The organism is Streptomyces sp. NPDC006430, from assembly GCF_040612395.1.
In the GTDB taxonomy this organism is placed as follows: domain Bacteria; phylum Actinomycetota; class Actinomycetes; order Streptomycetales; family Streptomycetaceae; genus Streptomyces.
In genome coordinates, this window is the sequence record NZ_JBEXQA010000003.1 from 401,025 (window position 1) to 482,155 (window position 81,131).

The 81,131-nt window shown below is 72.4% G+C and carries 66 protein-coding genes, 3 pseudogenes and 1 riboswitch (1 of these 70 only partly in view); of the genes and pseudogenes, 37 read left to right on the forward strand and 32 right to left on the reverse strand.

The window, feature by feature from the left end:
• Positions 1-156: the beginning of a hypothetical protein gene (locus tag ABZZ20_RS07695; RefSeq protein ID WP_356867838.1), read on the reverse strand. It extends 570 nt beyond the left edge of the window; the window shows 156 of its 726 coding nt (coding positions 1-156); its start codon is at positions 154-156; its stop codon lies beyond the left edge, outside the window.
• 127 nt (positions 157-283) lie between these two features.
• On the opposite strand from ABZZ20_RS07695, the gene ggt reads away from it, so the two are divergent.
• Entirely contained in the window at positions 284-2,083 is a 1,800-nt protein-coding gene (gene ggt / locus ABZZ20_RS07700) for a gamma-glutamyltransferase (protein ID WP_356867840.1), read from the forward strand.
• A gap of 73 nt (positions 2,084-2,156) precedes the next feature.
• Here ggt and map read toward each other — a convergent pair whose 3' ends face one another.
• Positions 2,157-2,924 carry a type I methionyl aminopeptidase gene (gene map, locus ABZZ20_RS07705; RefSeq protein ID WP_356867842.1) on the reverse strand — a complete coding sequence of 256 codons (768 nt, stop codon included), beginning with the start codon at positions 2,922-2,924 and terminating at the stop codon, positions 2,157-2,159.
• 65 nt (positions 2,925-2,989) lie between these two features.
• Here map and ABZZ20_RS07710 point away from each other — a divergent pair, with 65 nt between their 5' ends.
• The 15 genes from ABZZ20_RS07710 (at position 2,990) to ABZZ20_RS07780 (ending at position 22,422) form a co-directional block, all read left to right on the forward strand.
• Complete coding sequence (locus ABZZ20_RS07710) at positions 2,990-3,241, forward strand: helix-turn-helix transcriptional regulator (protein ID WP_356867844.1); 252 nt, start codon at positions 2,990-2,992, stop codon at positions 3,239-3,241.
• Between the two features lie 105 nt (positions 3,242-3,346).
• Positions 3,347-3,535 (forward strand): hypothetical protein, encoded by a 189-nt coding sequence (locus ABZZ20_RS07715; protein ID WP_356867845.1) that lies wholly within the window; start codon positions 3,347-3,349, stop codon positions 3,533-3,535.
• A 115-nt stretch (positions 3,536-3,650) separates the two neighbouring features.
• Positions 3,651-4,031, forward strand: a complete 381-nt coding sequence (locus ABZZ20_RS07720) for a PPOX class F420-dependent oxidoreductase (protein WP_356867847.1) — start codon at positions 3,651-3,653, stop codon at positions 4,029-4,031.
• A gap of 45 nt (positions 4,032-4,076) precedes the next feature.
• Positions 4,077-5,648, forward strand: a complete 1,572-nt coding sequence (locus tag ABZZ20_RS07725; protein WP_356867849.1) for a hypothetical protein — start codon at positions 4,077-4,079, stop codon at positions 5,646-5,648.
• A 151-nt stretch (positions 5,649-5,799) separates the two neighbouring features.
• Positions 5,800-6,642 (forward strand): nitrilase-related carbon-nitrogen hydrolase, encoded by an 843-nt coding sequence (locus ABZZ20_RS07730; protein ID WP_356867851.1) that lies wholly within the window; start codon positions 5,800-5,802, stop codon positions 6,640-6,642.
• A gap of 38 nt (positions 6,643-6,680) precedes the next feature.
• Positions 6,681-7,934: an aspartate aminotransferase family protein gene (locus ABZZ20_RS07735; RefSeq protein WP_356867996.1), complete on the forward strand. Its 1,254-nt coding sequence runs from the start codon at positions 6,681-6,683 to the stop codon at positions 7,932-7,934.
• A gap of 16 nt (positions 7,935-7,950) precedes the next feature.
• A complete protein-coding gene (hydA, locus tag ABZZ20_RS07740) occupies positions 7,951-9,351 on the forward strand; it encodes a dihydropyrimidinase (protein WP_356867853.1) in 1,401 nt (466 codons plus the stop codon).
• A gap of 24 nt (positions 9,352-9,375) precedes the next feature.
• Positions 9,376-10,377: a TIGR03842 family LLM class F420-dependent oxidoreductase gene (locus tag ABZZ20_RS07745; RefSeq protein WP_356867855.1), complete on the forward strand. Its 1,002-nt coding sequence runs from the start codon at positions 9,376-9,378 to the stop codon at positions 10,375-10,377.
• A gap of 49 nt (positions 10,378-10,426) precedes the next feature.
• Positions 10,427-11,971: an NCS1 family nucleobase:cation symporter-1 gene (locus tag ABZZ20_RS07750; protein ID WP_356867857.1), complete on the forward strand. Its 1,545-nt coding sequence runs from the start codon at positions 10,427-10,429 to the stop codon at positions 11,969-11,971.
• 38 nt (positions 11,972-12,009) lie between these two features.
• Positions 12,010-12,834, forward strand: coding sequence for an inositol monophosphatase (locus ABZZ20_RS07755; protein WP_356867859.1), 825 nt, complete (start codon positions 12,010-12,012; stop codon positions 12,832-12,834).
• A gap of 78 nt (positions 12,835-12,912) precedes the next feature.
• Positions 12,913-14,331 carry an NAD(P)/FAD-dependent oxidoreductase gene (locus tag ABZZ20_RS07760; RefSeq protein ID WP_356867861.1) on the forward strand — a complete coding sequence of 473 codons (1,419 nt, stop codon included), beginning with the start codon at positions 12,913-12,915 and terminating at the stop codon, positions 14,329-14,331.
• On the forward strand, positions 14,331-14,843 hold the full coding sequence (locus tag ABZZ20_RS07765; RefSeq protein WP_356867998.1) for an O-acetyl-ADP-ribose deacetylase: 513 nt from the start codon (positions 14,331-14,333) through the stop codon (positions 14,841-14,843). Before ABZZ20_RS07760 ends, ABZZ20_RS07765 begins: the two co-directional genes overlap by 1 nt.
• 76 nt (positions 14,844-14,919) lie before the next feature.
• Positions 14,920-16,890: a DNA helicase RecQ gene (gene recQ, locus ABZZ20_RS07770; RefSeq protein ID WP_356867863.1), complete on the forward strand. Its 1,971-nt coding sequence runs from the start codon at positions 14,920-14,922 to the stop codon at positions 16,888-16,890.
• Between the two features lie 204 nt (positions 16,891-17,094).
• Complete coding sequence (locus tag ABZZ20_RS07775; protein ID WP_356867865.1) at positions 17,095-20,277, forward strand: DUF3376 domain-containing protein; 3,183 nt, start codon at positions 17,095-17,097, stop codon at positions 20,275-20,277.
• A 69-nt stretch (positions 20,278-20,346) separates the two neighbouring features.
• Positions 20,347-22,422 (forward strand): SpoIIE family protein phosphatase, encoded by a 2,076-nt coding sequence (locus tag ABZZ20_RS07780; RefSeq protein ID WP_356867867.1) that lies wholly within the window; start codon positions 20,347-20,349, stop codon positions 22,420-22,422.
• A gap of 51 nt (positions 22,423-22,473) precedes the next feature.
• Here ABZZ20_RS07780 and ABZZ20_RS07785 read toward each other — a convergent pair whose 3' ends face one another.
• A complete protein-coding gene (locus ABZZ20_RS07785) occupies positions 22,474-25,281 on the reverse strand; it encodes a SpoIIE family protein phosphatase (RefSeq protein WP_356867869.1) in 2,808 nt (935 codons plus the stop codon).
• A gap of 332 nt (positions 25,282-25,613) precedes the next feature.
• Positions 25,614-26,762 carry a glycerate kinase gene (locus ABZZ20_RS07790; protein WP_356867871.1) on the reverse strand — a complete coding sequence of 383 codons (1,149 nt, stop codon included), beginning with the start codon at positions 26,760-26,762 and terminating at the stop codon, positions 25,614-25,616.
• Between the two features lie 455 nt (positions 26,763-27,217).
• Between ABZZ20_RS07790 and ABZZ20_RS07795 the strand changes: the two genes are divergently transcribed.
• Positions 27,218-27,718: an NUDIX hydrolase gene (locus ABZZ20_RS07795; protein ID WP_356867873.1), complete on the forward strand. Its 501-nt coding sequence runs from the start codon at positions 27,218-27,220 to the stop codon at positions 27,716-27,718.
• A 35-nt stretch (positions 27,719-27,753) separates the two neighbouring features.
• Positions 27,754-28,182, forward strand: a complete 429-nt coding sequence (locus ABZZ20_RS07800; RefSeq protein ID WP_356867875.1) for a hypothetical protein — start codon at positions 27,754-27,756, stop codon at positions 28,180-28,182.
• Positions 28,183-28,242: 60 nt separating this feature from the next.
• Here ABZZ20_RS07800 and ABZZ20_RS07805 read toward each other — a convergent pair whose 3' ends face one another.
• Positions 28,243-29,235, reverse strand: a complete 993-nt coding sequence (locus ABZZ20_RS07805; RefSeq protein ID WP_356867877.1) for a DJ-1/PfpI family protein — start codon at positions 29,233-29,235, stop codon at positions 28,243-28,245.
• A gap of 159 nt (positions 29,236-29,394) precedes the next feature.
• On the opposite strand from ABZZ20_RS07805, the gene ABZZ20_RS07810 reads away from it, so the two are divergent.
• Positions 29,395-30,117 (forward strand): DJ-1/PfpI family protein, encoded by a 723-nt coding sequence (locus ABZZ20_RS07810; RefSeq protein WP_356867879.1) that lies wholly within the window; start codon positions 29,395-29,397, stop codon positions 30,115-30,117.
• Between the two features lie 210 nt (positions 30,118-30,327).
• Here the strand turns inward: ABZZ20_RS07810 and ABZZ20_RS07815 are convergent, their stop codons facing one another.
• The 11 genes from ABZZ20_RS07815 to ABZZ20_RS07865 form a co-directional block, all read right to left on the reverse strand.
• Entirely contained in the window at positions 30,328-30,840 is a 513-nt protein-coding gene (locus ABZZ20_RS07815) for a methylated-DNA--[protein]-cysteine S-methyltransferase (protein ID WP_356867881.1), read from the reverse strand.
• A gap of 15 nt (positions 30,841-30,855) precedes the next feature.
• On the reverse strand, positions 30,856-32,343 hold the full coding sequence (locus ABZZ20_RS07820; RefSeq protein WP_356867883.1) for an AlkA N-terminal domain-containing protein: 1,488 nt from the start codon (positions 32,341-32,343) through the stop codon (positions 30,856-30,858).
• Positions 32,344-32,659: 316 nt separating this feature from the next.
• Positions 32,660-33,481, reverse strand: a complete 822-nt coding sequence (pssA, locus tag ABZZ20_RS07825; RefSeq protein WP_356868000.1) for a CDP-diacylglycerol--serine O-phosphatidyltransferase — start codon at positions 33,479-33,481, stop codon at positions 32,660-32,662.
• 25 nt (positions 33,482-33,506) lie between these two features.
• A complete protein-coding gene (locus tag ABZZ20_RS07830; RefSeq protein WP_356867885.1) occupies positions 33,507-34,163 on the reverse strand; it encodes a phosphatidylserine decarboxylase in 657 nt (218 codons plus the stop codon).
• Positions 34,164-34,349: 186 nt separating this feature from the next.
• Positions 34,350-35,555 (reverse strand): acyl-CoA dehydrogenase family protein, encoded by a 1,206-nt coding sequence (locus ABZZ20_RS07835; RefSeq protein ID WP_356867887.1) that lies wholly within the window; start codon positions 35,553-35,555, stop codon positions 34,350-34,352.
• A gap of 2 nt (positions 35,556-35,557) precedes the next feature.
• Positions 35,558-36,070, reverse strand: a complete 513-nt coding sequence (locus ABZZ20_RS07840) for a MaoC family dehydratase (RefSeq protein ID WP_030155134.1) — start codon at positions 36,068-36,070, stop codon at positions 35,558-35,560.
• Between the two features lie 5 nt (positions 36,071-36,075).
• Positions 36,076-37,041, reverse strand: coding sequence for a CoA ester lyase (locus ABZZ20_RS07845; protein WP_356867889.1), 966 nt, complete (start codon positions 37,039-37,041; stop codon positions 36,076-36,078).
• Complete coding sequence (locus ABZZ20_RS07850; RefSeq protein WP_356867891.1) at positions 37,038-39,089, reverse strand: protein meaA; 2,052 nt, start codon at positions 39,087-39,089, stop codon at positions 37,038-37,040. Before ABZZ20_RS07850 ends, ABZZ20_RS07845 begins: the two co-directional genes overlap by 4 nt.
• A gap of 84 nt (positions 39,090-39,173) precedes the next feature.
• Positions 39,174-40,511: a crotonyl-CoA carboxylase/reductase gene (ccrA, locus tag ABZZ20_RS07855; RefSeq protein ID WP_356867893.1), complete on the reverse strand. Its 1,338-nt coding sequence runs from the start codon at positions 40,509-40,511 to the stop codon at positions 39,174-39,176.
• Positions 40,512-40,930: 419 nt separating this feature from the next.
• Entirely contained in the window at positions 40,931-41,761 is an 831-nt protein-coding gene (locus tag ABZZ20_RS07860) for a TetR family transcriptional regulator (protein WP_356867895.1), read from the reverse strand.
• A gap of 175 nt (positions 41,762-41,936) precedes the next feature.
• Positions 41,937-43,739, reverse strand: coding sequence for a 3-hydroxybutyryl-CoA dehydrogenase (locus ABZZ20_RS07865; RefSeq protein WP_356867897.1), 1,803 nt, complete (start codon positions 43,737-43,739; stop codon positions 41,937-41,939).
• Positions 43,740-44,169: 430 nt separating this feature from the next.
• Between ABZZ20_RS07865 and ABZZ20_RS07870 the strand changes: the two genes are divergently transcribed.
• On the forward strand, positions 44,170-44,721 hold the full coding sequence (locus ABZZ20_RS07870) for an adenylosuccinate lyase (protein ID WP_356867899.1): 552 nt from the start codon (positions 44,170-44,172) through the stop codon (positions 44,719-44,721).
• Between the two features lie 166 nt (positions 44,722-44,887).
• On the opposite strand, the gene ABZZ20_RS07875 is transcribed toward ABZZ20_RS07870, so the two are convergent.
• The 3 genes and pseudogenes from ABZZ20_RS07875 to ABZZ20_RS07885 form a co-directional block, all read right to left on the reverse strand.
• The gene (locus ABZZ20_RS07875) at positions 44,888-45,304 is read right to left on the reverse strand and encodes a RidA family protein (protein WP_356867901.1); all 417 of its coding nucleotides are present in this window, start codon (positions 45,302-45,304) and stop codon (positions 44,888-44,890) included.
• Positions 45,305-45,328: 24 nt separating this feature from the next.
• A complete protein-coding gene (locus ABZZ20_RS07880) occupies positions 45,329-46,918 on the reverse strand; it encodes an alpha/beta hydrolase (protein WP_356867903.1) in 1,590 nt (529 codons plus the stop codon).
• A gap of 113 nt (positions 46,919-47,031) precedes the next feature.
• A pseudogene (locus ABZZ20_RS07885) lies at positions 47,032-47,265 on the reverse strand (radical SAM protein); the annotation flags it as partial.
• A gap of 382 nt (positions 47,266-47,647) precedes the next feature.
• On the opposite strand from ABZZ20_RS07885, the gene ABZZ20_RS07890 reads away from it, so the two are divergent.
• The 4 genes from ABZZ20_RS07890 (at position 47,648) to ABZZ20_RS07905 (ending at position 52,601) form a co-directional block, all read left to right on the forward strand.
• Positions 47,648-48,091: an SRPBCC family protein gene (locus ABZZ20_RS07890; RefSeq protein WP_356867904.1), complete on the forward strand. Its 444-nt coding sequence runs from the start codon at positions 47,648-47,650 to the stop codon at positions 48,089-48,091.
• A 191-nt stretch (positions 48,092-48,282) separates the two neighbouring features.
• Positions 48,283-49,116: a M55 family metallopeptidase gene (locus tag ABZZ20_RS07895; RefSeq protein WP_356867906.1), complete on the forward strand. Its 834-nt coding sequence runs from the start codon at positions 48,283-48,285 to the stop codon at positions 49,114-49,116.
• Between the two features lies 1 nt (position 49,117).
• Entirely contained in the window at positions 49,118-50,563 is a 1,446-nt protein-coding gene (locus ABZZ20_RS07900; RefSeq protein WP_356867908.1) for a M20/M25/M40 family metallo-hydrolase, read from the forward strand.
• 13 nt (positions 50,564-50,576) lie between these two features.
• A complete protein-coding gene (locus tag ABZZ20_RS07905) occupies positions 50,577-52,601 on the forward strand; it encodes a prolyl oligopeptidase family serine peptidase (RefSeq protein ID WP_356867910.1) in 2,025 nt (674 codons plus the stop codon).
• A 25-nt stretch (positions 52,602-52,626) separates the two neighbouring features.
• On the opposite strand, the gene ABZZ20_RS07910 is transcribed toward ABZZ20_RS07905, so the two are convergent.
• Positions 52,627-53,328, reverse strand: a complete 702-nt coding sequence (locus tag ABZZ20_RS07910; protein WP_356868002.1) for a hypothetical protein — start codon at positions 53,326-53,328, stop codon at positions 52,627-52,629.
• Between the two features lie 41 nt (positions 53,329-53,369).
• Between ABZZ20_RS07910 and ABZZ20_RS07915 the strand changes: the two genes are divergently transcribed.
• The 3 genes from ABZZ20_RS07915 (at position 53,370) to ABZZ20_RS07925 (ending at position 56,909) form a co-directional block, all read left to right on the forward strand.
• Entirely contained in the window at positions 53,370-53,948 is a 579-nt protein-coding gene (locus ABZZ20_RS07915; protein WP_356867912.1) for a GNAT family protein, read from the forward strand.
• A 4-nt stretch (positions 53,949-53,952) separates the two neighbouring features.
• Positions 53,953-54,852: an arginase family protein gene (locus ABZZ20_RS07920; RefSeq protein ID WP_356867914.1), complete on the forward strand. Its 900-nt coding sequence runs from the start codon at positions 53,953-53,955 to the stop codon at positions 54,850-54,852.
• Between the two features lie 89 nt (positions 54,853-54,941).
• Positions 54,942-56,909 carry a DUF5107 domain-containing protein gene (locus ABZZ20_RS07925; protein ID WP_356867916.1) on the forward strand — a complete coding sequence of 656 codons (1,968 nt, stop codon included), beginning with the start codon at positions 54,942-54,944 and terminating at the stop codon, positions 56,907-56,909.
• Positions 56,910-56,959: 50 nt separating this feature from the next.
• On the opposite strand, the gene ABZZ20_RS07930 is transcribed toward ABZZ20_RS07925, so the two are convergent.
• On the reverse strand, positions 56,960-57,778 hold the full coding sequence (locus tag ABZZ20_RS07930; RefSeq protein ID WP_356867918.1) for a methyltransferase domain-containing protein: 819 nt from the start codon (positions 57,776-57,778) through the stop codon (positions 56,960-56,962).
• Positions 57,779-58,009: 231 nt separating this feature from the next.
• Between ABZZ20_RS07930 and ABZZ20_RS07935 the strand changes: the two genes are divergently transcribed.
• From ABZZ20_RS07935 to ABZZ20_RS07945, 3 genes are all read left to right on the forward strand, one after another.
• A complete protein-coding gene (locus tag ABZZ20_RS07935) occupies positions 58,010-58,582 on the forward strand; it encodes a TIGR03086 family metal-binding protein (protein WP_356867920.1) in 573 nt (190 codons plus the stop codon).
• A gap of 112 nt (positions 58,583-58,694) precedes the next feature.
• Positions 58,695-59,912 carry an aminotransferase class I/II-fold pyridoxal phosphate-dependent enzyme gene (locus ABZZ20_RS07940; RefSeq protein ID WP_356867922.1) on the forward strand — a complete coding sequence of 406 codons (1,218 nt, stop codon included), beginning with the start codon at positions 58,695-58,697 and terminating at the stop codon, positions 59,910-59,912.
• Between the two features lie 58 nt (positions 59,913-59,970).
• On the forward strand, positions 59,971-61,113 hold the full coding sequence (locus ABZZ20_RS07945) for an MBL fold metallo-hydrolase (protein WP_356867924.1): 1,143 nt from the start codon (positions 59,971-59,973) through the stop codon (positions 61,111-61,113).
• Positions 61,114-61,177: 64 nt separating this feature from the next.
• Here ABZZ20_RS07945 and ABZZ20_RS07950 read toward each other — a convergent pair whose 3' ends face one another.
• Together ABZZ20_RS07950 and ABZZ20_RS07955 are read right to left on the reverse strand one after the other, a co-directional pair.
• Entirely contained in the window at positions 61,178-61,813 is a 636-nt protein-coding gene (locus ABZZ20_RS07950; protein ID WP_356867926.1) for a VTT domain-containing protein, read from the reverse strand.
• Positions 61,810-62,586, reverse strand: coding sequence for an MBL fold metallo-hydrolase (locus ABZZ20_RS07955; RefSeq protein WP_356867928.1), 777 nt, complete (start codon positions 62,584-62,586; stop codon positions 61,810-61,812). Before ABZZ20_RS07955 ends, ABZZ20_RS07950 begins: the two co-directional genes overlap by 4 nt.
• A gap of 127 nt (positions 62,587-62,713) precedes the next feature.
• On the opposite strand from ABZZ20_RS07955, the gene ABZZ20_RS07960 reads away from it, so the two are divergent.
• The 3 genes from ABZZ20_RS07960 (at position 62,714) to ABZZ20_RS07970 (ending at position 66,949) form a co-directional block, all read left to right on the forward strand.
• Positions 62,714-63,118 carry a hypothetical protein gene (locus tag ABZZ20_RS07960; protein ID WP_356867930.1) on the forward strand — a complete coding sequence of 135 codons (405 nt, stop codon included), beginning with the start codon at positions 62,714-62,716 and terminating at the stop codon, positions 63,116-63,118.
• Positions 63,119-63,350: 232 nt separating this feature from the next.
• Positions 63,351-65,486, forward strand: a complete 2,136-nt coding sequence (locus tag ABZZ20_RS07965) for a phage holin family protein (RefSeq protein ID WP_356867932.1) — start codon at positions 63,351-63,353, stop codon at positions 65,484-65,486.
• Positions 65,487-65,572: 86 nt separating this feature from the next.
• Positions 65,573-66,949 (forward strand): amino acid permease, encoded by a 1,377-nt coding sequence (locus tag ABZZ20_RS07970; protein WP_356868003.1) that lies wholly within the window; start codon positions 65,573-65,575, stop codon positions 66,947-66,949.
• Positions 66,950-67,163: 214 nt separating this feature from the next.
• Here the strand turns inward: ABZZ20_RS07970 and ABZZ20_RS07975 are convergent, their stop codons facing one another.
• Positions 67,164-68,750, reverse strand: a complete 1,587-nt coding sequence (locus tag ABZZ20_RS07975) for an RNA polymerase sigma factor (RefSeq protein WP_356867934.1) — start codon at positions 68,748-68,750, stop codon at positions 67,164-67,166.
• A gap of 226 nt (positions 68,751-68,976) precedes the next feature.
• Positions 68,977-69,198, reverse strand: a pseudogene (locus ABZZ20_RS07980) (SAM-dependent methyltransferase); the annotation flags it as partial.
• 94 nt (positions 69,199-69,292) lie between these two features.
• A riboswitch (ZMP/ZTP riboswitch) is annotated at positions 69,293-69,387 on the forward strand.
• A gap of 28 nt (positions 69,388-69,415) precedes the next feature.
• Here ABZZ20_RS07980 and ABZZ20_RS07985 point away from each other — a divergent pair.
• A complete protein-coding gene (locus ABZZ20_RS07985; RefSeq protein WP_356867936.1) occupies positions 69,416-70,306 on the forward strand; it encodes a bifunctional 5,10-methylenetetrahydrofolate dehydrogenase/5,10-methenyltetrahydrofolate cyclohydrolase in 891 nt (296 codons plus the stop codon).
• 265 nt (positions 70,307-70,571) lie between these two features.
• Entirely contained in the window at positions 70,572-71,825 is a 1,254-nt protein-coding gene (locus ABZZ20_RS07990; RefSeq protein WP_356867938.1) for an NADH:flavin oxidoreductase/NADH oxidase family protein, read from the forward strand.
• An 18-nt stretch (positions 71,826-71,843) separates the two neighbouring features.
• Here ABZZ20_RS07990 and ABZZ20_RS07995 read toward each other — a convergent pair whose 3' ends face one another.
• The 6 genes from ABZZ20_RS07995 to ABZZ20_RS08020 form a co-directional block, all read right to left on the reverse strand.
• Positions 71,844-73,037, reverse strand: a complete 1,194-nt coding sequence (locus tag ABZZ20_RS07995; protein WP_356867940.1) for an MAB_1171c family putative transporter — start codon at positions 73,035-73,037, stop codon at positions 71,844-71,846.
• A complete protein-coding gene (locus ABZZ20_RS08000) occupies positions 73,034-74,521 on the reverse strand; it encodes a pyridine nucleotide-disulfide oxidoreductase (protein ID WP_356867942.1) in 1,488 nt (495 codons plus the stop codon). The genes ABZZ20_RS07995 and ABZZ20_RS08000 overlap by 4 nt, the downstream gene beginning before the upstream one ends.
• Before the next feature lie 107 nt (positions 74,522-74,628).
• On the reverse strand, positions 74,629-75,192 hold the full coding sequence (locus ABZZ20_RS08005) for a toxin-antitoxin system, toxin component (RefSeq protein WP_356867944.1): 564 nt from the start codon (positions 75,190-75,192) through the stop codon (positions 74,629-74,631).
• The gene (locus ABZZ20_RS08010) at positions 75,189-76,223 is read right to left on the reverse strand and encodes a hypothetical protein (protein WP_356867946.1); all 1,035 of its coding nucleotides are present in this window, start codon (positions 76,221-76,223) and stop codon (positions 75,189-75,191) included. Before ABZZ20_RS08010 ends, ABZZ20_RS08005 begins: the two co-directional genes overlap by 4 nt.
• Positions 76,224-76,730: 507 nt before the next feature.
• Positions 76,731-77,525, reverse strand: a complete 795-nt coding sequence (locus ABZZ20_RS08015; protein WP_356867948.1) for a helix-turn-helix transcriptional regulator — start codon at positions 77,523-77,525, stop codon at positions 76,731-76,733.
• A gap of 23 nt (positions 77,526-77,548) precedes the next feature.
• The gene (locus ABZZ20_RS08020) at positions 77,549-79,363 is read right to left on the reverse strand and encodes an FAD-dependent oxidoreductase (protein ID WP_356867950.1); all 1,815 of its coding nucleotides are present in this window, start codon (positions 79,361-79,363) and stop codon (positions 77,549-77,551) included.
• 215 nt (positions 79,364-79,578) lie between these two features.
• Here ABZZ20_RS08020 and ABZZ20_RS08025 point away from each other — a divergent pair, with 215 nt between their 5' ends.
• Positions 79,579-79,884, forward strand: a complete 306-nt coding sequence (locus ABZZ20_RS08025) for a 4a-hydroxytetrahydrobiopterin dehydratase (RefSeq protein WP_356867952.1) — start codon at positions 79,579-79,581, stop codon at positions 79,882-79,884.
• Between the two features lie 17 nt (positions 79,885-79,901).
• Positions 79,902-80,294 (forward strand): annotated as a pseudogene (locus tag ABZZ20_RS08030) (methyltransferase domain-containing protein); the annotation flags it as partial.
• 74 nt (positions 80,295-80,368) lie between these two features.
• Here the strand turns inward: ABZZ20_RS08030 and ABZZ20_RS08035 are convergent.
• Positions 80,369-80,992, reverse strand: a complete 624-nt coding sequence (locus ABZZ20_RS08035) for a hypothetical protein (protein WP_356867954.1) — start codon at positions 80,990-80,992, stop codon at positions 80,369-80,371.
• Positions 80,993-81,131 lie beyond the last annotated feature (139 nt).

Genomic DNA, 81,131 nt, shown 5'->3' on the forward strand with positions numbered 1-81,131 from the left:
CACGAACACGCAGTCGGCCCCGGTCGGTAGCCCGAAGAAGGCCTGTTTGCGGCGGAGCGCGCGGCGCCAGAGGTAGGTACGGGAGAACCAGCCGAACCCGCCGCTGACGGCGGTGGCTATCACCCCGAGCACGATGTTGCGGACGTCGTCATTCATGCGCGGGATGCTAAGGCACGCGCTGTCGGGCGGTGCCACGCCGGTGAACTACGCGGTCGTTACCGACGTCCTGACGGGACGCCGGAGCGACGGCTAGGCTCGGCGCACGCTGCCACTGGAGGTCCGGATGCACCGTCCCGTCACCCGCACGTTACCGTTGCTGGCCCTCGTCGCCGCCCTCGTCTCGACGGGCGCCGCCGCCCCGCCGGCGGCCCCGGCCACCCCCGCCAAGGTGCCCGTCGCGGTCGGGTACGGCGGGGCCGTCGCCAGCGTCGACGCCGACGCCTCCGCAGCCGGCATCGCGGTCCTGCGCTCCGGCGGCAACGCCGTGGACGCCGCCGTCGCGACGGCCGCAGCGCTGGGCGTGACCGAGCCGTACTCGGCCGGCATCGGCGGGGGCGGATACCTCGTCTACTACGACGCCGGGTCCCGCCGGGTACGGACCATCGACGGCCGCGAGACCGCGCCCGCGACGGCCACCGCCGGCCTCTTCCAGGAGAACGGCGTGCCCATCCCGTTCGCCGAGGGGCAGACCAGTGGCCGCGGTGTCGGGGTCCCCGGCACCCCCGCCACCTGGAAGAGCGCCCTCGACGCCTGGGGCACCCGCCCGCTCGGCCAACTCCTCAAGCCCGCCGAGAAGCTGGCACGCGACGGCTTCACCGTGGACTCGACCTTCCGGGCCCAGACGGAGCTCAACCAGGACCGCTTCAAGGACTTCCCCGACACCCGCAAGCTGTTCCTGCCCGGCGGCGCCCTGCCGGTCGTCGGCTCCACCTTCAAGAACCCCGACCTGGCGGCCACGTACGCGGAGCTGGCCCGCAAGGGCACCGGCGCGCTCTACCGGGGTCCGATCGCCGAGGACATCGTCCGGGCCGTCCGCAAGCCGCCGGTGGACCCGGCCGCCACCCGGATCGTCCGGCCCGGCGACCTGACCACGGACGACCTGCGCGCGTACGCGACCAAGCGGCAGGAACCCACTCGGGTCGGCTACCGGGGCCTCGACGTGTACAGCATGGCCCCCTCGTCCTCGGGCGGCACCACCGTCGGTGAGGCGCTCAACATCCTGGAGCGCACCGACCTCGGCTCCCTGTCCGAGGCGCAGTACCTGCACCGCTTCATCGAGGCCTCGCGGATCTCCTTCGCCGATCGCGGGCGCTGGGTCGGTGATCCCGCCTTCGAGCAGGTCCCCACGCGGGAGCTGCTCTCGCAGCGGTACGCCGACTCGCGCGGCTGCCTCATCCGGCCGGACCGGGCGCTGACCAGCCCGCTGGCCCCCGGAGACCCGCGCCATCCGGTGCCCTGCGCCACCGGCGGGCAGGCCGCCCCGACCACGTACGAAGGGGAGAACACCACGCACCTGACGGTCGCCGACCGCTGGGGCAACGTGGTCTCGTACACCCTGACCATCGAGTCCACCGGCGGCAGTGCGATCACCGTCCCGGGCCGAGGCTTCCTCCTCAACAACGAGCTCACCGACTTCTCCTTCGCCCCTGCGGCCCCCGGAGTCCCGGACCCGAACCTGCCCGGACCCGGCAAGCGGCCCCGTTCGTCCATGTCCCCGACCATCGTGCTGGAGGACGGGCGTCCGGTGCTCGCGGTCGGCTCCCCGGGTGGCGCCACCATCATCACCACCGTCCTGCAGACCCTGATCGGGCACCTGGACCGGAACCTGCCGCTGGTCGACGCCATCGCGGCGCCGCGGGCCAGCCAGCGCAACCAGAGCACCACCGAGCTGGAGCCGGGTCTGTGGAACAGTCCGGTGCGCACCGCACTGGAGGCACTGGGCCAGGGCTTCCGGCAGAACCCGGAGATCGGCGCCGCCACCGGGGTCCAACGGCTCCCGGACGGGCGCTGGCTGGCCGCCGCCGAGACGACCCGGCGGGGCGGCGGTTCCGCGATGGTGGTCCACCCGCACGGCCGCGCGTAGGCCGCCCGCCCAACAGCCGCACGCAGGGGCGGGCGCCGGGGGGCGCCCGCGCCGGCGGGCGCACCGGCCGGCCCTACGGTGCGGTCAGGATCTGCGGACCGTCGGCGGTGATCGCGACCGTGTGCTCCACGTGCGCGGCACGGCTGCCGTCGACGGTCCGTAGGGTCCAGCCGTCCCCGTCGCACCGGTAGTCGTCCGTACCGCCCGCGACCAGCATCGGTTCGATCGCGAGCACCATGCCGGGGCGCAGCTTCATGCCGCGCCCCGGCCGGCCCTCGTTGGGTACGCCCGGATCCTCGTGCATGTTGCGGCCCACGCCGTGGCCGCCGAAGCCGTCCGGGATGCCGTATCCGGCCGCACGACAGACCGTGCCGACGGCGTGCGCGATGTCGCCGATCCGGTTGCCGGGCAGTGCGGCGGCGATTCCGGCGGCGAGGGCTTCCTCGGCAGTCTCGATCAGGCGCAGGTCGGCGGGGCGTGCCCGACCGACGGTGAAGCTGACCGCCGCGTCCCCGGCCCAGCCGCCGAGCTTCGCCCCGCAGTCGATGCTGACCAGGTCGCCGTCGCGCAACCGGTAGTCGTTGGGGATGCCGTGCACGATCGCGTCGTTGACCGAGGCGCAGATCACCGCCGGGAAGGGCACCGGAGCGAACTCCGGCCGGTAGCCCAGGAAGGGTGATGTCGCCCCCGCCGCGTCCAGGACCTCGCGGGCCACCCCGTCCAGGTCCCGCAAGGACACGCCGACCCGCGCGGCCTGCCGTACGGAGGCCAGGGCGCGGGCGACGACCCGGCCCGGGGCGCGCATTTCAGCGATCGACCGTTCTGTCTTCAGTTCCACCATGCCAATAACTATACCGGTATAACTTTAACGGGATAGTTATTGGGGGGACGGGGTAGGATGACGGCATGGTCCGCACCCCTCTCACCCCCGAAGAGCGCGAGCGCGGCGAGCGTCTGGGCGCCCTGCTGCGCGAGGCCCGCGGCGGCCGCAGCATGGTCGAGGTCGCGGCCAGCGCAGGGCTGTCCTCCGAGACCCTCCGCAAGATCGAGACCGGCCGCGCGCCCACCCCGGCCTTCTTCACCGTGGCCGCCCTGGCCGAGGCGCTCGGGCTGTCCCTCGACGACGTGATGCGCCGCTGCTCCTTCGTGCCCGTCTGAGCCCCCCCCGGGCCGCGGACCTTCGGCTGCCGTTCGGGCGCGCCCGGCGGGCCGAACGGACCAATCGGTGGTGGGAGCTGCCGGGTGCGGGGCAAACGTGAAGGCGTGTCAGCAACGAACGCCTCCGAGCGACTCGGTCTCGGACTCCTCGGCGCCCTCCTCGCGGGAGGTCTGCTCCTCGCGGTCTGCGCCGCCCCCGACGGCCGCGCCCGCGGCGCAGACCCGGGCGACGCGGGCCCGCGCCACCCGGCGCCGGTGTCGGCCGCCCCCGGCCCCCGAGTGCCGAACGGATGACCGCGGCAGTAGGGGGACGGCCCGCACCACCGTGGCGTGCGGCCCGGCACGGACCTTCCGTACGCGCGCACCGGCCGAGAACGTGCGGCCGGAGCCGGGCGTTTAGGCTCCGGGGATGACTCTCGAAGAGCTGAACCGGGGCAAGTACGTCAGCCTCACCACCTTCCGCAAGGACGGCACCCCTGTCGCCACGCCGGTGTGGGCGGTCGCCGACGGCGGCGAGCTGTACCTCTGGACCCACAGCGATTCCTGGAAGGTGAAACGCATCCGCAACAACGGCCGGGTCACGGTCGCACCGTGCGACGTGCGGGGGCGGGTGCCCGAGGGGGCGCCCGTAGTGGAGGGCGAAGCGCGACTGCTGGACGAGGCCGGGCTGAAGCGGGTGCGCCGGCTGCTGTCGCGCAAGTACACCTGGCAGTTCTGGGTACTGGACCTACCCGCGGCGGTGGCCCGGCGCGGCAAGCGGCCGCATACCGCGATCGCAGTCAAGCTTTGAGATTCCCGTAGCCCGCCCGTAACACCGGTGGGGTGCAATGCCGGCATGGAGACCGCGACTTCGCTGGCGATCGGGCAACTCTCGAACTACTTGCGCGGGTTGACACAGAGACTCGATCCCGCGGCAGGTTGGTACGGGGAGTTCCTGCGACGGGATCCGGAGGGCATGCGCGCCTGCCTCGACGGCGCCGCGATGCCGCCCTGGGACGTGGTGGAGTCGTTGCTCAGCGACCTCGCGGAGGCACGGGGTGCGGAGTTCGCGGCGCGGGAGACGCAGTACGCGGCCCGGCTGCGGGCCGCGGCCGTCACGGCGTGGGACCGGCTGCCGGGCGGTGTGGAGGAACTGCGGACGCTGTGGGCGGCGGCCGTCGACCAGCGGGCCGCCTCGGAAGCGGCCGTCCGCAGCCTGACGGCGCAGCTGGCCGCGACGACGGACCGTGCCGCGGTGGACGCCCTGACCCGGGAGCTCGCCTGGACCCGCGACGACGCGGTCAGGGCCGCCGCCCGACACGAGGACCTGACCGCGCGCCTCGCGGCCTCCCCGCCGACGGGAGCCGGGTATCCGCCCGGCCCGCAGGGCTCCGTACCGGCGGACCCTCTCGGTGTGCAGCCCGTGGAACCGCCGGCGGGTGCCGGCGGGCCGTCCGCCCGGAGCGGGACCGAGTGGCCGGTGTCCCTCGAAGGGCCCGCGCCCGCCCCGGACGGGCAGCGGCCCTCCGGGCCGTGGGCCGAAGCCAATGCCGAAGCCGGGGAGTTACTGCCCGGGGTGCCGCGGCAGGGCGATGCGGGGGAGGCGGCGGTGCAGCCTCCCGTCGGGCGCGCCGAGGGGCGGTGGCTGAGGGGCGCCCGGCGGGCGGGAGGGGCCCGGTACGCAGGTTCCGCGGCACCCGAGAGCCCGGTCTTCACCCCGCCGCCCGGGCATCCCGACGAGGTCACCGCCCCGCCCCGCGGCGCGCGCTTCGGGCGGACCGGGCCCGAGCTGCCCGCCCCGCGGGGAGCCCGTTTCGCCCCGCCGCAGCCGGAGGTGCAGCCGATCGACACCGCGCCGATCGACACCGCGCTGGCCGACAGCGCGCCGGCCAACATCGCGCCGGCCGACGGGGTTCCCCGGGCCGTCGCCGAGTTGATCGCGTTGCGGGCCCAGGGGCGCAGCGGGGAAGCGCACGTGCTGCTGTGCGAGGCCGCGGCCCGGCCCGCCGAGTGGCTGCCCTTCTTCGCCGTGGAGCTGACCCGCGCCGGACTCGGCGCGGACTGGGCCGTCCTGCTGTGGGAGGCGGCCTCGCTCCCGCCCGATCGACTCGCCGCGGTCGCCGCCGCCCTCGGCGAGGCCGGCCGGCACGCCGACTGCGAAGCACTGCTGCGCCAGGGCGTGGCCCGTCCACCCGCCGAGATCGCGGAAGCGGCCCTGGCCCTCGCCGCGTGCGGCCGGAGCCACGAGGCCGACGCCCTGTTGAGTGCCTTCGTCCGCGCCCGCACCGCGGAGGAGGCGGCCCGCCTCGCGCGTCGCGACCCGCAGTGGTTCGCCCCCCGGCTGCTCCGGGCCGCCGAGGCGCTCTCCACCACCCACCACCGTGACCTCGTACACGCCCTGCGCGTTGCGAAACCGTCCGTTTCCTGACCGGAATCGACCGATGCACGCCCTCATGTGATCGACTACTCCAACCGTGCAAGGCGGTCTTGCCCCACGGTGTGACGAGGCCTACGTTCTACTCCCTACGCACACCGTCTACGTGCGTAGAAGTCGGCGTTCCCGTCGCGAGGAGCAGCTCATGGCCCAAGTCGTCCGCGCCGCACTCGTCCAGGCCACCTGGACCGGAGACACCGAGTCGATGATCGCCAAGCACGAGGAGCACGCCCGGCGGGCCGCCGCCCAGGGCGCGCAGATCATCGGCTTCCAGGAGGTGTTCAACGCCCCGTACTTCTGCCAGGTCCAGGAACCCGAGCACTACCGCTGGGCCGAGCCGGTCCCCGACGGCCCCACCGTCCAGCGCATGCAGGCACTCGCCCGCGAGACCGGCATGGTCATCGTCGTGCCCGTCTTCGAGCAGGAGAGCGAGGGCTTCTACTACAACACCGCTGCCGTCATCGACGCCGACGGCAGCTACCTGGGCAAGTACCGCAAGCACCACATCCCCCAGGTCAAGGGCTTCTGGGAGAAGTACTACTTCCGGCCGGGCAATCTGGGCTGGCCCGTCTTCGACACCGCCGTCGGCCGCGTCGGCGTCTACATCTGCTACGACCGCCACTTCCCCGAGGGCTGGCGCGCACTGGGCCTGGCCGGAGCCCAGTTGGTCTACAACCCGTCCGCGACCTCCCGCGGCCTGTCCGCGTACCTGTGGCAGCTGGAACAGCCCGCCTCCGCCGTCGCCAACGAGTACTTCATCGCCGCGATCAACCGCGTCGGCCAGGAGGAATACGGCGACGACGACTTCTACGGCACCAGCTACTTCGTGGACCCGCGCGGCCAGTTCGTCGGGGAGGTCGCCAGCGACAAGGAGGAGGAACTCCTCGTCCGCGACCTCGACTTCGGCCTCATCGAAGAGGTCCGCACCCAATGGGCGTTCTACCGCGACCGCCGCCCCGACGCATACGGAGGGCTCGTACAGCCGTGACCAACCCGATCCCCCTGCACAGCCGCCACCGTGCCGTCATGCCCGACTGGCTCGCGCTGTATTACGACCGCCCCGTCGAGCTCACCCACGGCGAGGGCCGCCACGTCTGGGACGCCGACGGCAACCGCTATCTCGACTTCTTCGGCGGCATCCTCACCACGATGACCGCCCACGCCCTGCCCGAGGTGACCAAGGCCGTCTCCGAGCAGGCGGGCCGGCTCATCCACTCCTCCACGCTGTACCTCAACCGCCCGATGATCGAGCTGGCCGAGCGGATCGCCGCGCTGTCCGGCATCCCCGAGGCCCGCGTCTTCTTCACCACGTCCGGCACCGAGGCCAACGACACCGCCCTGCTGCTGGCGACGGCGTACCGCCGCTCCAACCAGATCCTGGCGATGCGCAACAGCTACCACGGCCGGTCCTTCTCCACCGTCTCCATCACCGGCAACCGCGGCTGGTCCCCGACCAGCCTCTCGCCGCTCCAGACGTACTACGTCCACGGTGCCGTGCGCACCCGCGGACCCTTCGCGCACCTGAGCGACGCCGAGTTCACCGCCGCCTGCGTCGCCGACCTCGAAGACGTACTCGGCCAGGCCCGCGGCCAGATGGCCGCCCTCATCGCCGAACCCGTCCAGGGCGTCGGCGGGTTCACCTCTCCGCCCGACGGCCTGTACGGGGCCTTCCGAGAGGTCCTGGACCGGCACGGCATCCTCTGGATCAGCGACGAGGTGCAGACCGGCTGGGGCCGCACGGGAGACAACTTCTGGGGCTGGCAGGCGCACGCCCAGAACGGCCCGCCGGACATCCTCACCTTCGCCAAGGGCATCGGCAATGGCATGTCCGTCGGCGGGGTCGTGGCCCGCGCCGAGGTGATGAACTGCATCGACACCAACTCCATCTCCACCTTCGGCGGCTCCCCGGTCACCATGGCCGCCGGCCTCGCGAACCTCACGTACCTGCTGGAGCACGACCTCCAGGGCAACGCCCGCCGCGTCGGCGGCCTGCTCCTGGAGCGGCTGCGTGCCATCGCCGCCGCCGTGCCCGCCGTACGGGAGGTCCGCGGCCGGGGCCTGATGGCCGGCCTGGAGCTGGCGAAGCCCGGCACCGACCAGGCGGACCCGGACGCGGCCACCGCCGTACTGGAGGCTGCCCGCGAAGGGGGCCTGCTGGTCGGCAAGGGCGGCGGGTACAACACCAGCGTGCTGCGCATCGCGCCGCCGCTCTCCCTCACCGTCGCCGAGGCGGAAGAGGGCGCCGAGATCCTCGAACGGGCCCTGCGCAGCGTCGTGTAGCCGGGAGGCGTCGCACATGTCCATCCGCACCCTGATCCGCGGCGGCCTCGTCATCACGGCCGCCGACGAACTCCACGCCGACGTACTGGTCGAGGACGGCCGGGTGGCCGCCCTCGCGGCCCACGGCTCGGCAGCCGCCGAGGCCTGGACGGCCGACCGTACGATCGAGGCGAGCGGAAAGTACGTCATCCCCGGCGGGGTCGACGCGCACACCCACATGGAGCTCCCGTTCGGTGGGACCGCCGCCTCGGACACCTTCGAGACCGGGACCCGGGCCGCCGCCTGGGGCGGCACCACCACGATCGTCGACTTCGCCGTGCAGAGCGTCGGCCGCGCCCTGCGCGAGGGGCTCGACACCTGGTACGACAAGGCCGACGGCCGGTGTTCCATCGACTACGCCTTCCACATGATCCTCTCGGACGTGAACGAGGGGACCCTGAAGGAGATGGACCACCTGGTCGGGGAGGGGGTCACCTCCTTCAAACTGTTCATGGCCTACCCCGGGGTCTTCTACAGCGACGACGGGCAGATCCTGCGCGCGATGCAGCGGGCGTCCTCGAACGGCGGGCTGATCATGATGCACGCCGAGAACGGCATCGCGATCGACGTGCTCGTCGAACAGGCCCTGGCCCGCGGGGAGACCGATCCCCGCCACCACGGCGAGGTCCGCAAGGTGCTCCTCGAAGCGGAGGCCACGCACCGGGCCGTTCAGCTCGCGCGGGTCGCGGGCGCCCCGCTCTACGTGGTCCACGTCTCGGCCGAGGAGGCGGTCGCGGAGCTGGCCGCCGCCCGGGACAAGGGGCTGCCGGTGTTCGGCGAGACCTGCCCGCAGTACCTCTTCCTGTCCACCGACAACCTCGCGGAGCCCGACTTCCAGGGCGCCAAGTACGTCTGTTCCACACCGCTGAGGCCGCGCGAGCACCAGGCTGCGCTGTGGCGGGGCCTGCGGACCAACGACCTCCAGGTGGTGTCCACCGACCACTGCCCGTTCTGCTTCCGCGGCCAGAAGGAGCTCGGCCGCGGCGACTTCTCGAAGATCCCGAACGGGCTGCCCGGCGTGGAGAACCGCATGGACCTCCTCCACCAGGCCGTCCTGGACGGGCACATCAGTCGCCGCCGCTGGATCGAGATCGCCTGCGCGACCCCGGCCCGGATGTTCGGCCTCTACCCCCAGAAGGGCACCATCGCCCCGGGCTCCGACGCCGACATCGTCCTCTACGACCCGCACGCCGAGCAGGTCATCTCCGCCGAGACGCACCACATGAACGTGGACTACTCGGCGTACGAGGGCAAGCGGATCACCGGACGCGTCGACACCGTCCTCTCGCGCGGCGAACTCGTCATCGACCGGCGCGAGTACACCGGTCGGGCCGGCCACGGGGTGTTCGTCCCCCGCTCCACCTGCCAGTACCTGTAGCAGCAGCACGCAAGGAGCCACCCCATGGATTTCGGCCTCGTCCTACAGACCGACCCGCCCGCCTCCCAGGTCGTCAGCCTCATGCGCCGCGCCGAGCGCAACGGGTTCCGCTACGGCTGGACCTTCGACTCCGCCGTGCTGTGGCAGGAGCCGTTCGTCATCTACAGCCAGATCCTGGCCAACACGCAGAAGCTCCACGTCGGCCCGATGGTCACCAACCCGGGCACCCGCACCTGGGAGGTCACCGCCTCCACCTTCGCCACCCTCAACGACATGTACGGCAACCGCACCGTGTGCGGCATCGGCCGCGGAGACTCCGCCATGCGGGTCGCCGGGCGCAAACCGAACACCCTGGCCCGCCTCGGCGAGGCCATCGAGGTCATCCGGGACCTCGCGGAGGGCCGGGAGGCGGAGGTCGACGGCAACCCCCTGCGGATCCCGTGGGTCCGGGACGGGAAGCTCCCCGTCTGGATGGCCGCGTACGGGCCGAAGGCGCTCGCCCTGGCCGGTGAGAAGGCGGACGGGTTCATCCTCCAACTCGCCGACCCCTACCTCACCGAGTGGATGATCGGATCGGTTCGGGAAGCCGCCGAGCGGGCCGGCCGCGATCCGGACGCCCTCACCATCTGCGTCGCGGCGCCGGCGTACGTGGGCGAGGACCTGGCCCACGCCCGCGAACAGTGCCGCTGGTTCGGAGGGATGGTCGGCAACCACGTCGCGGACCTGGTCAGCCGCTACGGCGAGCACTCCGGCATGGTCCCGGAGGCCCTCACCGAGTACATCAAGTCCCGCCAGGGCTACGACTACAGCCACCACGGCCGGGCCGGGAACCCGTCGACGGACTTCGTCCCGGACGAGATCGTGGACCGGTTCTGCCTGCTGGGCCCGCCCGAGGCCCACATCGAGAAGCTGCGGGCCCTGCGCGACCTGGGCGTCGACCAGTTCGCGGTGTACGACATGCACGACGCGAAGGAGGCCACCATCGACGCGTACGGACAGCACGTCATCCCGGCGTTCAGATCCTGACGCCCGGGCCCGGACCGGGCCCGGACCCCGACCGAAGGGATACGCGCTCATGCGGGAACACACCATCGGCGACACCGGGAGCCGTGTGGAGCTCGCCCCCGGCGAGGTCCCCGAAGACAGCCGCTTCGCCAACGCCGACCTCCTTCCCGTACCGGTCGGGGCCAGGCGCTGGACGACGTACAACTTCACCGCCCTGTGGGTCGGCATGGCGCACAACATCCCCTCCTGGTTGCTCGCCTCGGGGCTGGTGGCGCTGGGCATGGACTGGAAACAGGCCGTCCTCACCATCGCCCTCGCCAACCTCGTGGTGCTCGTGCCGATGCTGCTCACCGGGCACGCCGGCCCCAAGTACGGGATACCCTTCCCGGTCCTGGCCCGAGCCTCCTTCGGGGTGCGCGGGGCCAACCTGGCCGCGCTGGCCCGGGCGGCCGTGGCCTGCGCCTGGTTCGGGATCCAGACCTGGATCGGCGGGTCCGGGATCTTCGTCCTGCTCGGCAAGGCGTTCGGCGGCTGGGCGGACGCGGAGCGGATCGCCGGCCAGCCCTGGACGCTGTGGTTGTGCTTCGCCGCCTTCTGGGCGCTCGAACTCGCCATCATCTACCGGGGGATGGAAACCCTGCGGCGCTTCGAGAACTGGGCCGCGCCCTTCGTCATCGTCGGCGCACTGGCGCTCCTGGTGTGGATCGGGGTGAAGGCGGGCGGCTTCGGCGAACTGCTCGACCAGCCGTCCCGGCTCGGCTGGGGCGAGGACTTCTGGCCGGTGTTCTTCCCCTCGCTGATGGGGATGATCGCGTTCTGGTCCACCCTCGCGCTCAACATCCCGGACTTCACGCGCTTCGGCGCCGGCCAACGCTCCCAGATCCTCGGACAGACGCTCGGACTGCCGACGACCATGACCCTCTTCGCACTCCTGTCGGTGTTCGTCACCTCCGGCTCCGAGGCGGTGTACGGCACCCCGATCTGGGACCCGGTCCTGCTGGTCTCCAAGACCGACAACGTCTTCGGGCTGCTCTTCGCCCTGCTGACGGTGCTCGTCGCGACGATCTCGGTCAACATCGCGGCGAACGTGGTCTCCCCGGCGTACGACCTGGCCAACCTGGCCCCCCGACTGATCGACTTCCGCACCGGTGCGCTGATCACCGGGGTGGTCGGCGTACTGATCATGCCCTGGAAGCTGACCGCGACCCCCGAGCTCTACGTCTTCACCTGGCTCGGCCTGGTCGGCGGCCTGCTCGGCACGGTCGCCGGGGTCCTGATCGCCGACTACTGGATCGTGCGCCGCACACGGCTGTCCCTGCCCGATCTGTACCGGGCGGAAGGGCCCTACTGGTACCGGGGCGGCTGGAACCCGCGAGCGCTGACGGCCTTCCTGGTCGGCGGGGTCCTCGCCATCGGGGGCTCGCACTCGGCGCCCGGCCAGGGCCCATTCCCCGAGGACGGGCTGATCCCCGCCCTGAAGCCGCTCGCGGACTACGGCTGGGCGGTGGGACTGGTCTCGTCCCTGCTGCTGTACGCCGCGCTCATGCACCGGGAACGTCCCCCCTCTCCGCCGGGGCTGGAGTCCACCCGCAGTCCAGCGGCCCGACCGGAATGACGGTGGGGTTCGTCACCCGGGCGTGATGTGATGGAGGCATGATCGAAGAGTTCCTGGCCCATGACCTGTCCGCGGTGGAAGAAGCCGTCCGCAAGGCGGCGGCGGTCGAGATCATGCCGAGATTCCGGCAGCTCGCCGACCACGAAGTGGACCAGAAGACCGGTCCGCACGATCTGGTGACCGTTGCCGACCGCAAGGCCGAAGAGCACCTCACGGCCGCCCTGACGCTGCTCCTGCCCGGCTCCGCCGTGGTCGGCGAGGAGGCCGTGCACGCAGACCCGACCGCGTACGGGGCGCTGCGCGCCGACGCGCCGGTGTGGATCGTCGACCCGGTCGACGGCACCCGGCAGTTCGTGGCCGGCGACCCGGCCTTCTGCACCCTGGTGGCCCTGGCCCACCGCGGGGAGATCCTCGCCTCCTGGACCTTCGCCCCGGCGCTGGACGAGCTGGCGACCGCCGTGCGCGGTCAGGGCGCGTACGTCAACGGCGAGCGGATCGCGTGCGGTTCGCCGGAACCGGGCGCCGAGCTGCGGGTGGCCATGGCCCACCCGCTCTACACCTCCGACGAGCACAAGCGCGTCCTGGCCCGTCTCGACGTGCCCGGTGTCGCGGCCCGACCGTGCGGCTCGGCGGGTCTGGAGTACCTGAAGGTGGCCCGCGGCGAGATGGACGGGCTCGCCTTCACCTGGCCCTCGGCCTGGGACCACGCGGCCGGACTGCTCCTGGTCGCCGAGGCGGGCGGTACGCAGAGCACCGTCGCCGGAGTGCCCTTCCGGGTGGACCGGGACAACGAGCTGCCGTTCGCGGTGGGCCGCGACGAGGCCACCACCGTACGCATCCGTGACCTGCTGCGGGGTGCCTGACCGGCAACAGGCCGGGACCGGTGGGGGCGGGCCGAATATCCTGGGGGCGCAGCCGCCGCCGGACGAAGGAGTCTCAACGTGCCGTCGATTCTCGATGTGGTCGTGGTGGGGGCGGGGCCCAATGGGCTGACGGCCGCCGTCGAGCTGGCCCGGCGCGGCTTCTCGGCCGCCGTGTTCGAAGCCGCGGAGACGGTCGGCGGCGGGGCCCGCACCGAGGAGCTCACCCTCCCGGGCTTCCGGCACGACCCCTGCTCGGCGGTGCATCCGCTCGGCATCGGTTCACCCGTGTTCTCCACCATGCCGCTGCGGCAGTACGGGCTGGAATGGCTGCACGCCCCGCTGCCCATGGCGCACCCCTTCGACGACGGTACGGCCGCCGTGCTCTCCCGCTCCGTCTCCGAGACCGCGGCCTCCCTCGGGCCGCGCGACGCGGGCACGTACCGGCGGCTCGTGCATCCGTTCCTCGGCAGGTGGGACACCCTGGTCAGGGACTTCATGTCCCTGCCGTCGACCGCCCTGCCCCGGGACCCCGCCACCCTGGCCCGGTTCGGACTCACCGGACTGCCGCCCGTCACCTGGCTGTTGCGCCGCTTCCACGAGGAGCCGGCACGGGCGCTGTTCGCGGGGCTCGCCGCGCACGTCAACGCCCCGCTGGACGGGATCGCCACCGGCGCCGTCGGCCTGGTCTTCGCGCTGGCCGCGCACGAGCGCGGCTGGCCGATGGCGCGCGGCGGCTCGCAGTCGATCTCGGACGCCCTCGCCGCCTACCTGCGCGACCTCGGCGGCGTGGTCCACACCGGATTCGAGGTCAAACGCCTCGACGACCTCCCGCCGGCCCGGGCGTACGTCTTCGACACCTCGCCGACCGCGCTGGCCCGGATCGCCCGGCTGGGGCGCGCGTACGACGGCTACCGGTACGGCGCCTCCGTATTCAAGATCGACTACGCGCTGGACGGGCCCGTGCCGTGGACCGCCGAGGCCCCGCGCCGGGCCGGCACCGTCCAGATCGGCCCGCGGACCCGCGACATCGACGCCGCCCTCCAACTGGCCACGAGCGGCCGGGCCCCCCGCAGCCCCTTCCTGATCACCGCCCAGCCCAGCCTGGCCGACCCCGGCCGTGCGCCCGAGGGCAAGCACGTCTTCTGGGCGTACGGGCACGTCCCCGCGGGCTGGGGCGGCAACCTCACCGATGCCGTGGAACGCCAACTGGAGCGCTTCGCACCCGGCTTCCGCGACCTGGTGCTGGCCCGCGCCACGGCCGGACCGCCGGAACTGGCCGCACGCAACCCCAACTACGTCGGCGGCGACATCGCCTGCGGCGCCACCTCGGGGCTCCAGCTGCTGCTGCGCCCCAAGCTCTCGCTGTCCCCGTACACGACCGCCCACCCGGCCGTCTTCCTCTGTTCCTCCGCCACCCCGCCCGGCCCCGGCGTGCACGGCATGTCCGGCCACAACGCCGCCAAGGCCGTGTGGCGACACCTACGAAAGGCTCCGTGATGGTCCGCATCACCCTCGTGCAGGGCGACATCACCGCCGAGCAGGCGGACGTCGTGGTCAACGCGGCGAACTCCTCGCTGCTCGGCGGCGGCGGCGTGGACGGTGCCATCCACCGGCGCGGCGGCCCGGAGATCCTGGAGGCCTGCCGGGCGCTGCGCGCCTCCCACTACGGCAAGGGCCTCCCGACGGGCCGGGCGGTCGCCACGACCGCCGGCCGTCTCCCCGCCCGCTGGGTGGTCCACACGGTCGGCCCGGTCTGGTCACAGGACGAGGACCGCTCGGACCTGCTGGCCTCCTGCTACCGCGAATCACTGCGGGTCGCGGCCGAGCTGGGCGCCCGTACGGTGGCCTTCCCGGCGATCTCCACCGGGATCTACGGCTGGCCGATCGACGACGGAGCCCGCATCGCCGTGGAGACCGCCCGCGCCGCGGCCGGTGCCCCGGTGGAAGAGGTCCGCTTCGTCCTGTTCGACGAGAAGGCCCACACCGCCTTCGAGAGGGCCCTCGGCTGACCCCCGGGGACGGGATGGGGGTCCCGGACCGGCAGATCCGGGCGGACCTGTCCGTGGAGGTCGCTAGGCTTCTCGGATGAGCCTTGTCGACGCGTCCACCGAGATCCCCGATGCCCTGAACGTACTCCACCGCGTCTTCGGGTACGACTCCTTCCGCGGCGAGCAGCAGCAGATCATCGAGCACGTCGTCGGCGGCGGCGACGCGCTGGTGCTGATGCCGACCGGCGGCGGCAAGTCGCTCTGCTACCAGATCCCGGCGCTGGTCAGAGACGGCACGGGAGTGGTGATCTCGCCGCTGATCGCGCTGATGCAGGACCAGGTGGACGCGCTCACCGCCCTCGGGGTGCGGGCCGGCTTCCTCAACTCGACGCAGGACCCGCACGAGCGCCGCAGCGTGGAGCAGGCCTTCCTCGACGACCAGCTCGACCTGCTGTACCTGGCTCCGGAGCGGCTGCGCACCGAGGGCACGCAGCGGCTGCTCGACCAGGGCAAGGTGTCGGTCTTCGCGATCGACGAGGCGCACTGCGTCGCCCAGTGGGGACACGACTTCCGGCCCGACTACCTCGCGCTGTCCATGCTGCACGAGCGCTGGCCCGCGGTGCCCCGGATCGCGCTGACCGCGACCGCCACCGAGGCGACGCACGCCGAGATCGCGGCGCGACTGGGGCTGGGGGAGGCCCGGCACTTCGTGGCCAGCTTCGACCGGCCGAACATCCAGTACCGGATCGTCGCGAAGAACAACCCGACCAAGCAACTGCTGGAGCTGATCCGGACCGAGCACGCCGGGGACGCCGGGGTGGTCTACTGCCTGTCGCGGGCGTCGGTGGAGAAGACGGCGGCCTTCCTAGCGGAGCAGGGCATCGACGCGGTGGCCTACCACGCGGGCATGGATTCCCGCACGCGTGCGGCGAACCAGGCGCGCTTCCTGCGGGAGGACGGGGTCGTGGTGGTGGCCACGATCGCCTTCGGCATGGGCATCGACAAGCCCGACGTGCGGTTCGTCGCCCACTTGGACCTGCCGAAGTCGGTCGAGGGCTACTACCAGGAGACCGGCCGGGCCGGGCGCGACGGAGAGCCGGCCACGGCATGGCTGGCGTACGGCCTCCAGGACGTGGTGCAGCAGCGCAAGATGATCGACGGCTCCGAGGGCGACGAGGCGCACCGCCGGGCACTGGCCGGGCACCTGGAGGCGATGCTCGCACTCTGCGAGACCGTCGACTGCCGTCGGGTGAGGTTGCTGGCGTACTTCGGTCAGTCCGGCGAGCCGTGCGGCAACTGCGACACGTGTCTGACGCCGGCCGAGTCCTGGGACGGTACGGTCGCGGCGCAGAAGCTGCTGTCCACGGTGTGGCGGCTGGCCAAGGAGCGCCGACAGAAGTTCGGCGCCGGCCAGATCATCGACATCCTCCAGGGCAAGAAGACGGCCAAGGTCATCCAGTTCGACCACGACGCCCTCTCGGTCTTCGGGGTCGGGGCGGACCTGGGCACCGCGGAATGGCGGGGGGTCGTACGGCAGCTGCTGGCGTCGGGCCTACTCGCGGTCGAGGGCGACTACGGGACGCTGGTGCTCACGGACGCCAGCGGCGAGGTGCTGGGTGGCCGCCGGAGCGTCCCGATGCGCAAGGAGGCGGCGCCGGCCGCGGCCTCACGTACCGCGTCCGGCTCGCGTTCCGGGAAGGCCGGTCGCGTGCCGGTCGATCTGCCGGAGTCCGCGCTGCCGGTGTTCGAGGCGCTGCGCGCCTGGCGGGCCGCCACCGCGCGCGAGCAGGGCGTGCCGGCGTACGTCGTCTTCCACGACGCGACGCTGCGGGAGATCGCGACCCGGATGCCCGGCACGGTGGAGGAGCTGGGGACGATCGGCGGCGTCGGCGAGGCGAAGCTCGCCAAGTACGCCGACGGCATCCTCGACACCCTGGCCGCGGACCCGGCCGTCGAGCCCCCGCCGCCGGCCCGGGCCGTCCCGCCGCAGTCCTCGGCCCCCCACGACGACGAGGAACCGCCCTACGACCTGGACGACACGGACCCGCCCTGGGACGACTGGCAGTAACCGGACCCGCCCGGGCCGCTGGGGCCGTCGGGCCGGGCACGCCCGCACCCCGCCACGCACCGCGCCCGCCACGCACCGCCGGCGCTGCCGGGCCAGGCCGTGAACTCTGCGGTCCAGCAGGGGACTTCCGCCCCGCCGCAGTCCGTACCCCCCGGTGGCGGCAGCCCGGGTGCGCCCCACCTGGTCCGGGGTCAAGCTGGAGGCATGAGCGACGACCGGCCGGGTCGGCGCAGTACGGAGCTGCGCCTGGCCCTCGCGATGCGCGGCGGGGTCAGTCTCGCCGTATGGATGGGCGGGGCGTGTTGCGAGGCGGCGGCGCTCCGGGCGGCGACGGAGCAGGAGCCCGCCCCGGAAGCGGGCGTCTACGCGGGCCTGCTGAACACGTGCGGTTACGAGGACGTCGACATCGACGTCCTCGTCGGGACCAGCGCCGGGGGGCTCAACGGCGTACTGCTCGCCTGCCACCTCGTGTACGGGATGCCCTTCGACCGGGGCGTACGGGACGTGTGGCTGCGCCTGGGCGACCTCGAAGGGCTGCTGCGGCGCTCGACGCCCTTCCACGTACCGTCCTCACTGATGCGCGGGGACGAGGTCTTCTACAAGGAGTTGCGCGGGTCGCTGGGCCGGCTCATCGACGAGGCTCCGCCGGACCGGCGGCCCTCCCCCTCGCTGCGGCTGATCCTCACGGCCACCCGGCTGCGACCCCGCCGGGACCGGGTGCGCCCCACCCTCGGCCGGCCCCTGCTGGTCGGACGCTCCAACGCCTACTTCCGCTTCCGCCACCGCGGCCCCCTGACGGACTTCCCCGACGACGTGACGGGCGCCGCCCGGGACAGCGCCCTGAACCGGCTGGCCTACGCGGCGCGCACCACCTCCTCCTTCCCCGGAGCCTTCGAACCGGGCCGGGTGTACCTCGCGAACGCCGCGCAGCCCGTCGAGGAACCGGCCGGGGTGGACATGCGGGGCGTCAGCAGCGAGAGCGGCTACCCGGACGAGAACCTGAACGGCTGCGCCGAGCTCATGGACGGCGGGCTGCTCGACAACATTCCCGTCGCCTGGGCCGTACGGGCGATCGCCGCGGCCCCGGCGGCCCGCAAGGCCGACCGCTGGCTGCTGTTCCTCCAGCCCGTGCCCCCCTTCCCGCCGCCTCCCGAGGAGGGGAGCAGCCGGCGCATCACCCGACTGGTGCGGATGGCCGCGAAGTCCCTGGCCGTCAAGACCGGCGCCGAGTCCCTGCGCGACGACGCCCTCGAACTGCGGGCCGCCGAAGCCGCGGCCCATCAGAAGCGCGCGACCACCGGGGTGTTGCCCCTGACGCTCCCCGAGCTCTACGAGGCGGCGATGGCCCGCCTCGACACGTACGCCCGCACGGTCGGCAGGGCGGAGGCGCTGCGGCTCGTCCGTCTGCTGGAGGATCCGGCGGACGTGACCGGCCCGGACTCCCTGCCGCTGCCCGCCGGCCCGGGGCCGCTTGAGGCCCTCGACGAGAGCGCGGCGCAAGGGTCGGTGGCCCTCTTCGCCCGGCTGCGCGAAGCGTCGGGCGGCCTGGCGGTGGCGCCCGGCACGCTGCCGGCGCCCGGATGCTCGCCGCTAGCCCTGGCGCGTACCGTCCGGCTCCTGATGGACTGGCTGCGGGCGTACGAGGCCGGTGCCGGACCGGTGGACACCGCGCTGGTGGAGGAGCACCGGGCGCAGTTGTTCGCGTGCCGTTTCGCGGTCGCCACCCTGATCGCCGCCCGGGACCGGCTGCTGCTCGCCCGCTACCGCTCCGCGCTGTCCCTGGGCCTGATCCCCGTCGATGTGACCGCTCCCTTCGCCGAAGCCACCCGCCTGCTGGGCGCCCTCATGCCGCCGGTGCCCGCGCCGGACGCACCGGCGGCGCAGTGGGAGACCTGGTCGGCGAACCTCGCCGCCGCGGTCACCGCAGCCGCCCTCCCGGAGGGCTTCGCGAGCGGCCCCGTGGCGGAGCCAGAGGGCTTCACGGACCTCTGGGAGCGCCTGGCGGAACTGGGCCGACGCATCGGCGTGGACCTGTCGCCCGACGTCGACGGCTACGAGGCCCTGCACGCGGCCGCACGCGGCGCCGGCCCGCCCGTGGAGGAGGCACTGGCGTACGCAGAGGTGCTGCTCGGCCCGCTACGCCCGGACCCGCTGGCCGAGGCCACGGACATCGACTTCCACACCGTTTCGGCGGCGAACACCAGTTGGGCCACGCGCACGGTGCTGCGGGACGTGGACCAGAACTCCCCGAAGGAGGTGGTCAGGGCCAAGCTCAGCGGCAACCAGCTCAACAACTTCGCCGCGCTCCTCAGCGCCCGCTGGCGCATGAGCGACTGGACCTGGGGCCGGCTGGACGGGGCCGCCTCCCTCGTTTCCGTCGTCGCCACGAACGAGCGCCTCCACGACGCGTTCGGGGAGCCGGGGGACCTGACGGCACTGGGGGAGGAGATCGCCGGGGAGCTGGCACTCGGCCCGCTGTTCACGGAGCTGTGGGCACAGGACATCACGACGCGGCCGGGCGTGGCGCCCTGGGACCGGGTACGGGACGTGCTCACCGCCGTGCGCCAGCACGAGATCCTCCACGAGGAGCTGCCGTTCCTCGCCGAGCTGCACCGCAAGGGCTTCCGGGGCGGCAACAAGACCCCGGACTCCCCGCCGGACCCGCCGCCCCTGAACACACGGGCCGAGTTCGACGCGGCAGTGGCGTCCTTCCGTGAGATCGGTGCCGAGGAGGTCGGCCGGCTGGTCCGGGCACGGGATCCGCGCCGGGCGGTCCTGCGTACCGGGCTACTGGCCTGGCCGGCGCTCCAGCCTTCCGGCAAGGTCAAGGCCCGGCTGGTGCAGGGTCTGCTCGGGGTGCTCAAGCCACTGGTCTACCTCCCGCCCCTGTTCGGGGCGGTCGCACCGCTCCTGGCCCTGTGCGCGTTCGTGCTGATGTGGACGGGCGTCGCCTTCGCCGCAGGATCCTGGTCATCGCTCCTCGGCCACGTCCCGGTCTGCACGTACGCCATGGTCGCCCTGGTGGCGCTCGTCCGGCAGTGGGTGCGCCCCGGATGGCCGCGGCTACTCGCCTACGTGATCGTGGCCGGCCCACCGGTCGCCCTGTGGCGTCTACGCGGCCTGCACACCCCCGACGTCAGCGACTGGCACCGCACCCTCATCGTCGGGGCGTCCTTCGCCCTGGCCGCCGGGCTCATGCTGTACGTCGGCACGGACCGGTGGCTGCTGCTCCCGGCGGCTGCCCTGGGCGCGGGCGTCGTGGCCGGCCTCGTCCAGTTCGGCCGGGGTGACCTGGGCGGGTGGTGGGCGGCCCTCGCCTTGTACGCCGTCTTGTTCTGGGTCACTTTCGTGCTTCCCTGGCTGTATCCGAAGCCGCGGCCGACGTAGCGCCCCGCGCCGACGGCTCGGCTAGGGTGAATCGGTAGGAATCGGACCCTCCGGGGTGAGGTCGGTGCGGTGGACACTTACCAGTCGATGAGCGAGGTCCCGGAGCCGCCGGCCGCGGGCGTCGGTTACGCGGGTGTGCTCCGTGAGCTGCTGCCGATCGCCCTGTGGCGGGAGGACGCCGACGGACGGATCGTCGAGTGGTCCCTGGCCGCCCAGGACCTGCTCGGCCATCGCCCCGAGGACATCCTCGGCCGCCCCGGGACCTCCGTGCTCGTCCCCGAGGCCAACCGGGCGCTCGCCGACGACCTGACCCGACGCGTCCAAGCGGGTGAGACGGTGGTCGGGACCCTGCCCGTCCGCCACCGCGACGGGCACCGCGTCCCCATGGAGATGTGGATCGTCCCCGCCGCCGACGCACAGGGCCGCACGGGAGCCCTGCTGATCGCCGTGGAGACCTCCGAGGTCCTGCGCATGAGGGACTCGCTGGCCGCCCTCCAGAGCCTCTTCACCCAGTCGCCCATCGGACTCGCCACCCTCGGTCCCGACCTGCGCTTCCTGAGGGTCAACGACGCACTGGCCAAGATGAACGGCGTCTCAGCCGCCGCGCACATGGGCAAACGGCCCACCGAAGTCGTGCCCGGCGTCAACGCCGCCGCGCTGGAGGCGACGATGCAGCAGGTCCTGGACCGGGGCACCGCCGTCGTCGACGTCCGCCGCACCGGCCGGACCCCGGACGACCCCGACCACGACCGGACCTGGTCCTGCTCTTACGCCCCGCTCCTCGACGGCTCCGGCCGGTCGCTCGGACTGATCGCCTCCCTCATCGACATCACCGAGAGCGAACGGGCCCGGAGCGAGGCCGAGCGGGCGCGCCGCCGCCTCGCCGCCCTTGCCGAGGCCGGCACCCGCATCGGCACCACGCTCGACCTCAAACAGACCGCCGACGAGATCGTGCAGGTCCTCGTGCCACAGCTGGCCGACTCGGCCGACGTACAGCTGCTGGAGACCGTCCTCGAACCCGACGACGCGGCGGCCACCCACCAGGGCGTGCTCCGCCGACTGTCGGCCGCCTTCCCCGACCCGACCGCCCCCACGGCGAAGCTGACGCCGGGCCAGACCTACCGCATCCCGACCGACAGCGTGTACGAACGGGTCATCGCCGACGGGCGGCCCATGAACCTGCACGTCTCCGACATCTCCGCGCTGATCACCGACCCGCGTGCCGAGGCGCTGCGCGACTACCTCGCCGGCCTCGGATCCGCCCGGCTGATCCCGATGGTCGCCCGCGGTACGGTCCTCGGCGCGGTCGCTGTGACGCGACTGCGCGACCGCGAGCCCTTCGACGAGCAGGACTACGTGCTCCTCGACGAGATGGTCGCCCGCGGGGCGCTCAACATCGACAACGCCCGGATGTACACCAACCAGCGGCGGGCCGCCCTGACCCTCCAGCGCAGCCTCAGCAACAGCGCCCTGCCCGAGGTCACCGGCCTCGAACTCACCGGCCGCTACCTGCCCGCCAGCGATCACGACGTGGGCGGCGACTGGTACGACGTCATCCAGCTGCCCGGCGGGCGCACCGGCCTGGTCATCGGGGACGTCATGGGACACGGGATCCACGCCGCGGCCGTCATGGGGCAGCTGCGCACCGCCGTACGGACCCTCGCGCGGTACGACGTCTCCCCGACCCAGCTGCTGCGCTCGCTCGACGCCACGGTCGCCGACCTCGGCGAGGACGAGATGGCGACCTGCGTCTACGCGGTCCACGACCCGGCGTCGGGCGGTTGCGTGATCGCCCGCGCCGGCCATCCGCCGCCGGCCGTGGCCACGGCGCACGGGGAGGTCACCTTCCTGGACGGCCCGGCCGGCGCACCGCTGGGCACGGGCGGGCAGGATTTCCGCACCGAGGAGGTCGCGCTGCCGCCCGGGAGCCTGCTCGTGCTCTACACCGACGGGCTCATCGAGGCCCGCGACCGCGACCTCGACCAGGGCATGGCACAGCTCGGCTGGGCGCTGCGGGACGCCGGGCAGCCGCTGGACCGGTTGTGCGACGGGATCCTGGCGGGGCTGCTGCCGCAGGATCCGCAGGACGACGTGGCGGTGCTACTGGCCCGCACCGCGCCCGCACGGCCCGACCACCACGGGTAGCGGACCGGTGACGTCGGACCGGTGACGTCGGCGCGGGAATCGCGGCCCGACTCACCCGGCCTGGTCGTCCAGTGTTTCCAGGTCCGGCGCCGGCACCACCGGCTCCGGCCCGCCGGTCAGTGGCATCTCGGCCCAGATCACCTTGCCGCGCTCGGCGTACCGGGTGCCCCAGCGCTCGGTGTACTGGGCGACGAGGAACAGGCCCCGGCCGCCCTCGTCGGTGGTGGCCGCGTACCTCAGGTGCGGCGAGGTGCTGCTGGCGTCGGAGACCTCGCAGATGAGGTAGCGGTCGCGCAGCATCCGGACCCGGATCGGCGCGGTCCCGTACCGGATGGCGTTGGTGATGAGCTCGCTGAGGACGAGTTCGGTCGGGAAGGCGATGTCATCCAGACCCCAGGCCGCCAGCTGCGCGGAGGCGGCGCCGCGCACCCGGGAGACCGCGGCCGGGTCGGCGGGCACCTCCCACTCCGCGATCCGGTCCGCCTCCAGCCGCCGGGTGTCGGCGATCAGCAGGGCGATGTCGTCGCTCGGTGCGGGGAACAGCAGCGAGGCCAATACGTCCGCACAGGCTTGCTCGGGGCTGCGGCCGGGCCGCGCCAGGGCCTCGGACAGCATGTCGAGCCCGGTGTCGAAGTCCCGGTCGCGGTCCTCCAGCAGGCCGTCCGTGAAGAGCACCAGACGGCTCGATTCCGGCAGCCGCAGTTGCACGGCCTCGAAGGGCATGCCGCCCACACCGAGCGGCAGCCCGGCGGGCAGCTCCGGAAAGTCCACCTGCCCGTCCGGCCGGACCAGCGCAGGACCGGGGTGGCCCGCGCTCGCCATCGTGCAGAGCCCGGAGACCGGGTCGTAGACCGCGTACAGGCAGGTGGCGCCGGTGATACCGGCCGACCCGCCGGGCCCGCCGGCCCCGTCGTCGGCGTCCTCGGCGGCCTCGGAATCGTTCTGGTCGATCCGGTTGATCAGTTCGTCCAGATGCCCCAGCAGCTCGTCGGGCGGCATGTCCAGGGTGGAGAAGTTGTGCACGGCGGTCCGCAGCCGGCCCATCGTGGCCGCGGCGTGCACGCCGTGGCCGACGACGTCGCCGACGACCAGGGCCACACGGGCGCCGGCCAGCGGGATCACGTCGAACCAGTCCCCGCCCACGCCGGCCTTTGCGGGCAGGTACCGGTAGGCCGCCTGCACGGCGGTCTGGTCCGGCAGCACGCGGGGCAGCAGGCTGCGCTGGAGGGCCACGGCCGTCGCGTGCTCCCGGGTGTAGCGGCGGGCGTTGTCGATCGAAACGGCCGCACGGGCACCCAGCTCCTCCGCGAAGGACAGGTCCTCCTCGTCGAAGGCCTCCGGGGTGTCGACGGCCCGCCAGAAGTTGGCCATGCCGAGGACCACACCGCGGGCCTGGAGCGGTACCGAGATCAGGGAATGCAGCCCGTAGTCGAGTGCCTGGCGGGTCCCGGCCTCGTCCTGGGCCCGCCAGCCCATGGCGGCGTGCAGATCGGCCGCGAGCACCGCGTGCCCGGCGTCCAGCGCCGCCGCCATCGGCGCCGTCGGCACCTGGAACCGGATGACGTCGCCGACCGGCTGGAGGGGTTGGTCGGCGCGCACCCCGCTCATGGCCGCCCTGCGCATCTCCAAGTACATGCCGCCGGCCAACGAGGGCTCTTCGCCGCGCAACACCGGCTCCAGCAGTTCCACCGTGACGAAGTCGGCGAACCGGGGGACGGCCACCTCGGAGAGCTCCTCGGCGGTCCGCACCACGTCCAGGGTGGTCCCGATCCGCCCACCCGCGTCGTAGAGCAGTTGGAGCCGTTCCCGGGCCACCTCCGCGCGGCCGGAGAGCGCGGCGAGCTCGGTGGAGTCGCGCAGGGTCATGACGCTGCCGGAGGGGTGGTCTCCGTACGGCTTGGTCGGGCGCACGTTGACGGCCAGGAGCCGGCCGCCCGCCAGGTGCACCTCGTCCGTCGCGACCCGCCCGGACTCCAGCAGCGCGGTGGTGCGCGGATCGAGGCCGAGCTCGGTGACGTGGCGCTGTTCCGCGTCGGGCGGCAGGTTCAGCAGCCGCCGGGCCTCGTCGTTGGCGAGCAGCAGGCGTTTGTCGGCGCTGATGATGAGCACACCCTCGCGCACCGCGTGCAGGACCGCCGCGTGGGCTTCGCTCATCCGGTCCATGTCGGACGCGCGCAGGCCCCGCGTCTGGCGCCGCAGCCGCCGGCTGACCATAGCGGCGCCGCCCATGCCGAGCAGCAGCGCGGCTGCTGCCGCGCCGAGCAGCAGCGGGAGCTGGCCCTCGACCACGTCGGAGACGTTGGCGACCTCGATGCCGGTGCTGACCAGGCCGACGACCGCCCCGCTCGCGTCCCGTACGGGGACGACGGAGCGGACCGCGTCGCTCGGCGCGCCCTTGAACACCTCCGTGAAGGGCTGCCCCGCCGCGGCACGCGAGAAGTCGCCGGTGGCCGGCTTGCCGATCAGCTCCGGCTGCGAGTCGGTGTAGCGGATCCCGTCCTTGGTCATGACGGCGATGAAGTCGACGCCCGCGGCCCGGCGGGCCGCATCGGCCCGGGTCTGCAGTGCGGCCGTCGGGTCCGGCGACTTCAGGGCCTCGGGCAGGCCCGGGGCGTGCGCAAAGGCCTCGGCCGCCGCGAGGGTGCGGTGGCGGGCGTCGCGCTGGGTGTCGTACCGCTCCTGCAGTACGAGGGCCAGCGCGGCCGCGGTGATCAGCAGCGCCACGATCACCGCCTCGAGGGCGAAGACCTGACCGGCGACACTGTGCGCACTCAGGGAGAGGCGCGTGAGCAGGCCCGATTCCGGCCCGGGCGGCTGCCGGGGTGGCGATCCCCTGGATCGACCCAAACGTCCGGTCATGAGCCATTTCTAACACTGTCATCGGGATTTGGGCGGGGCTGCCGAGGTGGCGAATTGCGCACCGCGGCGGGCGCGGGGGCCGGGGGAGGACGCACGGGGTGACGTACTGGCGGAAGACGGCCCTGCCGCCGGTGCCCGGGCTGCCCCCCTTACACCGCCGGAGCCCGGTGCCCGCCCGACCGCCTGGGGGCCCGTCCGGGTGGTGCCGGGGCCGGCCCGGGCGGTGGTCGGGTGGTGCCGGTGTCCGAGGGGTGCCGGGAAACGTCGAGGCCCGGTGCCCCGTGCGGGGGTGCCGGGCCTCGGGCGGTCCAGCGGAGCTGGAGCGAGCGGGGTCAGAGAACGTCGGCGGCGATGTTCGCCGCGACCCGCTCCAGCAGCGGACCGGCATGAGCGATGCACTTCGCCGGATCGGGCTCGATCTCCGTCAGTGGGTAGGCCCGGCGGATGCCTGCGGCCCGCAGCGCCTCGGGCTCCAGTAGCAGCCGTCCGCACACCGCCACGACCTCCTTGCCCGCCGCACGCGCAGCCGCTGCGACGCCGGCCGGAGCCTTGCCGTGCAGGGTCTGCTCGTCCAGCGAGCCCTCACCGGTGATCACCAGCGTCGCCCGTTCCAGCGCCGGGGCGAAGCCCAGTACCTCCAGCATGAGCTCGATGCCGGGCCGGAAGCTCGCACCGAGCAGCAGGGCCCCGTACCCGATGCCGCCCGCACCGCCCGCACCGGGAGCGGCGGCCAGCTCGGCGGCCCGGGGGCCGATCGACTGCTCCAGCACCGCCGCGAAGTGCGCCAGGGCGGCGTCCAGCGTCGCCACGTCCTGGGGCGAGGCCCCCTTCTGCGGGCCGTAGACCGCGGGCGCGCCCTTCGGGCCCGTCAGCGGGTTGTCCACGTCGCTCGCCAGGACGAGGTCGACCTCGGCGAAGCGCGGGTCGATCCCGGACAGGTCTGCGGACGCCAGCTGTGCGAGTGCTCCACCGCCCGGACCGACCGGTTCGCCGTTCGCGTCCAGGAACACCGCGCCCAGGGCGGCCAGCATGCCCGCACCGCCGTCGGTGGTGGCACTGCCGCCCACCCCGAAGACGATGGAGCGCGCTCCCGCATCCAGTGCGGCCTTCAGCAGCTCGCCCGACCCGTACGTGGTCGCCGTCAGCGGGGCGAAGAGCCCCGGCGGCAGCAGTTGAAGCCCGGAGGCCTCCGCCATCTCGACCACGGCAGTACCGTCGCGCAGCGCGAAAGCCGCCGTGACCTGCTCGCCGAGCGGACCGGTGACCCGTATCTCCCGGCGTTCGAAACCGGCCGCCACGGCCGCCGCGACCGTGCCGTCGCCGCCGTCCGCGACGGGGAGGGTCTCGATCTGCACACCGGGTACGGCCTTGCGGAGGCCCGCCGTCACCCGCTCCGCGACCTGAACGGCTGTGAGCGAGCCCTTGAATTTGTCCGCGGCGATGAGCACGCGCGCGGCCTCAGTTACTGCTCCGTCCGTCACCTTGCTAATCCCTTGCTATCGAACAGTGCAGTCGCGCCACCATGAGCCTATCCGGAGGATCCTCCTATGCCCATGGGTGGCCTGGGTCACAGTCGGCGCGCTATGAACATAAATAGGGATGTACGCCTGCATAGTGTGGCCGCATGGGCACGTCATGATGCTGCTCAGCTCAGCTCTGCTCTGTTGGGCGCTGGTGAGGGAGCTGCGCGAGGACCCCGGTGCCGGACCGGCCCGGCACCACCCCCTGCACGGAATGCGGGACGCGGTCCGGGCCGTGGTCGGCGACGCCGCCACCGAGCACGGCCCGGAACGACACCCGCACCTGCGTCGCGGCGTCGCCGCGACGCAGGTGCGGGTGTCGTCGTGTCCCGCCGGCGCGACCGCGCGGACCCGCCCGATCCGGGCTCTTCGCAGGGGTGATCCCACCCGTCGGGGTGCCTGGGTAGGGTTGCGGCGTGACCACCACGGATGACTACGCCACGTACATCGCAAGCCTGCCCCGGGTGTTGGCCGGCGCAGGTGCGCTCTACCGGGACGCCGAGGGCAGGGTCCTGCTCGTCGAGCCCAACTACCGCGAGGGCTGGGCCCTGCCGGGCGGGACCATCGAGTCGGACCAGGGCGAGTCCCCGCGCGCGGCCGCGCGCCGCGAGAGCGCCGAGGAGATCGGCCTCGACCTCCCGCTCGGCCGGCTGCTCGCCGTGGACTGGACGCTCGGCGCCGGCCGTCCGCCGCTGGTCGCGTACCTCTACGACGGGGGCGTGCTCGACGAGGCCCAGCTCGCCTCGATCAAGCTCCAGGAGGACGAACTGCTCTCCTGGCGCCTGGTGGAACCCGCGCAACTCACCACGTACCTCCTCGGAGGGCTCGGCCTGCGCACCCAGGAGGCGTACCGCGTCCTGGAGTCGGGCGAGGGCACGGCGGAGCTGGAGAACGGCCGGCGCCCGGTCTCCTCGTGATACCGGGCCCCCTACAAGCAGGACAGAATCATTCGATGATCACGATGTACGCCTGGCCCAGCACCGCCGACGGGCCCGACGCCCTGCCCATGGTCCACTTCACCACCGATCAGCAGGCGGGCGGCGAGGTCACCCCCGAGGGGACGCCGGTGTGGCTGTTCGACACCGCGATACGCGAGGGCGGCTGGGCCCAGTTCACCGATTTCGAGGGCTGGTCCGTCCCGGCCGCCGGCTGGCAGGCCTTCTACCGCCGCGAGGACGACCTCCTCGCCGTCACCGGCCCCGGCGCCTGCGAGGGCTGGTACCAGGGCAACCTCGGCGCCGACGCCGAATGGGTGGCGGCGGCCACCGCCCAGCAGAGCGCGGTCCTGCTCGCCGCCCCCGTCCAGCACCCCTCGCTGTACGGCTATGCGGTGGAGGCGGGTGCGGCGTTCGCCCTCCTCGTCCCGCTCGCGGTCGTCTGAGCGCCGCCGACCCCGACCTGGCCGAGCCCTACCAGGAAGCAGCATCGGGATTGATCACGGTCACCCCGCGGTGGGTGCGACGCCGGGAAGGCCGTGGACCGTGCGGTGCTGGCTGGGTGTGGTTCCGTAGTGGTCCAGGAACACCTGCCTCATCGTCTCGACGGAGCTGAACCCGCAGCGCCTGGCGATCGAAGCCAGCGGAAGTGCCGTGGAGACAAGGAACTGTGAGGCCGCCTCGGCTCGGGCGGCCCGTACGAACTGGGCCGGTGTCTGGCCGAGGTGGCTGAGGAACAGTCGGGCCAGATGGCGTCCGCTGACTCCCGCGTACGCGGCGAGCGCAGTGGCGCTCAGGTCGCTGTCGAGGTGCGCGGTGATGTGTTCGACGGTCTGTTGCACGGCCCGGTGCTCCGGGGCCGGTGCGTCGACGAACATGCTGATCTGAGCCTGGTTGCCGGGGCGTTGGAGGTAGGTCACCATCATCCGGGCCAGCGTCCGGGCAAGGACCGGGCCGTGATCCTCCTGGATGAACGCGAGGGTGAGGTCGAGCGCCCCGGTGACCCCGGCCGACGTGCAGACGTGGTCGTCGCGGAGGTACAGCGGCGCGGCGTCGACATGGACGGCCGGGTAACGCTGCGCGAGGTCGTGCGCGTACGCCCAGTGGGTCGTGGCGCGCCTGCCGTCGAGCAGCCCGGTCGCCGCCAGCACGCTCGCGCCCGTGCACACCGACGCGACCCGACGGCCGATACCGGCCAAGCGGCGCACGTGCTCGACCAGCCGGGTGTTCTGCGCCGCCATGGTGTGGCCCGGCCCGCCGACGACCAGCAGCGTGTCGACCGGACCGCGCGTACGCTCCAGCGCCGCCTGAGCGCCCAGGACCAGTCCTGAGGAGCAGCGCACCGGGCGGCCCTGCGGGGTGACCAGGCGGACCTCGTAGGGCGGACTCGCGCCAAGGCGGTTCGCCCCGTCGAAGGCGCTGGTCACGCAGGCAACCTCCACGAGTTCCACATCGTCGTAGGCCACGACCACCACGCGGTGGCGGACACCTGTCGTCATGCCTTTGACACTACCGAATCCGTCTGTAGGACAGGTATCCCAGGATTTCGGACATGGCTCCGGAGGTTTCCGTCTCCGGTGGCGGCGGTGGGTGAGGGTGGTCAAGGCGGCAGCTCGCCGCAGGCAATCGGCCATCCACCGACATTCAGGAGTCCTGCCATGACCGAAACCTCGCCCGCGCCGTCCGAGGCCCCGGTGAAGACCATCGCCTTCGTGCTGTACCCGGGGCTCACTCCGCTGGACGTCGTCGGCCCGCTACAGGTCTTCGCAGCGTTGGGCGATCTGGTTCCCGGCTACGACACCGTCGTGGTCGGCGAGCGGATCGAGCCGATGGGAAGCGACACCCCGCTGTCCCTGGTGCCCAGCCACACCTTCGAGCAGATCGCGGATCCGTACGCAGTGATCGTGCCCGGCGGCCTCGTGCCCACCCTTGCCGCGATGGCCGACGAGAACCTGCTCGGGAACCTGCGCGAGACCGCGGCGCGGTCCCAGGTCGTCGGCTCGGTGTGCACCGGCTCGCTGCTGTTGGCGGCGGCGGGGCTCCTGGAGGGCCGCCGGGCCACCACGCACTGGATGTACCGCGACCTGCTCGCCCGCTTCGGGGCAACGCCGGTCACCCGGCGCTGGGTCGAGGACGGGCCCTTCATCACCGCCGCCGGAGTCTCGGCCGGCATCGACATGGCACTGCACCTCGTCGGCCGCCTCGCCGGTGAGGAGGTCGCGCGCATGGTCCAGCTGTTCATCGAGTACGACCCCGAGCCGCCGTTCGGTCCGATCGACTGGACAGCTGCCGACAGCGGCCAGTACGCGCCCTTCGCGCGGCAGCTGCTGCAGAGCGCTCTCACCGACCACCCTGCCCTACTGGCACACCTGAGCAGCTAGAACGCGGTGGGCTGCTGGGCGGGACCGCGGAGGCGGACGGCACGGTGGTCGTGAGAGGTGTCCGGGCCGGCCGGTCGTCGTCATCGGGTTCGGACCGGCGGCCGGACGCCCCGTCCTGGCCAGGTAGGACATCCTGGGCCTCGCTCCTTGGGCGGCTCGCACGCCACACGCGCTCCGGTCCGCAGGCGCCACGGGATCAGACAGACGAGATCAGGAGGAGAAGGCCGGGAGCTGTCGTGCCCCGGCCTCGAAGGTCAGCAGCTGCACCTTGCGCTCGATGCCGCCGCCGTAGCCGGTCATGCTCCCCGAAGCACCGATCACGCGGTGGCACGGGACGATGATGCCGACCGGGTTCTTCCCGTTCGCCAGCCCCACCGCCCGCGAGGCGTTCGGCTTGCCCAGCTCGGCCGCGAGCTGCCCGTACGACCACGTCTCGCCGTAGGGGATCCGCACGAGCTGTTCCCACACGCTGCGCTGGAAGTCGGTGCCCTCCAGACGGACGGGCACGTCGAACGCGGTGAGCCTCCCGGCGAAGTACGCGGTCAACTGCCGCGCCACCTCCGCGAAGGGCTCCTCTGCGGCGCCGACCCGCTCCCCGAACGCCTCCTCGGCCGGCCGGTGCCGTTGTCCGGTCATGTAGAGGCCGCAGAGGACGCCGTTGTCGGCGACCAGGGTGAGCGGGCCGCAGGGGCTGTCCACGACGGTGTGCTGCTTGCTGTTCATGACGGGTCGTACTCCTCAGACGGGCAGGTGGTTGATGGGGTGGGTGTCGGTGGCCCACAGGTACTGGACGGCGTACGCGCGCCAGGGCCGCCAGCCGGCCGCCCGGGCGGTGAGCGCCGCGGGCGTCGAGGGCAGTCCCAGCTCCTTGGCGGCCCGGCGGACCCCGAGGTCGGACGGCAGGAAGGCGTCGGGGTCCCCCAGCGCCCGCATCGCGATCACCTCCGTGGTCCACGGACCGAAGCCCGGGAGGGCGTTCAGCTGCACGCGGGCGGCTTCCCAGTCGCTGTCGACGCCGAGCGGAAGGGAGCCGTCCGCCAACGCGGAGACGAGGGTGGTGAGAGTGGCGCGCCGGGTGCGGGGGAGGGCGAGCCGCTCCGGGTCCAGCGCCGCCAGTGCCTGCGGAGAGGGAAAGAGGTGGGTCAGCCCGCCCTCAGGATCGGGATCGGCCACCGGCTCGCCGTGCGCGGTCACCAGGCGGGCGGCGTGCGTACGGGCCGCCGCCGTGGACACCTGCTGGCCGAGGACCGCCCGTACGGCGAACTCCGCCGCATCGACCGTCCGCGGAACCCGGCGCCCCGGGGCCTTCTCCACGAGCGGGGCCAGCAACGGATCGCACCGTAGCTGCCCGTCCACGGCCTCGGGGTCCGCATCGAGGTCGAGCATCCACCGGCAGCGGCTGATGGCGATCGTGAGGTCACGCAGGTCGGTCAGGGCCAGCTGACAGCCGATGTGGTCCGGCCGCGGGGAAAGGGAGACGACGCCCGTGCCGTACGGGAGCCGCAGCGTCCGCCGGTACGCCCCGGCGCGCCACTCCTCCACGCCGGGTACGGCGGTCGCGGCGAGGTGCCCGAAGAGATTGTCGGGATTGAGCGGGGCCCGGTAAGGCAGCCGCAGGGCGATGGTCCCGGGGATGCGGGGCTCGTGCCTCCCCCGGCCGGCCTTCTCGGCGCGCCCCCGAAGCTCGCTCGGGGAGAGCGCGAAGACCGCGCGCACCGTGTCGTTGAAGGTCCGGATGGAGGAGAACCCGGCGGCGAAGGCGACGTCGGCCATCGGGAGCTGCGACGTCTCGATGAGCAGCCGGGCGGTCTGGGCGCGCTGCGCGCGGGCGAGGGCGAGCGGTCCGGCACCGAGCTCCGCGTTGAGTTGCCGCTCGACCTGCCGTGTGGAGTACCCCAGCCGGGTCGCCAGCCCGGGCACGCCCTCGCGGTCGACGACGCCGTCCCGGATGAGCCGCATGGCGCGGGCCACGGCGTCGGCGCGGGCGTTCCACTCCGGCGAGCCGGGGGAGGTGTCGGGCCGGCACCGCTTGCAGGCCCGGAACCCCGCCTGCTGGCAGGCGGCGGCGCTGGGCAGGAAGGTCATGTTCTCGACCTTGGGCGGCACGGCGGGGCAACTGGGCCGGCAGTAGATCCGGGTCGTCAGGACGGCGGTGAAGAACCATCCGTCGAAGCGTGCGTCCTTCGACTGAACGGCCCTGACACAGCGGTCGGTGTCGGTGTACATGGCTCCAGCATCCCGGCCTGACCCCACAGGGGCTGGCGGTTTTCCGACATCAAGCGTATGCGCACAGGGGCACCGGCCCGCTCCCCGCACCCGTTCCCGGCCCTGCCACGCAGCCCGCCCCGCGGCGCCTGCGCTCACCCCGCCGCGGGGGCCGGGCGCCCCCCGGCCGTCCGCCACCGTGCCGCCCGGCACCGCCCTGCTCGGCACCGCCCGGCCCCGGGAGCGTCTCGGCAGCGGGCGGGTTGGGCCGGGGACACGAAAGGGCCCCCGGTGCCGAGAGTGGCATCCGGGGGCCCGAGAGACAGCCAGCGCAGCGTTACGGCAGCTGCGCTGCGCGCGCCTCGCGCCGGTTGTGGCGGAACGTGTTCGCCCGGCGGGTGGTCGCGAACAGCGGGATCGTGGCCGCGAGGGCGATCTGCAGGGCGCAGCCCGTCTGCAGCAGCATCTGACCGCCCGGGGCGTCGAACGCCCAGGCCGCCAGCATGCCCATCGCCCCGACGATCCAGCTCAGCATGGCCACCGCGAGGACACCCCGCGGCTTCGGGTACTCGACCCGGCTCACCATCAGCCAGGCCACCCCGATGATCGCCAACAGCGTCGGGATGAACGGCAGGCCCAGCAGCACGATCGAGACGACCGTCAGCGCACCGAAGGGGCTCGGCATGCCCTGGAACATGCCGTCCTTCATCGTCACGCAGCTGAATCTGGCGAGCCGCAGGACGACGGCCAGCAGGACCACGATGGCCGCCAGCGCCGACATCTTCTGGTGCGCGTCGTCGGCGACCATGCCGTAGACGAGCACGAAGTAGGCCGGCGCCAGCCCGAAGCTGATCAGGTCGGACAGGTTGTCCAGCTCGGCGCCCATCGGCGAGCTGCGCAGCTTGCGGGCCACGATGCCGTCGAAGAGGTCGAAGACCGCCGCGAGGAGCATCAGTATCACCGCGGTCGCCGCGCTGTGCCGGGCCATGCCCGACTCGCCGCTGCCGGTGAGGTGCGGAATGAGGATTCCGGTGGTGGTGAAGTACACCGCCATGAATCCGCACGTCGCGTTGCCGAGGGTGAGGGTGTCCGCTATCGACAGCCGCAGCGAGAGCGGCATGTCGTCCTCGGCGGACTCCTCCTCGGCGGCTTCGGGCACCCAGCCCGTGGCGGGAGTCTCAGGGTCAGTCACGGTCAATTCGGGTCACCCCCGCGGTGGTGGTCTGACCGACCTCGACCGCGACCTCGACACCCTCGGGGAGGTAGATGTCGACGCGGGAGCCGAAGCGGATCAGACCGATGCGTTCGCCCTGCTCCACCTTGGTGCCGGCCGGCAGGTAGGGGACGATGCGGCGCGCGACGGCACCGGCGATCTGGATCATCTCGATGTCGCCGAGCTCGGTGTCGAAGTGCCAGACAACGCGCTCGTTGTTCTCGCTCTCCTTGTTGAACGCCGGGACGAATCCGCCGGGGACGTGCTCCACGGACGTCACCGTGCCCGCGAGGGGCGCGCGGTTGACGTGGACGTTCAGCGGGCTCATGAAGATCGCGACCCGGGTCCGGCCGTCCTTCCACGGCATGATGCTCTGCACCACACCGTCGGCGGGCGAGATGACGCGGCCCTGGGCGATCTCGCGCTCGGGGTCGCGGAAGAACCACAGCATGCCCGCCGCGAGCGCGGTGGTGGGCACGGCCACGGCGGCCCAGCGTCCGGACTTGCGAGCCCGGGTGAGGCTGAGCGCCGCAGTGGCGACGGTCGGCAGAAGCCACGGCGATGCTCCGCGCGCGAGGCGTCCACCGAGGAGGCCGACGCGAGGTGCAGAGGTTTGGCTGTGGGGCATGGATGACCTTCGTAGCGGGTGATTGCCGCGCCGCAAACAGGGGGACGGGACGGCGGCTTTACTGGAATGCTATCGGTTGCACGCAACAACTGGGCAAGCCAGAAGCCGAGTCGATGGCCGTCGGCCAGTGACTGGTAGTGACTCTTTTGCGACGGACCCATGGAGGATCCGCCGCAAAAGGGACTTTCAGCCCTGGAGTCGGTACTCCTCAAGCAGGCGTCGACCGATGATCATTTTCTGGATCTCGGCCGTACCTTCACCGATCAGCAGCATCGGTGCCTCGCGGTAGAGGCGCTCGATCTCGTACTCCTTCGAGAATCCGTATCCGCCGTGGATCCGGAAGGCGTCCTCCACCACCTCCTTGCAGTACTCGGAGGCGAGGTACTTCGCCATCCCTGCTTCGAGGTCGTTTCGTTCCCCAGAGTCCTTTTTGCGTGCTGCGTTCACCATCATCGCATGGGCGGCTTCGACCTTGGTAGCCATTTCGGCCAGCTTGAACTGGATGGCCTGGTGTTCGGCGATCGCCTTACCGAAAGTGTGACGTTGCTGGGCATACGAGACACCCAGCTCGAACGCACGCTGAGCGACGCCGCAGCCACGCGCCGCCACGTTGACGCGGCCGACCTCGACCCCGTCCATCATTTGGTAAAACCCTCGACCGGTCTGGCCGCCCAGGACTCGATTGGCCGGAATGCGCAGTCCGTCCATGATGAGCTCGGTCGTGTCGACGCCCTTGTAGCCCATCTTGTCGATCTTGCCGGGGATGGTCAGGCCCGGACGGACCTCACCGAAGCCCGACTCCTTCTCGACGAGGAAGGTCGTCATCGACTTGTGCGGTGCGGTGCCCTCGGGGTGGCCTTCGTCACTCCGCACGAGGACGGCCACCAGCGTGGAGCTGCCGCCGTTCGTCAGCCACATCTTCTGGCCGTTCAGGACGTACTCGTCCCCGTCCTTGACCGCCTTGGACGTGATGGCCGACACGTCGGAGCCCAGCCCCGGCTCGGACATCGAGAACGCGCCGCGCACCTCGCCCAGCGCCATGCGCGGGAGGAAGTGGTCCTTCTGCTCCTGCGTGCCGTGCTGCTTGAGCATGTACGCCACGATGAAGTGGGTGTTGATGATGCCCGAAACGGACATCCAGCCCCGCGCTATCTCCTCCACGCACAGGGCGTAGGTGAGCAGCGACTCACCCAGGCCGCCGTACTCCTCCGGGATCATCAGCCCGAAGAGGCCGAGTTCCTTGAGGCCGTCGACGATCTGCTGCGGGTACTCGTCACGGTGCTCCAGCTCGGTGGCGACCGGGATGATCTCCTTGTCGACGAACTCCCGGACGGTCTTGAGGATCTCCCGCTGGACGTCGGTCAGCCCGGCGGTCTGGGCGAGTCGGGCCATGGCTACTTCCCCTGTTCCTTCAGCTGCGGGCGGCCGGGCTGCTCGCCGCCGCGCTCCTTGATGTACGTCTCGGTCGGGACCATCACCTTGCGCCGGAAGACGCAGACGAGGGTGCCGTCCTGCTTGTAGCCCTTGGTCTCCACGTAGACGATCCCGCGGTCGTTCTTCGACTTGGAGGGGGTCTTGTCGAGGACCGTGGTCTCGCCGTAGATGGTGTCGCCGTGGAAGGTCGGTGCCACGTGCCGCAGGGACTCGATCTCCAGGTTGGCGATGGCCTTCCCGGAGACGTCCGGCACGGACATGCCGAGCAGCAGCGAGTAGATGTAGTTGCCCACGACCACGTTCTTGCCGAAGTCGGTCGTGTTCTCCGCGTAATTGCTGTCCATGTGGAGCGGGTGGTGATTCATGGTCAGCAGACAGAAGAGGTGGTCGTCGTACTCGGTGACGGTCTTTCCGGGCCAGTGCTTGTAGACCGCTCCGACCTCGAACTCTTCGTACGTGCGTCCGAACTGCATCGGGATCAGGCCTCCGGGATCTCGAACTTGCTGGTGCGCTGCATGCCCGCCGCGCGGCCCTTGCCCGCGATGACCAGGGCCATCTTGCGGCTGGCCTCGTCGATCATCTCGTCGCCGAGCATGGCCGAACCCTTCTTGCCGCCGGCCTCGGAGGTGCACCAGTCGTACGCGTCGAGGATCAGCTCGGCGTGGTCGTAGTCCTCCTGGGACGGGGAGAAGACCTCGTTGGCCGCATCGACCTGGCCGGGGTGCAGCACCCACTTGCCGTCGAAACCGAGGGCCGCGGCGCGTCCGGCGACCTCGCGGTACGCGTCCACGTCACGGATCTGCAGGAAGGGGCCGTCGATCGCCTGGAGGTCGTGCATACGGGCCGCCATCAGGATCCGCATCAGGATGTAGTGGTAGGCGTCCGCCGGGTAGCCGGGCGGCTGCATGCCCACGACCAGGGACTTCATGTTGATCGAGGCCATGAAGTCGGCCGGGCCGAAGATGATGGTCTCCAGCCGGGGCGAGGCGGCGGCGATCTGGTCGACGTTCACCAGACCCTTGGCGTTCTCGATCTGCGCCTCGATGCCGATCTTGCCGACCTCGAAGCCCATGGTCTTCTCGATCTGGGTCAGCAGGAGGTCGAGCGCCACGACCTGCTGGGCGTCCTGGACCTTGGGCAGCATGATGCAGTCGAGGTTCTGGCCCGCACCCTCGACGACCGTGATGACGTCGCGGTACGTCCAGTGCGTGGTCCAGTCGTTGACGCGCACGACCCGGGTCTTGCCGGTCCAGTCGCCGTTGTTCAGCGCGTCCACGATCGTGTGGCGCGCGCCTTCCTTGGCCAGCGGAGCACAGGCGTCCTCCAGGTCGAGGAACACCTGGTCGGCCGGCAGGCCCTGAGCCTTTTCCAGGAACCGCGGGTTGGAACCGGGCACCGCGAGGCAGGAGCGACGCGGACGCAGGCGGTTCACGGGACTGGTCATGCGGGGACCTCCAGAGGGTCGAGCTTGTTCGCTTTGCGGATCTCGTCGACGATACGGCCGATGATCTCCGTGATACCGAAGTCCTTGGGCGTGAACACGGCGGCGACTCCGGCCGCCTTCAGCGCCACGGCATCGGCTTGGGGAATGATGCCGCCGAGGACGACGGGGATGTCGCCCGCCCCCGCGGTGCGGAGGCGTTCCAGCACGTCCGGTACGAGCGCGCTGTGCGAGCCGGACAGGATGGACAGTCCCACGCAGTGCACGTCCTCGGCCAGCGCCGCCGAGGAGATCTCCTCGGGTGTCAGCCGGATGCCTTGGTAGACCACCTCGAACCCGGCGTCGCGGGCCCGTACGGCGATCTGCTCGGCGCCGTTGGAGTGCCCGTCGAGGCCCGGCTTGCCGACCAGCAGGCGAAGTCGGCCGGAGCCGAGGTCCTCGGCGGTACGGGAGACCTTCTGGCGGACCAGGGCCATCGGCGTGCCCTCTTCGGCGGTGACGGCCACCGGGGCCGAGGAGACCCCGGTGGGGGCGCGGAACTCGCCGAACACCTCGCGCAGGGCGTTGGCCCATTCGCCGGTGGTGACACCGGCCCGGGCGCATTCGAGGGTGGCTTCCATCAGGTTCTCGGTACCGGCCGCGGCCTCCTTGAGGCGGTCCAGGGCCTGCATCACGGTGGGGAAGACGAACGGGTCGCCGTTCCCCTGCCGCTCCGAGGACTCCTGCCGTTCGGCCCGCCAGCGGCCGATCCGTTCGACGATGGTCGCCTCCACCGCCCCGTCCACCGTCATGATCGCGGTGTCCAGGTCGGCGGTGAGCGGGTTCTCCTCGGTCTGCTGGAAACAGTTGACGCCGACGATCTTGTCCTCGCCGGCCTCGATCCGGGCGCGCCGCTCGGCGTGCGAGGAGACCAGCTGGGACTTCAGGTATCCCGACTCGACGGCGGCCATCGCGCCGCCCATCTCCTGGATCCGGTCGATCTCGGCGAGGCACTCGGCCACCAGGGAGTCCACCTTGGCCTCGATGACGTGCGAGCCCGCGAAGATGTCCTCGTACTCCAGCAGGTCGCTCTCATGCGCCAGGACCTGCTGGATGCGCAGCGACCACTGCTGGTCCCAGGGCCGGGGCAGGCCCAGCGCCTCGTTCCAGGCGGGCAGCTGCACGGCGCGGGCCCGGGCGTCCTTGGAGAGGGTGACCGCCAGCATCTCCAGCACGATGCGCTGGACGTTGTTCTCCGGCTGCGCCTCGGTCAGGCCGAGGGAGTTGACCTGGACGCCGTAGCGGAAGCGGCGCTGCTTGGCGTTCTCGATGCCGTAGCGCTCGCGGGTGACCTGGTCCCAGATGCGGCCGAAGGCGCGCATCTTGCACATCTCCTCAATGAAGCGGACGCCCGCGTTCACGAAGAACGAGATACGGGCGACCACTTCGCCGAAACGGTCCTCGGGGACCTGACCCGAGTCGCGGACCGAGTCCAGCACGGCGATCGCGGTCGACATCGCGTACGAGATCTCCTGGACCGGGGTGGCCCCCGCCTCCTGGAGGTGGTACGAGCAGATGTTGATCGGGTTCCACTTCGGGATGTGGTTGACCGTGTACGCGATCATGTCCGTCGTCAGGCGGAGCGAGGGCCCGGGCGGGAAGACGTGCGTCCCGCGAGAGAGGTACTCCTTGACGATGTCGTTCTGGGTGGTGCCCTGGAGCTGCGAGATGTCCGCACCCTGCTCCTCGGCGGCCACCTGGTAGAGCGCCAGCAGCCACATGGCGGTGGCGTTGATCGTCATCGAGGTGTTCATCTGTTCCAGGGGGATGTCCTGGAACAGCCGCCGCATGTCGCCCAGATGGGAGACCGGGACCCCGACCCGGCCCACCTCGCCGCGGGCGAGGATGTGGTCGGGGTCGTAGCCGGTCTGCGTCGGCAGGTCGAAGGCGACCGACAGGCCGGTCTGGCCCTTGGCGAGGTTGCGGCGGTACAGCTCGTTGGACGCCTCGGCCGTGGAGTGGCCGGCGTACGTCCGCATGAGCCACGGACGGTCTTTCTGGCGCTCTGTCATCTCAGGCTGTCCCTTTGGCCCTTGAACGATCTCAGACGGGTCGGGCGGATCGGATGGTGCGAATGTGCTGGACGGTCCGCTCCGCTACACGTTGCGGAACCGGTTGATCGCGTCGAGGTGCGTGGCCCGCATTTCGTGGTCGCGCACGCCCAGGCCCTCTTCGGGGGCGAGTGCGAGGACGCCGACCTTGCCCTGGTGGAGGTTGCGGTGGACGTCGTAGGCGGCCTGTCCGGTCTCCTCCAGGGAGTAGACCTTCGAGAGGGTGGGGTGGATCTTGCCCTTGGCCACGAGGCGGTTCGCTTCCCAGGCCTCGCGGTAGTTGGCGAAGTGGGAGCCGACGATCCGCTTGAGCGACATCCACAGGTAGCGGTTGTCGTACTCGTGGTTGTAGCCCGAGGTCGAGGCACAGGTGACGATCGTGCCGCCCTTGCGGGTGACGTAGACCGAGGCGCCGAAGGTCTCGCGACCGGGGTGCTCGAAGACGATGTCCACGTCCTCGCCGCCGGTCAGCTCGCGGATGCGCTTGCCGAAGCGCTTCCACTCCTTGGGGTCCTGGGTGTGCTCGTCCTTCCAGAACTTGTAGCCCTCGGCGCTGCGGTCGATGATCGCGGTCGCGCCCATGGCGCGGCAGATGTCCGCCTTCTGCTTGCTGGAGACGACGCAGATCGGGTTGGCTCCGCCGGCCAGCGCGAACTGGGTGGCGTAGGAGCCGAGCCCGCCGCTGGCGCCCCAGATCAGGACGTTGTCGCCCTGCTTCATGCCGGCGCCGTTACGGGAGACCAGCTGCCGGTAGGCGGTGGAGTTGACCAGGCCGGGAGAGGCGGCCTCTTCCCAGCTGAGGTGGTCCGGCTTGGGCATCAGCTGGTTCGACTTGACGAGTGCGATCTCCGCCAGGCCGCCGAAGTTGGTCTCGAAGCCCCAGATGCGCTGCTCGGGGTCGAGCATCGTGTCGTTGTGGCCGTCCGAGGACTCCAGCTCGACGGAGAGGCAGTGCGCGACGACCTCGTCGCCCGGCTTCCAGGCGTTCACGCCGGGGCCGGTGCGCAGCACGACGCCCGCGAGGTCCGAACCGATGATGTGGTACGGGAGGTCGTGGCGCTTGGTGAGCTCCGAAAGGCGCCCGTAGCGCTCCAGGAAGCTGAAGGTGGACACCGGCTCGAAGATCGAGGTCCACACGGAGTTGTAGTTGACCGAGGAGGCCATGACGGCCACCAGGGCCTCGCCCGGGCCGAGCTCCGGAACCGGGACCTGGTCGAGGTGCAGGGACTTGCGCGGGTCCTTCTCGCGGGTGGTGAGCCCCGCGAACATCTCCGTCTCGTCCTTGTGCACGGTGATCGCGCGGTACGAGTCGGGGAGCGGCAGGGCCGCGAAGTCGGCGGCCGTAGCGGCTTGTGACTGGATCGCGTCCAGGATGTCCTTCACGGTGTTGCCTCCGGCGAGCGCTGTTGAGGGTGCGCTGAGGGATACGCAGGTGCGTGGAACGGGTGTGGTGTGGTGGTGCGGGATGCCGTCGGTCCGGTGAGGGTCCCCCCCTGGCCGAGGCTAGGGGAGAGCCGTGGTGCTGGCGACGCCCTGGGTGGGGCGTGCGGTGCCTGGTGACGCAGGCGTCCGGGGCGCGGTCCGTGCCGAGTGGGCGTGGACCGCGGGGACATCCGGATGAGATTTAACGTATGGCACCCCGTGTCACTCAGCAAGGCACCGCGTGCCAAAACTTTCTCTCATTTGCCTATTGACCTGCGCAGATGAGCGATGATCGATCATAGTTACCCGTGAGTAGGGGCAAGTCGGACAAACGAAAGTGGCCGCCCCCGGCACGGGAGCGGCCACTGTGATGTAGGTGACTAGAGGGACTGCTGTTTGTTTCGCAACGCCTCTTCGATGGTCCGCATGACCTCGTCCAGCGGCGCGTCCGTCCGGGCGACGGCCACCAGCACCTCGCCCTGCGCACGGACCTCGGCGGGAGCCGCCGGGGCCGGCGCGGTGCTCAGGGTCCGCCCCGCCCCGATCCCCGAGCCGAAGGTCTTCCGTACGATCGAGAAGGCGTGGTCCAGCTCGGCCTCCACGTCCCCCTGGCCCCCCGCCCGCAGCCAGCGCCGCAGCACGTGGTTGTGGGCGGTCACCACCGCCGAGGCGGCCACCTCGGCCAGCAGCGGGTCGTCATTGCCGTCGTGGTGGTCGGTCTCGTCGAAATGGGCCAGCAGGTAGCGGGTGAACAGCCGCTCGTACCGGGCCACCGAGGCGATCTCCCGCTCACGCAGCGCCGGCACCTCACGGGTCAGCCGGTAGCGCTCCACCGACACCGCCGGCGAGGCGGCGTACATCTTCATGACTTCCTTGATCCCACGGCACACGGTGTCGAGCGGGTGCTCGTGCGCCGGGGCCACGTCCAAGACCGCCTCGGCCCGGGTCAGGGTGTCGTCGTGGTCGGGGAAGATCGCCTCTTCCTTGGACCGGAAGTGCCGGAAGAAGGTCCGGCGCGCCACCCCCGCGGTCGCGGCGATCTCGTCGACCGTCGTCGCCTCGTACCCCTTCGTTGCGAACAGCTCCATCGCGGCCGTGGCGAGCTCGCGCCGCATCTTGAGCCGCTGCGCGGCCGCCTTGGTGCCCGCGGTGCTCTCCGGGCTGTCGGAGGACGTGGCGGAGCGGGGCGAGGTCTTGGCGGGCTGGGACATAGAGCGAAAGTACTTCATTTGCGCGGGGGAGCGCGCCTGAGGGGGGTGGGACGGGGGTGGATGCGGGGGAGAGCCCGCACTGGGCTCGGAGGGTATGGCCTGCCGTGAGGGTCCGGCAGACCCGAGCAGCCCTCCCCACGCATCCGGCTCTTGAGGCCCCTGGCCAGGGCGCTGCTTACCGGCGGGCGTACTCACGGAATCCGCGGCCGGTCTTCCGGCCCAGGCAGCCCGCCGCCACCAGGTGCTCCAGCAGCGGGGACGGGGCCAGGCCCGGGTCGCGGAACTCCTTGTGGAGCACCTTCTCGATCGCCAGCGACACGTCCAGACCGACGACGTCGAGGAGCTCGAAGGGCCCCATCGGGTAGCCGCCGCCGAGCCTCATCGCGGCGTCGATGTCGTCGAGGCTCGCATAGTGCTGCTCGACCATCTTGATGGCGTTGTTCAAGTACGGGAACAGCAGCGCGTTCACGATGAAGCCGGCCCGGTCCCCGCAGTCCACCGGGTGCTTGCGCACCTTCGTGCAGATCTCGCGGACCGTGGCGTGCACGTCGTCGGAGGTCAGGACGGTCCGGACCACCTCGACCAGCTTCATCGCCGGCGCCGGGTTGAAGAAGTGCATGCCGATCACGTCCTGCGGACGCGTGGTGGCGCGGGCGCAGGCGATCACCGGCAGCGAGGAGGTCGTGGTGGCCAGCACCGCGCCCGGCTTGCAGATCTTGTCGAGGGCCGCGAACAGCTCCTGCTTGACCGCGAGGTCCTCGGCGACGGCCTCCACGGCCAGGTCCACGTCGGCGAAGGCGTCCAGCGAGCCGGCCGGGGTGATCCGGTCCAGCGTCTGCGCGGCGTTCTCCTCGGTCAGCCGGCCCTTGGACACCGCACGGTCCAGGGACTTGCCGATCGCGGCCTTCGCGGCGTCCGCCTTCTCCTGGCTGCGCGCGGCGAGCACCACCGCGAAACCGGCCTGCGCGAAGACCTGGGCGATGCCGCTGGCCATGGTGCCGGAGCCGGCCACGCCGACCGAGGTGACCGGGCGGCCCTCGCCGAGCCGGGCCCCGTCCAGCGGGGTCTGCGCGTCGCGGACGATCGTGGAGCTGCCGGGCTCCTCGTACGTGTAGAAGCCGCGCCCGGACTTCTGCCCGGTCAGCCCGGCCTCGGTGAGGTGGCCCAGGATCGGTGCCGGGGCGTGCAGGCGGTCGCCGGAGGACGCGTACATGGCCTCCAGGACGGTCCGGGCGGTGTCCACGCCGATCAGGTCGAGCAGCGCGAGCGGCCCCATGGGCAGTCCGCAGCCCAGCCGCATCGCCGCGTCGATGTCCTCGCGGGAGGCGTACTTCGACTCGTACATCGCAGCGGCCTGGTTGAGGTAGCCGAACAGCAGGCCGTCGGCGACGAAACCGGGGCGGTCGCCGACCGAGACGGGCTCCTTGCCGAGTTCATGGGCCAGCGCGGTGACGGCTTCGACGGCCGGCGGAGCGGTGAGGACGCTGGAGGCGACCTCGACCAGCTTCATCGCCGGGGCCGGGTTGAAGAAGTGCAGGCCGAGGACGCGCTCGGGGCGCTGCGACTCGGCGGCGAGCCGGGTCACCGAGAGGGCGTTGGTGCCGGTGGCCAGGATGGTGTCGGGCCGCACGATCGCGTCGAGCTCGCGGAAGAGGCGCTGCTTGAGCTCGTAGTCCTCCGGGATGACCTCGATGACGAGATCGGCGTCGGCCGCGGCCGTCAGCTCGGTGAAGGTGCGGAAGCGGGCGAGCACGCCCTCCCGCTCCTGCTCGCTGATGCGCTCGCGGGTCACCGATCGCGTCGTGGCGGCGGCGAGCGCGGCGGTGGCCCGGCGGGTGGCGGTGTCGCTGATGTCGATGCCGATGACCTCGCGGCCGGCCCGGGCGAGGACCTCGGCGATGCCGGTGCCCATCGTGCCGAGACCGATGACGGCGATGGTCTGCAGAGAGGACTGACTGGACGTGGACGGAAGGTCCATCGCGGGACTCCAGTGGATGAGGGTGACGACTGGGGGGTGGCGCGCGGCGCACGACGCGCGGCCGGAATCCGAGTCCCGAGTGCCGGGATCCGGGATACGAGATCGGGGATCCGGGTTCGAGATCGAAAGACCGCACAAGCAGCCCGAAGGGCGGGGCGGAGAAGCGGCGGACCCTGTCCCGGGGCCACGCCGTACAAAGAGAAGTACCTGAGGTACCGAACCGACCGGTACGAGTCGGCTGCGTCACCAGGCCGGCCCGTACGTATGGAACTGACATTAACCCGCTGGTAACTGTCGCGCCAGAGCAGGGAGATGTGACCTGTACCGCCGAAATGTACCGATCATCGATCATCGATCATCGTCGGTCGCACGCACCCTCCATCTCCGGGAACCCGGCGTGCCGGCGGCCGTGTCCCCCTAGGGTGGCCGGGTGAACGACGTGCTGGAGCGACTGCGAACGGAATCGGGCCGGTCACCCCGGTACGAGGAACTGCTCGCGGCGGACCCCGACGCCCTGGCGGACTCCTTGACCTCCGCCGGCCTGCCGCTGTGGGCCCGCGAGCTGGCCGCGTACCGGCTGGGACTGGCCGGGGACCGGCGCGCCTTCGAGCCGCTGGTGCTGCTCCTCAACCACCGCGACCCCCCGCGCTGCGCGGCCGCCGCGGAAGCACTGGCCGTACTGGACGACCCGCGCACCGCCCGCGCGGCGGCGGCCCTCGCCACCAACGAGCTCCGCACCGCTTACGCCCTCCAGCCGGTCCGGCTGCTCGCCGCCCTGCGCGCCCCGGAATCCGCGCCGGCCCTGATCCGGACCCTGTCGCGGCTGCTGTCCCCGCACGATCCGTACTGGCGGGTGGCCCTGGCCTGCGTCGAGGGTCTGGGCGCCCTGGCGGACCCGCGGGCCCGCGAGGCCCTGACCCGCGCCCAGTCCCATCCCCGCCTGGCGGTGGCGGCGACGCGGGCCCTGCGGGCGCTGCCCTGACGGACCCCGGGCCGACCCGGCCGGAGAGGCCGCGCCCCCCGTCGGGTAGGTGACGGCCGCGGCGAGCGACGGGTCGCCGGCCCTCCCCGCGGGCCCCACCGGCGCCCCCTTCGACGACGGGATGGCCCTATGGCGACGGGACGGCCCTTCGGCGATGGGACGTCCCTCAGTCGGGGAGGACTGCGAAGGCCTCGATCTCCAGGAGGAGTTCGGGGCGGAACAGCGCCGCGACCTGGACCGCGGAGGAGGCCGGGAGGCGGTCGGCGGGGATCACGGCGTCGCGCGCCTGGCGTACGGCCGGGAGGTGGGCGACGTCCGTGACGAAGTAGGTGAGCTTCACGACGTCGTCGAAGGTCGCCCCGGCCGCCGCCAGGCACCGGCGCAGGTTCTCGAACACCTGCCGGGCCTGGGCGGCGGGGTCGCCCTCGCCGACCACCTCGCCCCGCTCGTCGAAGGCGCACTGCCCCGAAACGGCGACGAACCGCCCGGTGCCCCAGACGACATGGCTGTAACCGGTGCCGGGGCTGACGCCCTCCGGTGCGGCGACGCGGGTGAGGTGGCTGCGCTCAGGAATGGTGGTCACGGGCATGATCATGCCCGGTGGGGATCAGCCCCGGAAGCCCAGCAGGCCGTGGAGTGCGGCGCCGCCCGCCGACGGCGGTAGCGCACGGGTGGCCGCGGTCGGCTTCGGGGCCGGCTGGGCCGGGCAGGTCGCGTCGGAGGCCCGGCCCGTGCGCAGGTACGCCGCCAGCTTCTCGTCCAGGCACTTGTTCCCGCTCAGCGCGACACCGTGGTTGCCGCCGCCCTCCTCCACCACCAGGGCCGAGCCCTTCAGCTTCCCCTTCATGCTCAGCGCGCCCGCGAACGGGGTGGCCGCGTCCTCCGTCGCCTGGAGGAGAAGGGCCGGCGGAAGCTTGGCGTTGATCACGTCCGGCACGTCGAGCGGCTCCGTCGCCCAGAACGCGCACGGGGCGTTGTACCAGGCGTTGTTCCAGGTCATGAACGGCGCCTTCGCATGCGTGCGCCACATGTCCGCACGCCACTGGTTCCAGTCCTTCGGCCAGGCCGAGTCCCGGCACTGCACCGCCGTGTACACGCTGTAACTGTTGCCCCCCGACGGCTCCACCGCACCGAACCGTTCGTACGCCGCCACCAGCGGCTTCGGGTCCGCGGACACCTCGTACGCCGCGAAGGCTTCGGCGAGGATCGGCCAGTACCCGTTGTAGTAGCCCCCCGGCATGTAGGTGTCCTCCAGCTCCGCCGGGCCCACCTTTCCTCCCGCCGGCGCCGTGCGCAGGGCGTTGCGCATCGCGTACCAGCGCCTCTCGACCCGTTCCGGGTCCGTGCCGAGCCGGTACTTCGCGTCGTACTGGGCCACCCAGGCCAGGAAGGCCTTGTGCCGGGCGTCGAAGGCCTGGTCCTGCGCCAGGTTGTCCTCGTACCAGACCCCTCCCGGGTCGACCACGGAGTCCAGGACGAGGCGGTGCACGCGGTCCGGGTGGAGCTTTGCGTACACCGCACCCAGGTACGTCCCGTACGAGTAGCCGAAGTAGCTGAGCTTCCGTACGCCCAGCGCGGTGCGCAGCACCTCGATGTCGTGGGCGGCCGAGACGGTGTCGATGTACGGGAGCACGTCCGCGTGCTTGCTCCGGCAGGACTCCGCGAAGGACTTCACCCGCTCCAGGTTGGCCCGCTCGGTCTGCGCCTCCAACGGTACGGAGTCCGGACGCACCGGGGAGAAATGACCGGCACCGCAGTCGAGCGCGGGCTCGCTCTTGCCGACGCCGCGGGGGTCGAAGCCGATCACGTCGTACTGGGCGGCCAGGTCCTTGGGGAGTGCGGACGCGATGAAACCGGCCAACGCCCGACCGCTGCCGCCGGGGCCGCCGGGGTTGACCAGCAGCGGGCCCTGGGACGTGGCAGCGGTGTGCGGGACCCGGGTCAGGGCCAGGGAGATCTGGCGTCCCGCGGGCTGGTCGTGGTCGAGCGGGACCTTCAGGGAGGCGCACTGCAACGTGGGGTAGCGGGGGGTCGCGCAGCCGGTCCAGCGCAGCGCGGCGGGCGCCGCCGGGGCCGCGACCGTCTGCGCCGCGCCGGCCGGGCTCGTGACGATGGCGGCCGCGGTGGCGGTGGCGATCGTCAGCAGGACGGCGGCACGCTTCTTCAAGGGGCCGAGCTTCTTCGTGGGGTGCAGCATGGGGCCTCCCAGCCGAGGGTTCTGGGCGGAATCGTCCCGGAAGCCGCTCCCGGAAGACCGGATTTGGGCTGCTGATTGGCCCGATGTGATGAGCTTTCAGGGGCCGTACGAGGTCACAGGAGGGAGAGCTGGGTGGGTTCGGCGGGTGCGGTCGCGGGTTTGGTGGGCACGGGGTCGGCCGGCCGTTCGGGGACCGGCATCCTGCGTGCCGCGGCCCGACGGGAGGGGCCGATGCCGAATTCCGTCGCCAGTTGGTGGACTTGGCGCGTGATCTGGCGCCGGTACCAGCTGAGCGCGTACGCCCCACCCGCGTACATCCGCTCGTCCCGTTCGACCAGGTGGAGGTGCTGGGCCCGCGCCGGCCCGAGCCTCGCGCCGGTGTGTCGACCGGGGTCTGGACTGCTGGCCGAGGCGGCGCCGGGCTCCGGCCGCGCAACCCCTGGTCGCCGCCTACCGGGAGCGGGTCGAGGGGCTGCGCTCCGCCCAGCCGCGGCTCGGCCGGGCTGCCTCTGTGAGGACGCGCCCGAGGACGCCATGCGTCTGCGGCGGGCGGAAACCGCCGCCGAGCACGCCTTGCGCGTGGTACGCCGAGCACCGGCACCTGGAGGCCCTCCCCGGGGACACGCTCCTCGTCTACGTCCGCTGTCACGTCTGACCCGGATTTGGGCGGCTGCCCCGAAGGTGGTTGGCTTGCCGCGATTAGCGGACACGACTGCTGGAGGAACAGCTATGGCTCAGGTCGAGGCCACCACGGAGCGGATCATCGCGGCCGACGCGGAGACCGTGTTCGATGCGCTGGCGGACTACGCCGGGACCCGGGGGAAGGTGCTGCCCGAGCACTTCAGCGAGTACGAGGTGCGCGAGGGCGGCGACGGCGAGGGCACCCTCGTCCACTGGAAGCTCCAGGCCACCAGCAAGCGCGTGCGCGACTGCCTGCTGGAGGTCACCGAGCCCACCGACGGCCAGCTCGTGGAGAAGGACCGCAACTCCACCATGGTCACCACCTGGGTCGTCACCCCGGCCGGCGAGGGCAAGTCCAAGGTCGTGGTCACCACCGTCTGGAACGGTGCCGGAGGCATCGGAGGCTTCTTCGAGCGCACTTTCGCCCCCAAGGGTCTTGGCAGGATCTACGACACCCTGCTGGCCAACCTGGCGAACGAAGTCGAGGGCTGATCAAGGCCGTTGCCCGCCCGGAGGTGCCCGGGCGCTCACCGGATCGGGTGGAATTCCCGACGGAGGTGAGCCCCCGGCCCCGGGCGTGGCCCCCCGGCCGCGTCGGGGCCGGGCGGTTAGGGTGGGAACCTGCGTGGACGGCTGCGTCCGTGTCGGCCGCGCCGTGCGCAGCCGACCGCCCGGGGGGCCCGATGAAGATCCTCGTCTCCGCCGACATGGAGGGCGCCACGGGCGTCACCTGGCCCGCGGACGTCCTGCCCGGTACGCCCCAGTGGGAGCGCTGCCGTCCGATGTTCACCTCCGACGTGAACGCGGCCGTGCTCGGTTTCTTCGACGGCGGCGCCGATCAGGTCCTCATCAACGAGGCCCACTGGACCATGCGGAACCTGCTGCTCGAACAGCTCGACGAGCGCGCCGAGATGCTCACCGGCCGCCACAAGTCCCTCTCCATGGTCGAGGGCGTCCAGCACGGCGACGTCGACGGCATCGCTTTCGTGGGCTACCACACGGGTGCCGGATCGCAGGGCGTCCTCGCCCACACCTACCTCGCCAACTCCATCACCGGGGTCTGGCTGAACGGCGTCCGCGCGAGCGAGGGACTGCTCAACGCGCACGTCGTCGCCGAGTACGGGGTGCCGGTCGTCCTCGTCACCGGCGACGACCTGACCTGCGCCGACGCCGACGGCTACGCGCCGGACGCGGTGAAGGTGGCGGTCAAGGACCACGTCTCCCGCTACGCCGCCGTCTGCCGCACGCCCGCCCGCACCGCCGCCGACATCCGGGCCGCCGCCAAGGAGGCCGCGGCCCTCGCCGTGCGATGTGACCCCGTGCGGGGCGGCCCGTACACCGTGGAGCTGGAGTTCGACGCCGAGCACCTGGCCATGGCCGCCACCGTCGTCCCGGGTGCGGGACGCTCCGGGGAGCGCAGGGCCGCGTACACCAGCGAGACGATGTACGAGGCGATCCGGACCTTCAAGGCCGTCACGACGGTCGTCTCGGCAGCCGTGGAGGAGCAGTATGGCTGACATGCCCGCAGTCACCCCCCAACACCCGGCCCAGCAGCCCCCGGCCCAGCAGCCCCCGGCCCAGCAGCCCCCGGCCCAGCAGCCCCCGGCCCAGCAGCCCCCGGCCCAGCAGCCCCCGGCCCAGGAGTCCCCGGTCGACCGGGTGGCGCTCGACGAAGCGGTCGAGTTCACCTCCGGCCTGATCCGCATCGACACCACCAACCGGGGCGGCGGCGACTGCCGCGAGCGCCCCGCAGCCGAATACGTCGCCGAGCGGCTCGCCGCCACCGGTCTGGAGCCGGTCCTACTCGAACGCACTCCCGGCCGCACCAACGTCGTCGCCCGGATCGAAGGGACCGACCCCTCGGCCGAGGCCCTCCTGGTCCACGGCCACCTCGACGTGGTGCCCGCCGAGGCCGCCGACTGGAGCGTGGACCCCTTCTCCGGGGAGGTCCGCGACGGGGTGGTCTGGGGCCGCGGCGCCGTCGACATGAAGAACATGGACGCGATGGTGCTGGCCGTCGTACGGGCCTGGGCCCGGGCCGGCGTACGACCGCGCCGGGACATCGTGATCGCCTACACCGCCGACGAGGAGGACAGCGCGGTCGACGGCTCGGGATTCCTCGCGGACCAGCACCCGCACCTCTTCGAGGGCTGCACGGAGGGCCTCAGCGAATCCGGCGCCTTCACCGTGCACAACGGGCCCGGCCAGGCCCTCTACCCGATCGCGGCCGGTGAACGCGGCACCGCCTGGCTCAAGTTGACCGCCCACGGCACCGCCGGCCACGGATCCAAGCCCAACCGGGCCAACGCCGTCAGCCGGCTGGCCGCCGCCGTGGCCCGCATCGGCGAGTACCAATGGCCCGTCCGGCTCACCGACACCGTCGTCGCCTGCATCACCGAACTCGCCTCCGCCCAGGGCCTGTCGGTCGATCCGCGCGCCCGGGACTTCGACCTCGACGCGGTCCTCGACAAGCTCGGGCCGGCCGCCGTGCTCGTCGAGGCCACCGTGCGCAACAGTGCCAACCCGACCATGCTCAGCGCCGGTTACAAGCTGAACGTGATCCCCGGCCACGCCACGGCGTACGTGGACGGTCGGATGCTGCCCGGCGGCGAGGCCGAGTTCACGGCCACCCTGAACGAGCTCACCGGACCCGACGTGACCTGGGAGTTCCACCACCGCGAGGTGGCCCTGCAAGCCCCGGTGGACGGGCGGACCTTCGCGATCCTGCGCAGGGCCGTCGAGCGCTTCGACCCCGACGGGCACGTGGTGCCGTTCTGCATGGCGGGCGGCACCGACGCCAAGCAGTTCTCCCGGCTCGGCATCACCGGCTACGGTTTCTCGCCGCTGAAGCTGCCGCCCGGCCTGGACTACTGGTCCCTCTTCCACGGCGTGGACGAGCGGGTCCCCGTCGACGCCCTGCACTTCGGGGTCCGCGTCCTCGACCACGCCCTGCGGACCCTGTGATGGGGAGCCGGTGATGGCGGTGCCGACCGGGCCCTACGGCAGCTGGCCCTCGCCCATCGACGCGGCGCTCGCCGCCTCGCTCGACGGGCGTCCCGAGTACGTCGGCACGATCGGGCCCGAGGTGTGGTGGACCGAGCCCCGGCCCGCCGAGGGCGGTCGCCGCACCCTGGTGCGCCGGCCCGCGGACGGTGGCCCCGAGGCCTCGGTGTTGCCCACGCCGTGGAACGTCCGCAGCCGGGTCACCGAGTACGGCGGCCGACCCTGGGCCGGTACCGAACGGCCCGCGGGCGGACCCCTGGTGGTGTTCGCCCACTTCACCGACCAGAGGTTGTACGCGTACGAGCCCGACGCGCCCGGCGGCCCCGCCCCGCGGCCGATCACCCCCGTCTCCGGGGTCGGCGGCGGTCTGCGTTGGGTCGACCCCGTCCTGCGCGGCGGCGAAGTCTGGTGCGTGCTGGAGGAGTTCACCGGGCCCGCGCCGACCGACCTGCGCCGCGTGCTGGCCGCCGTACCGCTGGACGGTTCGGCCGCCGAGGACCGGTCCCGGGTGCGCGAACTGACCGACGATCGACACCGGTTCACCACCGGACCCCGACTCTCCCCGGACGGGCGCCGCGCCGCCTGGCTGGTGTGGGATCATCCCCGGATGCCGTGGGACGGCACCGAGGTACGGCTCGCCGAGGTCATGGACGACGGGACGCTCACCGGCGCCCGTACCGTACTCGGCGGCCCCGAGGAGTCCGTGGCCCAGGTGGAGTGGACCTCCGGCGGGGCCCTCCTCGCCGTGAGTGACCGCAGCGGCTGGTGGAACCCGTACCGGGTGGATCCGGTGACCGGCGAGGCCGTCAACCTGTGCCCGCGCGAGGAGGAGTTCGGCGGTCCGCTCTGGAAGCCGGGGCTGAACTGGCTCGTCCCGATCCCCGGAGGTCCCGGCCCGGCCGAAGGTTCCGGAGGCGGGCTCGTCGCCGTCCTGCACGGCCAGGGGTCCTCGGTGCTCGCGGTCCTCGACCCGGAGACCGGTGACCTGGTGGACGCCGCCGGGCCGTGGACGGCCTGGCAGCCCACGCTCGCCGCGTACGGCACCCGGGTCTACGGGGTCGCGGCCAGCCCGCGCAGCGCCTACGAGGTGGTGGAGCTGGACACCGAGGACGGGCACGCCCGGGTGGTCGGCGCGGCGGGCGTGGACCCGGTGGACCCGGCGTTCTATCCGGAACCGCAGAGCCGGACCTTCCTCGGTCAGGACGGCCGGGAGATCCACGCCCACGTCTACCCGCCGCACCACCCCGCGATGCGGGCCCCCGCCGACGAGCTGCCCCCGTACGTGGTGTGGGCGCACGGCGGTCCAACCGACCACGTGCCGCCCGTACTCGACCTGCACATCGCGTACTTCACCTCGCGCGGCATCGGGGTGGCCGAGGTGAACTACGGCGGCTCCAGCGGCTACGGGCGCGCCTACCGGGAGCGGCTGCGCGAGCAGTGGGGCGTGGTCGACGTGGAGGACTGCGCCGCGGTGGCCCGGGCGCTGGCCGCCGAGGGCACCGCGGACCCCGACCGGCTCGCCATCCGGGGCGCCAGCGCGGGCGGCTGGACGGCTGCGGCCTCGCTGGCCGCCACCGACCTGTACGCCTGCGCCGCGATCATCTACCCCGTACTCGACCTGCTGGGCTTCGCCGAGGAGACCCACGACCTGGAATCCCACTACGTCGACGGCCTGGCCGGACCGCCGCAGACCCTCGCCGTACGCTGTCGCGAGCGCTCGCCGGTGGCCCGTGCGGGCCGCATCACCGCACCCTTCGTGCTGCTCCAGGGTCTGGACGACCCGGTCTGTCCGCCGGCCCAGGCGGAGCGCCTCCTGTCAGCGCTACGGGGCCGACCCGTGCCGCACGCGTACGTGGCCTTCGAAGGCGAGGGACACGGCTTCCGGCGGGCGGACACCATGGTCCGGGCGCTGGAGGCGGAACTCTCCCTGTACGCCCAGGTGTTCGGGATCGACCGGTCCGACGTCCCCCGCCTGGCGCTGGAGCCCCGCCTTACATAGTCCGGTGGGCACGGAGGGGGCCCGGCTACGCGGTGTGCAGCCAGACGCGGAGCGGCCCCAGGGCCGTGAATCCGTGGCGGACGGCGGTGTCGAGGTCGTCCCCCGCCTCGTAGCCGACGACCGGGAGGTCGGGCCAGAGGGCCGTGATCGCGGTGAGGGCCCCCGTCCAGGCCTCGTCGTCCGGGGTGCCGTCCGCGGTGAACACGTTGGAGACGCCGACGACGGCGCCGTCGGTGACGTTCGCGACGGCTCCGGCGACGATCCGGCCCTGCGCGGACCGGCCGGCCAGGAAGGCGATCTCCTGCGTCAGCAGCGCCGGGTGGAACAATCCGGTGCTCTCCTCGCCGTCCCACGCGGCCTCCCAGACCGCCAGCTCCCCGACATCGCGGACGCGCGTCCAGTCGAGGGTGGACCGGCCGGCCGGGGTGCCCGCCGGGCGGTGGATCCACTGGGCCTCGAACAGGACCTCGAAGCCCGCCGGGGCCAGGTCCAGCGCGGCGAAGCTGTCCTTGACCGAGCAGCCGGGGGAGTCGGTGTCGATCCCGGCGAGGATGCCGGCGGTCGAGGCGTCCGCGGTGAGGGTCACGGCGTCGGGGTAATAGGGCGGGGTGCGGCGGGCGCTGGTCCACGCGTCGGCCGCGAGCACGCCGCCGCCGCTGACCGCCGCGCACCACTCGGCGTTGTTGCGCGCCGCCGCCCGGAGCATTTCTTCGGTGTCCGAGGTGATGATCACGTCGGGGATCCTGTCACACCTCGTAGCCTGGGCGGATGTCGTTTTCCAGCTACCTCAGTGAGGGGACGCACGTCGGGCTGCGGCCCTTCCGGCTCGCCGACGGCCCCGAGTTCACCGCCCGGGTGCACGAGAGCCGGAACCTCCACCACCCGTGGCTCTCGCCCCCGGCGACGATCGAGGAGTACGAGGCGTACGCGACGCGGCTGATCGGGGGCGAGGGCCGGGCGGGCTTCCTGGTCTGCGAGCGCGGGACCGGGGCCATCGCGGGCTTCGTCAACATCAACAACATCGTCCGCGGAGCCTTCAGGTGCGGGGCGCTCGGCTACGGCGCCTTCGCGCACGCCGCCGGGCGGGGCCTGTTCCGGGAGGCGCTGGGGCTGGTCGTGGCGTACGCCTTCGCCCCCGAGGGCGGGTCGGGCCTGGGGCTGCACCGGCTGGAGGCCAACATCCAGCCGGGCAACACGGCGTCCCTCGCCCTGGTCCGCGGAGCGGGGTTCCGACGGGAGGGGTTCTCCCCGGACTTCCTCTTCGTCGACGGGGCCTGGCGCGACCACGAACGCTGGGCGATCACCGCCGAGATGTCTGGTCCCGGGGCCGCCGGTCGCGCAGGATGAGGGCATGCGAAGCCTCGTGCTCCTCGACGCGCCGTCCAACCTGGGCCTGCGCCCGCCCGCGCCCGGCACCGTACCCGGTGTCTACAAACTGGCGGGCGCCCTGCGCGACCAGGGCCTGCTGAGCCGCCTCGGTGCCCGCGAGGGCGGCGTCGTGGTCCCCCCGCGCTACGACCGCGGCGCGTGGAAGGAAGGCGAGGGAGTGTTCCACGCCGGCCCCCTCGCCGCGTACACCGTCAGGCTCGCCGACCGGATCGAGAAGCACCTGCGGTCCGGGGAGTTCCCCGTCGTCCTCGGCGGGGACTGCTCGATCCAACTCGGCGCCTCCCTCGCCATGCGCCGCCTCGGGCGGTACGGGTTGGCCGCGATCGACGGTTCGGCCGACTTCCGCCACCCCGGCAACGAAGCGGTGAACGGGCCCGTCGGGGCGGCCGGCGGGGAAGAGCTCGCGCTCGCCACCGGGCGCGGTCAGGCCGACCTCGCGGACCTGGAGGGACTCGGGCCCTACCTCCGGGGCGAGGACGTGCGGCTCTTCGGGCTGCGCGACGGCGACGCGGACCTCGCGGAACTGCGGGCGGCGGGGATCTCCGCGGCCACCGTCGGGGAGATCCGCGCGCGCGGCGCCGCCCCGGTGGCGCGCGCCGCACTGGACGGGCTGCACCCGCCGGACACCGCCGGATTCTGGGTGCACCTGGATGCCGACGTACTGGACCCGAGCGTGATGCCCGCCGTGGACAGCCCCGACCCCGGCGGACTGCTCCCCGCCGAACTGGCCGAACTGCTCGGCGTGTTGATCGGATCCCCGAGGTGCGTGGGCCTCAACGTCACGATCTACGACCCGGACCTGGACCCCGACGCGCGGGCCGGAGCGCTGCTGGCCGACCTTGTGGTGGGTGCCTTCGCGTAGGGCTCCGGCCAGGGCTTTGCGCAATCCTGACCGGTGATGATCCGCGGAACCCCTGTGCACCGGCCGCCGTGGCGTGTTCCATTTCCTGCATGGCCACCACCGTCCGCCGCGCCGTACTGACCTTGCCCGCAGCCCCCTTGGGGCCCGAGAACCCGCTGCCCGTGCTGCGCGCACCCGCCGACGCGCACGCACTGGACGAGCGCTCGCGCAACGGACTGCCGCGCGACATGGCCCGGCAGATCGGGTACGAACCGCTGCGCTCGATCCTGCCCGTACGGCTGCGCGACGGCTACCGACGGCACCGGCGGGAGAGCGAGTTCGAGGCCGTCGTCATCGAGAACGCCCACCTGCGGGTCACCGTGCTGCCCGGACTCGGCGGCCGGGTCCACTCGCTCGTGCACGTGCCCACCGGCCGAGAACTGCTCTACCGCAACCCGGTGTTCCAGCCCGCCAACTTCGCCCTCAACGGCGCCTGGTACTCGGGCGGCATCGAGTGGAACATCGGCGCCACCGGCCACACCACCCTGTCCTGTGCCCCGCTGCACGCCGGGCTCGTCCCGGGGCCGGACGGGGGCGTGATGGTGCGGCTGTGGGAGTGGGAGCGGCTGCGCGACCTGCCGTTCCAGGTGGACCTGTGGCTGCCCGACGACGCGGAGTTCCTGTACGTGGGCGTCCGCGTGCGCAACCCGCACGAGCGGCCCGTGCCCGTCTACTGGTGGTCCAACATCGCCGTCCCGGAGGACCCGGGCACCCGGGTGCTCGCCCCCGCCGACGAAGCCTGGCACTTCGGCTACGAGCGCGCGCTGCGGCGGATCCCCGTACCGCAGTGGGAGGGCGAGGACCGTACGTACCCGCTGCGCAGCACGTACCCGGCCGACTTCTTCTACGAGGTCCCGGACGGAGTCCGCCCCTGGATCGCCTCGCTGGACGCCGAGGGGAGCGGACTCGTCCAGACCTCCACGGCCCGGCTGCGCGGCCGCAAGCTGTTCGTGTGGGGTGCGGGCGAGGGCGGCCGGCGCTGGCAGGAGTGGCTGACGGAGCCGGGGACCGGCGGTTACGCCGAGATCCAGGCCGGGCTGGCCCGGACCCAGCTGGAGCACGTACGGCTGGAGGGCGGGGCGGAGTTCAGTTGGCTGGAGGCGTACGGGCCGCTGACGGCGGACCCCGCGTCGGTGCACGGGTCCGACTGGGCGGCGGCCCGGTCCTGCGCGGAGGCGGCCCTGTCGGCCCGCCTCCCCGGGGAGAGGGTCCAGGAGGCGTACGAAGCGTGGCGCGGCTGCGCCGACACCGAACCGGTGGAGCGGCTGGCCACCGGCTCGGGGTGGGGCGCGCTGGAGGTGCTGTGCGGCGGCCACGAACTGCCCGGCACCCCGTTCGAGGCCTCGGGGCTCGGAGAGGCCCAGGAGCCCTGGTTGGAGCTGTGGCGCACCGGGGTCTTCCCCACCCCGCGGCGGGTGGTGCCGCCGGGGCCCAGCCTGGTCGCCCCCCACTGGCGGGACATGCTGGAGACGGCCCCCGCGGATCCGCTGACCGAGTACCACCTGGGCGTGGCCCAGTGGCACGCGGGCGATGTGGCGCAGGCGGTACGCAGCTGGGAGCGCGGCCTGGGTCTGGCGCCCTCGCGGTGGCCGCTGCTGCGGTGCCTGGCGGTGGCGGACGCGCTGGCCGGCGATCCGGCGCGGGCGGCCCAGCGGTACGCGGAGGCCTTCGACGACCTGGTCGGGGAGAGCCGTGGCGGCGAGCCGTGGACGGCTGCGGAATCCGCGCTGGGGCGGGAGGCGATGACGGCCCTGCTGACGGCCGGACAGCTGCCGGCGGCCCGGGCGGTGTGGGACCGGCTGCGGCCCGCGCTGCGCGAGGAGGGGCGGTTCCGGTTGCTCGCCGCCGATCTGCTGGCGGCGGAGGGTCATGTCGGAGCGGCCCGCCGGGTGTTCGAGGAGGGCTTCGAGCTGCCCGACCTGCGGGAGGGGGACGAGATCCTCTCGGAGGTCTGGTCCCGCCTGACGGACCGCCCGGTGCCCCCCTCGTACAACTTCCGCATGCGTCCTCCCGTCTAGACCCCCGTCTAGACCACCGTCCGGGCCTTCGCGGGGGCTCGGGGTGGGGATCAGGCCCGCGCCAGGATTTCGCCGTTCAGGACGGAGAACCAGGCGTCCGGGGCCGCAGCCCAGCGGTGCCAGGACTCGGCGACGGCGGCCAGTTCCATCGGGGTCGCATGACCGCCGCCCGTCGCGATCGACGCGTAGGACGAGGCCGTCGTGCGGTCCGCCCACAACGTGGACCACCACGCGACCTCCTCCTCCGTGGCGTAGCACCAGGCCGTCGCCGACGACGTCACCTCCGTGAAGCCCGCCGCCGTCGCCCAGGACAGCAGGCGGCGCCCGGCATCCGGTTCACCGCCGTTGGCACGGGCCACCCGGCGGTACAGCTCCAGCCACCCCTCCAGGCCCGGCTCCGCCGGGTACCAGGCCATGGCCGCGTAGTCGGCGTCCCGGGCGGCCACGATCCCGCCCGGCCGGCACACCCGCCGCATCTCGCGCAGCGCCTGCACCGGGTCCCCGACGTGTTGCAGCACCTGGTGGGCGTGGACCACGTCGAAGGAGTCGTCCGGGAAGTCCAGCGCGTGGACGTCCGCCGTGCCGAAAGTGATCGCCCCGTCCAGGCCGCGTTCCCGCGCGTACTGCGCGGCCTGCTGCACGACGTCCTGCGCCGCGTCGACCGCCGTCACTCGGCCGCCCGGCGCGACCAGGTCCGCGAGGTCCGCCGTGATGGTGCCCGGGCCGCAGCCCACGTCCAGTACCGACATCCCCGGCCGCAGCTCGCCGATCAGGTACGCCGCCGAGTTCGCGGCGGTGCGCCAGCGGTGCGAGCGCAGCACGGACTCGTGGTGCCCGTGCGTGTAAACAGCCGTTTCCCTGCCGCTCATGGCCCGACTCCTCGTCGTTGTGGAAGCGTTGTGATCACCGTAGAGGATGTGCTCGCGATTCGAGATAGGCGTTTCGGTATATGGACACAAGTCTTGTAGGGCAAAGGGAGGGGTGGTGAGTGAGTGGCGGGGAAACCCGGGTACGAGGACAGTGGGCCCAAGCGGAGTCCCCCTGAGGAATCCCCCCAGGGAATCCCTGAGTCATCCACTGGCAGAGGACGGTGAGGACCCATGCCGGACACACTGCTCGAACGGCATGCCGAGGCCCTGCGGCTCTTCGGCGAGCGGGTGCACGCCGTCGCGGACGACCAGTGGGACGCCCCCACCCCGTGTACGGAGTGGACCGTGCGCGATCTGGTCAACCACGTCACCGGTGAGCAGCTGTGGATCCCGCCCATGGTCACCGACGGCCGCACCGTCGAGGAGATCGGGGACGTCTTCTCCGGCGATGTGCTCGGCGACGACCCGTACGCCGCCTGGGACCGGGCGGCGACCGCCGCGCACGCCGCCTTCGTCGCGCCCGGGGCGCTGGACCGCACGGTCACGCTCTCGTACGGGCCCGTGCGCGGGTCGGCGTACTGCTCGGAGCTGACCGTCGACTGCATCCTGCACACCTGGGACCTCTCCCGGGCCATCGGAGCCGTCGACCGCCTCCCGGAGGACCTGGTCGAGTTCTCCCTCAAGGCGGTCACGCCGCACGCCGACGCGCTCGCGGCCAGCGGGATGTTCGCCCCGCCGCTGGACGTGCCCGCGGGCGCGGACGCCCAGACGCGCCTGCTGGCCCTGGTGGGTCGGCAGGGCTGAGCACCGCCCCGGCACCGAGGGGGCGATAAGAGGCGTACCCCTGCGAATAACCGTATAAAGGGCTTGATCGGCGGAGTGCACGGAACGGGTAAGGCAGGGTGAGGTGGCGGGGATGCAGCGCACGGCGGAGGACCGGGGTCCGGTCCGGTACGGACCGCTCGCGCCCCAGCCCGGCCTGCCCGTGCTGCCGGAACTCACCGCGGTGATCGCCGCAGCCGCCGAACGCTCCGCGCCCGAACCCCCGGGCGGCGGAGAGCCGGTACGCGAGGCCGCCTGCCGCCACTGGGGACGGCGCGGACTCCCCACCGAGCCGGAGAACGTGGCCGCCGGACCCGGGGCGCCCACGCTGCTGCTCGCACTGCTCGGCGCGTACGGGGGCGATGTGATGTTGCCCCGGCCTTGTCCCGCCTGGTGGACACCACAGGTTCGACTGCTGGGACGGCGGGCGTACCACGTGCCCACCCCGGCCGAGTGCGGCGGCATCCCGGACCCGTACGCCCTGCTGGAGACCGTGCGACGGGTGCGCGCCGAGGGCGGTGATCCGCGCGTCCTGCTGCTGTCGGTCGCCGACGACCCCACTGCGACCGTGCCCCCGCCCGAGATGCTGCGCGAGGCCTGCGAGGCCGCCGAGGACGCCGGGTTGTTCGTCGTCAGCGACGAGAGCTGGCGCGACACCGTGCACCGGCCGCACGAGACCCTCGTCCTGAGCCCGGCCGAGATGCTCCCGAAACAGGCCGCCGTACTCCTCGACCTGTCCGGCGCCCTGCTGCCCGCCGGCTGGCCCGCCGCCGTGCTCCGCTTCCCCGGCACACCGCGCGGCACCTGGCTGCGGGCCCGCACCCTGGACATCCTCACCGCGACCGGCGCGATGGTCGCGGGGCCCGTCGCCGAGGCCGCCGCCCACGCGCTCGACGAGCCCGCCGCCGTCGCCGCACGCGCCTACGCCGCAGCCGCCCTGCACGGCGCGGTGGCCGCCGCGGCACACCGGGAACTGCTGGCCGTCGGCGCCCTCGCCCGGCCCCCGCAGGCCGGGCGTCACCTGTACGCGGACCTCACCCCGCTGCGTGCCGGGCTGGCCCGGCAGGGGGTCCGCGACGCCATGGAACTGGAGGACTACCTGGGCGGCCGGCTCGGTGCGCCCACCCCCGGCGGGCAGCGGTTCGCGGACGAACTGGGCGCGCTGCGGGTCCGCCTGTCGACCGGTCCGCTGCTCGGCGCCACCCCGCAGGAGCGGCTCGCCGCGCTCACCGCGCGCGACCCCCTCGGACTGCCGCACGTGCGGCGCTCCCTGGACCTCCTCGGATCGGTCCTGGCCGGACTGACCTCCTGACCGGAACTTTCGCCAACCGACGCGACGAGCCCGATGTGCGGTGAACGGAGACTTCTTGATGAGCAATCAGACGGACGCCCCCACGGCCGACCCCGCGGCAGCGGCGCGACCCGACACCGCCGCGCGTCCAGCACTCCGGCCCGCACCGCCCACGGACCCGCCCCTCCCCGAGCCCCCGGCCCTCTCCGCCCCCGCTCCTTCCGTCCCCGCTCCTCCTGCCCCCGCTCCTCCCGCCTCCGCGCCCCGTCCGCTCGGCGAACTCCGCACCTGGCCACGCTCCTTCGCCGACCGGCTCACCACCCCGCTGCCCGGTGTGCGCGCCTTCGCCCGGCTTGCCCGCGAGGGCGCCTTCCGGCCCGGCCCGGACGGGCTCCGCGGCATCCCCGACCTGCCGTACGCCCCCGGCCCACTGCCTGCCGCGGTCCCCGGCACGGTCTGCGTCACCTGGGCGGGCCACGCCAGTTGGGTCCTGCGGGTCGGCGGGCTGACCGTGCTCACCGACCCCGTCTGGTCGCGGCGCATCCTCGGCACGCCGGCCCGGATGACCCCGGTGGGGGTGCGCTGGGAGGAGCTGCCCCGGGTGGACGCCGTGGTGATCAGCCACAACCACTACGACCACCTCGACGCCCCCACCCTCAAACGGCTGCCCCGGAACACCCCGCTCTTCGTCCCGGCCGGCCTCGCCCGCTGGTGCCGGCGGCGGGGCTTCACCCGGGTCACGGAGCTCGACTGGTGGGAGTCGGCCGAAATGGGCGACGTGCGCTTCGACTTCGTCCCGGCCCACCACTGGTCGAAGCGCTCGCTGATCGACACCTGCCGCACCTTGTGGGGCGGCTGGGTGCTCACCGCCACACGGACCGAGACGCCCAGGAAGGTCTACTTCGCGGGGGACACCGGGTACGGACACTGGTTCGGCGAGATCGGGCGCCGCCATCCTGGGATCGACCTCGCCCTGTTGCCGATCGGGGCCTACGCGCCCAGGTGGTGGCTCAGCGACGTGCACGCCGACCCGGAGGAGGCGGTGCAGGCCTGCCTCGACGTCGGCGCCCGGCGGATGGCCCCCATGCACTGGGGCACCTTCGTCCTGTCCGCGGAGCCCGTGATGGAACCCCTGCACCGGGTCCGGGCGGCCTGGACCCGCGCCGGCCTGGCCCGCGCCGACCTGTGGGACCTCCCGATCGGTGGCTCCCGCTCCCTGTGACCCGCCCGCCGCCGTGCCCCCGCTGCTGTGACCCCGCCCGCCGGCGCGGACCGGCCGCCGGAGGTCAGCGCGGCGCGGGCGGGCGCACGCGGCGCCAGAGGGCCGGGGCCGCGCTGATCAGGAGGGCCAGGCCCACCGCCAGGGCCACGCCCTTCCAGGGCTCCGGGAACAGGGAGCCGCCCAAAATGCCGATCAGGCTGTACGTCGCCGCCCAGGCGAGGCAGGCCGGGGCGTCGCCACGGGCGAACCGGGGCAGCGGGAGCCGCGCCAGCAGGCAGGCCACCATCACCGGGATGCGGCCCGCCGGAACCAGCCGGGACAGCACCAGGACCAGGACCCCGTGTTCGTCGAACTGCGTCTGCGCGTGCGCCAGGCGCTCCGGCGTGACCCGGCCGCGCAGCGCCTCCAGCCATCGCGAGCCGTTGCGGGAACCGACCCCGCGCTGCCCCAGCCAGTACAGGGCGATGTCCCCGGCGAAGGCGGCCACCGCCGACACCGCGCACACCAGCAGCACCCCGAAGGGCAGCGGCTCCTGGTGGAACGCCACCACCGCCGCGGAACTGACCAGGGCCCCCGTCGGGATGACCGGCACCAGTGCGCCCAACGCCACCAGCACGAAGAGCGCCGGATAGCCGACCGCCTGCCGGGTCGCCTCCGGCGGTACCTGACCGACCGCCGCCGCCAGCTCGTGCCACGTCACGGCAGCCGCACCCGTTCGCCGTGGTCGGGGACCCGGACCGTCACCTTCGGCGCCAGCAGTCCCGCACGCCGTAGGAACTCCTCGCCCGGCGCGTGGAACTCGTGCGGCCGCACCGCGTCCAGCCCGATCGGCCAGTACGTCCCGTAGTGCACCGGCACCGCAGCGGCCGGTGCCAGCGCGGCCAGCGCCCGGGCCGCCCGGCCCGAGTCCAGGTGCCCCGGTCCCAAGAACGGGCCCCAGCCGCCGACCGGCAGCAGGGCCACGTCCACCGGCCCGACCTCCTCGGCCATCTCGTCGAACAGCCCGGTGTCCCCGGCGAAGTACGTCCGCGCCGCGCCCTGGACCACGTACCCGAGCGCCTGCGTCAGGTGCGGCCCCACCGGCAGCCGCCGCCCGTCGTGCCGCGCCCGCACCACACGGACCCGCACCCCGGCCCGTACGGCTACCTCCTCGCCCGGGGTCACCTCCGTGACCGCCAGCCCGCGCACCGCGGCGACCCGCGCGAGCCCCGGCACGGCCCGGCGCGCCCCGCGCGGCACCAGCAGCCGGGTCCCGGGCGCCAGCCGGGACAGCGACGCCAGGTGCAGATGGTCCGCATGCAAGTGCGACACCAGCACGATGTCGGCCTCGGCCGCTTGCGGCGGGGGCAGCGCCCCGCGCCGCCGCCGCAGGTGCGCGAGCCGCCGGACGAACAGCGGGTCGGTCAGCAGCCGCACTCCGGAATCCTCGACCGTGCATGTGGCATGTCCCCACCAGGTGATCTCCACCGACACCCGGCCTCACCGTCCCCGTCACGTCCCCGGACCCCTTGAGCCTAGAGCCTGCCCCGCCGAAGTGCCCGGAACCGGAGCAAGCACCCCCCCTCCTCCCGGGCCGCGGATCGGAGTAGGGTCGGGCGGCATGGATGAGCTGCGCGTGGCCGCGATCGCCAGCCTGGCCCCGCTCGAAGATCTGGACGCCGACCCCTTTGCCGTGGACACCCGGAGCCAGCACGCGATGTGCGCCCGCTGGGCCGCCGACCGCGGCTACGTCGTGACGAAGGAGCTGCTCTTCTACGGGCTCCGCGCCGACCACTGCGGGCTCTGGTGCGACGTCGAAGCCGGACAGGTGGACCTGTTCGTCGCCCCCAACCACCGGGTGCTGGCCCGCGCGCTGCGGTCCGTCGAGGAATTCACCGCCGAGTGCGAGCGGCGCGGCGTACGGCTGGAGACCGCCGGGCTGGACGAGCCGCGGTACACCCCCGCCATGAAGGCCGAAGTGCACCGCCGGCTGTCCATGCCGACCGCGGGCTACGACGGCTCGTAGCCCGAACCTGCCGCGCCCCGAACCGAACTCGCCGGTTCCGCGCGTGGGCGCGTACGTCCGTGCGTACCTCCGTGCGCCGCCCGTGTCACCCGGCCGCGCCTGCCCGGTTGTGCGACGCTGGAAGGCGCGGCGGGGACGGCGCGCGGGGCGCGCGGGCCCGGGGGCACTTCCCCCGGCCGCCGCTGGGGCACCCCGCCCGGCGGTGGGCTCGGGACACACGAGGCGGTACGGCGTGCGGCGAGTACGGTGGCGGGCCACGGGCAGCGCCCTGGTGCGGGTGATCCTGGTCTGGGCGGTGTCCACCCTCACGATGCTCGTGTTGGCCGGCATCTTGCCCGACTTCCGGCTGCAGTCCAACGACGGCGACAGCATCACGCAGATCGGGCTGACCGCGGCCTGGGGCGCCGGGGCCTTCGGCCTGCTGAGCGCTCTGGTGTGGCCCCTGCTGGTCCGCGCCCTGCTGCTGGTGCCGGCGCTGGTGCTCGGCCTGCTGGTGTTCTTCCTCAACGGCTCCCTGCTGCTGCTCGCGCTCAGCCTGATCCCGTCCGGGTACGGCGAAGTGGCCCCGCAGACCGCCGTCGTGGTGGCCGCGGTGATGTCCGCCGTCGCGTCGGCGACCTCGACCGCGCTGGCCGTGCGCGACGACGAGGCCTACCGGCGCCGGCTCCACCGGCTGGCCGACCGGCGACGCCGGCGCCAGCGCGGACACGGGGCGTCCGGCGCGGGCGAGACCGCTCCGGGCTTCCTCTTCCTCCAGCTCGACGGGGTCGGGTACGAGGTGCTGCGCCGGGCCGCGGGCAGCGCCCTGATGCCCACGGTGGCCGGCTGGCTGGACCGCACCCACCGGATCACGCCCTGGCGTACCGACTGGTCCAGCCAGACCGGTGCCAGCCAGCTCGGCATCCTGTACGGCTCCAACTTCGACGTGCCCGCCTTCCGCTGGTACGAGAAGGACACCGGCGAGGTGGTGGTCTGCAACCGGCCCACCAGCGCCGCCGAGCTCCAGCGGCGCGCCGTCGCGCGCACCGGGAACGGCGGGCTGCTCAGCCACGACGGGGCGAGCCGCGGCAACCTGTTCAGCGGCGGCGCCGACCAGCTGGCGCTGGTCCTCTCGGTGTCGGCGCGGCGGAGCCCGGCGAACCGTTCCCGCGCGGGCTACTTCGCGTACTTCTCCGACCCGGCCAATGCCGTTCGTACCGCAGTGTCCTTCGTCGCCGAGGTCGTCCGGGAGGTCGGCCAGTCACTGCGGGCGCGCATCCGCGGGGACGGGCCGAGGGTGCCGAGGGGCGGGCTCTACCCGCTGATCCGGGCCTTCGCAACGGTGGTCGAACGGGACGTCGTGGTGGCGTCGGTGATCGGCGACATGCTCGCGGGGCGCGCCGCGATCTACGCGGACCTGGTCGCGTACGACGAGGTCGCGCACCATTCGGGGCCGCAGGGCCGGGACACCGATCAGGTGTTGGCCAGACTCGACCGGAGCCTCGCGCTGATCGCCCGCGTCGCCGAGCACGCGCCCAGGGAGTACCGGATCGTGCTGCTGTCGGACCACGGACAGAGCCCGGGGGAGACCTTCCTCGGCCAGTACGGGCTGACCCTGGAGGACCTGGTCCGGGCGGGTTGCGGGTTGCCGGTCTCCCGCCGGGCCGGACGTACTCCCAGCGGCGCCGAGGCCCGCGCCGCGGTGCTCGCGGCCCTCCACCGGCCGGTGGAGGAGGGCGAGGAGGAGGCCCACCCCGTACGAGGTCCGGAGCCGGTGGTACTGGCCTCGGGCAACCTCGGACTGATCTCTTTCCCGGACGTGCCGGGCCGGGCTCCGCGGGAGCTGATCGAGCGGGTGCACCCCGCGTTGCTGGCGACCCTGGCCAACCATCCGGGCATCGGGTTCCTGCTGGTGGACGGGCAGGTGCTGGGGCCGGGCGGGGCGGTGGCCCGGCTGGACGAGCCCGGTGCGGCGGAGGAACTGCTGGCGCCGTTCGGGCCGGGCGCGGCGGAGGCGGTCCGCCGGACCGATGCCTTCCCGCACGTGGCCGACGTCATGGTGAACTCGGCGTTCGATCCCCGGACCGGGACGGTGCACGCCTTCGAGGAGCAGATCGGCTCGCACGGCGGACTGGGCGGGGAGCAGGGGCACGCGTTCCTGATGTGGCCGACGCACCTGTCGGATCCGGACCCCGAGCTGGTGGGTGCTGCGGCGGTGCACGCGGTGCTGCTCCGATGGTTGCGGGAGGCGGACGGTCCGCAGGTGCCGCTGGTGCGTCCGGGCCGTGTGGCGGAGGACTCCCGCGCGGTGGAGGATTCCCGGTCGGAGGCCGGTTCGAGCGGATTCTTTCCGTCCGCAGGGGTGCCCGTACAGGATGAAAACCGCTGATTTGGTGCGGGTTTCCCCGTGCCCGACCATATGGCGACCTGTCCAGCATATGAAATACCCGAGGCGCACCACCCGTGAGCAGCACCCTGCACGCCCCTGCCCCCACCCCGACCCCGGCCGAGGAAGCGGCGGGCCCGCACGCCCGGCGCTTCGGCCTCCCGATCGCCACCTGCTTGGTCATGGGCAACATCATCGGCGGCGGGATCTTCCTGCTGCCCGCCTCGGTGGCGCCCTTCGGCACGATCAGCCTGGTGGCCTTCGGTGTGCTCACCGCCGGCGCGATCGCCCTCGCCCTGGTCTTCGGTCGGCTCGCCGAACGGCTCCCGCAGACCGGTGGCCCGTACGTCTACGCCCGCGCAGCCTTCGGCGACTTCGCCGGCTTCCTCGCGGCCTGGAGCTACTGGATCACCACCTGGGTCTCGAACGCGGCCCTCGCGGTGGCGGCGGTCGGGTACCTCGGCGTGCTCTTCCCCGTCATCGCGCAGCACAAGGCGGCGATGTGCCTGGCCGCCCTCGCCGTGCAGTGGCTCCCGGCGCTCGCCAACCTGGCGGGCACCCGGTACGTGGGCGCCGTCCAACTGGTCTCCACCGTCCTGAAGTTCGCTCCGCTGCTGCTGGTGGCCGTGGGCGGGTTGTTCTTCTTCGACCCCGCGAACCTCGGCCCGTTCCGAGCCACCGACCAGAGCCCGGTCGGCGCGGTCTCCGCCGCCGCGGCCATCCTGCTCTTCAGCTACCTCGGGGTGGAGTCGGCCGCCGTCAGCGCGGGGGAGGTCCGCGACCCGGCCCGCAACGTCGGCCGGGCCACGGTCCTGGGCACCGTCGGCGCGGCCTTCGTCTACCTGCTGGGCACCCTCTCCGTCTTCGGCCTGGTCGCCCACGAGGAGCTGGTCTCCTCCGAGGCCCCCTTCACCGACGCCGTCAACGCCATGTTCGGCGGCACGTGGGGCGGCACCCTCGTCGCGTGCGCGGCGGTGATCTCGATGGTCGGCGCCCTCAACGGCTGGACGCTGCTCAGCGCGCAGACCCCGTACGCCGCCGCCCGTGACGGGCTCTTCCCCCGGGCCTTCGAGACGAAGAGGCGGGGGGTCCCGGTGGTCGGGGTGGTCGTCACGGTCGCACTCGCCTCCGGTCTGACGATCTACAACACGGTCGCGCCCCAGGAGGGGGCCGGCTCGGAGGGCGTCTTCGAGATCCTCGTCCTGATCACCACCTTCACGGCGACCGTCCCGTACCTGCTCTCCACCGCCGCGCAGCTCTTCTTCCTGCTGTGCGGGCAGCCCGAGCGGGTCCACCGCGGGCGCCTGGTCCGCGACGCCGCCCTCGCCGGCCTGGCCTTCGCCTTCTCGATGTGGCTGGTCGCGGGGTCCGGCTACGCGGCCGTCTACCAGGGCGTCCTGTTCCTCTTCGCAGGCGTCCTCGTGTACGCCGTGATGTCCGCGCACAAGCGTCGCGCAGCCGCCTGACCTGCAAGGTAGCTTGGAATGAGGCCACGGCATCGGCAGGGTGATCGCCCCCCTCGTGGTCAAGCCGTTCGCCCGCAAGGAGATGCCCCGCAACGAGGAGAAGCTGAAGCACCTGCTCGAACACGCCTGAACGCAAGGGTGCCCCCCGGCGAAGCCGGGGGGCACCCTTGCGTTCACAGCCGAGGGGTCCGTCCTGCGACGGGCCCGGGGTGACTTAGTCGAGGTAGTCGCGCAGCACCTGCGAACGCGACGGATGGCGCAGCTTCGACATGGTCTTGGACTCGATCTGACGGATGCGCTCACGGGTGACCCCGTACACCCGGCCGATCTCGTCCAGCGTCTTCGGCTGGCCGTCGTTGAGGCCGTACCGCATGGAGACGACGCCCGCCTCGCGCTCGGAGAGCGTGCCCAGGATCGACTGCAGCTGCTCCTGGAGGAAGGTGAAGGAGACGGCATCGGCCGGAACGACCGCCTCGGAGTCCTCGATGAGGTCACCGAACTCGCTGTCGCCCTCTTCACCCAGGGGGGTGTGCAGGGAGATCGGCTCGCGCCCGTACTTCTGGACCTCGATGACCTTCTCCGGGGTCATGTCGAGTTCCTTGCCCAGCTCCTCCGGAGTGGGCTCGCGGCCCAGGTCCTGGAGCATCTGGCGCTGCACGCGGGCGAGCTTGTTGATGATCTCGACCATGTGCACGGGGATGCGGATGGTGCGCGACTGGTCGGCCATGGCACGCGTGATCGCCTGCCGAATCCACCAGGTCGCGTACGTGGAGAACTTGAAGCCCTTGGTGTAGTCGAACTTCTCCACGGCGCGGATCAGACCGACGTTGCCTTCCTGGATCAGGTCCAGGAAGAGCATGCCGCGGCCGGTGTAGCGCTTGGCCAGCGAGACCACGAGACGGAGGTTGGCCTCCAGCAGGTGGTTCTTGGCGCGGCGGCCGTCCTCGACCAGGATCTCCAGCTCGCGCTTGAAGGCGGGCTTGTGGTCCTCCTCCTCTTCGAGCTTGTACTCGGAGAAGAGACCCGCCTCGATGCGCTTGGCGAGCTCGACCTCCTGCTCGGCGTTGAGGAGCGGCACCTTGCCGATCAGCTTGAGGTAGTCCTTGACGGGGTCGGCGGTGGCGCCGGCCACCATGACCGTCTGCGCCGGGGCGTCGTCCTCGTCGTCGTCGGACAGGACGAAGCCCTGGGCACCGCCGGCCTTCGGGGCCTCCTCCTCGACGTCGTCGACGAGGTCCTCGGCGGCCCAGTCCTCGCCCTCGGCGGCAGGGTTCTCGCCCTCGTCGGCGTCCTTGGCGCTGGTCTTCTTGGCCGCGACCGTCTTCTTGGTGGCCGTCTTCTTCGCGGCGGTCTTCTTGACCGTCCGCTTCTTCGGCTCGGCGGCGGAACCGGCCGCCTCGTCATCGGTGGCCGCGGTCGGCGAAGCGGATATCGCCGCCGCAGTGGCCGGGGTCGTGGCGGCGACCGAGGCCTTGCGCGCGCCGATGGGGCGCGGCGCAGCAGCCGCCTTCTTGGTCACGGTGCGGGCAGGCGCAGCGGCTGCCTTGCGGGGCTTCTTGGCGGCAGCCTTCGTGGCGGGCGCGGCGCTGACGTGCAGCGCGACGCCCTCCTCGTCCAGGACCTGGTTCAGGCTGCGCAGGACCCGCTTCCACTGGTCCACCGGGATGCGGCCGGCCTCGAAGGCCTGGCGCACGTCGTCACCGTTGATGTGACCCTGCTCGCGGCCGCGCTCGACGAGCGCGACGAGGGCCTCCGATTCGGCGATCTCCGGAGGGAACGTACGGGACGGGCTGAGCGACACAAGGAGCCTCTCGTTGCGAACAGATAAGGAGTGAGCGGGACATCATCGCGCGGACTCGGGAAACAGACCCGAGGGGGGTCTGTATTCCGGGGCCGCGCGAGGACACCTGTCGGTTCATCGCACGCCCGAGTCGATTCGTTACGCGCTGAATTGAGTGACCTGCGCCACGCTGTGGGCGTGCAACCGATCGGCTGGGATTCCGTCCGCGTCCGAGCCGCCCTTCCCGTCAGCCCGTTTTGCGGGCTTCGATGAGGAAACGGGCGGTGTGGGCCACGAACGGGCCGTCGCGTTCGCTCCGTTCGTGGAGCTCGCGCAACTGGTCCCGGTAGTGCCCGATCGTGAAGACGGGCACCATCCAGATCACCTTCCGGAGAAAGTAGATCACGGCTCCGATGTCGTGGAACTCCGTCCGCGGCCTCTCGGATACCGACTGCACACCAGCTCGTTCCAGGTGGGATGCCGGTGATCCACTGGTTTGACCACATCTCGCCGTACTCGGGGCGCTGCGGCCTTCGAACGCGCCTATGCGGTCGATTAGAGTGGGTGCGGGCCGTGACTGGCGTTCGGGTGGATCACCACCGGGGAGCGGCCCGGCGTACCTCGCGTACGCCGCCTGCCGCGCGCCTGGGCGAACCGCGATTCCGCAGCGACGCCCAGGAGACCTCATGACGACCGCCCAGTCCGTTCAGCCGGCCCAGAACGCCCGTCTCATGGACGGCACCGCCCTCGCCCGCCGCATCTCGGAGCAGACCGCCGTCCTCGCGGCGAAGATCACTGAGCGCACCGGTACCGCCCCGTGCCTCGCGACCGTCCTGGTCGGCGAGGACCCGGCGTCCGTCACGTACGTCCGCATGAAGCAGAACCGCTGCGCCAAGGCCGGAATCACCTCCCGCCACGTGGAGCTGCCGGCCGAGACGACCACCGAGGAGCTCGTCGCCGCCCTCACCGCCCTCTCCGAGGACCCCGAGGTCAGCGGCATCCTGCTGCAGCACCCGGTCCCGCACCACATCGACGAACGTGCCGCCTTCGAGGCCATCGCCCCCGGCAAGGACGTCGACGGCGTCACCATGTACTCCTTCGCAGCCATGGGCTTCGGCCTGCCGGGCTTCGTCTCGTGCACCCCCGGTGGCATCATGCGGCTCCTCGCCGAGTACGACGTGGACCTCACCGGCAAGCACGCCGTCGTGGTCGGCCGCAGCGCCATCCTGGGCAAGCCCGCCGGCATGCTGCTGCTGGCGCAGAACGCCACCGTCACCTACTGCCACTCCCGCACCCAGGATCTGCCCTCGATCGTCCGCCAGGCCGACGTGCTCGTCGCCGCCGTCGGCAAGGCCGAGTTCATCCGCGGCGAGGACATCAAGCCGGGCGCCGTGGTCCTGGACGCCGGCTACAACGAGGGCAACGTCGGCGACGTCCACTTCGAGTCGGCTGCCGCCCGCGCCTCGTTGATCACCCCGGTTCCCGGCGGCGTCGGCCCGATGACCATCGCCGTCCTGCTGGAGCAGACCGTCCGGGCCGCCGCGGCCCAGGCCGGGCTGGCGCTCGCGGAGCTCTGACCCACACCGCACACCACCGGCGTACGGAGAACGCCCCGGGCCGTGCGGTCCGGGGCGTTCGCCACGTCCACGACCGGTCCGGCACGGCCCGGCACGGCACGTCCACGACCGGCCCCGCGCCCGGTCGGCCACGGCGCTCCGGCTGCTCCCGCGGCAGCCCCGCAACCGCTACCCGCAGCGGCCTGACGCAGGCCCGGGAGCGGGCGGTAAGGTTCGGCCGGGCGCGAGATGACACGTGCAACACGTTTCCTGGGGGGAACCAACGATGGACCTGTTCACGCCGCTGGAGCTGCCGAACGGGACCGTCCTGCCGAACCGGCTGGCGAAGGCGGCCATGGAGGAGAGCCTCGCCGGTTCCGGTCAGCTGCCGGACGGGCGCATCGAGCGGCTCTACCGCCGCTGGGCGCAGGGCGGCGTCGGGCTGCTGATCACCGGGAACGTGATGGTCGACCGCCGGGCCCTGACGGCCCCCGGGACGATCGTCCTCGACGCCCACTCCCCGATCGAGCCGTTCCGCCGTTGGGCCGGGGCCGCCGCCTCCGGGGGCGGCCGGGTATGGATGCAGATCAACCACCCGGGCCGGCAGGTGGGCTCGGAGATGCCCGGCACGGCCTGGGCGCCCTCCGACATCGGCGTCAGCCTCGGCAAGCACACCAAGCGCTTCGCCCGCCCCACCGCGATGACGGAGGACGACATCCGGGCCACCATCGCCCGGTTCGCGGTCACGGCGCGGCGGGCGCAGGAGGCCGGTTTCGACGGGGTGCAGATCCACGCCGCGCACGGCTACCTCCTCAGCCAGTTCCTCTCCCCGTTGGTCAACCGCCGTACCGACCGGTGGGGCGGCAGCCTGGAGAACCGGGTCCGGTTGCTGACCGAGGTCGTCGAGGCCGTCCGCGCGCAGGTGGGGCCCGGCTTCGCGGTCGGGGTCAAGCTCAACGCGGCCGACTTCCAGCGCGGTGGCTTCGACAGCGACGAAGCGGCCCGGGTCCTGGAGGTCCTCGGCGGGCTGGGCGTCGACCTGGTCGAACTGTCCGGGGGTAGCGTCGAGAGCCCGGCGACCTTGGGACGTACGGCCGACCTGCGCACCCTGGAGCGCGAGGCGTACTTCCTCTCCTTCGCCGAAGAGTTCCTGGGCTCGGCAGCGATGCCGCTGATGCTGACCGGGGGGATAGGTCGCCAGGAGACCGCGCGCAAGGTCCTGGCACGCGGCGTCTCCGTCGTGGGGCTCGCCTCGGCGCTGGCGTTCCGCCCCGACCTGCCGGCCCGCTGGCGCGCCGGTGAGGACGTACGGGTGACCGTGGAGCGGCTGCGGTGGAAGGATCGGGACCTGGCCGGCGCCGGATTGCTGGCCTTCGTGCGCTTCCAGCTGCACCGGCTGGCCCGGGGCCTCGAACCGCGTCCGGAGGCCTCCCCGCGGGCCGCCTTCGCCCGCGACCAGTTCCACCACTGGCGCAGGGTGCGGGCGTACGGGGCCTGGCTCGCCCGCAACCCCGAGCCGGAGGACGCCCTCGCCGGCTGACCGCCGCGCGGCCTCTCCTCAGAGGGCCGCGGGGTCCCGTCGTACGGCCGCCACGATCGGGGAGGTACGGAACTCCCGGGCCAGCGCCGCCAGCGGCCGGGAATCCAGCCGGTACGGATCGGGCAGCCCCTCGTCGGCCCCGGCCGCTTCCTCCCCGACACCGTCCGCCAGGTCGGCGGCCTCCCGGCGTCGGCAGGCCGCGGCGAGCATGGCCGCGTCGGCCACCACCGAGGCCTGCGACTCGCACAGGCCCTGACCGAGTGCGGCCTCGTACGCGGTGCCCCGTACGGTCGGGTCGAACCAGCGCCCCAGGGCCAGGATCCCGTCGTCGATCACCGATTCGCGGTGGATCAGCCGGATCCCGATCGGAGACCACCAGGTCAGCGGTACGGTCGTCACGCTCGACGCGGCGAATCCGCGCAGCGCCTTCCACAGCGGGTGCAGTCGCCGGTACCGGCTGAAGTCCCGCCAGGCCGCCGACCCGCCGACCAGCGGCACGATGAACCCCGAGCCCACCATCAGGGCCGCCGCGGACGCGAACGGCGGGGCGACGTAGGTGGACAGGCCGTCCCAGTCGTGGCCCGCCCAGCGGGCGCCGACCGCCGCCCACTTCGTGACCAGGTAGCCCAGGTCCAGCACCCCGCCGAGCACGATCAGGGCCAGCCCGGTGCGCAACGGGCGCAGCGAGGGGTTCACGCGCAGGAGCCACTTCCAGCACAGCAGGGTGAGCGCCGTACTGCCCACGGTGTGCGCCAGCAGGTAGCAGACGATCATCTCGCGCAGCCAGGGCGTGTTGGCGTAGTAGGTGTCCAGGTCCCGGAGCCGCTCCACCGGCGCGTCACCGATCGCGAACAGGGCGACGATGAGTAGCGTCACGCCACTGAAGACGGCCACCGTCAGCCGGGTCGCCCGCCGCACGCCCGCCGGCGGGCCGCCGCCCCAGTGCAGGACCAGGACGATGCACGACCCCGAGAACGCGGTGAGGACGCTGTACACCAGCGGGGCCGAGAAGTTGGCGATCCCGGTGAGCCGGTTGACCTTCGAGATAGTCGGCGGCGCCGCCAGGAACATGACGAGACAGCCGACGACGAGCAGGGTGCACACGGCCCGCATGAGCGGCTGGTCCCAGCCCCGGCGCAGGGTCGGCGCCTTGATCAGCAGCGCCAGGATCATCACCGACCCCGGGACGTAGAGGATGAGACCGTCGGTCATCGCGCCTGTCCGACGGGGCCGACAGGTCCGACCGGGCCGACGGGGCCCACCGGATCGACCGGGCCGACCGTGCCCAGCGGTTCGGCGCCCCGGTCGAGCCCCGCGACGGCCCGTTCGGCCGCGGTGAGCGGCGGTGCCTTCAGCGCACCCTGGTCCGAGGCGCGCAGCACGTGCCAGACCACCGAGGGCCGCAGCCAGTACGTCGGAGGGCTGCTCATGGTGATGACCTGGAGGAACGCCGCGGTGAGCGCCTCCCGGGTGGTGGCCCCCGTCATCAGCCGGTTGACGTAGGCGTTGAGTAGCCCGACACCGGTGCGCGGCTTCATGCCGGTGGCCCCGGGATAGAGGATGTCCTGGGAGGTGGCGAGTTCCCAGGCGGTGGCCACCTGCGGGACGAGCGCGCTCTGCGCCTCGCGGCCGAAGGCGGGATGGGCGAGCCCCTTGGAGCGCAGCAGGGCGCGTACGGCCAGCAGCCCCTGGGCGGCGACCGTCATCCCCTGTCCGTACAGAGGGTTGAAGGTGGCGACGGAATCACCGACGGCGAAGAAGCCGTCGGGCAGGTCCGCCTTTTCGAAGTAGACCCTGCGGTTGGCGGTGCCCTGCGTGACGGCGACGTCGGTCAGGGGCTTCCTGCCTTCCAGCAGCTCTCCGACGATGGGGTCCCGGATGCCCTTGGCGAACGGGATGAACTGATCGGGGTCGCCGGTGGGCTGGCCGCCGCGGGTGCCGGACAGGGTGGCCTGCCACTGGCCGTTCTCGATGGGCACGATCGTCGCGGTCTGGCCGGGCACGCGCACCCGCGGATCGGACTGCACGTTGACGATCGGGAAGCCCATCTCGTGCGCGCCGGGCGGAGCCTCGAAGACCCGGGTCGCGTACACCAGGCCCGAGTCGACCTGAGCCCGTCTGATGCCGCCCACGCCGAGCTCCTGCAACCAGGCCCGCGCCCGGGAACCGCGCCCGCTCGCGTCCACCACGAGGTCCGCGGTCAGCAGCCGGCCCGCCTCGCCGGGGGTGTCGACGCGGACGCCGGTGACGCGCGCCGCCGTGCCCTCCAGGGCGCACACCCGGCTCTGCTGGAGGGTCGTGACGCCGGGCAAGCCGGTCACCCGGGCACGGACCACCGAATCGAGGAGGTCACGGCTGCACGAGATGTTGAACTGCTTCTCCCCGCAGCGCGGGATCCAGCCCTGGGCGGTCTTGGTGACCAGGTCGGTGGGCAGGCTGCGGCGGAGCGCGCCCGCCGCCGTCCAGTCCTCGGTGATGCCCGGCAGGATCTTCTCGATGGCGCGCGCCCCGCCCGACCACATGACGTGGACGTGCCGGCCCTGCGGGAGTCCGCGCCGCGGCGCCGGGCTGTCGGGCAGCGTGTCGGCGTCAATGATCGTGACCGAGGCATGCTCGGCGAGCACGGCGGCGGCGAGCAGGCCGGCCATGCTGCCGCCGATGACGACGGCGTGGCGGGGCGGGGAAGACTGGGTCATCGTGTGGTGCTCTCTGTCGGGGCCGTGCGAAGGCAGCGGCGCGTGAGGTGCGTCGGCGGGGCGCGGCAGCGGTCACCGGGGCGTCGTCGCTGCGTCGGGGCGTACGCTCAACGTCCCCAGCCGAGCGAGGACTTGATGCGCTCGATCGCCTCGGGGGACCGTTCTTCGCAGGGCGTCGGCAAGTACGCCTTGAGGATCTTGCCGAGGTACAGGCCGAAGGTCTCGGCCCGGATCTCGGCGGGGTCCTCCCGGTCGGCGCGGGCGGCCGCCTGCCGGACCACACTGCCCAGTCCGGTGTCCGAGTGCAGCAGCTCCGCGAGATCGCCCTGGCGTCCCGTGAGCCGGGCAGCCACGGCCATGCCCGGGCCGTGGCTGTCGCAGGTGCCTTCCTCCAGGTGCCATAACTCGTGGCAGGCGATGACGAGTTGGTGTTCGGGCCGCGTGCGTTCCTCGATGACGAGCAGGTCGCGCTCCTCCATCTCCAGCCACAGCCCGCTGGCCGTGTCGGGCGGGAATCCGGCGAAGCGGAACTCCACCGGCCGGCCACCGCGCCGGCGGCCGTACGCGGCGCACAGACTCCCGATGATCCCGGCGGCGTCGGCCGGCTGCGCCAGACGCGCGCCCGCCAGCAGATCTCCGCCGAGCTTCCGCATGGTCCGTGTGGTCCTCATGGCGTTCCCCCCTCGGCAGCCCTGTCTCGGTCCGTCACCGCCGCGCGGTCCGGGAGCCGGCGGCCCGCGCCGGAACGGGTCAGTTGGCCCTCGCGTGCCAGCAGATCGTCGAGGTGGTCGGCCAGCGACCTCCAGCCCGCCGGCGAGAGCCGTCCCGCCCGCGTGACGATGCTCCGTACATCGTGTGCCCGCAGTACGGCGAGCATCGGGTTTTCCGCGCTCCGGTCGGCGGACTCCAGTTCGCGTGCGATGCCGTCGAGGGCGGTGCCGAGCGCCTCGGTGTCATCGGCCAACAGGAAGCCGCTCGCGACCCCGTAGAAGCGCTGGATCCCGGCCGCCGCGGCGAGGTTCGGCAGGCCCTCGCCGCGGGCGAGGCGGGTCAGCGACTGCCCCGACGCGTCGAAGGAATGCGCGATGGCGGCGAGGGAGTGGGCCTGGCCGTCCGCGCGCAGCCGGGTGCGGCGCAGGTGCTCGAAGCGTTGGTGCACCTGCTCCTTCAACGGGAGTCGGGGAGGCGTGCCGTCGAGGGTGAGCCGGATGTGGTGCGGGGGCATGCCCGTCAGGTACGAGAGGTGATCGAGGTCCTGCGCACCGTCGGGGTCGGTGGCGGCGAGGGCCCGTTCCACCGCGCACGTGCTGTCGGCCAGTAGGAAGCCGGCGTACACCCCGAAGAACCGCTGCACGCCCGCCGCGTGGCGCAGCCCGGGCAGTCCGGTGCCGGCATTGAGGGGGCCGAGGGAGGCACCGGGCGCCCGGAAGTCCTCGGCTATGGCCGCGAGGGACCACTCCCGGCCGTGTTTGTCGCGGCGGGTGGCCCGCAGCCGCAGGAAGCGTTGGTGCACCCGCCGGCACAGCGGGACTTCGGGCGCGGTACCGGCCACGATGCGGGGGACGAGGTCGGGTTCGACCCCGCAGAGGCGACCCAGCCGCTCGGGAGCCAGCACCTCGACCGGGTCCCGCCCGCTCCGCTCCGCCAGAGCCGATACACGGGCCCAGGCCGTGGCGAGGTCGGGTCGGGCAGCGGATGACACCGTGAGGTTCTCCGTATGTCGAGAGGACGTTCGAGAGCTTCGGCTCAATGAAGCGTAGCCCTCGACCCGCCACCGAGACAGGAGAAACCCAACCTTTCTTGCGATGCGGGTCAAAGAAGGTTGGCACGACGGCGCATTCCCGTGCTGCGGAGGGGAGACGACCGGGCCCGGGCTCCGCGTACAGCGTCACGCCGACGCCCAAGATGCCCGGCTTCCTTTCGCAGCCGCTCCTCTCCCTACCCCGCACGTAATCGACTCCGTCGCGGACAGCCGGCACCGTAGGGGTCAACGGGTTCCGGGGCCGCGCACTCGGCCTCGGAACCCGTCCCCACCAGCACGTTCGCTCCTGGCCCGTGCGGCCACCCGAACCCGCGACCTCGACGGAGGTGGATCCGCCATGTCCGCACCCCTGCTCGGCAGCGTCGCCGGTCTGGTGTGGATCCCCGTGCAGGGGCCCTCACCGCCGCCTCCTTCGCCTGCTGCCAGCAGGTGGCGCGGTGGGCGGCCTCAGGACCCCAGTGACCGCAGGTACTTCACCGTCGCCGGATCGGCCGGGAGGAAGGTCTCGATGGCCAGCTCGGCGACGGTCACGTCCATCGGCGTGTTGAAGGTCGCGATCGACGACACGAAGGAGAGCAGCTGCCCGTCGTGTTCGATGACCAGCGGCAGCGCGACGTACGCGACGGGCTCCTCCGGTTCGCCGTCCCCCGGCCGCTCGGCGACCGGGTAGGCGGACACCTCCTCGTACAGTGTGCGCAGCGGCACGGACCGGTCCAGGGCGATCTGCCGCTCCATCTGGGCCAGCAGGTGGCCGCGCCACTCCTTGAGGTTGCGGATCCTCGGCGCCAGGCCCTCGGGATGCAGGGTGATCCGCATGGCGTTCAACGGCGGGGCCAGCAGGTGCGCCGGCAAGCCTTCGAGAAGCATCGCGATGCCGCGGTTGGCGGCGACGACGTGGTACGTGGCGTCCACCACCAGCGCCGGGTACGGCTCGTATCCGGTCAGCAACCGCTCCAGGCCCTCGCGCAGCGTCTCCATCGTGGGGTCGTCCAGCGGGGTCTGTGCGTAGTGCGGGGCATAACCCGCCGCGAGCAGCAGCGCGTTGCGCTCGCGGACCGGCACGTCGAGGTGATCCGCGAGCCGTAGGACCATCTCCTCGCTCGGCCGGGACCGACCGGTCTCGATGAAGCTGATGTGGCGGGAGGAGGAGTCGGCCCGGCCCGCCAGCTCCAACTGGCTGATGCCGCGCCTCTCCCGCCAGCTGCGCAACAGTGCTCCGACGGACGTCGTGGTGGTGGTCATGCTCAGGACGTTAGCTCAGGCGGTCATCCCAGATCGAAGGCGTTGCGCAGGCCGAGGCGGTGGCGCCACAGGTCGTGGCGTTTGAAGGACTCCAGCTCCGGGGCCCGGTACATCGGCTTGACCGTGCACCGCTCGGCCGTGGAACCGTCCTGGTCCAACAGGGCGTTGACGGCGGCGCGGGCCGATGCGTTGGCTCCCTCCATCGTCGCCAGGTCGATGTCGACGGCCACGTAGTCCCCGCTCAGGAAGAAGTTTGGGACGCGGGTGTCCGCGCTCGGACGGTTGTGGAAGGTGCCGGTGGGGTGGATCAGCAGCTGGTCCTGGTTGGTCGGGTTCGGGGTGCCAAGCCCGTCCACTCCCGGGTCCAGGAACCAGGAGTGCAGGGTCCGGTCCGTCAGCAGGGTCTTTCCGGTGTCGTTGAGGGAGGCCTTCAGCTGAGCCCACACCTCGCGGGCCACCTCGTCGCGGGTGCACTGCTTGGCCGTCTTCCCGTACAGGATTCCCGGTTTGTCCCAGTCCGAGATGTCCACCGACAGGCAGTCCACCGCCGTTCCGTCGCCGTAGTCCGCGGGGAAGTTCCGGGCCGGCCAGTGCTCGGCCTGTTGGATCGCCGTCAACGACCAGGGCGAATCGATGCAGTTGAGGTGCCCGTGAACGAGGGGTGCGCGCTCCGTGAGATAGAACTGGATGCCCGTCATCCACTCGGTCTCCAGTTTGTCGCAGCGCCCCAACATCGGGTCGGCGGCCCGCAGCCCCGCACTCCAGGTGCGCCGGGCGTGCTCGACCGGCAGGGCGCTCACGTAGTGGTCGGCGGTGACGGTCCGTCGGGCGCCGGCCGGGTCCAAGGCAGTGACCCCGCTGACCCGGCCGGCCCCGTACTGCACCTCCTGCACGGTCCAGCCGATCCTGAACTCCACGCCGAGGGCGCGCAGATACGCGGCCCAGGGGTCGATCCACGCCTCGTTGGTGGGCAGGTTGAGGATCCGGTCCGGCGGTCCGTCCGCACCCCGCCCCAGGGCGTTGAGGACGAAGGCTTCGCCCAGGGCGCCGACCGTGCGGGTGGAGGCTTCCTCGGCCTTGGTCGCGACGATGTTGCGGGTGATGCCCACCGCAAGGATGCGTTGGTACTCGTGGGACATCTGCGCGGCGCGCACGAACTCCCACCAGGGGGTGTGTTCCCAGACCTCGTTGCGGCGCTCGTCGCAGCTGGTGAGGAAGACCAGGACGCGGTCGACGAAGTACGCGCTCTCGTGCGGCGGGAGCTTGACCAGTGTCTGGAGGAAGCCGGTCAGGGCGCGGCGGATCTCGTCGGGCGTCAGTTCGGCGGCGGAGTGGCCGGGCCACGGGATGGGGGCACGCAGGTCCTCGCGCCCGTTCGCCCGGGCGAACATCATCTCGGGCGGGGCGACGAGGTTGTCCCACACGCCGTTCGCGTTGCCGGGGTACGGGATGCGCCGCATGGTGTCGGGGAGGTTGTGGTAAATGCCCGGGATGAAGCGGAACCCGTGCTCGGCGGGCAGCGGCTTGCGGTCGCCGCGGGCGCTGCCGGGCACGTCCATGCTGCGGGCCTTGCCGCCGAGCGCGCGGCGCTCGTACACCGTGACGGCGTAGCCCCGTTCGGCGAGTTCGTGGGCGGCGGTGAGTCCGGCGACCCCGCCGCCGAGGACGGCGACTGTTCGGCCGTTCGGCGGTGTCGCGGTGTCCTGCGTCCGCAACTGGGGACGGGTCCGGCTCTGGGCGTGGGCGGGGGCGGCCAGGGCCGGGGGGACCCCCCATGCCCCGGCGGTGGCGGCCGCCCCCGTGATGAACGTGCGCCTCGAACTGCCCGTGCGCGTCATGAGGAAGCCCCTTTAAGGTGTCCGGGACGGTGCCCGATGCGTATTACCGGCGGTAACGGTCGCGTTTGGCGCAGGAGCATAGGGGCCGACACCGCGGACCGGGAAGGCGTGGAAGCACCCGCACGCACTATGGCGCGAAACCTTTCCTCCGACTCGCCCTGTGGGAACCTTGACCCCACGTCAGGAATCCGGCCCGAACGGCGAAGGAGCACGTGATGGCAGACGAACCGCTTTCGCAGAAGGAGATCGAGGACCGGTTGCGGGAACTCCCCGGCTGGTCCTTCGAGGACGACCGGATCACCCGCACCTACCGGCTGGCCGGCCACGTCGCGGCGAGCGCGCTCGTCGCCCACATCGCCAGCGTCCAGGACGAGTTGAACCACCACTCGGACCTCACCCTCGGCTACAACACCGTCCGGGTCGCGATGAACACCCACAGCGCCGGCGACGCGGTCACCGAAGCCGACTTCACGCTCGCCGAACGCATCGAGGCCCTCGCCCCCGCCCACAGAGCGAGCTGATGCCGGTCGGCAGACCCCTGCTCGACTACGACGCCGAGGCCGAGGCCGAGGCCTACGGCGCCACCCGCGGCGGCACCCCGCGCGCAGGGGCCGCCGCCGCGGCGGTCCTCGGCCTGCTCCCGCCCGGCACCCGCACCCTCCTCGACCTCGGCTGCGGAACCGGCATCGTCACCGCCCGGCTGGCCCGGCCCGGGTTGCGGGCCGTGGGCGCCGAAGCCTCCTACGGGATGGCCGCGAGGGCGGCGCGCCGCGGGGTCCCGGTGGTACTCGCCTCCGGGCGCCCTCCCGGGCGCCCTCCCGGGCGCACCGGGTCGCTGGACGCCGTCTGCGCGGTGTGGCTGCTGCACCTGCTGCGGGACCCCGGCGCGGTGGCGGCCGTCGTCGCCGAGGTGGGGCGGGTGCTACGGCCCGTACGTGACGGCCGGCCGCCCCGCCGCCCCTGACGACCCGGCCCTACGGCTCCGCCCCCTACGGCTCCGCCCCGTCAGGGGCAGTCCTCCGGGAACTTCACCACGGTGAAGGACACCGGCTGGCCGGTCAGCCGGGTACCGGCGGCCGGATCCTGTACGCACACCTTCCAGTTGGTCTCCTGGATCACCACGCGGTTCTGGGCGGCGTCCTTCACGGAGATGCTCGTGTTCGACGGGAGGGTCGTGCGGGCCGTCTTGAGGGACTTCCCGATGAAGTCGGGCATGCTGCCGGCCGCCTCCGCCGGAGTACCCGCGTCCTGGGCGGGGCACGTCTCGTCGAGCTTCACCGCGCCGAAGTCGACCGTGGTGTCCGTGTGGACCGCCGCTCCGGCCGCCGGCACCTGCGTGCAGACCTTCCAGTTGCGGTCCATGGCCTGGAGTCGGCCGCGTCCCAGGGCGTCATGGGACTTCAGTACGGGAAACCCTGCGGCCTGGGCCTCGTCCTGTGCGGACTGTAAGCCTTTGCCCACGAAATCGGGGAGCGTCCGGATCGGGCCGCCGGACGTACCGGGTGTGGTCGCAGTGGCGGTCGGGCCGGATGCGGCCGGCCGGCCGGGGGAGGCGGTGGTGTCCTGGCAGCCGGTGAGGGTGAGCGCGCCGGCGATGGCCAGTGCGGCGATGACGTGATGTGTGCGCATGGGCCCATGCTCGCCAGGCCGGTGGCGCGGTGCGCCGGGTGTGACGCATCTGTGACGCACGAGAGCCCTGCGCCGGGCGGGGTCCCTGCGTCGACCCCGGCGGATGCGGGGGCCCCGACCGGGGGGCCCCCCCCCCCCA

Excerpts from the sequence above, each read along its gene's own strand:
- ABZZ20_RS07750 (WP_356867857.1), top strand. The coding sequence starts at position 10,427 with ATGCGGGAACACACCATCGGCGACACCGGGAGCCGTGTGGAGCTCGCC.
- ABZZ20_RS08000 (WP_356867942.1), bottom strand. The coding sequence starts at position 74,521 with ATGACCCAGTCTTCCCCGCCCCGCCACGCCGTCGTCATCGGCGGCAGC.
- ABZZ20_RS07890 (WP_356867904.1), top strand. The coding sequence starts at position 47,648 with ATGGCTCAGGTCGAGGCCACCACGGAGCGGATCATCGCGGCCGACGCG.
- ABZZ20_RS07775 (WP_356867865.1), top strand. The coding sequence starts at position 17,095 with ATGAGCGACGACCGGCCGGGTCGGCGCAGTACGGAGCTGCGCCTGGCC.
- map (WP_356867842.1), bottom strand. The coding sequence starts at position 2,924 with ATGGTGGAACTGAAGACAGAACGGTCGATCGCTGAAATGCGCGCCCCG.
- ABZZ20_RS07930 (WP_356867918.1), bottom strand. The coding sequence starts at position 57,778 with ATGAGCGGCAGGGAAACGGCTGTTTACACGCACGGGCACCACGAGTCC.
- ABZZ20_RS08015 (WP_356867948.1), bottom strand. The coding sequence starts at position 77,525 with ATGACCACCACCACGACGTCCGTCGGAGCACTGTTGCGCAGCTGGCGG.
- ABZZ20_RS07755 (WP_356867859.1), top strand. The coding sequence starts at position 12,010 with ATGATCGAAGAGTTCCTGGCCCATGACCTGTCCGCGGTGGAAGAAGCC.
- ABZZ20_RS07765 (WP_356867998.1), top strand. The coding sequence starts at position 14,331 with ATGGTCCGCATCACCCTCGTGCAGGGCGACATCACCGCCGAGCAGGCG.
- ABZZ20_RS07785 (WP_356867869.1), bottom strand. The coding sequence starts at position 25,281 with ATGACCGGACGTTTGGGTCGATCCAGGGGATCGCCACCCCGGCAGCCG.
- ABZZ20_RS07985 (WP_356867936.1), top strand. The coding sequence starts at position 69,416 with ATGACGACCGCCCAGTCCGTTCAGCCGGCCCAGAACGCCCGTCTCATG.
- hydA (WP_356867853.1), top strand. The coding sequence starts at position 7,951 with ATGTCCATCCGCACCCTGATCCGCGGCGGCCTCGTCATCACGGCCGCC.
- ABZZ20_RS07920 (WP_356867914.1), top strand. The coding sequence starts at position 53,953 with ATGCGAAGCCTCGTGCTCCTCGACGCGCCGTCCAACCTGGGCCTGCGC.
- ABZZ20_RS07900 (WP_356867908.1), top strand. The coding sequence starts at position 49,118 with ATGCCCGCAGTCACCCCCCAACACCCGGCCCAGCAGCCCCCGGCCCAG.
- ABZZ20_RS07995 (WP_356867940.1), bottom strand. The coding sequence starts at position 73,037 with ATGACCGACGGTCTCATCCTCTACGTCCCGGGGTCGGTGATGATCCTG.
- ABZZ20_RS07815 (WP_356867881.1), bottom strand. The coding sequence starts at position 30,840 with ATGAACAGCAAGCAGCACACCGTCGTGGACAGCCCCTGCGGCCCGCTC.
- ggt (WP_356867840.1), top strand. The coding sequence starts at position 284 with ATGCACCGTCCCGTCACCCGCACGTTACCGTTGCTGGCCCTCGTCGCC.
- ABZZ20_RS07720 (WP_356867847.1), top strand. The coding sequence starts at position 3,651 with ATGACTCTCGAAGAGCTGAACCGGGGCAAGTACGTCAGCCTCACCACC.
- ABZZ20_RS07820 (WP_356867883.1), bottom strand. The coding sequence starts at position 32,343 with ATGTACACCGACACCGACCGCTGTGTCAGGGCCGTTCAGTCGAAGGAC.
- ABZZ20_RS07860 (WP_356867895.1), bottom strand. The coding sequence starts at position 41,761 with ATGTCCCAGCCCGCCAAGACCTCGCCCCGCTCCGCCACGTCCTCCGAC.
- ABZZ20_RS07710 (WP_356867844.1), top strand. The coding sequence starts at position 2,990 with ATGGTCCGCACCCCTCTCACCCCCGAAGAGCGCGAGCGCGGCGAGCGT.
- ABZZ20_RS07845 (WP_356867889.1), bottom strand. The coding sequence starts at position 37,041 with ATGACCAGTCCCGTGAACCGCCTGCGTCCGCGTCGCTCCTGCCTCGCG.
- ABZZ20_RS07945 (WP_356867924.1), top strand. The coding sequence starts at position 59,971 with ATGAGCAATCAGACGGACGCCCCCACGGCCGACCCCGCGGCAGCGGCG.
- recQ (WP_356867863.1), top strand. The coding sequence starts at position 14,920 with ATGAGCCTTGTCGACGCGTCCACCGAGATCCCCGATGCCCTGAACGTA.
- ABZZ20_RS08020 (WP_356867950.1), bottom strand. The coding sequence starts at position 79,363 with ATGACGCGCACGGGCAGTTCGAGGCGCACGTTCATCACGGGGGCGGCC.
- ABZZ20_RS07935 (WP_356867920.1), top strand. The coding sequence starts at position 58,010 with ATGCCGGACACACTGCTCGAACGGCATGCCGAGGCCCTGCGGCTCTTC.
- ABZZ20_RS08005 (WP_356867944.1), bottom strand. The coding sequence starts at position 75,192 with ATGAGGACCACACGGACCATGCGGAAGCTCGGCGGAGATCTGCTGGCG.
- ABZZ20_RS08035 (WP_356867954.1), bottom strand. The coding sequence starts at position 80,992 with ATGCGCACACATCACGTCATCGCCGCACTGGCCATCGCCGGCGCGCTC.
- ABZZ20_RS07865 (WP_356867897.1), bottom strand. The coding sequence starts at position 43,739 with ATGGACCTTCCGTCCACGTCCAGTCAGTCCTCTCTGCAGACCATCGCC.
- ABZZ20_RS07730 (WP_356867851.1), top strand. The coding sequence starts at position 5,800 with ATGGCCCAAGTCGTCCGCGCCGCACTCGTCCAGGCCACCTGGACCGGA.
- ABZZ20_RS07850 (WP_356867891.1), bottom strand. The coding sequence starts at position 39,089 with ATGACAGAGCGCCAGAAAGACCGTCCGTGGCTCATGCGGACGTACGCC.
- ABZZ20_RS07940 (WP_356867922.1), top strand. The coding sequence starts at position 58,695 with ATGCAGCGCACGGCGGAGGACCGGGGTCCGGTCCGGTACGGACCGCTC.
- ABZZ20_RS07840 (WP_030155134.1), bottom strand. The coding sequence starts at position 36,070 with ATGCAGTTCGGACGCACGTACGAAGAGTTCGAGGTCGGAGCGGTCTAC.
- ABZZ20_RS07725 (WP_356867849.1), top strand. The coding sequence starts at position 4,077 with ATGGAGACCGCGACTTCGCTGGCGATCGGGCAACTCTCGAACTACTTG.
- ABZZ20_RS07990 (WP_356867938.1), top strand. The coding sequence starts at position 70,572 with ATGGACCTGTTCACGCCGCTGGAGCTGCCGAACGGGACCGTCCTGCCG.
- ABZZ20_RS07745 (WP_356867855.1), top strand. The coding sequence starts at position 9,376 with ATGGATTTCGGCCTCGTCCTACAGACCGACCCGCCCGCCTCCCAGGTC.
- ABZZ20_RS07895 (WP_356867906.1), top strand. The coding sequence starts at position 48,283 with ATGAAGATCCTCGTCTCCGCCGACATGGAGGGCGCCACGGGCGTCACC.
- ABZZ20_RS08025 (WP_356867952.1), top strand. The coding sequence starts at position 79,579 with ATGGCAGACGAACCGCTTTCGCAGAAGGAGATCGAGGACCGGTTGCGG.
- ABZZ20_RS07800 (WP_356867875.1), top strand. The coding sequence starts at position 27,754 with ATGATCACGATGTACGCCTGGCCCAGCACCGCCGACGGGCCCGACGCC.
- ABZZ20_RS07830 (WP_356867885.1), bottom strand. The coding sequence starts at position 34,163 with ATGCCCCACAGCCAAACCTCTGCACCTCGCGTCGGCCTCCTCGGTGGA.
- ABZZ20_RS07835 (WP_356867887.1), bottom strand. The coding sequence starts at position 35,555 with ATGGCCCGACTCGCCCAGACCGCCGGGCTGACCGACGTCCAGCGGGAG.
- ABZZ20_RS07905 (WP_356867910.1), top strand. The coding sequence starts at position 50,577 with ATGGCGGTGCCGACCGGGCCCTACGGCAGCTGGCCCTCGCCCATCGAC.
- ABZZ20_RS07880 (WP_356867903.1), bottom strand. The coding sequence starts at position 46,918 with ATGCTGCACCCCACGAAGAAGCTCGGCCCCTTGAAGAAGCGTGCCGCC.
- ABZZ20_RS07810 (WP_356867879.1), top strand. The coding sequence starts at position 29,395 with ATGACCGAAACCTCGCCCGCGCCGTCCGAGGCCCCGGTGAAGACCATC.
- ABZZ20_RS07735 (WP_356867996.1), top strand. The coding sequence starts at position 6,681 with ATGCCCGACTGGCTCGCGCTGTATTACGACCGCCCCGTCGAGCTCACC.
- ABZZ20_RS07960 (WP_356867930.1), top strand. The coding sequence starts at position 62,714 with ATGGATGAGCTGCGCGTGGCCGCGATCGCCAGCCTGGCCCCGCTCGAA.
- ABZZ20_RS07915 (WP_356867912.1), top strand. The coding sequence starts at position 53,370 with ATGTCGTTTTCCAGCTACCTCAGTGAGGGGACGCACGTCGGGCTGCGG.
- ABZZ20_RS07805 (WP_356867877.1), bottom strand. The coding sequence starts at position 29,235 with ATGACGACAGGTGTCCGCCACCGCGTGGTGGTCGTGGCCTACGACGAT.
- ABZZ20_RS07925 (WP_356867916.1), top strand. The coding sequence starts at position 54,942 with ATGGCCACCACCGTCCGCCGCGCCGTACTGACCTTGCCCGCAGCCCCC.